Annotated in this window: 90 protein-coding genes and 2 pseudogenes (1 of these 92 cut by a window edge); 41 read left to right on the top strand and 51 right to left on the bottom strand. The window is 72.6% G+C overall.

From position 1 onward, the window contains the following. Positions 1-41 precede the first annotated feature (41 nt). Both AB0N17_RS12920 and AB0N17_RS12915 read right to left on the bottom strand, forming a co-directional pair. Entirely contained in the window at positions 42-899 is an 858-nt protein-coding gene (locus AB0N17_RS12920) for a helix-turn-helix transcriptional regulator (RefSeq protein WP_366011277.1), read from the bottom strand. A 252-nt stretch (positions 900-1151) separates the two neighbouring features. Next, positions 1152-1904: a GPP34 family phosphoprotein gene (locus tag AB0N17_RS12915; RefSeq protein ID WP_366011276.1), complete on the bottom strand. Its 753-nt coding sequence runs from the start codon at positions 1902-1904 to the stop codon at positions 1152-1154. 196 nt (positions 1905-2100) lie between these two features. Here AB0N17_RS12915 and AB0N17_RS12910 point away from each other — a divergent pair, with 196 nt between their 5' ends. Together AB0N17_RS12910 and AB0N17_RS12905 are read left to right on the top strand one after the other, a co-directional pair. Then, positions 2101-4518 carry a D-alanyl-D-alanine carboxypeptidase gene (locus AB0N17_RS12910; RefSeq protein WP_366011275.1) on the top strand — a complete coding sequence of 806 codons (2418 nt, stop codon included), beginning with the start codon at positions 2101-2103 and terminating at the stop codon, positions 4516-4518. A 177-nt stretch (positions 4519-4695) separates the two neighbouring features. Then, entirely contained in the window at positions 4696-6600 is a 1905-nt protein-coding gene (locus AB0N17_RS12905; protein WP_366011274.1) for an MFS transporter, read from the top strand. On the opposite strand, the gene AB0N17_RS12900 is transcribed toward AB0N17_RS12905, so the two are convergent. Beyond that, the gene (locus AB0N17_RS12900; RefSeq protein ID WP_366011273.1) at positions 6593-7441 is read right to left on the bottom strand and encodes a hypothetical protein; all 849 of its coding nucleotides are present in this window, start codon (positions 7439-7441) and stop codon (positions 6593-6595) included. The genes AB0N17_RS12905 and AB0N17_RS12900 overlap by 8 nt on opposite strands. Before the next feature lie 74 nt (positions 7442-7515). On the opposite strand from AB0N17_RS12900, the gene AB0N17_RS12895 reads away from it, so the two are divergent. Continuing rightward, on the top strand, positions 7516-8304 hold the full coding sequence (locus AB0N17_RS12895; protein WP_366011272.1) for an SDR family oxidoreductase: 789 nt from the start codon (positions 7516-7518) through the stop codon (positions 8302-8304). Between the two features lie 127 nt (positions 8305-8431). Then, entirely contained in the window at positions 8432-9997 is a 1566-nt protein-coding gene (locus tag AB0N17_RS12890; RefSeq protein WP_366011271.1) for a sodium:solute symporter family protein, read from the top strand. A gap of 65 nt (positions 9998-10062) precedes the next feature. On the opposite strand, the gene AB0N17_RS12885 is transcribed toward AB0N17_RS12890, so the two are convergent. After that, positions 10063-11178, bottom strand: coding sequence for an ADP-ribosylglycohydrolase family protein (locus AB0N17_RS12885; protein ID WP_366011270.1), 1116 nt, complete (start codon positions 11176-11178; stop codon positions 10063-10065). Between the two features lie 95 nt (positions 11179-11273). After that, positions 11274-12014, bottom strand: a complete 741-nt coding sequence (locus tag AB0N17_RS12880; RefSeq protein ID WP_366011268.1) for a TetR/AcrR family transcriptional regulator — start codon at positions 12012-12014, stop codon at positions 11274-11276. Positions 12015-12122: 108 nt separating this feature from the next. Here AB0N17_RS12880 and AB0N17_RS12875 point away from each other — a divergent pair, with 108 nt between their 5' ends. From AB0N17_RS12875 to AB0N17_RS12865, 3 genes are all read left to right on the top strand, one after another. Further along, the gene (locus AB0N17_RS12875; protein ID WP_366011267.1) at positions 12123-13148 is read left to right on the top strand and encodes an alpha/beta hydrolase; all 1026 of its coding nucleotides are present in this window, start codon (positions 12123-12125) and stop codon (positions 13146-13148) included. Between the two features lie 77 nt (positions 13149-13225). After that, positions 13226-13477 carry a hypothetical protein gene (locus AB0N17_RS12870; protein WP_366011266.1) on the top strand — a complete coding sequence of 84 codons (252 nt, stop codon included), beginning with the start codon at positions 13226-13228 and terminating at the stop codon, positions 13475-13477. Positions 13478-13488: 11 nt separating this feature from the next. Beyond that, positions 13489-14673, top strand: coding sequence for an SPFH domain-containing protein (locus AB0N17_RS12865; protein WP_366011265.1), 1185 nt, complete (start codon positions 13489-13491; stop codon positions 14671-14673). 78 nt (positions 14674-14751) lie between these two features. On the opposite strand, the gene AB0N17_RS12860 is transcribed toward AB0N17_RS12865, so the two are convergent. After that, entirely contained in the window at positions 14752-17811 is a 3060-nt protein-coding gene (locus AB0N17_RS12860; RefSeq protein WP_366011264.1) for a tetratricopeptide repeat protein, read from the bottom strand. 92 nt (positions 17812-17903) lie between these two features. Between AB0N17_RS12860 and AB0N17_RS12855 the strand changes: the two genes are divergently transcribed. Beyond that, positions 17904-18425: a DUF2165 domain-containing protein gene (locus tag AB0N17_RS12855; protein ID WP_366011263.1), complete on the top strand. Its 522-nt coding sequence runs from the start codon at positions 17904-17906 to the stop codon at positions 18423-18425. On the opposite strand, the gene AB0N17_RS12850 is transcribed toward AB0N17_RS12855, so the two are convergent. The 3 genes from AB0N17_RS12850 to AB0N17_RS12840 all read right to left on the bottom strand — a co-directional run bounded on the left by AB0N17_RS12850 (position 18418) and on the right by AB0N17_RS12840 (position 22531). After that, complete coding sequence (locus tag AB0N17_RS12850; protein WP_366011262.1) at positions 18418-18981, bottom strand: hypothetical protein; 564 nt, start codon at positions 18979-18981, stop codon at positions 18418-18420. The genes AB0N17_RS12855 and AB0N17_RS12850 overlap by 8 nt on opposite strands. A gap of 70 nt (positions 18982-19051) precedes the next feature. Next, positions 19052-21637, bottom strand: coding sequence for a bifunctional FO biosynthesis protein CofGH (locus tag AB0N17_RS12845; protein ID WP_366011261.1), 2586 nt, complete (start codon positions 21635-21637; stop codon positions 19052-19054). A 48-nt stretch (positions 21638-21685) separates the two neighbouring features. Further along, a complete protein-coding gene (locus AB0N17_RS12840) occupies positions 21686-22531 on the bottom strand; it encodes an LLM class F420-dependent oxidoreductase (RefSeq protein WP_366011260.1) in 846 nt (281 codons plus the stop codon). Positions 22532-22636: 105 nt separating this feature from the next. On the opposite strand from AB0N17_RS12840, the gene AB0N17_RS12835 reads away from it, so the two are divergent. Together AB0N17_RS12835 and AB0N17_RS12830 are read left to right on the top strand one after the other, a co-directional pair. After that, on the top strand, positions 22637-24022 hold the full coding sequence (locus AB0N17_RS12835) for a CehA/McbA family metallohydrolase (protein WP_366011259.1): 1386 nt from the start codon (positions 22637-22639) through the stop codon (positions 24020-24022). A 70-nt stretch (positions 24023-24092) separates the two neighbouring features. Then, positions 24093-24212, top strand: a pseudogene (locus tag AB0N17_RS12830) (carotenoid oxygenase family protein); the annotation flags it as partial. On the opposite strand, the gene AB0N17_RS12825 reads toward AB0N17_RS12830, so the two are convergent. From AB0N17_RS12825 to AB0N17_RS12810, 4 genes are read right to left on the bottom strand one after another with little or no spacing between them, the layout of a single operon-like run. Continuing rightward, positions 24209-24604: a hypothetical protein gene (locus AB0N17_RS12825; protein WP_366011257.1), complete on the bottom strand. Its 396-nt coding sequence runs from the start codon at positions 24602-24604 to the stop codon at positions 24209-24211. The pseudogene AB0N17_RS12830 and the gene AB0N17_RS12825 sit on opposite strands and share 4 nt — an antisense overlap. A gap of 26 nt (positions 24605-24630) precedes the next feature. Beyond that, on the bottom strand, positions 24631-25194 hold the full coding sequence (locus AB0N17_RS12820; protein WP_366011256.1) for a protease inhibitor I42 family protein: 564 nt from the start codon (positions 25192-25194) through the stop codon (positions 24631-24633). 26 nt (positions 25195-25220) lie between these two features. Then, on the bottom strand, positions 25221-26858 hold the full coding sequence (locus tag AB0N17_RS12815; RefSeq protein WP_366011255.1) for a peptidoglycan-binding protein: 1638 nt from the start codon (positions 26856-26858) through the stop codon (positions 25221-25223). 13 nt (positions 26859-26871) lie between these two features. Next, positions 26872-27330 (bottom strand): hypothetical protein, encoded by a 459-nt coding sequence (locus tag AB0N17_RS12810; RefSeq protein ID WP_366011254.1) that lies wholly within the window; start codon positions 27328-27330, stop codon positions 26872-26874. A gap of 152 nt (positions 27331-27482) precedes the next feature. Here AB0N17_RS12810 and AB0N17_RS12805 point away from each other — a divergent pair, with 152 nt between their 5' ends. Beyond that, positions 27483-27878, top strand: coding sequence for a nitroreductase/quinone reductase family protein (locus tag AB0N17_RS12805; RefSeq protein WP_366011253.1), 396 nt, complete (start codon positions 27483-27485; stop codon positions 27876-27878). A 66-nt stretch (positions 27879-27944) separates the two neighbouring features. Here AB0N17_RS12805 and AB0N17_RS12800 read toward each other — a convergent pair whose 3' ends face one another. The 6 genes from AB0N17_RS12800 to AB0N17_RS12775 all read right to left on the bottom strand — a co-directional run bounded on the left by AB0N17_RS12800 (position 27945) and on the right by AB0N17_RS12775 (position 35308). Further along, the gene (locus AB0N17_RS12800; RefSeq protein ID WP_366011252.1) at positions 27945-29417 is read right to left on the bottom strand and encodes an aldehyde dehydrogenase family protein; all 1473 of its coding nucleotides are present in this window, start codon (positions 29415-29417) and stop codon (positions 27945-27947) included. Then, positions 29414-31144, bottom strand: a complete 1731-nt coding sequence (locus AB0N17_RS12795; protein ID WP_366011251.1) for a D-aminoacylase — start codon at positions 31142-31144, stop codon at positions 29414-29416. The genes AB0N17_RS12800 and AB0N17_RS12795 overlap by 4 nt, the downstream gene beginning before the upstream one ends. Before the next feature lie 13 nt (positions 31145-31157). Then, positions 31158-32276, bottom strand: a complete 1119-nt coding sequence (locus AB0N17_RS12790) for an LLM class flavin-dependent oxidoreductase (RefSeq protein WP_366011250.1) — start codon at positions 32274-32276, stop codon at positions 31158-31160. Positions 32277-32374: 98 nt separating this feature from the next. Continuing rightward, complete coding sequence (locus AB0N17_RS12785; protein WP_366011249.1) at positions 32375-33145, bottom strand: SDR family oxidoreductase; 771 nt, start codon at positions 33143-33145, stop codon at positions 32375-32377. A 10-nt stretch (positions 33146-33155) separates the two neighbouring features. After that, on the bottom strand, positions 33156-34079 hold the full coding sequence (locus AB0N17_RS12780) for an LLM class F420-dependent oxidoreductase (RefSeq protein ID WP_366011248.1): 924 nt from the start codon (positions 34077-34079) through the stop codon (positions 33156-33158). Continuing rightward, positions 34076-35308, bottom strand: a complete 1233-nt coding sequence (locus tag AB0N17_RS12775; protein WP_366011247.1) for an amidohydrolase family protein — start codon at positions 35306-35308, stop codon at positions 34076-34078. The genes AB0N17_RS12780 and AB0N17_RS12775 overlap by 4 nt, the downstream gene beginning before the upstream one ends. A gap of 276 nt (positions 35309-35584) precedes the next feature. Between AB0N17_RS12775 and AB0N17_RS12770 the strand changes: the two genes are divergently transcribed. Beyond that, positions 35585-38554, top strand: coding sequence for a BTAD domain-containing putative transcriptional regulator (locus AB0N17_RS12770; protein ID WP_366011246.1), 2970 nt, complete (start codon positions 35585-35587; stop codon positions 38552-38554). 206 nt (positions 38555-38760) lie between these two features. Beyond that, positions 38761-38946 carry a sigma-like protein gene (locus AB0N17_RS12765; protein WP_366011245.1) on the top strand — a complete coding sequence of 62 codons (186 nt, stop codon included), beginning with the start codon at positions 38761-38763 and terminating at the stop codon, positions 38944-38946. 471 nt (positions 38947-39417) lie between these two features. On the opposite strand, the gene AB0N17_RS12760 is transcribed toward AB0N17_RS12765, so the two are convergent. Further along, complete coding sequence (locus tag AB0N17_RS12760) at positions 39418-41016, bottom strand: FadD3 family acyl-CoA ligase (RefSeq protein WP_366011244.1); 1599 nt, start codon at positions 41014-41016, stop codon at positions 39418-39420. 80 nt (positions 41017-41096) lie between these two features. On the opposite strand from AB0N17_RS12760, the gene AB0N17_RS12755 reads away from it, so the two are divergent. From AB0N17_RS12755 to AB0N17_RS12745, 3 genes are read left to right on the top strand one after another with little or no spacing between them, the layout of a single operon-like run. Next, positions 41097-42251: a lipid-transfer protein gene (locus AB0N17_RS12755; protein ID WP_366011243.1), complete on the top strand. Its 1155-nt coding sequence runs from the start codon at positions 41097-41099 to the stop codon at positions 42249-42251. A gap of 6 nt (positions 42252-42257) precedes the next feature. Further along, positions 42258-42668 (top strand): OB-fold domain-containing protein, encoded by a 411-nt coding sequence (locus tag AB0N17_RS12750; RefSeq protein WP_366011242.1) that lies wholly within the window; start codon positions 42258-42260, stop codon positions 42666-42668. After that, positions 42665-43438, top strand: a complete 774-nt coding sequence (locus tag AB0N17_RS12745) for an enoyl-CoA hydratase/isomerase family protein (protein ID WP_366011241.1) — start codon at positions 42665-42667, stop codon at positions 43436-43438. The genes AB0N17_RS12750 and AB0N17_RS12745 overlap by 4 nt, the downstream gene beginning before the upstream one ends. 26 nt (positions 43439-43464) lie before the next feature. On the opposite strand, the gene AB0N17_RS12740 is transcribed toward AB0N17_RS12745, so the two are convergent. From AB0N17_RS12740 to AB0N17_RS12730, 3 genes are all read right to left on the bottom strand, one after another. Then, positions 43465-44037: a hypothetical protein gene (locus tag AB0N17_RS12740; protein ID WP_366011240.1), complete on the bottom strand. Its 573-nt coding sequence runs from the start codon at positions 44035-44037 to the stop codon at positions 43465-43467. A 214-nt stretch (positions 44038-44251) separates the two neighbouring features. Continuing rightward, entirely contained in the window at positions 44252-46594 is a 2343-nt protein-coding gene (locus AB0N17_RS12735; protein WP_366011239.1) for a serine/threonine-protein kinase, read from the bottom strand. Between the two features lie 178 nt (positions 46595-46772). Next, positions 46773-47507 (bottom strand): VOC family protein, encoded by a 735-nt coding sequence (locus AB0N17_RS12730; protein WP_366011238.1) that lies wholly within the window; start codon positions 47505-47507, stop codon positions 46773-46775. 134 nt (positions 47508-47641) lie between these two features. On the opposite strand from AB0N17_RS12730, the gene AB0N17_RS12725 reads away from it, so the two are divergent. Continuing rightward, positions 47642-48277: a TetR family transcriptional regulator gene (locus AB0N17_RS12725; RefSeq protein ID WP_366011291.1), complete on the top strand. Its 636-nt coding sequence runs from the start codon at positions 47642-47644 to the stop codon at positions 48275-48277. 108 nt (positions 48278-48385) lie between these two features. Here the strand turns inward: AB0N17_RS12725 and AB0N17_RS12720 are convergent, their stop codons facing one another. Then, entirely contained in the window at positions 48386-48838 is a 453-nt protein-coding gene (locus tag AB0N17_RS12720) for an Lrp/AsnC family transcriptional regulator (protein WP_366011237.1), read from the bottom strand. Positions 48839-48920: 82 nt separating this feature from the next. On the opposite strand from AB0N17_RS12720, the gene AB0N17_RS12715 reads away from it, so the two are divergent. Beyond that, positions 48921-49541: a LysE family translocator gene (locus AB0N17_RS12715; protein WP_366011236.1), complete on the top strand. Its 621-nt coding sequence runs from the start codon at positions 48921-48923 to the stop codon at positions 49539-49541. 118 nt (positions 49542-49659) lie between these two features. Here the strand turns inward: AB0N17_RS12715 and AB0N17_RS12710 are convergent, their stop codons facing one another. Both AB0N17_RS12710 and AB0N17_RS12705 read right to left on the bottom strand, forming a co-directional pair. Next, entirely contained in the window at positions 49660-50175 is a 516-nt protein-coding gene (locus AB0N17_RS12710) for a nitroreductase family deazaflavin-dependent oxidoreductase (protein WP_366011235.1), read from the bottom strand. Next, a complete protein-coding gene (locus AB0N17_RS12705) occupies positions 50175-51401 on the bottom strand; it encodes an acyl-CoA dehydrogenase family protein (protein ID WP_366011234.1) in 1227 nt (408 codons plus the stop codon). Before AB0N17_RS12705 ends, AB0N17_RS12710 begins: the two co-directional genes overlap by 1 nt. A gap of 76 nt (positions 51402-51477) precedes the next feature. Here AB0N17_RS12705 and AB0N17_RS12700 point away from each other — a divergent pair, with 76 nt between their 5' ends. Next, positions 51478-52647: an acetyl-CoA acetyltransferase gene (locus tag AB0N17_RS12700; RefSeq protein WP_366011233.1), complete on the top strand. Its 1170-nt coding sequence runs from the start codon at positions 51478-51480 to the stop codon at positions 52645-52647. Positions 52648-52728: 81 nt separating this feature from the next. Here AB0N17_RS12700 and AB0N17_RS12695 read toward each other — a convergent pair whose 3' ends face one another. Further along, positions 52729-53703, bottom strand: coding sequence for a CorA family divalent cation transporter (locus AB0N17_RS12695; protein ID WP_366011232.1), 975 nt, complete (start codon positions 53701-53703; stop codon positions 52729-52731). A 135-nt stretch (positions 53704-53838) separates the two neighbouring features. Between AB0N17_RS12695 and AB0N17_RS12690 the strand changes: the two genes are divergently transcribed. Continuing rightward, a complete protein-coding gene (locus AB0N17_RS12690; RefSeq protein WP_366011231.1) occupies positions 53839-54504 on the top strand; it encodes a pyridoxal 5'-phosphate synthase in 666 nt (221 codons plus the stop codon). 10 nt (positions 54505-54514) lie between these two features. On the opposite strand, the gene AB0N17_RS12685 is transcribed toward AB0N17_RS12690, so the two are convergent. Genes AB0N17_RS12685 through AB0N17_RS12675 form a run of 3 tightly spaced genes read right to left on the bottom strand, consistent with a single transcriptional unit; the run spans position 54515 to position 56239 of the window. After that, positions 54515-55378, bottom strand: a complete 864-nt coding sequence (locus AB0N17_RS12685) for a GNAT family N-acetyltransferase (RefSeq protein WP_366011230.1) — start codon at positions 55376-55378, stop codon at positions 54515-54517. Between the two features lie 16 nt (positions 55379-55394). Then, positions 55395-55790, bottom strand: coding sequence for a Zn-ribbon domain-containing OB-fold protein (locus AB0N17_RS12680; protein WP_366011229.1), 396 nt, complete (start codon positions 55788-55790; stop codon positions 55395-55397). Beyond that, the gene (locus tag AB0N17_RS12675) at positions 55787-56239 is read right to left on the bottom strand and encodes a DoxX family membrane protein (protein WP_366011228.1); all 453 of its coding nucleotides are present in this window, start codon (positions 56237-56239) and stop codon (positions 55787-55789) included. Before AB0N17_RS12675 ends, AB0N17_RS12680 begins: the two co-directional genes overlap by 4 nt. Positions 56240-56472: 233 nt before the next feature. Here AB0N17_RS12675 and AB0N17_RS12670 point away from each other — a divergent pair, with 233 nt between their 5' ends. The 5 genes from AB0N17_RS12670 to AB0N17_RS12650 all read left to right on the top strand — a co-directional run bounded on the left by AB0N17_RS12670 (position 56473) and on the right by AB0N17_RS12650 (position 61905). Continuing rightward, on the top strand, positions 56473-57669 hold the full coding sequence (locus tag AB0N17_RS12670; protein ID WP_366011227.1) for an NAD(P)/FAD-dependent oxidoreductase: 1197 nt from the start codon (positions 56473-56475) through the stop codon (positions 57667-57669). Between the two features lie 95 nt (positions 57670-57764). Further along, positions 57765-59984, top strand: a complete 2220-nt coding sequence (locus AB0N17_RS12665) for an acetate--CoA ligase family protein (protein WP_366011226.1) — start codon at positions 57765-57767, stop codon at positions 59982-59984. Next, positions 59975-60766, top strand: coding sequence for an enoyl-CoA hydratase-related protein (locus tag AB0N17_RS12660; RefSeq protein WP_366011225.1), 792 nt, complete (start codon positions 59975-59977; stop codon positions 60764-60766). Before AB0N17_RS12665 ends, AB0N17_RS12660 begins: the two co-directional genes overlap by 10 nt. Before the next feature lie 41 nt (positions 60767-60807). Continuing rightward, on the top strand, positions 60808-61407 hold the full coding sequence (locus AB0N17_RS12655; protein ID WP_366011290.1) for a flavin reductase family protein: 600 nt from the start codon (positions 60808-60810) through the stop codon (positions 61405-61407). A gap of 15 nt (positions 61408-61422) precedes the next feature. After that, on the top strand, positions 61423-61905 hold the full coding sequence (locus AB0N17_RS12650) for a hypothetical protein (RefSeq protein WP_366011224.1): 483 nt from the start codon (positions 61423-61425) through the stop codon (positions 61903-61905). Positions 61906-61943: 38 nt separating this feature from the next. Here the strand turns inward: AB0N17_RS12650 and AB0N17_RS12645 are convergent. Continuing rightward, positions 61944-63276 (bottom strand): annotated as a pseudogene (locus AB0N17_RS12645) (MFS transporter). Between the two features lie 38 nt (positions 63277-63314). On the opposite strand from AB0N17_RS12645, the gene AB0N17_RS12640 reads away from it, so the two are divergent. The 3 genes from AB0N17_RS12640 (at position 63315) to AB0N17_RS12630 (ending at position 66256) form a co-directional block, all read left to right on the top strand. Beyond that, positions 63315-64316 carry a helix-turn-helix domain-containing protein gene (locus AB0N17_RS12640; RefSeq protein WP_366011223.1) on the top strand — a complete coding sequence of 334 codons (1002 nt, stop codon included), beginning with the start codon at positions 63315-63317 and terminating at the stop codon, positions 64314-64316. 87 nt (positions 64317-64403) lie between these two features. Beyond that, the gene (locus AB0N17_RS12635; protein ID WP_366011289.1) at positions 64404-65336 is read left to right on the top strand and encodes an NAD(P)-dependent oxidoreductase; all 933 of its coding nucleotides are present in this window, start codon (positions 64404-64406) and stop codon (positions 65334-65336) included. Next, positions 65333-66256, top strand: a complete 924-nt coding sequence (locus tag AB0N17_RS12630; RefSeq protein ID WP_366011222.1) for an RNA polymerase sigma-70 factor — start codon at positions 65333-65335, stop codon at positions 66254-66256. The genes AB0N17_RS12635 and AB0N17_RS12630 overlap by 4 nt, the downstream gene beginning before the upstream one ends. A 23-nt stretch (positions 66257-66279) precedes the next feature. Here AB0N17_RS12630 and AB0N17_RS12625 read toward each other — a convergent pair whose 3' ends face one another. From AB0N17_RS12625 to AB0N17_RS12615, 3 genes are read right to left on the bottom strand one after another with little or no spacing between them, the layout of a single operon-like run. Continuing rightward, on the bottom strand, positions 66280-67332 hold the full coding sequence (locus AB0N17_RS12625) for a Zn-dependent alcohol dehydrogenase (protein ID WP_366011221.1): 1053 nt from the start codon (positions 67330-67332) through the stop codon (positions 66280-66282). Next, positions 67332-68480, bottom strand: coding sequence for an acyl-CoA dehydrogenase family protein (locus AB0N17_RS12620; protein WP_366011220.1), 1149 nt, complete (start codon positions 68478-68480; stop codon positions 67332-67334). Before AB0N17_RS12620 ends, AB0N17_RS12625 begins: the two co-directional genes overlap by 1 nt. A gap of 40 nt (positions 68481-68520) precedes the next feature. Then, positions 68521-69441, bottom strand: coding sequence for an SDR family NAD(P)-dependent oxidoreductase (locus AB0N17_RS12615; RefSeq protein WP_366011219.1), 921 nt, complete (start codon positions 69439-69441; stop codon positions 68521-68523). A gap of 86 nt (positions 69442-69527) precedes the next feature. Between AB0N17_RS12615 and AB0N17_RS12610 the strand changes: the two genes are divergently transcribed. Then, the gene (locus tag AB0N17_RS12610) at positions 69528-70454 is read left to right on the top strand and encodes a cyclase family protein (RefSeq protein WP_366011218.1); all 927 of its coding nucleotides are present in this window, start codon (positions 69528-69530) and stop codon (positions 70452-70454) included. 300 nt (positions 70455-70754) lie between these two features. On the opposite strand, the gene AB0N17_RS12605 is transcribed toward AB0N17_RS12610, so the two are convergent. The 4 genes from AB0N17_RS12605 to AB0N17_RS12590 all read right to left on the bottom strand — a co-directional run bounded on the left by AB0N17_RS12605 (position 70755) and on the right by AB0N17_RS12590 (position 75011). After that, positions 70755-71228, bottom strand: a complete 474-nt coding sequence (locus AB0N17_RS12605) for an ATP-binding protein (protein ID WP_366011288.1) — start codon at positions 71226-71228, stop codon at positions 70755-70757. 575 nt (positions 71229-71803) lie between these two features. Continuing rightward, positions 71804-72679, bottom strand: a complete 876-nt coding sequence (locus AB0N17_RS12600) for an acyl-CoA dehydrogenase family protein (RefSeq protein ID WP_366011217.1) — start codon at positions 72677-72679, stop codon at positions 71804-71806. 2 nt (positions 72680-72681) lie between these two features. After that, positions 72682-73815 carry an acyl-CoA dehydrogenase gene (locus AB0N17_RS12595; protein ID WP_366011286.1) on the bottom strand — a complete coding sequence of 378 codons (1134 nt, stop codon included), beginning with the start codon at positions 73813-73815 and terminating at the stop codon, positions 72682-72684. Further along, on the bottom strand, positions 73815-75011 hold the full coding sequence (locus AB0N17_RS12590; protein WP_366011216.1) for an amidohydrolase family protein: 1197 nt from the start codon (positions 75009-75011) through the stop codon (positions 73815-73817). The genes AB0N17_RS12595 and AB0N17_RS12590 overlap by 1 nt, the downstream gene beginning before the upstream one ends. A 100-nt stretch (positions 75012-75111) precedes the next feature. Here AB0N17_RS12590 and AB0N17_RS12585 point away from each other — a divergent pair, with 100 nt between their 5' ends. Next, positions 75112-76620 carry an AMP-binding protein gene (locus AB0N17_RS12585; RefSeq protein ID WP_366011215.1) on the top strand — a complete coding sequence of 503 codons (1509 nt, stop codon included), beginning with the start codon at positions 75112-75114 and terminating at the stop codon, positions 76618-76620. On the opposite strand, the gene AB0N17_RS12580 is transcribed toward AB0N17_RS12585, so the two are convergent. Together AB0N17_RS12580 and AB0N17_RS12575 are read right to left on the bottom strand one after the other, a co-directional pair. Continuing rightward, a complete protein-coding gene (locus tag AB0N17_RS12580) occupies positions 76599-77111 on the bottom strand; it encodes an EF-hand domain-containing protein (protein ID WP_366011213.1) in 513 nt (170 codons plus the stop codon). The genes AB0N17_RS12585 and AB0N17_RS12580 overlap by 22 nt on opposite strands. Before the next feature lie 246 nt (positions 77112-77357). Next, on the bottom strand, positions 77358-77732 hold the full coding sequence (locus AB0N17_RS12575) for an STAS domain-containing protein (protein WP_366011212.1): 375 nt from the start codon (positions 77730-77732) through the stop codon (positions 77358-77360). Between the two features lie 343 nt (positions 77733-78075). Here AB0N17_RS12575 and AB0N17_RS12570 point away from each other — a divergent pair, with 343 nt between their 5' ends. Further along, positions 78076-78648, top strand: coding sequence for a sigma-70 family RNA polymerase sigma factor (locus tag AB0N17_RS12570; protein ID WP_366011211.1), 573 nt, complete (start codon positions 78076-78078; stop codon positions 78646-78648). Beyond that, positions 78645-80057: a zf-HC2 domain-containing protein gene (locus AB0N17_RS12565; RefSeq protein ID WP_366011210.1), complete on the top strand. Its 1413-nt coding sequence runs from the start codon at positions 78645-78647 to the stop codon at positions 80055-80057. Before AB0N17_RS12570 ends, AB0N17_RS12565 begins: the two co-directional genes overlap by 4 nt. A 7-nt stretch (positions 80058-80064) precedes the next feature. On the opposite strand, the gene purU is transcribed toward AB0N17_RS12565, so the two are convergent. Beyond that, on the bottom strand, positions 80065-80943 hold the full coding sequence (gene purU / locus AB0N17_RS12560) for a formyltetrahydrofolate deformylase (protein ID WP_366011209.1): 879 nt from the start codon (positions 80941-80943) through the stop codon (positions 80065-80067). Between the two features lie 65 nt (positions 80944-81008). After that, positions 81009-81509 carry a hypothetical protein gene (locus AB0N17_RS12555; protein WP_366011208.1) on the bottom strand — a complete coding sequence of 167 codons (501 nt, stop codon included), beginning with the start codon at positions 81507-81509 and terminating at the stop codon, positions 81009-81011. Positions 81510-81626: 117 nt separating this feature from the next. Here AB0N17_RS12555 and AB0N17_RS12550 point away from each other — a divergent pair, with 117 nt between their 5' ends. After that, a complete protein-coding gene (locus AB0N17_RS12550; protein ID WP_366011207.1) occupies positions 81627-82955 on the top strand; it encodes an ABC transporter substrate-binding protein in 1329 nt (442 codons plus the stop codon). Between the two features lie 45 nt (positions 82956-83000). On the opposite strand, the gene AB0N17_RS12545 is transcribed toward AB0N17_RS12550, so the two are convergent. Both AB0N17_RS12545 and AB0N17_RS12540 read right to left on the bottom strand, forming a co-directional pair. Then, the gene (locus tag AB0N17_RS12545) at positions 83001-84683 is read right to left on the bottom strand and encodes a hypothetical protein (protein WP_366011206.1); all 1683 of its coding nucleotides are present in this window, start codon (positions 84681-84683) and stop codon (positions 83001-83003) included. Between the two features lie 199 nt (positions 84684-84882). After that, positions 84883-86268: a transcriptional regulator gene (locus AB0N17_RS12540; protein ID WP_366011205.1), complete on the bottom strand. Its 1386-nt coding sequence runs from the start codon at positions 86266-86268 to the stop codon at positions 84883-84885. Between the two features lie 298 nt (positions 86269-86566). Here AB0N17_RS12540 and AB0N17_RS12535 point away from each other — a divergent pair, with 298 nt between their 5' ends. The 3 genes from AB0N17_RS12535 to AB0N17_RS12525 are packed head-to-tail and all read left to right on the top strand — an operon-like array spanning position 86567 to position 89625. Beyond that, positions 86567-87220, top strand: coding sequence for a bifunctional DNA primase/polymerase (locus AB0N17_RS12535; RefSeq protein ID WP_366011203.1), 654 nt, complete (start codon positions 86567-86569; stop codon positions 87218-87220). 45 nt (positions 87221-87265) lie between these two features. Next, a complete protein-coding gene (locus AB0N17_RS12530) occupies positions 87266-88042 on the top strand; it encodes an ABC transporter ATP-binding protein (protein WP_366011202.1) in 777 nt (258 codons plus the stop codon). Further along, a complete protein-coding gene (locus tag AB0N17_RS12525; RefSeq protein ID WP_366011201.1) occupies positions 88039-89625 on the top strand; it encodes a transporter in 1587 nt (528 codons plus the stop codon). The genes AB0N17_RS12530 and AB0N17_RS12525 overlap by 4 nt, the downstream gene beginning before the upstream one ends. A 43-nt stretch (positions 89626-89668) precedes the next feature. Here the strand turns inward: AB0N17_RS12525 and AB0N17_RS12520 are convergent, their stop codons facing one another. Beyond that, positions 89669-90538: an alpha/beta hydrolase gene (locus tag AB0N17_RS12520; protein ID WP_366011200.1), complete on the bottom strand. Its 870-nt coding sequence runs from the start codon at positions 90536-90538 to the stop codon at positions 89669-89671. A 281-nt stretch (positions 90539-90819) separates the two neighbouring features. Beyond that, positions 90820-91512, bottom strand: coding sequence for a metal-dependent transcriptional regulator (locus tag AB0N17_RS12515; protein ID WP_123976148.1), 693 nt, complete (start codon positions 91510-91512; stop codon positions 90820-90822). Positions 91513-91712: 200 nt separating this feature from the next. Between AB0N17_RS12515 and AB0N17_RS12510 the strand changes: the two genes are divergently transcribed. Further along, positions 91713-92468: an SIS domain-containing protein gene (locus AB0N17_RS12510; RefSeq protein ID WP_366011199.1), complete on the top strand. Its 756-nt coding sequence runs from the start codon at positions 91713-91715 to the stop codon at positions 92466-92468. 115 nt (positions 92469-92583) lie between these two features. Here AB0N17_RS12510 and AB0N17_RS12505 read toward each other — a convergent pair whose 3' ends face one another. Next, positions 92584-93969, bottom strand: a complete 1386-nt coding sequence (locus AB0N17_RS12505; protein WP_366011198.1) for a PAS domain-containing protein — start codon at positions 93967-93969, stop codon at positions 92584-92586. A gap of 51 nt (positions 93970-94020) precedes the next feature. On the opposite strand from AB0N17_RS12505, the gene AB0N17_RS12500 reads away from it, so the two are divergent. Beyond that, positions 94021-94143, top strand: a complete 123-nt coding sequence (locus AB0N17_RS12500) for a hypothetical protein (protein ID WP_366011197.1) — start codon at positions 94021-94023, stop codon at positions 94141-94143. A 228-nt stretch (positions 94144-94371) separates the two neighbouring features. Continuing rightward, positions 94372-95409: a 2-oxoglutarate and iron-dependent oxygenase domain-containing protein gene (locus AB0N17_RS12495; RefSeq protein WP_366011196.1), complete on the top strand. Its 1038-nt coding sequence runs from the start codon at positions 94372-94374 to the stop codon at positions 95407-95409. A 99-nt stretch (positions 95410-95508) separates the two neighbouring features. Here the strand turns inward: AB0N17_RS12495 and AB0N17_RS12490 are convergent, their stop codons facing one another. Next, positions 95509-96609 (bottom strand): citrate synthase 2, encoded by a 1101-nt coding sequence (locus tag AB0N17_RS12490; RefSeq protein ID WP_366011195.1) that lies wholly within the window; start codon positions 96607-96609, stop codon positions 95509-95511. A 184-nt stretch (positions 96610-96793) separates the two neighbouring features. Between AB0N17_RS12490 and pdxH the strand changes: the two genes are divergently transcribed. Beyond that, positions 96794-97480: a pyridoxamine 5'-phosphate oxidase gene (pdxH, locus tag AB0N17_RS12485; protein ID WP_366011194.1), complete on the top strand. Its 687-nt coding sequence runs from the start codon at positions 96794-96796 to the stop codon at positions 97478-97480. Positions 97481-97830: 350 nt separating this feature from the next. Next, on the top strand, positions 97831-98403 hold the full coding sequence (locus AB0N17_RS12480) for a dihydrofolate reductase family protein (RefSeq protein ID WP_366011193.1): 573 nt from the start codon (positions 97831-97833) through the stop codon (positions 98401-98403). Positions 98404-98429: 26 nt separating this feature from the next. Here AB0N17_RS12480 and AB0N17_RS12475 read toward each other — a convergent pair whose 3' ends face one another. The 3 genes in view from AB0N17_RS12475 to AB0N17_RS12465 are tightly spaced (at most 4 nt apart) and all read right to left on the bottom strand, a layout consistent with a single transcriptional unit that may run on beyond the window. Next, a complete protein-coding gene (locus AB0N17_RS12475; RefSeq protein WP_366011192.1) occupies positions 98430-99029 on the bottom strand; it encodes a TetR/AcrR family transcriptional regulator in 600 nt (199 codons plus the stop codon). A gap of 4 nt (positions 99030-99033) precedes the next feature. Then, a complete protein-coding gene (locus tag AB0N17_RS12470) occupies positions 99034-99771 on the bottom strand; it encodes an enoyl-CoA hydratase family protein (RefSeq protein WP_366011191.1) in 738 nt (245 codons plus the stop codon). Further along, positions 99768-100615: the 3' portion of a 4-coumarate--CoA ligase family protein gene (locus AB0N17_RS12465; protein ID WP_366011190.1), read on the bottom strand. 724 nt of this gene lie beyond the right edge of the window; the window shows 848 of its 1572 coding nt (coding positions 725-1572); its start codon lies off the right edge, out of view; its stop codon occupies positions 99768-99770. The genes AB0N17_RS12470 and AB0N17_RS12465 overlap by 4 nt, the downstream gene beginning before the upstream one ends.

Below are 100615 nucleotides of genomic sequence, written 5' to 3'. Positions count from 1 at the left end.
CGACTGACGGTGTACGATCCGGCGCCCTCTGTGACGGCTGTTCATTCGGCGTACTTCTTGGCCACCTTTGCGATGAACTGCCGGGATTGCTCCACATTGAGGGACTGTGCCCGCAGATGCTCGTACATCACGGCGTACTTCTGCACGTCCTGCGCCTTCTCCAGGTACAGGTCGCTGGTGACGCCCTCCAGGTAGACCACGCTGGAGTCGGCCGCGTCGGCGAACTCCAGGATCGCGTACTGGCCGTTGAGCCCCGGGTGTGCGCCCACCTCGAACGGCAGCACCTGCACGGTGACGTGCGGCAGCTGGGACATCTCGATCAGGTGCTCCAGCTGCTCCCGCATCACCAGCTTGCTGCCCACCTCCCGGCACAGCGCCGCCTCGTCCAGCACCACCCAGAGCCGGAGCGGGTTCTGGTCGGCGGTGATACGTTCCTGTCGGCGCATGCGCACCTGGACGCGCTTCTCGATCTCGGCCGTCGACGTCTCCGGCAGCGCGCCCTGCACGAGGGCCTCCGCGTAGGCGCGGGTCTGCAACAGACCGGTCACCAGCTGGGGTTCGTACACCCGGAGCGACTCCGCGTCGGTCTCCAGGCCGATGTACACGCTGTACGGGATGTCGCCGAAGGTGTGCCACCACCCTTGCTGCCGCGAATCCCGGGCCATCTCCATCAGCGAGTCGACGATCCGCTGGTCCTCGACCTCGTACACCCCGCACAGGTCGCGCACATCGCGCTGGCTGATGCTTCTGCGGCCGTTCTCCAGCCGGCTGATCTTCGACTGCGACACGAGCAGCCGCTCCGCGACCTCTTCGGCCGTCATGCCCTTGAGCTCACGGAGCCTGCGCAGCTCCTGGCCCAGTCGGCGCCGCCTGACGGTGGGATTGACATTGGACGCCACGGGACGTGCACCTCCGGCTGACTGCCTGTTCCTTGACACTTTCCGTATCTGCTGTTGAGCAGACTGCCACCAAGATGTCTTCTACCGCTGGGAAATGGTGGATATGCGGCGCGTACGCGTCAGTTCGCCACGGCCCGCCGCCGATGGTGTGCCGTGGACGCAGTCGAGCGGGGCGGTGAGACCACGAGGATCTCACCGCCCCGCTCGGACCAGCGGCTCCCGAACCGGGTCTGTGGGGACCGGGGTGACGGCTCAGTGGGCCACGGCGCGTGCCATGGACCCGCGGTGGGGCTGCATCGGAACACCGCGCGCGGGTTCCGTCGCCCTCGGCGCGGGCGCGCCCTGCCGGCCGGTGGCGGCCGGCCCCCGGCGTGGCTGTGCCGCGGCGCCGTTCTGCACGTCCATCACGGCGTGCGCGACCAGGCCGCCCATGGGGTCGTGCCGGATCAGATCCCGCAGCCGGGACCGGGACGAGCGTCCCTCGTTCCCCGGATACAGGTGCTTGCCGAGTCCGACGGCGTGCGCCAGGGCGGCGAGCGCCGCGGTCCGCGGGTCCGGCGGCACACCGGTGCGGATCGCGGAATCCAGCCGGGATCGGATCTCCCGGCTGATGGCGGTGTCCGTCGCCTGATAGCGCGTCGTCGGCAACACCCCGCACATCTGGCCCGGTACGGCGGCGACCATGCCGCACCGCTCCAGATGCGAGAGGTAGACCTGGCGGAGCCCGAGACGCGGCCCGCCGATCCAGTGGACGGCACGTACCGGAGCGCCGCGCCTTCGCAGCAACTCCAACGCGCAGTCCAGAGTCGGATCTCCTGTCGGCCGTGGTACCACCACGGCGATACGATCCCCGTCTGGGGCTATCCGTCCGGCCAGCGCCAGCTCCACTAGCTGTGCACCGGCCAGACCGAGGTCGAGCGACTGCGGCTGTGCAGTGGTACCCGTGGCCGGGTCCAGTGCCAGCAGCAGAAGCTCCTCCGGAATTGTTCTGCGGCTCCTGCCCATCCATGCCTCCCCGCGTGGATGAATGACAGGGTGACCCCTCTCACATTCATCTGTCGAGGGTGCGTGACCGGTTCGTAAGGGAACCGGTAGGTATGTCGTTCTCGTCTACCGCAGGGGCCAAGCCCTCACACAGGACACTGGTACATGGTTCGGACAGCGCGCGCGAGTGGGCGTGCGGCGCATGGAGGAGGCATCGGTGGCGGGCGAGTCCCCCGACAAGTCGAAGCAGCGCGAGTCGTCGGCAGGAGCGACGTCGGGCAGCGCGGCTCCGGTTCCCGAGGCGCGTGACCCGCGCCTCGCCGTAGCCCGCGAAAAGGATTCCTCGGGCGGTGCGGCGGACACCGCGACGAAGGTCCTGTCGGTACGGGACGTGAAGAAGCGGGCGGAGGAGGAACCTTCGACGCCGACGCCGACGCCGACGCCGGCACCGGCACCGGAGAAGTCCACCGACGCCGACGAGGCGAAGTCCGACGCCGAGGACGCGGCCCTGCGGGACGCGGTCTCGGCGTGGGTGCGTTCCGCGGACCCGAAGAAGCGGGAATCCGACGCGACTGCAAAGCCGTCCCCGGAGTCGCCCGCGCAGAAGGACACTTCCGGGGACGAGCCCGAGAAGGCCGACGCCGAGAAGACCGAGGCTGACGCAGCCGAGGCCGAAGAGGCCGACGCCGAGGCGGACGAGCCGACGGGTGCGGCCGAGGAGCCGGACGCGGAGGCGGAGGACGAGACCGAGCCCGAGCCCGAGGACGCGAAGTCCGAGGCGGAGGCGGACGCCGAGGATCGGGACGACGTCGAGGACGCGAAGCCCGAGGCCGGGGATCAGGACCCCGTCGAGGACGCGAAGCCCGACGCCGGGGTCGAGGACGCCGAGGCGGAGGAGCCCGGCGATGAGCCGGACGACGCCGACGGCGAGGACGCCCCACAGGGAACACCCGCGGCCGACGACGAAAGCCGCACGGGTGGTGCGGGTGGGAAGAAGGACGCCGAAGGCGCAGCCGAGGCGGAGGACGCCGACGCGCCGCAGGCAACCGCCGAGGCGGAGGACGCCGACGCGCCGCAGGCAACCGCCGAGGCGGAGGACGCCGACGCGCCGCAGGCGGCCGTCGACCAGCCCACCACCGTCTTCAAGGCCGTACGCCCCAAGAAGCCGGAGGTCGACCAGCCGACCACCATGCTCAAGCTGGGCGGCGCCCCCAAGGCGCCCAAGGCCCCCGAGTCCCCCAAGGCCCCCGAGGCCGACCCCGAGCGCACCAGCAAGTTCATCGCGCTGAAGTCGGACGTCACCACCGCCGTCCCCCAGGTCGGCCCCGAGCGCACCACCCAGCAGCCGCTCCCGCCCAAGCCCCCGCTGGACCTGCTGGCGGAGCTGACGAACACGCCGCCGCCCCCGGAGACCCCGGTCCGCACGCTCGTGCGCCGGGTCAAGATCTGGACCCCTCTGGTCCTGCTCCTGGTGGTCATCCTCGGGGTCGTGCAGACGATGCGCCCGCTCCCCCGGCCCACCCTCGACCTGACCGCGCAGGACTCCTACACCTTCGGCGGCGCCAAGCCGGACATCCCGTGGCCGTCCCAGGGCCAGGCCGCCCTGGACGTCCAGGGCATCGGCACCTTCGGCTCCTCCGGCACCCAGAAGCCGGTCCCGATCGCGAGCGTCGCGAAGGTGATGACGGCGTACATCATCCTGCACGACCACCCGCTGAAGAGCGGCGCCGCCGGCCCCAAGATCAAGATCGACAAGCCGGCCGAGCAGCAGTCCGAGGCGGGCCAGGAGTCCACGGTGCACGTCACCGCCGGTGACTCGATCACCCAGCGCGAGGCCCTGGAGAGCATCCTCATCGCCTCCGCCAACAACATCGCCCGGCTGCTCGCGCGCTGGGACGAGGGCTCGGAGAAGGCGTTCGTGTCGAAGATGAACGCCACCGCGAAGAGCCTCGGGATGACGAACACCACGTACACGGACCCCTCGGGTCTGACGAACTCCACCGTCAGCACGGCCGTGGACCAGGTGAAGCTGGCCAAGGCCGCGATGACCGAGCCCGCCTTCCGCGAGGTGGCGGCGATGATGTCGTACGACGACTACAAGGGTGTCAACCACTCCAACTGGAACCACCTGGTCGGCCACAACAACGTCGTCGGCATCAAGACCGGCACCACCACCTCCGCCCTCGGCAACCTCGTCTTCGCGGCGAAGCAGCAGGTCGGCGGAGAGACCCGGACCGTGGTCGGCGCGGTGATCCGGCAGCCCGCGGGTGGCTCGGACAACACCATCCTCAGCGGTGCCCTGGACGCGGCGGACAAGCTGATCCGGGCCGGTCAGGGCGCGCTGAAGTCGGCGACGATCCTGAAGAAGGGCGATGTCGTCGGCTACGTGGACGACGGTCTGGGCGGCCGTACCCCGGTCGTGGCGACCAAGGACGTCACGGCGGCCGGCTGGTCCGGTCTGCAGGTGAAGCTGTCCTTCACCCCCGGCACCGTGCCGCACACCGCGAAGGCCGGCACTCAGGTGGGCTCGCTCACCGTGGGTGACGGTTCGGCGGGTGCGGTGCAGGTCCCGGTGGCCCTGGAGAAGGATCTGACCGAACCGGGCTTCACGGCCAAGCTGACCCGCATCGGCTGAGCCCGTCCCCCCTTGCCGCACCCCGCCGACGGAGCCCCGCGGCGGGGTGCGTGCTAGCGTCACGAATCGGGGCAGCTCGCCGGTCGGGGGACACGGCCGCGAACTGGATGCGAAACGGCCGGGAACATCACGGGACGCGGCCGAGAACAGAAAACGGGACACGGGGAGTGCCTTCAGGTGGCCACAGCGGAGCCGACACGCGCCGACGACGCCGACCCGGGCCCGGGATCGGGCTCGCGAATACGTCTGTCCACGGCTGACGCGGACCGTCGTCACGACCGGCATCACGACCGGCGTGACGAACTGGACCGCGGCGACAGCCGTACGCAGGTGCGTCCGGACCGGCTCGCGCGTCTCCTGGCCTCCGCCGAGCCCCTGCGGCAGCGGATGCTCCGGCACCCCGTCCTGTCGGTCACGGCCCTCGCGGGCGTCCTTCACATCATCTGGTTCTTCACGTTCGCGAACAGCGGTGGCGACCTGGCCGCTCAGGACGCCTGGGCGGAGTTCGTCGGCCGGCACCCGGACTCGGCGTACAACCTCGCCTGGTACGGGGGCATGCACCCGGTGTCGTACAGCGTGGTGTCGCCGTATCTGATGGCCGTCCTCGGCGTCCGTACGACGATGATGATCGCCGGGACGGTCTCCGCGGGCCTGCTGACCCTGGTCCTGATCCGCAGCCGGGCGGTGCGCAACCCGCTGTGGGCGTCCCTCGCCGGGGTCGCGGCGTTCCTGGCCAACGCGATCTCGGGCCGGGTGACCTTCGGGCTCGGCACGATGTTCGCGCTCGGGGCGGTCGCGGCCGTGTTCTGCTGGCCGTACCGGTGGCGGTACAAACGCTGGGCGAAGGCGGTGGTCGCCGCCCCGCTGGCCGGGCTGTCCACCATGGCCTCGCCCGTGTCGGGGCTGTTCGTGGGGCTGGTCGCGGCCGCCCTCTTCCTGCAGAAGCGGCGGCCGGGCGCGTGGGCGCTGGGGATCGCGCCCACGGTGGTGGTCGGGGCCTCGTACTTCCTCTTCCCGTTCTCCGGCACCCAGCCGATGACGTTCGGCTCGGTGGTCCTGCCCCTGCTGTACGGCCTGCTGTGCCTGTACCTGGCGCCGAAGGAGTGGGTGACCGTACGGCTGACGGCCGCGGTCTACAGCCTGGCGGTCGTGCTGGTGTGGCTGATCAGTTCGCAGATCGGCTCCAACATATCGCGGCTGCCGATGCTGTTCGCGGGTGCGACGCTGGTCGCCGCGCTGCCCTTCCACGTGCGCAAGTCGCGCCAGTGGTACGTGGCCGTGCTGGCCCTGCTGGGCTTCGCGGGCTGGGTCGGCTTCAAGTCGGTCGACGACATCATCCACACGACCCCGGCCGCCTCCTGGGCGCGGGAGCTGGCCCCGCTGGTGCACGAACTGCAGAAGGCCGGCGCCGAGAAGGGCCGCGTCGAGGTGGTCCCGGCCCGCTCGCACCGCGAGGCCTCCGCGCTCGCGCCGTACGTCAACCTGGCGCGTGGCTGGAACCGGCAGGCCGACATGGAGCGCAACCCGCTCTTCTACGACGACACGCTCAACTCGGCGAACTACCACGAGTGGCTCCAGCGGTGGGCCGTGCACTTCGTGGTGCTGCCGAAGGACAACCCGGACGGGGACGGCGGCCAGCGTGAGCGGCAGCTGCTGCAGCGCGGGATGCCGTATCTGAAGCAGATCTGGGGCGACGCGAACTGGCAGCTGTTCCAGGTGACCGACCCCGTGCCGCTCGCCGAGCCGAACGCGGTGGTGGACCGCGCCGAGCAGGGCGAGATGACGCTGGAGGTGCGCAAGGCCGGTCGGATCCTGATCCGGATCCCGTACTCGCCGTGGCTGAGCGTGGTCGACGAGCACGGCAAGAGCCTGAAGCCTCCGCAGGAGACGGAGGCCTCCAAACACCGGGCCACCGGGACGCCGAAGTCGTACACCAACGCCAACGGCTGTCTGGCCCAGACGCCGGAGGACGCCGACGGGGACAAGTGGACGATGCTGCTGGCGCCGAGGGCCGGGACGTACCACTTGGCCGCGCCGTACCAGCTGCCGCGCGGTACGCCGTGCCCGGACGAGCTCAAGTAGTGCCGCGCAGCTCGCTCACGTACCGGTCCGTGCCGGGGACCGTCGGGATGAACGGGGCGACGAGTTCCACCCGTCCCGGCCCCGAGCCGGTGATCTCCGCGTCCGGCCCCGTGAAGTGCTCCTCCCAGCACTCCCGCGGGTCGGTCTCCAGGAACCACAGCAGGGTGAGGCGGGTGCCGACGCCCTCGACCTGCTTGACGTAGGTCATGCGGTCGCCGGGCAGGGGCGTGGGCCGGAACACCGTGACCATGGCGGCGGGGGAGCCCGCGAGCCGCTTCGGCAGGTGCCGTGCGGTCAGCCACCGGAGCAGCTCGGTCCGCTGCTCCGGCGACTCGGCGTCGACGACCTGCAGCACCAGGCCGGCGTAGGGGTGGTCGAGGGCGTGGAAGTCCCTCGGGCCGGCCGCGCCGTCCCGGTACACCGTCGTCTCGTGGTCCTGGAAGGCCGTGAAGACGTGGGTGCGGGCGTGGTGGACGCGGGCGTCCCGGTTGAGGCGCTTGTTGATGGCGACGGTCCACTTCATGTGCTCGTCGTAGCGGCCGTCGGTGATCCAGTAGGTGGAGAGGTAGCAGCCGGCGGTGACCGGTTGGGCGACCGCCGACTTCTCCGGGTACCGCAGGAGCTGCAGGTCCCGGGTGGCGACCCAGCGGCGGCCCGCGTACATCCAGGGCATGGCCATGGCGCCGGCGTAGTAGTGGTCGTCCTCGTACCAGCGGTTGTACGCGTACTCGTGGCCGGGGTGCGGCTCGACCATGGTGATCAGGGCGTGTCCGGGGCGGACGCCGTACGGTCCTGCGGCGGCCAGTTCGGCGTACAGCTCGCTGCGGGTCTCGTCGCTCATACGGTTCCCCTTTCCTGCGACGGCCCATACTCTGACGCTCCGTCAGATAGAGCGCCATACCGCGGGAGGCACCGATGTCCCTGCTCGCAGGCAAGACCGTCGTCGTATCGGGAGTGGGTGCCGGGCTCGGCCACCAGGTCGCCGCGGCCGTCGTACGGGACGGCGGGAACGCGGTGCTCGGGGCCCGCACCGAGGCGAACCTCGCGAAGAGCGCCGCGGAGATCGACCCCGGCGGCGCGCGCACGGCGTACCGGGCTACCGACATCACCGACGAGGGGCAGTGCGAGCGGCTGGCCGCGCTGGCGCGGGAGCGATTCGGCGGGATCGACGCCGTGGTGCAGGTGGCCGCCTGGGACTCCTACTTCGGCGGGGTCGAGGACGCGGACTTCGCGACCTGGCAGTCGGTCATCGACGTGAACCTGCTGGGGACGCTGCGGATGGCCCGGGCCTGTCTGCCGTCGCTCAGGGCGGGCGGGGGCGGTTCGGTGGTGTTCATCGGGACGCAGTCGGCCGTGGCCGCGCCGTCACAGGTGCGGCAGGCCGCGTACGCCGCCTCGAAGGGGGCGCTGACGAGCGCGATGTACTCGCTGGCGCGGGAACTGGGGCCGGACCGGATCCGGGTCAACACGGTGCTGCCGGGCTGGATGTGGGGGCCGCCGGTGCAGGCGTTCGTGCGGTTCACGGCGCAGAGCGAGGGGGTGCCGGAGGCGGAGGTGCTGGGGCGGCTGACCGAGCGGATGGCGCTGCCGGAGCTGGCCACCGACGGGGACGTGGCGGATGCCGCGGTGTTCCTGTCGTCGGACCGGGCGCGGGCGATCACGGGACAGTCGTTGCTGGTCAACGCGGGCGAGCTGATGCGCTGACCCGAGAGCCGGCCCGGTCGGGGCTGTTCATGTTCATGAACAGAGGTCATTCTCCAGAACGATTTTGCCGTTACTTGACCGGACGCTTGCTTGTCGTGTTCACGTGGCCGCACCCACGATCGGGCACATGAACAGTCTCGACTGGGCCGTGCTCATCGGCTACTTCGGTGTGATGGTCGCGATCGGCGTCTGGTCGCACAAGCGCGTCGACAACGTCTCCGACTTCTTCACGGCCGGCGGGAAGATGCCCTGGTGGCTCTCCGGCATCTCCCACCACATGTCGGGCTACAGCGCCGTGATGTTCACCGGGTACGCGGGCATCGCCTACACCTACGGCGTCACGTCCTTCATCACCTGGTCCTTCCCCATCGCGCTCGGCATCGCCATCGGGTCGAAGCTGTTCGCGCCGCGCATCAACCGGCTGCGGTCCCGGCTCCACGTGGCCTCCCCGCTGGAGTACCTGAAGAACCGCTACAACCTCCCCACCCAGCAGGCGCTCGCCTGGTCGGGCATGCTGCTGAAGATCGTGGACGTGGGCGCCAAGTGGGCCGCGATCGCGACCCTGTTGTCGGTGTTCACCGGTGTCACCCTGAACCAGGGCATCCTCATCACCGGCGCCATCACCGCCGTGTACTGCACGATCGGCGGCCTGTGGGCGGACGCGCTGACCGAACTCGGCCAGTTCGTCATCCAGTTGCTGGCCGGCGTCTCCATGTTCGTGGCGGTCGTGCTGAAGCTGAGCGACCGGCACATCGGTTTCCTCGACGCCTGGAACCAGCCCGCGCTGCACGGCCACGGCAAGCCCCTGGTCGGCCCCTACGGCACCGTCTTCCTCCTCGCCTTCCTCTTCATCAAGCTCTTCGAGTACAACGGCGGCATGCTCAACCAGGCCCAGCGCTACATGGCGACGGGCAGCGCGCACGAGGCCGAGCGCGGGGCCCGGCTGTCGGCGGTCCTGTGGCTGGTCTGGCCGGTGGTGCTGTTCTTCCCCATGTGGATGTCCCCGCTGCTGGTCCACGCCCAGAAGCCGGACGGCTCCGACTCCTACGGCCTGATGACCGAACAGCTCCTCCCGCACGGCCTGCTGGGCCTGGTCGTCGTCGGCTTCTTCTCCCACACGATGGCGATGTGCTCCTCCGACGCCAACGCGATCGCGGCGGTGTTCACCCGTGACGTGGCGCCGGTGCTGTCCGCACGGGCGCGGGCGTGGGGCGAGCGCTCCGGGCTGATCGCGGCCCGGGTGACGACGGTGGTCTTCCTGGGCCTGTCCATGGCGGTCGCGACCCAGGTCGACTCCCCCACCTTCAAGGACATCATCACGGTCGTCATCAAGTGGGTGGCCGGCCTCATGGGCCCGATCGCCATCCCGATGATGCTGGGGCTGCTGCGCACCTTCCGCCGCTCGGGGCCGACGGCGGCCCTCACCAGCTGGGCGGCGGGCCTGCTGGCCTTCTGGCTGGTCAACTACCCGATCAGCTGGCACGTCGACGGCGGAGTCCCGCTCCAGTACCAGGTGTCGGTCCCGCTCGCCGTCTCCCTGGTCCTGTACATCCTGATCGGCCACCTCAAGCCGGAGGACACCCCCGAGCGCCTGGCGATCATCGAGCGGGTGAACTCGGACGGGGACGGGGCCGCCTCGCGGGCCGTGCCGGTGCCCGCGGGTGCCGGGGACGACGCGGTGGGGGCGCCGTAGGGGTGAGCGCCGTGCGCCGAGGGCGGGTCCGTCCCACCGGTCGCGCGGCTTCCCGCGCCTCGCCGCTACGCCCGCGGATACCGGGCCAGCCACCCCGGTGAGGAGCCGGCGGGGCCGTGCAGGGCGGGGCCCTGGGTCATCTCCATCGCGAAGTCGTCGGCGAGTTCGAGGATCGTGGGGCGGCCCTCCAGTTCGGCCAGCCAGGCCGGCGGGAGGGCCGTCTCGCCGTGCAGGGCGCCCAGCAGACCGCCGGTCAGCGCGCCCGCAGCGGCCGAGGGGCCGCTCTGGTTCACCGCCAGGCACAGGCCGTGCCGCACGTCCTCACCGACCAGGGCGCAGTAGACGGACGCGGCGAGCAGACCGTCCGCCGTGCCGTCGCCCGCCAGCTCCTCCACCCGGGTCGGACTGGGCATCCCCTGCCGTACCGCGCCGAGGGCGTGCTGGAGGGCGTCGGCGACGGGCTGGTGGCCGGGGCGGGCGGCGAGCAGCGCGAGAGCCTTCTGCACGGCGCCGTCCAGGCTGTCGCCGCGGGCCAGGGCGTGCACGATGACGGCGTACGCGCCCGCCGAGAGGTAGGCGATGGGGTGGCCGTGGGTCTGGGCCGCGCACTCCACGGCGAGCTGCACCACGAGCTGCGGCTCCCAGCCGACCAGCAGCCCGAAGGGCGCCGAGCGGGCGACGGCCTCCGGGCCCAGCTCGCCCGGGTTCTTCGGCTGCTCCAGGGTGCCCATGACGTCGTCGCCGAACCCCAGGAACAGGATGCGGCTGGGATCGCGGCGGGCGTACAGCCACTCCTCGCGCGCCAGCCAGCCGTCGTCCTTGCGGCGCTCGTCGGGCCCCCAGTCCCGCTGGGTGGCCACCCCGCGCCGGTACGCCCGGTGCAGATCGGTCGGCGGGTGCCAGGCGCCGGTGTCCCGGCGCACCTGGGCCCGTATCAGCCCGTCCACGCTGAACAGGGTCAGCTGGGTGTGGTGGGTGACCGTGCCGCGCCGCCCGTGCCCGAAGGCCAGGTCGAGCAGGCCCTCCGGACCGAACGTGCTGCGGATCTCCTCCAGGGACAGCGCGTCGGCCGGGCCGCCCAGCGCATCGCCCACGGCGACCCCGAGCAGGGCGCCCCGCACCCTGCCCCGGTAGTCCTGCTGCTCGGCACGGCCCCAGACGGCGCCGGATGTCGCACCCATCCAGACCTCCTCACGGCACCGTCCGTCCGTACGACGGTCAGCACTGTAATCGACGGAGAACGGTCCGTTCACAGGGGCAAACCGGCCGCGAGGGGTCATTCCCGCACAGCTATGAGCGCTTCGACCCCGTCGAGAATCCGGTCGAGCCCGAACGCCAGCGGGTCGGCTCCGGCCGGCTCGAAGGCGCCGTCGGCGATGGCCCGGGTCAGGGCCGGGAACCGGTCCGCGTGGCGTTCGAGCACTTCACCGGTGAGCCGGTTCCACTCGCGGTCCTCGTCCGCGTCGAAGTCGGCCGTCTGCTGCGCGAGGCTGCGCACCAGGCCGACGACGAGGACGAAGACCTGGTGCCGCTGGGCGGCGGGCAGGCCGGTCGGCTCCAGGGCGGCGTGCGCCGCGTCCAGCCAGCCGAGCTGGTGCGGGCCCATGACCTGGCGGCGCATCGCGGTGGCGGCGAGCGCCCAGGGGTGCGCCCGGTACAGGTCCAGGCACCGGCGGGCCCACTCCCGGACGCCGGCCCGCCAGTCCCCCGCCGCGGCCGAGAGGTCGGGGACCTCGGCGAGCACCGACTCGATCATCAGCTCGACCAGTTCCGCCTTGCCGGGGACGTAGCGGTAGAGCGCCATCGCCGAGACGCCGAACTCCGCGGCGACCTTGCTCATCGAGACCGCGTCCAGGCCCTGGGCATCGGCCAGTTCGACGGCGGCCGCGGCGATCCGCCGCGGGGACAGCGTCGGCTTGGGCCCGCGCGTGGGCTGCTCCTGTTCGCCCCACAGCAGCGCCAGGACCGCCCGGGCGTCGCGCGGCTTGTCCTGGTGCTCCTTGTTCCGTCCGGCCACGAGGTCCCTTCCGTCCGAGTGCGCGGAAGCCCGTTGACTCCGCCCGACAACTGTATATACCGTAAACGCCAGAACGGCTGATGACATAAACAGTTTAGGGGGAACACCATGCTGCTGACCTACCGCGCCCTCAAGCGCCGCGCCCACGCCAAGACCCTGCGCATCACCACCCCGAACGGCATCGACGAGTCCTCGTACGTCCGCATCGGCGGCATCGACCAGTGGATCTCCGTGCGCGGCGACGACCGGGCGAACCCGGTGGTCCTGGAGGTCCACGGCGGCCCCGGCGCCTCCAACCTCATCCACGTCCCCCGCACCCGCGCCTGGGAGCGGCACTTCACCATCGTCCGCTGGGACATGCGGGGAGCCGGCCGGACGTTCGCGGCGAGCGGCCCGCAGGGGCAGGGCGAGATGATCCTGGACCGCCTGTACCGGGACGCCCTGGAGGTGACGGACCACATTCGCGCCCGCCTGGGCGTGGACAGGGTGGTGCTCCTCGCCAACAGCTTCGGCTCGGTCACCGGACTCCGCCTCGCCCGCAACCACCCCGAGCGGTACTCGGCGTACGTCGGCACGGACCAGAACATCGTCGACGGGGGCCGTGACACCTCGGCGTACGAGGCGCTGCTGGCCCGCCTGGAGAAGGCGGGCAGGAAGAAGGAGCGGGCGAAGGTGGCGGCCATGGGCGCCGACCGCTCCGCCTGGTCGACGCACGAGTGGGCCCGGTACTCGAAGACGGTGGTCACGACCGACCCGCTGACCTACGACACGATGAAGACGGTCATCATCCGCTCCCTCTGGTTCTCCCCGCTCCACACCCTGCGCGACCTGCGCACGTACCTGAAGGGCATGACGTTCTCCGAACAGCTGGGCCCGCAGGCGTCGACGATCGACGAGCGGGCCGAGGGCACCACCTTCCGCCTCCCGTTCTTCCTCTTCCAGGGCGACAGCGACGTCCTCACCCCACCGGAGCCGGCCCGCCGCTTCTACGACGAGGTGACGGCCCCGCTGAAGGACTTCGCCCTCATCCGGGACGCCGGTCACTTCGCGTCCTTCCGGCACCCGGACCAGTTCCTGGACCTGCTGCTGACGAAGGTGCGGCCGGCGGTGACCGGGGAGCCGGCAGGGCGCTGAGTCCCACCCGTTGGGCCACCGGCCCTCCTGGGTCTATCGTCTGAATCCTGAGGCCAGGACGAGGAGGACGGCCGGTGATGCCGCAGGACGAGGCCGTGATCGGCTGCACGGGGAAGGTACTCATCGGAACGCGCGGATCCGCCGGGCCCGGCGAGGTCCTGGTGCGGGTCAGAGGCGGTTCCGAGACCTTCCTCGCCTGGTCGGAGGAGCCCCTGCCGGTGGGCGCGACCGTGCTCGTGATCGAATCACGTGGATGCCGCGAAGTCGGCGTCATCGAGTGGGTGGATCCATTGGACGCGCTCGGCGGAGGCACCGCCGGCGCAGGCTGAGGAGAACAAGCATGTTCGGATACCGCGTTCCCGCTCCCGACGAGGCGATGCTGATCTCGGGGGGCCGGCGGGGACTGGGGGGCGCGCCGTTCCGAGTGGTGACAGGGCACGGCAAGTTCGTGCTGCCGGTCTTCAGGAAGGTCCGCTTCCTCACCCTGTCGATGTGCGAGTCCGAGGTCACCGAGACCTGCGTGACCCGCCAGGGCATCGCGCTGCACGTCCGCGCGGTCATCGCCTTCAAGGTCGGCAACGACCACGAGAGCATCATCAACGCCGGCCAGCGGTTCCTCTCCGACCAGGAGCAGATGTCCGTCCTGACCGGCCGGATCTTCGCGGGACACCTGCGGGCGATCATCGGCTCGATGACGGTCGAGGAGATCGTCACCGAGCGGCAGAAGCTGGCCGCGGAGGTCCTGGACACCTCCAAGACGGAGATGGCCAAGATCGGCCTGATCGTGGACTCGCTGCAGATCCAGTCGATCGACGACGGCGACACCGGCTACATCGACGCGATGTCCGCGCCGCACAAGGCGGCCATCCAGCGGCAGGCGCAGATCGCCCAGGCGCAGGCCACCCAGGCCGCGGTCGAGGCGGAGCAGGCGGCGGCCCGCAAGCAGGCCGAGTACGCCCGGCAGACGGCCATCGTCAAGGCCGAGTACTCGGCCGAGGTGGACCGCGCCCAGGCGGAGTCCGCGCAGGCCGGACCGCTGGCCCAGGCCCACGCCCAGCAGGAGGTGCTCGCCGCCCAGACGGAACTGGCGCAGCGCCAGGCGAAGTTGCGCCAGCAGCAGCTCGTGGCCGAGGTCGTGAAGCCCGCCGAGGCCGAGGCCGAGCGGGTCAGGATCCTCGCCGCCGCCGAGGCGCAGCGGATGAAGATCCAGGCGGAGGCCGCGGCCTCCTACGACCGGGTCGCGCTCGACCGGATGCTGATCGACCAGCTCCCGCAGATCGTGAAGGAGGCCGCAGGCGGCCTGGCCGGCGCCAACGTCAACGTCCTGAACGGCGCGGACGGCCTCGGTGAGATCGCCGCCGGACTGGTGTCCCAGGGTCTGACGATCCTCGACTCCGTACGGCAGAACCTGGGCGGCCAGGACTCCGACGGCCACCGCCCCGACGAGCGCAAGGGCAGCGACCTGCTCCAGCTGCACGCGGCCAAGGACCGCAAGTCGGACGACGGTCCGGTCAACGTCGACTAGCCGGAGCCGGCCGGCGGACCCCCGCCGGCCGTTCGGGCCCGGCCCGCCACCGGGACCGGATGCGGCGGGTGTCGCCGCTCACCTCGCGTAGCGCGCCCGCATCGCGTCCCGGGCCTGTTTCGCCCTCGTCAGGCGGGGGGCGATCCTGGCCCGGTCGGCGCCGGGGCTGTGCAGCAGCACGTCGAGGCCGTCGGCCAGGTCCACCAGGTCCGTCCAGTCGTGCGCCACGGCGGACACCCGGTGCAGCCGGGTGTCCAGTCCGGGCCAGTTCTGCAGGCCCGCGCCGATCACGGCCTCGACGACGTCGCGCGCCGAGGGGCCGTAGACGCCCGGCTGCCGGGCCGCGTCGGCGAAGGCGTGCCACCATGGCCGGGCGGCGGCCACCCCCTCTCCTCCGCTGACCGCCAGGGCCACGGCCAGCAGGCCGCCGGCCGCGTGGACCGCCCGCTGCCGTTCGGCCGCCTGCCGGGCGAGGGACCAGTTCCGCCGCCCCAGGTGCACGGCGAACCGGACGGCGGCGGTGTCCCGCTCCGCCAGCGCCTCCTCGTACCGCCCCTCGAACAGGTGGACCTCCGCCAGCCGTTGGCCGGCCCAGCCGGCGTCGCCGCCCAGCGCCCGGTACCGCTGGAGGCCGGAAACCGCCTGTGCCAGCCGGCCGACACTGAGGTCGGCCAGGATCCTGATCGACAGGGCCCAGGCCCCCGTGGGGTCCAGTTCCACGGCGCGATACGCGTCGGCGAGGGCGAGGTCGTGGCGGCGCCGGCGGCGGTGAACCATGGAGCGGTGGGCCAGGGCCCAGGGGTAGTCCGGGTTGAGACGCAGCGCGTGGTCGAGGTCCGCCAGCGCCTCCTCGTCGCGGCCGTGGCCGCCGTGCAGGGCGCCCCGGCTCGCGTACACGGAAGGGTAGGCGCCGTCCAGGTCGATGGCCCGCCGGTAGTCGGCCAGCGCCTCCTCCTCCCGGCCGACGGCGCCGAGCGCGTCCCCCCGCTCGCACAGCACCCAGGGCTCGGGGGCGACTCCCACGGCGTGGTGGAGATCGGCCAGTTGCCGCGTCCGGTCCCCGCGCGACCGCCACAGCCGGGCCCGGCGGACCCGGGCCCAGACGTAGTCCGGGTCGATCTCCAGCACCCGGTCCAGGTCCGCGAGTGCCCGGTCGTACTCACCGAGTGCGTGATGGGTCGCGCCGCGTGCAGCCCAGGCGACGCGGAGCGTCGGGTCGAGTTCGAGTGCCCGGTCCAGCGCCCGCAGCGCGTCGCTGAAGCGGCCGGCGGCGCGCTCGCACTCACCCAGGTAGGCCAGCGTCATGGCGTTCTCGGGCTCCAGGGCGCGCGCCCGGCCCAGGGCTTCCAGGGCCGCCTCGTAGTCGCGCAGATCACCGTGGGCGTAGCCCTTGCCGCGGTGCCCGAGGGCCAGCGCCGGATCGACGGCGACGGCCCTGTCGTACTCGGCCAGGGCACGCTCGGGGGTGCCGGCTTCGCGGAGGAGGTCTCCGCGCAGCGTGTGCGCCAGCGCCCGGGACGTGGCGTCGAGGACGGCGCGGTCGAGCAGCAGGGTGAGCGCCTCGGCGGTGGTCGGGGCCTCGACCGCGGCGAGCAGGTCGCGGCCCCAGCGCAGCACCGTCTCGTCCTGGTTGTCCCGCCCGGCCTCCGCCAGCATCTCCGCCCAGCGGCGGGCCTCCTCGTCGCCGAGACCGCACGCCCGTACCGCGTCCTGAAGCGCGACCCGCAGCGCCGCCGGGTCCCCCGTGCACAGCAGGTGGTAGGTCTCCGCCAGCAGCAGCCCCCGCCAGGACGCGTCCCGCCAGGGATCCACGAGGTCCGCCGCCCGTTCCCGCCGCCAGCCGCCGAAGATCCCCGCGAGCTCGCGCTGCTGCTCCGCCCAGCGCCTCGGTGAGCGACGGCGCTGCATGCGGAGCATCGGGGTGCGCACGACGTCGTGGTACTCGTCCCAGGTACCGCGGTCGATGAGGAACGGCATCCCGCGCAGCCAGCCGTAGAGGGCTTCGGCCTCCTCCTGCGGGCAGGCCACGGCCGCCCGGAACACGTCGGCGTCCAGACGCCGGGGCAGTGCGCAGGTCAGGGCCACCGCTCGGCGTACCGGATCCGGCTCCCACTTCAGGAACCGTTCCACCGCCGTGGCGCTCGGATCACCCACGTCGTCGGGGTCGGCGGGGCGGGTCTCGGCGAGGGTGGAGACGAGGACGGGAAGGCCGCCGGTCAGCCGCAGCACCTCCGCGACCACCGGTTCCACCACCACTCCCCGGTCCGCGAGCAGACCACGCGCCTCGGCTTCCGTGAACGGGCCGAGCGGCACGTCCGTCATGAAGTCCGTGAAACCGCCCCAGCGGGCGGTGTCGAAGGGGCGCTGGCCGGCGGTGACGACGATGACCTCGGCGGGAAGGGCGCCGTAGCGGTCGGTGGTCATCAGCTCGTGCAGCCAGCCGTCGAGGAAGGGGCCGGTGCGTTCGTAGGTGTCGAAGAGAAGGACCAGCCAGGGCACCGAGGCGGTGGCGTCCGACAGTTCGTCCAGCAGTTTCGGCGTCAGCACCCGCTCCGGCGACAGCACCAGCTGCACATCCTCCTGACTGCGGAAGCGCGCGCTCAGCCTGGCTCTCAAGCGGGCCGCCCCCTCGGCCAGTTGGCCCGCGTCCACCGCGCCGACGATGGCACCGGCGCCGGGTATCAGCGCGCCCACGCCCGCCATGCCGAGCCGTACCGCCGTCGTGGTCAGCGGGGACGGGCCCTCGGGCGCGGGCTCCAGGGCCGCGACTTCGGCCTCCGCCTCGTGGCGTCGCTCCCGGTGGGCCGCGAGGGCCTCCTCCAGCTTCTTCAAGCGGTGTCCCTGGCGGGCCAGTTGGCCGCTGATCGCCGCCATCGCCTCCGGCACGCTCCCGGCGCTCTCGTCGACGTAGGCCGTCAGCGCGCCGCGCTCCCGCGCGATCTGCTCCAACTCCCGCACCAGGAAGGTCTTTCCGACGCCCGCGTTGCCGTGGACGTGGAAGAGGAAGCGGTGCCGCTCGTCCTCCGGGGGAAGCTCCAAGTTCTCCCGGAACACAGCCCGTTCATCGCTCCGGCCGACGAAGCCGGCCCGTCTGCGCCGCCCGATCAGCTCCTGCATCGACGGCCGTGCCTGCGCCATCCGTACGCCCGCCCTTCCCCCCAGAGGCCCGCACCTCATTCTGGCGCAATGACCACGTGAGAAGTCGGCTGCCGGCAGGGGAGAATTCAGCCATGACCACCACCCCCACACGCACCACCGGCCTCAGCCTGGCCGCCGGCGTGCTCACCGGCATACTCGCGCTCTACATCGCCCTCGTGGCCCTCGGGAACATCACCGACTTCGGAACGAACCAGCAGTTCGTACGGCATGTGCTGGCGATGGACACCACGTTCAAGGACTCCGACCTGATGTGGCGGGCGATCACCAGCACCGCTCTGGAGGACACCGCGTACGTCGCGATCATCGTGTGGGAGACGGTGGCGGCCCTCGTGCTCGTCTGGGGCACCTGTCTGTGGGCGCGGCGCGATCACGACCTCGCGCGGCGCGTCTCCACCTACGGGCTGCTGATGCTGCTGCTGCTCTTCGGCGCCGGGTTCATCGCGATCGGCGGTGAGTGGTTCGCGATGTGGCAGTCGAAGACCTGGAACGGGCTGGACGCCGCGACCCGGATCCTCACCCTCAGCGGGGTCGCGCTGATCGTCAACCAGCTGCCGGGCGGCCGGCGTGACGCGGACGCGACCGCGACTACTTGACGACCGCCACCGTGAGGCCCTGCTCACCGAAGGACCACAGCGCGGCTCCGTCCTCCTTGTGCATACGGATGCCGCCCAGCTTCTTGCCCTCCGCGGGCGGCGGCGAGGCGCCGTCCAGGGCGTTGGAGAAGGCTATGTTCACGCCGGACACCTTGGTGAAGTACATCACGTGCTCGATCTCCACGCCGTCCGAGCCCTTCAGGGACTGGGTGCGCAGGGTGATCGAGTACCGGCCGGGCTGCGGGCTCACCGTGCCCGGCCACACCGCGAAGGTCCCGGCCGCCTTGCCGGTCGCGTCGACCAGCCACACCCGCTGCCGGGAGAGGGAATAGACGATCCGGCGGCCCTGTCCGGACGCGTCCGGCAGGGCCGGCGGTGCCGAGTGCTGCGGGGCCTTGGGCGCATGGGCGTGCGGCGACGCGGACGCGCCGGGCCGGACCACGGCGGCCGTGGGATGCGGCCCGTGGTCCGCCTGTACGGCGAGGGCGACGACGGCCGCGGTCGCCCCCGCTGTCAGACCGGTGACCCAGGCCCAGGAGGGCAGTCGGGCAGCCACGGGTACGCATCTCCTCCGCTACGGGGCCCCTTCTCGGATCCGGGGTCGGATCATCGTACTCAGTCCCGGCTCAGTCCAGGACCGGCAGCAGGTCCGGCAGATGCCCGTCGGAGGCCCGCGCCGCCCGCTGCCGCTCCTCGGGGACCTCGCCGTAGAGCGTCGTACGGGGCTTCGCCGGGCGGCCGGCCGCCTCGGCCACCGCCACCAGGTCACGGACGGACTTGTACGAGCCGTAGGACGAGCCCGCCATGCGGGAGATCGTCTCCTCCATGAGGGTCCCGCCCAGGTCGTTCGCGCCCGAGCGCAGCATCTCCGCCGCGCCCTCCGTGCCCAGTTTCACCCAACTTGTCTGAATGTTCGGGATGTGCGGGTGGAGCAGCAGCCGCGCCATCGCCGTCACCGCCCGGTTGTCCCGCGAGGACGGGCCGGGCCGCGCGATGCCCGCCAGGTACACCGGCGCGTTGGTGTGGATGAACGGCAGGGTCACGAACTCGGTGAAACCGCCCGTCTCGCGCTGGATCCGGGCCAGCGTGCGCAGGTGGCCCAGCCAGTGGCGGGGCTGGTCGACATGGCCGTACATCATCGTCGAGGACGAGCGGATGCCCAGCTCGTGCGCCGTCGTGATCACCTCGATCCAGGTGGCCGCCGGAAGCTTGCCCTTGGTCAGCACCCAGCGGACCTCGTCGTCCAGGATCTCCGCCGCCGTGCCCGGGATCGAGTCCAGGCCGGACTCCTTGGCCGCCGTGAGCCACTCGCGGACCGACATGCCGGTGCGTGTCGCGCCGTTCACCACCTCCATCGGCGAGAACGCGTGCACGTGCATGCCCGGCACCCGCTCCTTCACCGCCTTGGCGATGTCGAAGTACGCCGTGCCCGGCAGGTCGGGGTGGATGCCGCCCTGCATGCAGACCTCGACCGCGCCCACGTCCCACGCCTGCCGGGCGCGGTCCGCGACCTGCTCCAGGGATAGCGTGTACGCATCCGCGTCCGTCCTGCGCTGGGCGAAGGCGCAGAAGCGGCAGCCGGTGTAGCAGACGTTGGTGAAGTTGATGTTGCGGGTGACGATGTACGTCACGTCGTCGCCGACCGCGGTCTTGCGGACGTCGTCGGCCACCTGGCACAGCGCGTCCAGCGCGGGTCCGTCCGCGTGCAGCAGGGCGAGCGCCTCGGCGTCGGTCAGCCGCGTCGGGTCGTCGGCCGCCGTGCGCAGCGCCTGCCGCACGTCCCCGTCGATGCGCTCCGGCGCCATGCCGGGGGCCGCCGCCTCGCGCAGGGACTCCCAGTCGCCGTACACCTCGTCGAAGTCGTCACGCCGGTCGGCGCCGCGCCCCTCGGTGTCGATGGTGCGGTGCAGATCCGTGCGCCCGGTCGGCACGAAGGCCTCCTCGGGCTCCTGCCACGGGCGGCCCTCGACGGCCGCGTCCGCCAGGGCCAGGCCCGTCTCCGGGTCGGCCAGCGCGCTCACGTGCGGGCGCAGGCGCGGATCCAGCCAGGGCTCGCCGCGCCGCACGAACTCCGGGTAGACGCAGAGGCGTTCCCGCATCTCGAAGCCCGCCGCCGCCGACTTCGCGGCCAGCTCCTCGATCTGCGGCCAGGGACGTTCGGGGTTCACGTGGTCGATGGTCAGGGGCGACACCCCGCCCCAGTCGTCGATGCCGGCGCCGATCAGCCGCCCGTACTCGGAGTCGACCAGGTTCGGCGGGGCCTGCAGACAGGCACTCGGGCCCATGATGTGCCGAGCCACCGCCACCGTGGCGACCAGGTCGTCCAGTTCGGCGTCCGGCATGCCGCGCATCGCCGTGCCGGGCTTGGCGCGGAAGTTCTGGATGATCAGCTCCTGGATGCCGTGGTAGGCCCGGGAGACCTTGCGCAGGGCGAAGAGGGACTCCGCGCGCTCCTCGTACGTCTCGCCGATGCCGATCAGCAGCCCGGAGGTGAAGGGAACCGAGGAGCGCCCCGCGTCCTCCAGCACCCGCAGCCGGACGGCCGGTTCCTTGTCCGGGGAGCCGTGGTGCGGGCCGCCGGGCTCGGACCACAGCCGGGTCGCGGTGGTCTCCAGCATCATGCCCATGGAGGGCGCGACCGGCTTCAGGCGCTGGAAGTCCGTCCACGTCAGCACCCCCGGGTTGAGGTGGGGCAGCAGGCCCGTCTCCTCCAGGATGCGGATGGAGACGGCCCGGACGTAGGCGATGGTGTCGTCGTAGCCGTGCGCGTCGAGCCACTCGCGCGCCTCCGGCCAGCGGTCCTCGGGCTTGTCGCCGAGGGTGATCAGGGCTTCCTTGCAGCCGAGCGCGGCGCCCTTGCGCGCGATGTCGAGCACCTCGTCCGGGGACATGAACATCCCGTGCCCGGCGCGGCGCAGCTTGCCGGGGACGGTGACGAAGGTGCAGTAGTGGCACTTGTCCCGGCACAGCCGGGTGAGGGGGATGAAGACGCTCTTCGAGTAGGTGATGACGCCGGGCCTGCCCGCCGCCTCCAGGCCCGCGTCCCGCACCCGGGCGGCGGATGCGGCGAGGTCGGTCAGGGCCTCGCCGCGGGCCTGCAGCAGCACCGCCGCCTCGGCGGCGTCGAGGGCGACGCCGTCCCGGGCGCGTTTGAGGGCGCGACGCATGGAGTTCTCGGTCGGGCCGGTTCCGGAGGTCGCGGAAGTCGTCATCCCTCGAGCATACGTAGCCCCTGATCAGTGCCGTGGGCCCAACCGCGCCTACAGGAAACTCCCGTACGCGTCCAGCACCCGCAGCACCTCCGCCTCCTCCGCGGGCGGCAGCTGCACCACCACCTCCTCGACGCCCGAGTCGGCGTACCGGGCGAGCTTTCCCGGGCTCGGCAGCACCGCGTACGGCACCACCTGCAGCGCGGCCGGGTCCCGGCCCGCGTCCGCCCACACCGACCGCAGGGCGGGCAGCGACTCCGCCAGCCCGCGTCCGCCGATCGGCATCCAGCCGTCGGCGTACTCCGCGATGTGCGCGAACAGCCCGGGCCCGGCGGCGCCGCCGACGAGCGTGCGGGGGCCGGTCACCGGGCCGCGCGGCTTCTGCACCGGCTTGGGATGGGCGTGACTGGCCCGCACGCTCCCGAACTCGCCCTCGTACGCCGCCGGCTCCTCGGACCACAGGGCGCGCATCAGGGCCATCCGGTCCCGCACCAGCTCCCGGCGGGTGCGCCAGACGACTCCGTGGTCGGCGGCCTCCTCCACGTTCCAGCCGTAGCCGAGGCCGAGGGTGACGCGCCCGCCGGAGAGATGGTCCAGGGTGGCGATCTGCTTGGCGAGGGCGATGGGGTCGTGCTGGGCCACCAAGGTGATCCCGGTACCGAGTCCGAGGCGTTCCGTGACGGCGGCGGCCTGCCCCAGGGCGACGAAGGGGTCGAGGGTACGGCCGTACTCGCGGGGCAGGTCGCCGCCGGCGGGGTACGGGGTCGTGCGGTCCACGGGGATGTGGGTGTGCTCGGGGAGGTAGAGGCCGGCGTAGCCGCGCGATTCGAGTTCCCGCGCGAGCCGGACGGGGGTGACGGTCTCGTCCGTGAGGAAGATCGTTACGGCGATGCGCATGGGCCATCGTACCGACTGGTAGGTCGCCGGGCACGGGTGCGTGCGGGACCGGTGTGGCTTGTTGCGCGGTTCCGGGCGGGCCCCGGGCGGGCTTACGTTGAGGGTGTGACGACGTTGCGCGGCACCCTTCCCCCCGGCTCACCCGACTACGTCCACCTCCCCGTCGAAGTCCCGCCCGGCACCCGCGAACTGCACGTCTCCTACAGCTACGACAGGTCCCCCGGCAACGCCCTCGACATCGGGCTCTTCGACGAGCGCGGGGCCGCGGTCGGCGGGCCGGGGTTCCGGGGATGGTCCGGCGGGGCCCGTACCGAGTTCTTCGTGCGGGCCGACGACGCGACCCCCGGGTATCTGCCGGGCCCGCTCCGCCCCGGCACCTGGCACATCGCGCTCGGCCCGTACACCGTGGCCCCGCAGGGGCTGTCGTACGAGGTGACCGTCACGCTGACGGCGGGAGAGCCCGGCGAGACCCCCCGGCCCGTCCATCCGCCCTCCCGCGCCCGGGGCCGGGGCCGGGACTGGTACCGCGGCGACTGCCATCTGCACTCCTGGCACTCCGACGGCCGCCGCACCCCGGCCGAGATCGCGGCGCTGGCCCGGGCCGCCGGGCTGGACTTCGTCAACAGCTCCGACCACAACACCAACGCCTCGCACGCCCACTGGGCCGACGCGGCCGGTGACGACCTGCTGGTGCTGCTCGGCGAGGAGGTGACCACGCGGAACGGCCATGTGCTGGCCCTCGGCACCGAGCCGGGCACCTTCGTCGACTGGCGCTACCGGGCCAGGGACGACCGCTGGGCGCACTTCGCCCGGGAGATCCGCCGGGCCGGCGGTCTGGTCGTGCCGGCCCATCCGTACGCCGACTGTGTCGGCTGCTCCTGGAAGTTCGGGTTCGCGGAGGCGGACGCGGTCGAGGTGTGGAACGGGATGTGGACGCCCGACGACGAGATCGCCCTGGCGGCCTGGGACGGCCTGCTCGCCGCCTCCGTCCGGGACGGCGGGGGCGGACGGGACGGCTGGCTGCCCGCGATGGGCGACAGTGACGCCCACCGCGATCCGGACGTGGTCGGCCATCCCCAGACGGTCGTCCTCGCCGACGATCTGACCCGGGAGGCGATCCTGGACGGCCTGAGGGCCGGCCGGTCGTACGTGGCCGAGTCGAGGACCGTCTCGCTGGACTTCACCGTCACGGCCGGCGGCGGCGAACGGGCGGGCATCGGGCGGCGGCTGGCGGTGGCGCCCGACACCCCGGTGACCGTCCGGCTGGAGGTCTCGGGCGCCCCGCGCTGTTCCGTCCGGCTCGTCACCGACCAGGGCGTGCGGTTCACCGGCGATCCGCTCCCGGTGTCCGGGGCAGGCACCGTGGAGTGGCGTACGACTCCGGACAACTCGGCCTATGTACGGGCGGAGTTGCGGCACGAGACGGCGCTGGGTCCGGTGCCGGGGGCGATGGCGGCCTTCACCAATCCCGTCTTCCTCGGCGCTACTTGATCTGCCGCGCCGCCCACTCGGCCCACTCGCGGCGCATCGCGTTGAACCGCAGGCCGTACTCCAGGGCGATGTGGTCCTGGACGCCGACGACCTCGCCGCGCCGCCGGTGGCGACGATCCACCTGCCGGGCCGGGTGCCGTTCGGCTTCCACGGCAACTGGCTGGCGGACACCGCGGACACGGGCGGCTAGGCGGAGCCCTCGCGGGTGGTCCGGCGCATCGCGATGATCTCGGCGACCGCCACCAGCCAGCGGGCGGCGCGGGTCTCCGCCTCCGGGGTGGCCGCGGTCTGCGCCGCCCCGGCCAGCCAGTCCCGCAGGATCGCGGCCGGCTCCGGGGACGGCAGCGGCTCGGGCAGTCCGGCGGCGTACGCCAGGCCGCCGGAGCGGACGATCTCGGCGACGAACACCAGCGAGCGCGGCAGGACGCCGAGCCGGTCGAGGGTGACCGCCGCGGCGATGGCGCCGTCGCCGAACAGGGCCGTGCGGAAGGCGTCCTGGGCCAGGCCGTAGCGCAGCAGCACGGCGACGTCGGTGTCGGCCAGCACCTCGTCGTCGGTGCGGCTTCCGGGGGCTGGGGACATGGGGGCCTCGGTTCCGGTCGTCCGGATCAGCGGACGGTGATCGTGAAGACGTAGAAGCCGGGCCCCGCATGGGAGTGCGGGTCGGCGGTCAGAGTGGGGTACGGCGACGGGGAGGCCGTGCCGCCCGGAGTGGGGCTCAGGGTGGACCGGTCGCGGGGGCCGGGGCCGGTGCAGGTGTCCAGGGGGCAGTGCAGCAGCCGCACCGTGGTCTTCCCCTTCGCCCGGGCGGTGAAGTCGAAGGACCGGCTACCGCCGGTACTGCCGACCAGGTCGCTGCCGTCGCCGGTCTCCCGATCACCCCGGTACTTCAGCACGGTCTTGTCCGGCCCGGGACCGGCGAGGAACCAGTGCTCACCCAGGGTCGCGGCCGAGGGGACGGTGAGGGAGAACTCCTCGCCCGGCTCGACGGTGACGGTCCGGTGGTCGAGGCCGTATGCGGCGGTGGTCCGGCCGGTCGGGCCGGGTTCGGCGGTCACGGACGGCGTACCGCTGGGACCGGTGGTGCCGCGTGAGGCGTCCTTCCCGCATCCGGCGAGGGCGAGCAGGCAGAGCAGCACGGCCGGGCCGAGCAGTGGTGCGCGTGAGGTCATGGTCGGTCTTCGGTTCCTCGGTCTCTTCAGTCCTGCGGCAGGTGCACCGCGTAGGCGCCGGGCAGCCGGCTGTCGCTGGCCTTCGCCATGCCGCCGTTGACGAAGTCGTCCTCGCTGACCCAGGTGGTCTGCCCCCACGGGTTGTAGATCTCCAGCTTGTCGCCCTCCTGGCCGACGATCATCATGGAGTGCCCGTGACGCGTGCCGTCCGCGTCGTACCCCTCGGCGTCGAAGGGCACCGGCTTGCCGTCCGCCACCGCCTTCTCGATGTCCGGCAGGATGCCGCGCCGGGAGTCGGCGTCCCGTACCTCGTGCAGCTGGTAGGAGCTTCCGGTCTCCGGGCTGATCTCCTTGTTGGAGATCTCGGACTGGCCCTTCAGGTCCATGCCGTCCCAGTTGGCGCCGCCGTGGCCCTCCACGTGCATCCGGTGCTGTTCGGCTATCAGCCGCTGCCGGAAGGCCGTCGGGTCGTCCTCCCGCCCGCTCGGGCCGCCGGTGAGTTGCAGGGCGTAGACGGGGTCGACCATGGCGCGGGCGGTGACCGTGGTGGAGGCGACACAGGTGCCCTCCTGGCCGTCACCGCCCTGGGCCCATTTCTGGCCGTCGAAGCTCTGCAGGTCGGTGTTGACGTTGGCGCCGTTGCCGGGGTCGGTCCCCATGTCCTTGAGGCTGTCCCCCTCGGTGACGATCGGCGACAGGTGCCGCTGCAGCCAGGCCGCGTCCTTGCCGTGGATCTTCCCGTCGAACGCCTCGATGTCCTTGACACCGTGGCCCGCGGCGAGGGACTTCATCAGGTAGGCCTTCTCCTGCGGCGTCTTCGCACCCGCCAGCAGCTGGTCCATCCGGGCCCGGTCGCCCGCCGAGAGCCGGTCCATGGCCCGGCCCGAGCGTTCGAGGTCGCTCGCGGTGAGGATCTCGTTGTAGTCGGCCGCGCCGTCCTTGCCGCTGGTGTCGGCGAGCATCATCCGGTCCACCGCGGAGAGCTGACCGGTGTGCATCTTGCCGGTACGGGCCTCGGCCGCCCACTTGTTCAGGTCCCGGGCGGCGGCGCGGACGGCGTCGTCCGCGGTGACGGCGGCCTGGTGCATCAGACCGACCCCGTCGGCGGCGAGGGTACGGCCCGCGGTCAGGGCCGCCTTCCGCTCCGCCTTCTCCTGGTCCGTCAGGATCAGGCTGCCGAGGTCGAAGAAGCCGTCCCGCGGGCCGAGCCGCTGCTTCGCCTGCTGCATCTTGGCGCGGCCGTCGGTGTCCTGCTTCTTCGCCGTGCCGAGCGCGTCGGCCAGCGCGTGCAGCGCCTTCGCACCGCCGTGGAACGCGTCGGACATCCTGGTCGCGGCACGGGCCGCGGCGGCCACCCCGTCCGAGGCGAGGACGCTGGTCTCGCCGGCCCAGACCTCCGGCAGGCCCTTGCGGGCCACCTTGTCCACGCGGTCGTGCAGATCACCGGCCTTGTCGACCTGGCCGCGGTAGCGCTTGCCGAGCGACTCCAGCGTGGCCGTGTCGCCGGCCGGCGCGGAGACGAGGAGCGCGTCGTCGATCCGGTCCAGCAGATCGTTCTTGTTCCCGGCCTTGGGAATGCTCGTGCACAGGTCGGCCAGCCAGGAGCGGCGGCCGGCCGGGGTGTCCAGAGCTCCGAAGGGGTTCAGGTCGTCCAAAAATCCCATGAGCGGCCCGCCCTCAGTACTTCGTCAGGGACGACGGGCGGTCGGCGTGCACCGGCATGGTGGTGACGTACTCGTTCCCGACGGGCGTCGGCATCGTGGTGACGTACTCGTCGCCCACCGGCGTCGGCATCGTCGTGATCCCGCCGCCGATGCCCGCCCCGTCGGCGGACACGGCCGCGGCGCGCGTCCCCACGGTGTGGTCGGTGCCCTTGTAGGCGCGCTTGGCGAGGCCCACCTTGCCCGCGAGTTCGTGCAGCGCCGACTGCAGCGTGGACGCGTCGTCCAGCCAGGCCGCGGCGAACGCGTTGAACGCCGCCGCCGACTCGGGCCCGCCCAGGGCGTCCTGCGTGTAGCACAGGTCGGGGGAGATCGCCTGGTGGATGTGGCCCGCGTCGTCGCCCGCGCCGTTCAGTTCCGTCGCCTGCCCGGACATGCCGGACCTGACCGTGTAGCCGTCCGAAGACGCGCCCATCACGTTCCCCCGTTGCGTCGAATGATGACCGCGGGGGAGGCTAACACGCGTCCGTAGTACGCCCGTCCGCGCATCACAGGGCCCGCACGGGGACGACACACCATCCACGCGGGGCGCCCCGAGCGCGCCCGGAGAGCAGGAGAGCGACAGACATGTCAGGCCGCGCAGAACGCAAGCAGTGGGTCGTGACCCGCTTCCAGCGCTACCTCGCCAACCCGCTCAACCGGCGCCTGCCCTTCCAGACCCTGCTGGAGACCACCGGCCGCAGCTCCGGCCTCCCCCGGCAGACGCCGGTCGGCGGCCGCCGGGTCGGGGACTCCTTCTGGCTGGTCTCCGAGTTCGGCCTGAAGTCGAACTACGTCCGCAACATCCAGGCCGACCCGAGGGTCCGTGTCCGCATCGCCGGCCGCTGGCACCACGGCACCGCCCACCTCCTGCCCGACGACGATCCCGTGGCCCGCCTGCGCGGCCTGCCCCGCTTCAACAGCGCGGCGGTACGGGCGTTCGGGACCGGCCTGCTGACGGTGCGGGTGGACCTGGAGCGGTGAACGCGCCGGCACACGGGGGGTGTAGCCCACCACCGCGAACCGGCCCCGCGGAGCCGCTCGCCGGCCTCACCCCGGCCACACGATCGCCTGCACCTCGCTGTAGGCGTGCAGGGCGTACGAGCCGACGTCCCGGCCCACCCCGCTCTTCTTGAACCCGCCGAACGGGGCCTCCATGTTGCGGCCGACGGTGTTCACGCCCACGCCCCCGGCCCGCAGCCGCCGCGCCACCCGGAAGGCCCTGGCGACGTCGCCGGACCAGACGTAGTCGATCAGCCCGTACTCGGAGTCGTCGGCGAGGGCGATGCCCTCCTCCTCGTCGTCGAAGGGGATCACCACGACCACCGGCCCGAAGATCTCCTCCCGGGCCACCCGCATGTCGTTCGTACAGTCGGCGAGGAGGGTGGGCGCGACGTAGAACCCGCGTTCCAGCGGCGGCCGTTCGCCGCCCGCGATCACGGTCGCGCCCTCCTTGCGGCCCAGTTCGACGTACGACTCCACGCGCGCCCGGTGCTCGGCGGAGATCACCGGCCCCACGACGGTGTCCGGCTCGCGCGGATCGCCGACCTTCAACCGGGCCGCGTACGCGCCGAGTTGCTCGACGACGCGGTCGTACACCCCCCGCTGGGCCAGCACCCGGGTGGGTGCCGTGCAGATCTGCCCGCTGTAGAAGGAGAAGGTGGTGCCGATGCCGGCGACGGCCGAGCCGAGGTCGGCGTCGTCGAAGACCAGGGCCGCGCCCTTGCCGCCCAGCTCCATCAACTGGCGTTTCATGTCCCGCCCGCACACCTCGGCGATGCGCCGGCCGACGGCCGTGGAGCCGGTGAAGCTCACCATGTCGACGTCGCCGGAGGCCACCGCCGCCTCCCCCACGGCCACGTCCCGCCCGGAGACCACGTTCACCACCCCGCGCGGCACCCCGGCCTCCTGCAGCGCCTCCGCCATCCGGTAGACGGAGAGCGGGTCCTGCGGGGCAGGTTTCACCACCACCGTGTTGCCCATGGCGAGGGCCGGGGCGACCTTGCCGGCCGGGTTGGCCCACGGGTTGTTGTAGGAGGTGACGCAGGTGACGACGCCGACGGGCTGACGCAGGGCCAGCGCACCCATCACGCCCGCCCGGCCCATCGGGCCCGCCTCGTTGATCTGCGGGGTGACGGCCCACTCGGCGGGCTCCACCCCGGCGTACCGGCGGAACCGGGCGGCGGCCACCCCGACCTGCATGGCCCGCGCGGTCCCGGTCGTCGCCCCGGACTCGGCGCGGGCCAGATCGGCGTACGGCACCAGCCGCTCCCGGATGATCGCGGCGGCCCGCCCCAGCACCGCCGCCCGCTCCTCCGGCCGGGTCCGCGACCACGCCCCGAACGCCTCACGGGCCGCCGCGCAGGCCGCCCGCGCCTGCTCCGCCGAGGCCTCCGGCGCCCAGCCGGCGGTCTCCTCGGTGGCCGGGTCGGTCACCGGGTAGTGCCCGCGGTCCGGCTCCACCCACTCCCCGCCGACGAACAGCCGCTGCCCACCGTCCGCCGGCTCGGGGGGCGCGCTCACCTCGTACTCACCGTCCGTGTGTCGGTGCCGGACCGCAGCACCTTCCCCGGTACGGCCCCGGTCACCGCGTCGTCCCGGAGCACCTCGACCCCGCCCACCCACACGGCGCGCACCCCGATCGCCTTCGAGTCCAGCCGCGGGCTGTCCCCCGGCAGGTCGTGCACCAGCCGGGCCTGTCCCGCGTCGATCCGCTCCGGGTCGAACAGCACGAGGTCCGCGTGCCAGCCCTGCCGCACCTGGCCCCGCTCACGCAGCCCGAACAGCCGCGCCGGATCGTCGGTCAGCATCTTCACCGCCCGCTCCAGCCCGACCAGCTTGCGTCCGCGCAGACAGTCCCCGAGGAACCGGGTGGTGTACGGCGCCCCGCACATCCGGTCCAGGTGCGCGCCCGCGTCGGAGCCGCCGAGCAGCACGTCCTCGTGGCTCCAGGTCTCGGCGCGCAGCGCCCAGGAGGCCGGGTCGTTGTCGGAGGGCATCGGCCACAGGACCGTACGGAGATCGTCGTTCGCGCAGATCTCCACCAGACAGCTGAAGGGATCCTGCCCGCGCTCGGCGGCGATGTCCCGCACCACCCGCCCCGTCAGCCCGCGGTTGGCCTCGCTGTAGGTGTCCCCGATGACGTACCGCCCGAAGTTCGCGAGCCGCCGGAAGACACCCGCCTCCTTCGACTCGGCCCGCCGCAGCAGCTCGCTCCTGACCTCGGGGTCCCGGAGCCTGGCGATCCGCTCGGGCACGGGCAGTCCGAGGACCGGCCCCCACCCCGGGATGAGGTTCAGGGCGCAGAAGGTGCCCAGGGACATGTTCATCGGGGTCAGGATCGGCATGGTGAGCGCCACGATCCGCCCGCCCGCCTTCCGGGCCCGCTCGCTCGCGCTCAGCTGCCGGGGCACCCGCTCCGGCACGGCCGCGTCGACGGTCAGCACGTTCCAGTTCAGGGGCCGTCCGGCGGCGGCGCTCATCTCCACCAGCAGGTCGATCTCGTCGTCGCTGAACTGGTCCAGGCAGCCGGCGACGATCGCCTCGATCTGCGTCCCCTCGTGCTCACCGACCGCCCTCGACAGGGCCAGCAGTTCCTCCGGCCGGGCGTGCCGGGAGGCCACGGGCTGCCCGTCGCCGTCCGAGTGCGTACGGGACTGGGTGGTGGACAGCCCCCACGCACCGGCGTCCATGGCCTCGTGCAGCAGCCGCAGCATCGCGTCGAGCTGCTCCCCGGTGGGCTGCCCGCCGACCGCGTCCGGTCCCATGACGTGCCGTCGCAGCGCGCAGTGCCCCACCATGAACCCGGCGTTGACGGCGATCCGCCCCTCCAGGGCGTCCAGATAGTCCCCGAAGGAGTGCCAGTTCCACGGCGCCCCCTCCTCCAGCGCCACCAGGGACATCCCCTCCACCTTGGACATCATCCGGCGGGTGTAGTCGGCGTCCTCGGGACGGGCGGGGTTGAGCGGTGCGAGGGTGAAGCCGCAGTTGCCGGCGGCGACGGTGGTCACGCCGTGATTGAGGGAGGGCGTGGCGTACGGGTCCCAGAAGAGCTGGGCGTCGTAGTGGGTGTGGGGGTCGACGAACCCGGGGGCGAGGACGAGACCGTGGGCGTCCTCGGTGGTACGGGATTCTGCGGTGATCCTTCCGACGGCGGCGATGCGGCCGTCGCGCATGCCGACGTCGGCGGTGTAGCCGGGGGCGCCGGTGCCGTCGACGACGGTGACACCCTTGATCAGGTGGTCCAACATGCCCGGCTCCTCCTCAGACAGCCTGCCGGAACCGCGACGTCCGGTGCACGGGATCCGTGTCGATCTTGGGAATCACCTGCTCCCCGATCAGCCGGATGGTCTGCAGCGTCTCCTCCTTCGGCACCCCCACCGGCAGCCCGAAGCTCAGCTGGTCGGCCCCCGCCTGCTCCCAGCGCTTGCACTGCCGCAGCACCTCGTCCGGGTCCCCGCAGATCAGCAGCTCCTCCTCGATGAGCAGCTCCACGAACTCGGGTGTGTACTCGGGCAGCGTCTCCGGCCACTCGGGGAAGCCCTCGGGCCGCGGGAAGGTGTCGTGGTACCGGAAGACCAATGAGGGCAGGTAGTGCAGCCCGCCGTGCACGGCGATGTCGATCGCCTCGGCGTGCGTGGGCGCGCAGATCGCCGTGGTCGTCACCATCACGTTGTCGTTGACGAAGTCCCCCACCGGCTCGGCGTTCACGACCGCCGTCTTGTACTGCTCCAGCACCCACTCCATGTCGGAGACCTTCTGGATGCTGAAGCCGAGGACACCGAGCCCCTTCTTCGCGGCCATGGCGTACGAGGGCGGGGAGCCGGCCGCGTACCACATCGCCGGGTGCGACTTCCCGTACGGCTTGGGCAGGACCTTGCGCGGCGGCAGCTGCCAGTGCTTGCCCTGGAAGCCGACGTACTCGTCCTGGAGCCACATCTTCGGGAACTCGGCGATCGTCTCCTCCCAGATCTCCTTCGTGTAGTTCATGTCGGTCACCCCCGGTATGAACCCGAGGATCTCGTGCGATCCGGCGCCCCGCCCGCTGCCGAACTCGAAGCGGCCCTCGCTGAGGTGGTCCAGCATGGCGACCTTCTCGGCGACCTTGACCGGGTGGTTGACCTGGGCCAGCGGGTTGAAGATCCCGGAGCCCAGGTGGATCCGCTCCGTCGCGTGCGCCAGGTACCCCAGGAACACGTCGTTGGCGGACAGGTGCGAGTACTCCTCCAGGAAGTGGTGCTCGGAGGCCCAGGCGTACTTGAAGCCGGACTTGTCCGCCTGGATGACGTACTCGGTCTCCTCCATCAGTGCCTTGTGCTCGGCCAGCGGGTCGGTCTCGGCGCGCTTGCCCACGTATCCCTGTACAAAGAGCCCGAATTCCACAGCGGTTCACCGTCCCAGATTTTCTGACGCTCCGTCAGACATTGCCCGTCGGCCGACTGTCGCACCGGCCGCGGCGACCGTCAATAGCTGACGGCCAGTCAGATAACGCTGACCCCCGCCAGCCACCCGCCGTCGATCACGAACGGCTGCCCGGTGATGTACGACGAGTCCTCCGAGGTCAGGAACAGTGCCAGCCGGGCCACCTCCTCCGGCTGTCCGATCCGGCCGAGCGGCACGAGCCCCCGGTACAGCTCGTCCAGGGCCCGGCTCATCTCCTCCGGATCGGTGTCCGGGTCCAGCCGGGCCGGATTGGCCATCGCGGTGTCGATGGCCCCCGGGCAGATGGCGTTGACCCGGATCCGCCGGCCCGCCAGCTCCAGCGCGGCGACCCGCGTCAGCCCGAGCACGGCGTGCTTGGTGGCCGCGTACGTGCCGACGGCCGCCATGCCGGTCAGGGCGGTGTACGACGCGGTGTTGACGATCGTGCCCCCGTCCGCCAGCTCCGGCGCCACGGTCTTCATCCCCAGAAAGCAGCCGACCTGATTGACCTGCACGACCTGCATGAACTCGTCCAGCGGGGTGTCCACCAGCGCGTTGAATCGCAGGATGCCCGCGTTGTTCACCAGCCCGTCGATGCGCCCGTACGCCTGTTTCACCGCCCCGACGGCCTCCCGCCAGCCCTCCTCGGTGCCGACGTCGAGATGCACGTACAGCGCGCCTATCTCCTTGGCCAGGGCCTCCCCCCGGTCGTCCAGCACATCGGCGACGGCCACCCGCGCGCCCTCCGCCCGGAAGAGCCGCGCCTCCTGCTCGCCCTGCCCGCGCGCCGCCCCGGTGACGATGACGACCCGCCCGTCCAGCTTGCCCATGACAGCCTCCTCAGTTCAGGTGGGGCGCGACCTCCGCCCCGAACCGGCCGATCTGCTCGATCAGTTCGGTACGGCCGCGGCTGCGGAACCGCACCTGGATCAGGTCCACACCCATCGCCCGGTACGCCCGCAGCGACTCGGCGATCTCCTCCGGCGCCCCGCTGAGCGTGCGCCGGCCGACCTCCCAGCCGGGCCGGCCGACGTACAGCGGCTCGGTGATGGCGCCGACGGTGAAGGGCCCCGCGACCCGCTCCCTCTCCCGGAGTTCTCCGAGCCGGGCGATCTGCGCGGGCAGCCGGTCCCGCGGGTCCCCCTGCGGCAGCCAGCCGTCGCCCTTCAGCGCGGCCCGGCGCACGGCCGCGGGCGAGGAGCCGCCGACCCAGAGCGGGACGCGCGGCTGGGCGGGCCGGGGACGCTGGCCGAGGCCGGCGAAGTCGTACAGCTTGCCGTGGTGCTCGGGGAACTCCTCGGGCCCGAGGGCGGCCCGCAGGGCGTCGATCACCTCGTCCAGCACGGCCCCGCGCCGCTCGAAGTCCACCCCGAGGACCTCGAACTCCTCCCGTACGTGCCCCGCCCCCACCCCGAGGACCAGCCGTCCGCCGGAGAGATGGTCGAGGGTGGCGTACTGCTTGGCGGTGAGCAGCGGATGCCGCAGCCCGACGACGGCCACATGGCTGAGCAGCCGGGTCCGCCCGGTGACGGCGGCCAGGTGGGCGAGGGTGGCGACGGGGTCGTACCAGACCGTGCTCATGGCCGGTGCCAGCCGCCGCGGGATGGCCACGTGGTCGCAGGCGGCCAGGTAGTCGAACCCGGCCCGGTCCACGGCCCGCGCGACGGCGACCAGGTCCTCCGGTCCTGCGCCCGCCTCCCAGCCCTCCGTGTACAGGGTGCTCTGCGACTGGACGGGCAGCTGGATGCCGTAGCCGAGACTCACGCGGACCCCTTCCAGAGGCCTTCGTCGGTCAGCCCGAGCAGCTCGATGGCGTTCCGCCGGACGATCCGCTCCACCGTGTCCGCAGGCAGATGCCCCATCTGCGCCTCGCCGACCTCGCGGGACTTCGGCCAGGTCGAGTCGGAGTGCGGGTAGTCCGTCTCGTACAGGACGTTGCCGACCCCGATGGCGTCGAGGTTCTTCAGCCCGAAGGCGTCGTCGAAGAAGCAGCCGTAGACGTGCTCGGTGAACAGCTCGGACGGCGGCCGGAGCACCTTGTCGGCGACCCCGCCCCAGCCCCGGTTCTCCTCCCACACCACGTCCGCGCGCTCCAGGATGTACGGGATCCACCCGATCTGCCCCTCGGCGTACATGACCCTGAGGCCGGGGAAGCGTTCGAACTTCCCGCTCATCAGCCAGTCCACCATCGAGAAGCAGCAGTTGGCGAAGGTGATGGTGGAGCCGACGGCGGGCGGTGCGTCGGCGGAGGTGGAGGGCATACGGCTGCTGGAGCCGATGTGCATGGCGACGACCGTGCCCGTCTCGTCGCAGGCGGCGAGGAACGGGTCCCAGTCGTCGGTGTGCACGGACGGCAGCCCGAGGAACGGCGGTATCTCGGAGAAGGCGACGGCCCGGACACCGCGCGCGGCGTTGCGCCGCACCTCCTGGGCCGCCAGTTCCGGATCCCACAGCGGGATGAGCGTGAGCGGTATCAGCCGGCCCCGGGCGTCCGGCCCGCACCACTCCTCCACCATCCAGTCGTTGTAGGCGCGGACGCAGAGCAGGGCGAGCTCCCGGTCCCTGGCCTCGGTGAAGGTCTGCCCGCAAAAGCGCGGGAAGGTGGGGAAGCAGAGGGCGGACTGGACGTGGTTGACGTCCATGTCGGCGAGCCGCTCGGGCACGTCGTACGACCCCGCCCGCATCTGCTCGTACGTGATGACCTCTAGCCGGATCTCGTCCCTGTCGTACCCGACGGCGGTGTCGAGGCGGGTGAGCGGGCGGCGCAGGTCCTCGTAGACCCACCAGTCGCCGACCGGACCGTCGTCGCTGCCGGGAGTGCCCATGACGGGCCTGAAGCGCCCGCCGAGGAAGGACATCTCCTTCAGCGGGGCGCGGACGACACGGGGCCCGGTGTCCCGGTACCTCCTCGGCAGCCGGTCCTGCCACACGGTGGCGGGTTCGACGGTGTGGTCGTCGACGGAGATGATCAGCGGGAACTGTGTGGTCTCCATGCGCCTCACGGTAGCGCCGATCTGACGGTCCGTCAGCTACTCGCGTCTCTCGTTGGCACCTGGCGCGCCTCCCGTCCGCGCCTCGTCCGCGTCCCGACCGCGTCTCGTCCGCGCCCCCGTCCGCGTCCCGTCCTTGTCTCGGCCGTGCGAACAGGATGTGAGGGGTTTGTGGACTGAAATGCACCGGCCTGTGATCGGCGTCTCCGACGGCTGACGGAACCGGCCGGAACAAGGCAAACTGACGGGGTTGTTCGTGATGCCGAGGGGGACGAACGCATGGACGGTGGGCCGCGAGTGCCTGAGCAGCGGCGTCCCGACTCCGTGACCGTCACGGAGCCGGAGGCGCTGCGGTTCGGCGTGCTCGGTCCGGTGCGGGCCTGGCGCGGCGAGGAGCAGATCGGCACGGGCTCCCCACAGCAGCGCGCCCTGCTGGCCGCCCTGCTGCTGCGCGAGGGCCGCACGGCCACCGCGGCGGAACTCATCGACGCCCTCTGGGGCCCCGAGCCGCCGTCCCAGGCACTGGCGGCGGTCCGCACCTACGCCTCCCGCCTGCGCAAGGTGCTGGACCCCGGGGTGCTGGCCAGCGAGTCCGGCGGCTACGCGGTCCGTGGGCTGCGCGACGGCGCCCTCGACCTGGCGGTCGCGCAGGACCTCGCCGCCCAGGCGGACAAGGCGCGGGCAGGCGGCGACCTCGGCCGGGCCCGTACGGTGCTGAACCAGGCGCTGGACCTGTGGGACGGCGAGGTCCTGGCAGGCGTGCCCGGCCCGTACGCCGAGACCCAGCGGGTGCGCCTGGAGGAGTGGCGCCTCGGCCTGCTGGAGTCCCGCCTGGACATGGACCTGGAGCAGGGCTGCCACGCGGAGGCCGTCTCCGAACTGACCGCCCTCACCGCGGCGCACCCCCTGCGGGAGCGCCTGCGCGAACTGCTGATGCTGGCGCTGTACCGCAGCGGCCGCCAGGCGGAGGCGCTGGCCGTCTACGCCGACACCCGCCGCCTGCTGGCGGAGGAACTGGGCGTGGACCCGCGTCCCGGCCTACGGGACCTCCAGCAGCGCATCCTCCGGGCGGACCCGGCCCTGGCGGAACCCTCGGCCCCCGCGTCGGAACCCTCCACCACCCCCGTACGCCCGGCCCAACTTCCCGCGTCAGTGCCCGACTTCACCGGCCGCTCCTCCTTCGTGCACGAACTGAGCGAGGTGCTGTCCTCGGCGTCTGAGGCGGAGGCGGAGGGCCGGGTGATGGCGGTCTCGGCCCTGGCCGGCATCGGCGGCGTCGGCAAGACGACCCTCGCGGTCCACGTCGCGCACCGGGCCCGCGCCGCCTTCCCCGACGGCCAGCTGTACGTCGACCTGCAGGGCGCGGGACCGCGCTCCGCCGAACCGGAGACGGTGCTGGGCTCCTTCCTGCGCGCCCTGGGCACCGCGGACTCCGCGATCCCGGACTCCCTGGAGGAGCGGGCGGCCCTGTACCGCTCGGTCCTGGACGGCCGCCGGGTCCTGGTCCTGCTGGACAACGCCAAGGACGCGGCGCAGGTACGCCCGCTGCTGCCCGGCACGGAGGGCTGTGCGGCCCTGGTGACCTCCCGCGTCCGCATGGTCGACCTCGCCGGCGCCCACCTGGTCGACCTGGACGTGATGTCCCCCGAGGAGGCCCTCGCCCTCTTCACCAAGATCGTCGGCGAGGAGCGGGTGGCGGCGGAACGCGAATCCGCCCTGGACGTGGTCGCCGCCTGCGGCTTCCTCCCCCTGGCGATCCGCATCGCAGCCTCCCGCCTCGCGGCCCGCCGCACCTGGACGGTCTCCGTCCTCGCGGCGAAACTCGCGGACGAACGCCGCCGCCTGGACGAACTCCAGGCCGGCGACCTGGCGGTCAAGGCCACCTTCGAACTGGGCTACGGCCAACTGGAACCGTCCCAGGCCCGCGCCTTCAGACTGCTGGGCCTGGCCGACGGCCCGGACATCTCCCTGGCGGCAGCGGCAGCGGTGCTGGACGTGGCGGTGGAGGAGACCGAGGACCTGCTGGAGGCCCTGGTCGACACGTCTCTGCTGGAGTCAGCGGCACCAGGACGGTACCGCTTCCACGACCTGGTCCGACTCTACGCGCGTGCCTGTGCGGAGAGGGACGAGGAGGCGTCTGGAGAGCGGGCGGAGGCGTTGTCGCGGCTGCTGGATTTCTATCTGGCGACGGCGGTGGGCGTATACGCGATAGAACGGCCCGGAGATCGGACGGTCCTTCATCTGACGCCGACGTCCTACAAGGGCCTCACGTTTCCGGGGCGGTCGGAGGCCCTCGACTGGCTCTTCGCGGAGGCGCAGTGCGTGCTGGCATGCGCCAGGCAGCAAGTGACCGGCAGCGGACTCCGCCGTGCCGTCGACCTGCTGTGGGCCGCGAAGGATCTGGCGGAGTCGGGAGCGAACGCCAAGCAATACGAAGCAGCGGCGAAGGCTCTGCGGGACGCCGCGCAAGAGGACGGTGACGTGCGGGCAGAAGGCCGTGCCCGCACGGCGCTTTCCAATGTCCACCTGGCCGCCGGACGCTACTCCGAGGCGGACGAGGAGGCTCGATGCGCCGTCGCGCTCGCGTCCGAAGCGGGCGATGCCGCTCCCATCAGCTGGGCATCCACGGATCGGGGGATCATCTCCCTCAGCCAGGGCCGGTACGAAGAAGCTGAGAAGTTCCTCACCACGGCCAGGGACGGCTACCGGGCGGACGGCAACAGACCCGGCGAGGCCAACTCGCTGTGCAATCTCTCGCGTCTCTACGAGCGCATGAACCGACCCTCCGAAGCGGTCAGTCTGGCCCAGCAAGGCGTCGACATCTTCCAGCAACTCGGCATGACCTTGCGCCTCGCGAACGGCCGTTATGCGCTAGGCGTCGCGTTGATCCGAGCCGGACGTCCTTCCGAAGGCCTGGTGCAACTGTCGGACGCCCTCGACATGTTCAAAAGCAACAGGCAACGGCTGTGGGAGGGGACGACTCACTTCCGCATCGCCCAACTCCACCTGACCGCCCGACGCCCTGCTCAGGCGGCGCAGCACGCCGAACAAGCGCTGGCCATCGGCTTCATCGGCGGGGATCTGATCCGAGGCAATGTGCTGAACACGCTGGGCAAGAGCCTTGACGCGCTCGGCCAGTCGGACCGGGCAAGGGCCTGCTGGCAGGAGGCTCTGCTGTTGCTGGAACAATCCGGAGCGCCGGAGGCCTGCGAAGTACGTCGCCTGTTGGCGCCGATGGAAGCACCCTGACCCCGGCCGGCTACGGCGTTCATCAAACGTTTATGACCGCCTGACAAGGTTCATGCAACGGTCCGACGCGTCGGGGGACGTCCGGAGCGTTCCGAGCCCACGGGGGGTGGGCTCCTGGCATGCGCCTCTGTCCGGCGATACTCGGGGGAACCGCCGGACAGAGGCACCTGACTCTCTTGAACACCACTCCCAGGGGAAGCCTGAACATGAGCAGCATCGAGAAGCAGCCGACAGACGTCACCACCATGGAGAACCACGCTCCCATGCCGCCGGCTCTCACCGAGACCACGAAGCAGGACGTCCAGACGCCCGCACCGGCAGCCGACGACAAGATCATCACGCTCGAGAACCACGCACCCGTCCCGCCCGCCCTGGACCTGGACGCCAAGTAGACCTCCATCCCGACGGGGACCGGCCGCGGCGGCGCCGAGGGGGAGCCGCCGCGGCCGAGGCGTGTCCGGGCGCAAGATCCAAGCCGTTCTGCGGCGGAAAGTGTTCGAACCTATCGAACAATTGCGGACGGCCGCCGCCGCTACCTCGACTTCCTGTTCCGGGCCGAGGGGCTGGCCGTCGAGATCGAGGGGTACGCCTACCACGGCACCCGCGACGCCCACCGCCGCGACATCGCCCGCTTCAACCAGCTCCTCCAGTGTCCCGAGATCCGCAGCTTGCTCCGCTTCACCGCGGAGGACGTCTTCCACCGGCCTGCTGGGATGGTCGCGGAGGTGAGGGGCGCGTTGGCAGCGCTGGGTGGGGTGGGGAGGTGAGGGTGGGTCGGGGCGGCGGCTGGGGCTGATTTGCGCTGAGGGCGCTGGAAAGTTGCCGTTGGGCCGCTCGGCGACGGGGGGCCAGGTCGCCCGGGCTCACGCCCGTCCCCGCAGCACCCCCTTCACCACCTTCCCGCTCGCGTTCCGGGGTAGTTCCCCTACGAATTCCACCGACCTCGGCACCTTGTAGTTCGCCATCTCGCGGCGGGACCAGGCGATCAGGTCGTCGGCTGTGAGGACCGCGTCCGGGCGGCGGACCACGAAGGCCTTGCCGACCTCGCCGAGGCGGGGGTCGGGGATGCCGATCACCGCCACGTCCGCCACGTCCGGGTGGACGCCGAGGAGTTGCTCTATCTCCGCCGGGTAGGCGTTGAAGCCGCCGACGATGAACATGTCCTTGATGCGGTCCGTGATGCGCAGGTTGCCGGACGCGTCGAGGGCGCCCACGTCGCCCGTGTGCAGCCAGCCGTCCGGGGTCACCGTCTCGGCCGTCGCCGCCGGGTCGTCGTAGTAGCCGCGCATCACGTTGAAGCCCCGGACCAGCACCTCCCCCGTCTCACCGGGGCGCACCGGGCTGCCCGTCGGGTCCGCCACCCGCACCTCCGTGCCGGGGATCGCCCGGCCCGAGGTGGAGGCGATCACCGACGGGTCGTCGCCGCGGCGGCACATCGTGACGATGCCGCTCGCCTCCGAGAGGCCGTAGGCCGTGAGGACCGTCTCCACGCCCAGTTCCCCGCGCAGGCGTTCCACCAGGCGCAGCGGGACCACCGCCGCACCCGTGACCACCAGGCGCAGGGCGGAGAGGTCGTGGGCGGCGCGGGACGGGTGGTCCAGCAGCGACTGGTGCAGGGTGGGCGGGCCGGGCAGGACCGAGATCTGTTCCGCGGCTATGTTCGCCAGGGCCGTCTCCACGTTGAACACCGGCTGCGGGACCATCGTCGCCCCGCGCATCAGGCAGGCGATCACCCCGGCCTTGTAGCCGAAGGTGTGGAAGAAGGGGTTCACGATCAGGTAGCGGTCCGTGGTGCGCAGGCCCGCCAGGTCCGTCCAGATCTCGTACGCCCGCAGCGTCTGCGCGTGGGTGATCACCGCGCCCTTGGGGCGGCCCGTCGTACCCGAGGTGTAGATGATGTCCGATGTCGATCCCCCGTCCAGTTCCGCCGCGCGCGCGTGCACCTCGGCCGCCGGCACCCCCTCGCCTCCCGCCAGGAAGTCCTTCCACGTGCGGAAGTCCGGGGGCGCGTCGTCCGACAGGACGACCACCTCCTTCAGGGCCGGCAGGGCGGGGAGAGGGGAGCCGTCCGCCGGGGCTCCCTCGGCCGCCGCGCGGCGCAGGGACGCCACGTACGACGTGCCCAGGAAGGTGCCCGTCACGAACAACAGCCGGGCGCCGCTGCGGCGCAGTACGTCCGCCGCCTCCGCGCCCTTGAAGCGGGTGTTGAGGGGGACCAGCACCGCGCCCGCCGTCACCGCGCCCAGGGCCGCGACGATCCAGTCCAGGGAGTTGGGTGCCCAGACCGCGACCCGGTCGCCGGTGCGCACGCCGCTCGCGAGGCAGGCCGCCGCCGCGCGCTCCACCCGGGCGCCCAGTCCGGCGTACGTGATCCTCGTGCGCCCCTCGACCACGGCCTCGGTGTCCGCGTACCGCTCGGCCGACCATCGGACCAGGTCGGGGATGGTCTCCCAGTCGCTCATCGCAGGCCCCCTGTACGGCGTAGCTGACTGACCGTCAGATTAGCTGTAACCTGACGTTCTGTCAGGAGAGGGGGACGGTCATGGCAGGAACCGGACTGAAGGACGCCACCGCCATCGTCGGGATAGGACAGACGGCCTTCGCCAAGCACCTCCCGGAGGACGAGAAGACGCTCGCCTGCCGAGCCGTGCTGGCCGCGCTGGACGACGCCGGCGTCGCACCGGGCGAGGTCGACGGGCTCGCCTCCTACACCATGGAGGAGACCGACGAGGTGGAGCTGGCGAAGGCCGTCGGCTTCGGTGATCTGACCTTCTTCAGCAAGGTGGGGTACGGGGGCGGCGGGTCCTGTGCCACCGTCGCCCATCTCGCCGCCGCCATCGCCTCGGGGCAGGCCACCGTCGGTGTCGCCTGGCGGTCGCGCAAACGCGGGTCGGGGCCCCGGCCGTGGACCAGCACGGCCGTGCAGCTGCCCACCCCGGGCCAGTGGACCCGGCCCTTCGGGCTGCTCCGGCCCGCGGACGAGATAGCCATGCTCACGCGCCGCTACATGCACGAGTACGGCGCCACCCGCGATCACCTGTTCAACGTCGCCCTCGCCTGCCGGAACCGCGCCAATCAGAATCCGGCGGCGGTGATGTACGAACGGCCGCTGACCCGGGAGATGTACATGACCTCCCGGTGGATCAGCGAGCCGCTGTGCCTCTTCGACAACTGCCTGGAGACGGACGGCGCCCTCGCGTGCGTGATCGTCGGCAGGGAGCGGGCGCGGGACTGCCGCCGCGCACCCGTGTACGTCCACTCCGCGGCGCAGGGGCTGCCCGCCCAGCACCACGGCATGGTCAACTACTGGAACGACGACCCGCTCACCGGACCCGCCTGGACCGCCGCCCGGCACCTGTGGAAGCACGCCGACTTCACCCCTGACGACGTGGACGTGGCCCAGATCTACGACGCCTTCACCGCCCTCATCCCGCTGTCCCTGGAGGGGTACGGCTTCTGCGGCAGGGGCGAGGGCGGGGCGTTCACGGAACACGGGGCCCTGGAGATCGGGGGGCGGCTGCCCCTCAACACCGGTGGCGGCGGGCTCAGCGAGGCCTATGTGCACGGCTTCAACCTCATCAACGAGGGCGTGAAGCAGCTGCGCGGGACGAGTACCGCCCAGGTGCCCGGCGCCGCCACCTGTCTCGTCACCGCCGGTGAGGGAGTGCCCACCTCCGCTCTGCTGCTGAGGAGTTGATCCGCGATGCTGAGTCCGGTCACCGACGCCGACGGCGCCCCCTTCTGGGAGTACGCCGCCCGGGGTGAGCTGCGCGTCCAGGTCTGCGGGGGCTGCGCCGAGCCGCGGTTCCCGCCCCGGCCCTGCTGCCCGCACTGCCAGTCCTTCGCGGCCGAGTGGCGGCCGGTGTCGGGGCGCGGGCGCGTGTGGTCGTACGTCGTGCCGCATCCGCCGCTGCTGCCCGACTACGCGGCGCAGGCGCCGTACAACGTGGTCGTCGTGGAACTGGAGGACGCGCCGCGGATCCGGCTCGTGGGGAATCTGGTGGCCCGGGCCGGTGCCCCGCTCGACTCGCTGGACCTGAACCGGGTCCGGATCGGGGCCCGGGTGCACGTCGTCTTCTCCGACGGGGTGCCGCAGTGGGTGCCGGCGACATGAGCGCCGTCCGGCTCGACGTCGACAAGGAGAGCGGCGTCGCCGTCGTCACCCTCGACCGGCCGGAACGGCTCAACTCGATCGATCTGGAGACGGTGGAGCAACTGATCGCCGTGTGGCGGGGGTTGCGGGCCGACGACTCCGTGCGGGCCGTCGTGCTCACGGGGCACGGCGAGCGGGCGTTCTGCACCGGAATCGACCGGGACGTCGTCGTACCGCAGCCGTCGTCGCCGTACATGCAGGACGATCCGCTGCTGTCGGCCGGGCCGAAGGCGAACGATCTGTGGAAGCCCGTGATCGCCGCCGTGCGGGGGATGGCGTGCGGGGGTGCGTTCTATCTGCTCGGGGAGTGCGAGTTCGTCGTCGCCGATCCGACGGCCGTGTTCTTCGATCCGCACACGACGTACGGCATGGTCAGCGCCTACGAGTCCGCGCTGATGGCCGCGCGGATGCCGTACGGGGAGGCCGCCCGGATGATGCTCATGGGGACCGCCGAGCGGATCTCCGCCCGGCGGGCCCACGAGATCGGGCTCGTCTCCGAAGTGACGGAAGAGGGCGGCGCGTTGGCGGGTGCCGTGCGCTGTGCCGCCGTCATCGCCGGGTATCCGGCGGAGGGGGTGCAGGGGACCGTACGGGCGTTGTGGGCGGCCCGGGAGGCGGGGCCGGCCCAGGCGTTCGCCCAGGCCCCGCACCTCATCGCCCTCGGCAATCTGCCCGCCGAGCGCCAGGCGGAGCTGTTCGCGGGGCGCCGCCGGGAGTTCCGGGTGCGGTGAGGGGCCTCAGCTCACGGTGACGGGCCTCAGCGCACGGGGTAGGCGTCGGGCTGGGCCTCGCAGTGGTCGAGGGTGCCGATGTCGTAGTCCTCGCCGAACTGCACCTTGACGGTCCTCGTGCCCTTGGCGGGCACCGACACGTCCGTGCTGCCGAAGGAGATCGTGATGTCGTCGGCGTCCACGAAGTTGACCCGCGCCGTGAACCTGCCCTTGTGGTCGGACGGGTTGGTGACCTCGACCGTCGCGTAGGGCTTCTTCTCGGTGGCGCAGCTCACCAGCTTCACGGTGCCGTATCCCAGCGCGCCGTTGCCGCTCGTGGCGGAGGGCGAGGTGGGGGTGGACCGGTAGGTGGGCCGGCGACGGTAGGTGCCCCCGCCGCCGCTGCCGCTCGTCCCGCTGCTGTCGTCGTCGTACGAGCTGCCGCCCGAGGTGGACGAGGACGAGGAGTCGTGGTCCTGATGGGAACTGCTGCAGCCCCCGCCGCCCGAGCCGCTGTGGCGGCTGTGGTGCCGGCCGGAGGAGAAACCGGTCAGGCCGAGGACCACGAAGGTCAGTACGGCCGTGAACCTGAGCGTGCGCGTCCGTGTCGACATGGGCATGACGCCACCCTACCCACCACCGGCCGCATCCCATGGCGGGTGTCCGGCACCGGGGGTAGCGTCAGCCCTGGGACGGCCGCCGTCCGGAGCCCTTCCGTGTACACCGGTACGACGGCCGTCACGCAGCACGCGGCACGGCCGTGACGAAGCACGCGGCACGACCTTCAGTCAGCACGCGGCACGCGGCCCCGCGCGGCCTCGCCCAGGGCGCCGTTCACGCCGTCCGCGCCGTGCCCGTCCCCTTCTCCGCGTCCAGCGCGTACACGCACCGGTCCTTGCTGCACGCGTACACCACGCCGTCCTTGACCACCGGCGAGCCGGTGATCTCGCCGCCGGTGGCGAGCTTCCAGCGCAGCCGGCCGTCGTCGGACTTGAGGGTGTACAGGAGGTGGTCGGTGGAGCCGAAGTGGATGCGGCCCTCGGCCACGGCGGGGGCGCCCACCACGTCACCGCCCGCCTGGAAGCGCCACTTGGGCGTGCCGGTGACCGCGTCCAGCGTGTACAGGCCCTTGCCGCTGCCGACGTGGACGTGCCCCGCGGCGACCAGGACCGGCTCGATGGAGGAGCGGGCCTCGGTGGCGATGCGCCAGCGGTCGCGGCCGTCGGTGGCGTCGAGGGCGTAGACCGTGCCGAGGTAGTCGGCGAGGTAGACGCCGCCGCCGGTGACGGCCGGGCCCGGCACGAAGGCCGGCGGGCACAGGAAGACCGCCGGGGCCTCGAAGTGCCAGCGCACCATGCCGCTGACCGCCTCGATGGCGAGGACGCGGGTGCCCGCGGAGACGTAGACGTAGCCGTCGTCGGCCGGGGCGAGGCGGACGGGTACGCCGCCGCAGGAGGCCGCGTCGCCGATGGGGTACGACCAGCGCTCGTCGCCGGTGCGGGCCTCCAGGGCGCGCAGCCGGGCGTCCTGCCAGACGTAGACGGTGCCGTCGTGGACGACGGGGCCGGCCTCGGGGGACTCGAAGTCGGTCTGGCAGCCGGTGATCTCCCACAGCTTCTGCCCGCCGGCGGCCTCCCATGCCTGGACGCCGCCGCCACGGGTGCCGGTGACGACCGTGCCGTGGTCGGCCTGGAGGGAGTAGACCCAGGCGTCCGTGGACAGCCGCCACAGGTCGGTGCCCTCGCGGGCGTCCAGGGCGAACAGGGTGGGACCGTCGGAGGCGTGGATCCGGCCGTCGGCGACCGCCATGGACCAGGCCACGTCCCGGGTCTTGAAGCGGCGGCGGCCGGAGGCCACGTCCAGGGCGTGCACCTCGAAGGAGGTGACGTAGACCAGGTCGCCGTCGACGGCGGGGGTGCCCCAGACGTCGTTGGACATGCGGAACCGCCAGGGGCGCCAGCCGTTCGCGGGCTCCGGGGGCACCGGCGGGGCGGCCGGCACGGCGGGGTCGGCGCCGGCCAGGCCGGGGCGCGGGCGGGACCAGCTGGCGACCAGGCCGGCCTCCGGAGGGGGCGCCTTGACGGCGGCGGCGCGGGCGTCGGCGACCCGGGGGCCGGGGCCGATGGGCACCGCCGCGCCGGCCAGCCGGACCGGGCCGGTGTCGGGCGCGGCCACCGGGGCGGGGGCGACGACGGGGTCGTACGACGGCGGCGGGGGCACGGCCGCCCGGCCGCCGCTGCGGGGGCCGCCGGTCGGGGCCGCGGCCGGCTTGGCGGCGGGGCGCCCGCCGCGGCGGGACTCGATGAGGGCGACGGCCTTCTCGGGCAGCCAGGCGGAGGCGGTGCCGCTGTCGTCGGAGCCGGAGCCGAACAGGTGGGGGGCGAGCTGTGCCTGGAGGTCGGCCGGGGAGGGGCGGCCCGGGGCCTCCATCTGCATGCAGAGCTCGATCAGCGGGCGCAGCTCGTCCGGGAGGCCGGCGAGGTCCGGGCCCTCGCGGAGCAGCATGAAGACGGTCTCGACCGGGTTGGCGCCGTGGAACGGCGGGTGACCGGTGGCCGCGAAGACCAGCATGGAGCCGAGCGAGAAGACGTCGCTGGCGCCGGTGACGCTGCGGGAGTCCTTGGCCTGCTCCGGGGACATGTAGGCGGGGGTGCCGACGGCGACGTTGGTCATGGTCAGGCGCGTGTTCGAGACGCCCGACGCGATACCGAAGTCGATCACCCGGGGGCCGTCCTCGACCACGAGCACGTTGGACGGCTTGAGGTCGCGGTGGACCAGGCCCGCGCCGTGGATGGACTGCAGGGCCTCGGCGACGCCCGCCGCGAGCCAGCGCACGGCCTGGGCCGGGAGGGGCCCGCACTCGTTCACTATCTCCTCGAGGGAGGGCGCGGGGACGTAGGCCGTGGCCAGCCAGGGCACGGCGGCGCGCGGGTCGGCGTCGACCACGGCGGCCGTGTAGAAACCGGAGACCGCGCGGGCCGCCTCCACCTCGCGGGTGAAGCGGACCCGGAACAGCTGGTCCTCGGCCAGCTCGGTGCGCACCGTCTTGATCGCCACGCGCCGGCCGGACGCCGAGCGCGCGAGATAGACCAGCCCCATGCCGCCGGCGCCCAGCCGGCCCAGCACCTCGAACGGCCCGATCCGCCGCGGATCGTGCTGCGTCAGCTGATCCACCACTTGCCTGCCACCTCCCCGTACGAGCCGCGCCACCCACATATGTACGCGACCGAAGTGCAGCGTCTCACCACCGCACCGCCCTGGTGGCACGCACCCCGATTCTTCCTGGCCCGGCCGCTGGTTGCGAACCGGGTGACACTCGGGGTGTCTCATGCCCAATCCCCCCAAAATGGACGGATCAGCGTTGGAGCAGTGCGAAGGACGCCCCCTGATTGTCGGTGACGACGGCCACTCGTCCGTACGACGTCTCGAAGGGTGGCACCTGAACCCGCCCGTCCAGCCGCTGCACCGCCCCGAGCGCGTCGTCCAGATCGGTGACCCGGAAGTGAGTGACGAAGTGCGGGGGCATCTCGGCCGGGAAGATCTCGGTGACGGCCGCGCGCCCGAAGTCGGGCTCGGCGTCGGCGCCGAACAGGGCGTCGTGGAAGAGGCCGCCGTAGAAGGTGTTGGCGGCGGCGGTGTCCCGGGTGTACAGCTCGGCCCAGACGAAGGCGCCGGGCTCGTGCCGCCGGCCGAAGCCCGGGTGGGTGCCCGGCTGCCACAGCCCGAAGACCGCGCCCTCGGTGTCGGTGGCCAGGGCGGCGACGCCGAGGTCGCCCACCGGGAACGGCGCCATGACCACCTGCCCGCCGGCCGCGATGATCCGCCGGCCGAGGGCCGTGGCGTCGGGGGTGGCGAAGGAGACGGTCCAGACGGTGGGCATACGGCCGTCGGTCTTGGGGGCCAGCGAGGCGACGGGCCGCCCTGCCAGCAGGGCCCACACGGAGGAGCCGTACGCGTCCTCGAAGGTCCACCCGAAGAGCTCGCCGTAGAACCGCTTGCCCGCCTCGACGTCGGGAAGCTCGGCGTCCACCCAGCAGGGGACGCCCTCCGCGTATGCCTCTTCGTTCCCGGATGCCCTGTTTTCGGCCATGCCGTCAAAGTAACCGGGCCGCACGCACCCCGCAGACCAGGCACACCACTCCCAGAGCACCCGTGCACCCCATTTGCAGTCGGCCGAATCGCGCTCCGATCACCCCTCGGTAAGCTGACGGCATGACAGGACAAGTGCGTACCGTCGACGGCCGCGTGGCCGGTCGGCGTGGGCAGGCGACCCGGCAGAAGCTGCTCGACTGCCTCAGCGAGATGCTCAGCTCCTCCCCCTACCGGGACGTCAAGGTCATCGATGTCGCCCGGAAGGCGGGCACTTCGCCCGCGACCTTTTACCAGTACTTCCCGGACGTCGAAGGCGCCGTCCTGGAGATCGCCGAGCAAATGGCCGCCGAGGGAGCCGGGTTGACCGAGCTGCTGGCGGGCCGCAGCTGGGCCGGGAAGTCGGGCTGGCAGACCGCGCAGGAACTGGTCGACGGCTTCCTGGAGTTCTGGCGGAAGAACGACGCGATCCTGCGCGTGGTCGACCTCGGGGCGGCCGAGGGCGACAAGCGGTTCTACAAGCTCCGCATGAAGATCCTGAACTCGGTGAACAACTCCCTCGCGGACTCCATCACCGAACTGCAGTCCAAGGGCAGGGTCGACAAGGACGTGAACCCGGCGGCGGTGGCCGGCTCGCTGGTCGCGATGCTCGCGGCGGTGGCGGCGCACCAGAAGGGTTTCTCGTCCTGGGGCGTGAAGCAAGCCGAACTCAGGTCCAATCTGGCCCTGTTGGTGCACCTGGGCGTGACCGGCAAGAAGCCGAGCAAGTAGCGCGGCGGCCTCCTTCCCCGGCTCCGGCCGGCTCTTCCCAGCTTTTTCAAGACCCCAAGTCCTGTCTGGCAGGCGGTGGTTCACCCCGGTGAGCCACCGCCTGCGCTGCTATGCGGGCAGTGGCCGGTCCTGCACCACGTGCTTCATCACCAGCGTCGACGTCAGCCGCTGCACGCCCGGCAGGGTGGCGAGCCGCTCGTCGTAGAGCCGCTGGAAGGCGGCGAGGTCGGCGGTGGCGACCCGCAGCAGGTAGTCGGGCTCGCCGAACAGCCGCTGGGCGTCCAGTACGTGCTCCAGCTCGCTGACCGCCCGCTCGAACTCGGCGACGGTGTCCCGGTCCTCCTGCCGCATGGACACGAAGACCAGCGCCTCGAAGGTCAGCCCGAGGGCCGCCGCGTCCACCACGGCCCGGTAGCCCTGGATGGCGCCGGAGCGCTCCAGCTCGCGCAGCCGGCGGTGGCAGGGCGAGACGCTCAGGCGCACCCGGGCGGCCAGCTCGGTCACGGTCAGCCGCCCGTCCTGCTGCAGCTCGGCAAGGATTTTCCGGTCCACGTCGTCCATGGGGAAGATTCTCCCCCACCGCCGGGGATGGTGAGCAAACTTCGGGAACACCTTCGGGCCATTCAAGCCTAATGTCGCCCCCATGGACTCGGGACTGCTTCTCTCCTTCCTCGGCCTGGATCTGCTGCTGGTGTGTGTACCGGGTGCCGACTGGGCGTATGTCATCGCCACCGCCCTGCGCGGGGCCTCCGTGCCGCGCGCGGTCGCGGGCCTGGTCTGCGGCTACGCCCTGCACACCGGGCTGGCGACGGCCGGGCTCGCGGTCCTGGTGGCGGGTTCGCCACAGCTGCTCGACGTCCTGACGGTGGCCGGTGCCGGGTATCTGCTGTGGCTCGGGTGGGGGGTGCTGCGGCGCCCGGCGATCCCGGGGGCCGCGGACGGGGCGTGCGCCCCGGAAGGGCGGCTGTTCCTGCGCGGTGCCACGATCAGCGGCCTGAACCCCAAGGGCCTGCTGCTGTACCTCTCCGTCCTCCCCCAGTTCCTCACCCTGCGCGGCGCCCACCTGCCCGTCCCGGTGCAGACGGCGGCCCTCGGCCTGCTCCACATGGCGTGCTGCGCGGCCGTCTATCTGACGGTCGGCGTCCTGGCCCGCGCGCTGCTCGCCGCGCGGCCCACGGCGGCCCGGGCGGTGACCCGGACGTCGGGGGCGGCGATGCTGGGGATCGGCGCGTTTCTCCTGGCGGAGCGCCTGGCGACGATCTAGGTGTATTGACCTGAAGCGTTGTTCACGCGGCTGATCGGTGGGTGGCCGCCGAGTGCGGTGTGGCAGCGCGACGCCGGCCGTCCGCGGGCGCGTCGCGGCGGTTCGCGCCCACGCGGTGTCAGCCGCGGCTCGGACGCGGCCCCGCGCCCCTTCCGGGCGCTGCGGTGATCCGGAACAGACGGATCTCCCGCTCCACCCGGTCCTGGTACGCGGCGTACGGCGGCCAGAACGCGAGGACCGCCCGCCAGGCCGCCGCCCGCTCCTCCCCCGTCAGCAGCCGGGCGGTGACCGGGACGTCCCGCCCCTTCCAGCTGATCGAGGCGTCCGGGTGGGCCAGGAGGTTGTGCGTCCAGGCCGGGTGTCCGGTCCGGCCGAAGTTGGAGCCGACGAGCAGCCAGCCCTTGCCGTCCTCCTCGGGCATGCAGGCCAGCGGGGTGCGGCGGGGCAGCCCGCTGCGGGCGCCGGTGGAGGTGAGGATCACGCCGGGCAGCATCTGGGTGCTGAGCAGGTACCGGCCCCGGGTCAACCGGTGCACGGCCCGGTCCAGGACCGGGATCACATGCGGGGCTACCTTCGCGAACGCCCGGGTGGACGACACCTTCTGCACCAGCCGGACACCGAGGGCGGCGGCCATCAGACGGTCACCTCCGCGCCCGCGAACAGCCCGGCCGACTCGGCGGCCCGGTCCCGCAGCCGGTGCGCCGGTCCGAAGAGCAGCTCGTCCCCGGCGGCCCGCTTGAAGTACAGGTGTGCGTCGTGCTCCCAGGTGAAGCCGATCCCGCCGTGCAGCTGGACGGCCTCGGCGGCGGCGCACCGCAGCGCCTCCAGCGCCTGCGCGAGCGCGAGCCCGCCGACCGGCCCGCCGGTGCCGCCCGCGCCGCCCGAGGCGTGCGCGTCGCCCGAGGCGTGCGCGCCGGCCCAAGCGGCGTAGTACGCGGCCGACCGCGCCGCCTGCACGCCCACGTACACGTCCGCCAGCCGGTGCTTGACGGCCTGGAAGGATCCGACGGGCCGCCCGAACTGCTCGCGCTGTCCGACGTACTCCACGGTCCGCTCCAGCACCCGGTCGGCCGCCCCCACGGCCTCGCAGGCCAGCACGACGGCGAGGCCGTCCCCGAGGCCGGCGAGGGCGGGGAGCGCGTCGGCGTCCTCCTCGCCCAGCAACTCGGCCCGCACGTCCCGCAGTTGCACCCGCCCTTGCGGCCGGGTGGCGTCGAGCGCGGTCTGCCGCTCCCGTACGACCCCCTCGGCGTCCCCCGCCACCAGGAACAGGCACGTCCGCGACCGGGCGAACCCCCCGGTGTGCGCGGCGACGATCAGCAGCCCCGCGCTGTGCCCGTCGAGCACCTGGTCGACCTGCCCGTACAGCTGCCAGCCGTTCTCCGCGCGCCGGGCCTGCACCCCGCCGGCCCGCCCGCCCCCGGCGGAGAATCCGCCGTTGTCGCAGGTCAGGGCTAGAGCCGTGGTGAGGGCGGGGCCGGGGACGGCGAGGGCGGCGGTGAGGGTGCCGGCGGCCAGGCGGGGCAGCAGCCCGGCGCGCTGGGCCTCCGTGCCCAGGGCGAGGATCAGCGGGGCGGCGAGGACGGCGGTGGCGAGCAGCGGGGTGGGGGCCGGCACCCGGCCGGTCTCCTCGCAGGCGAGGGCCAGTTCGGTGACCGAGCAGCCGACCCCGCCGTACCGCTCGGGCAGGGCGAGGCCCGGCAGGCCGAGCTGCTCGGCGAGGGCGGACCACAGGAGGGGGTCGTAGCCGGCCGGGCTGTCGACGGCGGCCCGCAGCTCCGGTGAGCCGCAGCGCTTGTGCAGCAGCTCGCGCAGGGCCCGGCGGATCTCGTCCTGCTCGGCGGTGAGGCGCGCGTCCATGGGCCTTCCCTCCATATCTGACGGGGCGTCATATTAGGGGGGCGGGAACAAGATGCCCAGAGGGAGGAGCCTGCTCATGAGTCGCGGGAACCGGAAGGTCGCCGTGGTCGGCGCGGCCCTGTCCGACTGCGGGCGCGTGGACGACGCGACGCCGTTCGCCCTGCACGCCCAGGCCGCCCGCCGGGCCCTCGCCGACTCGGGTCTGGACCGCCGCGTCCTCGACGGCTTCGCCTCCGCCGGCCTCGGCACCCTGGCCCCCGTCGAGGTCGCCGAGTACCTGGGCCTGCGCCCCACCTGGGTGGACTCCACCTCGGTCGGCGGCTCGACCTGGGAGGTCATGGCGGCGCACGCGGCGGACGCGATCGCGCGGGGCCACGCGAACGCGGTCCTGCTGGTGTACGGCTCGACCGCGCGGGCGGACATCAGGGCTGGCCGCCGCACGGGCGAGCTCTCCTTCGGCGCGCGGGGTCCGTTGCAGTTCGAGGTGCCCTACGGCCACACGCTGATCGCCAAGTACGCGATGGCCGCCCGACGCCACATGATCGAGTACGGCACGACGATCGAGCAGCTCGCCGAGGTGGCGGTCCAGGCCAGGGCGAACGCGGCGCTGAACCCCGGGGCGATGTACCGCGAGCCGCTCACGGTCGACGAGGTGCTGGCGGGTCCGATGATCGCCGACCCCTTCACGAAGCTGCACTGCTGCATCCGCTCGGACGGCGGGGCGGCCGTCCTGCTGGCGGCCGAGGAGTACGTACGGGACTGCCGTACGGCCCCCGTCTGGATCCTCGGCACCGGCGAGCACGTCTCCCACGCGACGATGTCCGAGTGGCCCGACTTCACGGTCTCACCGGCGGCGGTGAGCGGCCGCCTCGCCTTCGAGCGGGCCGGCGTCCGCCCCTCGGAGATCGACTTCGCGGAGCTCTACGACGCCTTCACCTACATGACCCTGGTCACCCTGGAGGACCTGGGCTTCTGCGCCAAGGGCGAGGGCGGGGCGTTCGTGGAGAAGGGGCGGCTGCTGGTACGGAACGGGGAGCTGCCGGTGAACACGGACGGGGGTGGCCTGTCGGCCCAACACCCCGGGATGCGGGGGCTGTTCCTGCTGGTGGAGGCGGTACGGCAGCTGCGCGGGGAGGGCGGGGACCGCCAGGTGCGGGCGCGGGACGGGGAGCTGCCGCGGCTGGGGGTGGCTTCCGGCACCGGGGGGTGGTTCTGCTCCTCGGGGACGGTGGTCCTGGGCCGCTAGGGCCGGTGGTCCCGGGCCGCTGGGGCCGGTGGCCCTGGGCCGCTGGGGCCGGTGGTCCCGGGCCGCTGGGGCCGGTGGGTGCTAGTCGTCGTCGCGGATCCTGCGCCAGATGCGGGTGCGGTGCAGGAAGTAGAAGGAGCCCAGCACGACGACCACCTGAAGCCCGATGGCGAGCAGCCAGAAGACCGCTCTGCTCTCCAACTCGTCCGTGAGGAAGGTGAAGTTCATGCCGAAGAACCCGGTCAGGAACGACAGCGGCAGAAAGATGACCGACACGATGGCCAGCCGGTTGATCACGCCGTTCTGCTCCCCCGCGACGAGGGACGAGTAGCTGGCCATGGCCCGGCGGGTGGCGTCCTGGAGCGACTCGATGTCGGCGAGCACCAGCCGTCCGGCGCTCTGGAACCCCTGGGCGGCCCTTTGCCGCGCCTCGGGGAAGGTGGGGCTCATCATCCTCCGGCTGAGGATCGTGTCGATCACCTGGAGGTAGGGCAGCAGCGCGTGGTGCATCACGGCGGACCGCCGGCGCAGCAGTGCCAGACGGCGGACCTGCTCGGGCTCCCGGTCCTCGAACATGTCGTCCTCGAGTTCCTCGGTCTCCAGCAGAGCCCGTACGGCGGCCCGGCGGAAGGTGTCCAGGGCCTCCTGGAGCACGAGGAAGAACGCGGCGACGCTGTCGGTGGGCCGCTCGTGCCGGAACGCGGCGGTGATGCCGTCGGCCAGGCCGACGTGTCCCCAGTGCACGGTGACCAGGAACCGCTCGGTCACGACCGCGTGGACATGGTCGACCCTGCCCTCGTGCACCACGGGCACGACGACACCGGCCCGGTCCCCCAGGAACTCGGCCCGCGCCGGCTCGTCCTTGCTCCCGAACCAGTCCAGTTCGTCGGCGTCCAGGCCCAGTTGGGCGGCGATCGGCGGCTCCGGCGCCGGCCCGTCCGCCGGCAGCTCGATGTCGACGGCCAGGAAGGCGGCCTCGGCCAGCCGCTCCCGCGCCTGCGAGAGGTCCGTACGGGTGACGGCCACCTCCGGCATCGACACCACCGTAACGATCATCGCCCCTCACCATCAGTCCCGAAGCCCGTGGCTCCGAGCGTCCCCGCCCGGTGGCGCACCCGCACCCGGAAGCACTCGTGTGCGTCGCGGGACGGCTGCCGAACGGATGACGCGGCCGGTGGTGATACTCAGGACATGGAAACGGATCTCCACGCACTGCTGAGGTCGCTGCGGGTATGGGACCCGGGCGTCACCGACCTGCGCCCGTTCGACCCTCGGACGGCGCCGCCCACCCCGTTGCCCCTGTTCACGAGCTGGTTCGCGGACGCCGTGCGGGCCGGGCAGCCGGAGCCGCACACGATGTCGCTGGCCACGGTGGACGAGGAGGGGTGGCCGGACGTGCGGATCGTGATGCTGCACGGCGCCGACGCGGACGGCTGGTCCTTCGCCACGCACGACACGAGCCGCAAGGGCAGGGCGTTGCGGGCCCACCCCTGCGCGGCCCTCGCCTTCTACTGGCCGGTGCTGGGCCGGCAGGTCCGGGTCAGGGGCCCGGTGACATCCGCCCCTTCCGAGGAGAGCCAGGCGGACCTGCACGCCCGCTCCACGGGCGCCCTCGCGGCGGCCCTGACCGGACGCCAGAGCGAGGAGCTGTCCTCCCTGGAGGAGCTGCGGCAGTCCTCGGAGACGGCCTGGACCCGGGCCCGCCGCAACCCGACCGAGCCCTCCCCCACCTGGACCCTGTACCGCCTCCACCCGGAATCGGTGGAGTTCTTCCAGGGCCATCCCGAGAGGCAGCACGTACGCCTGGAGTACCGCCGCACGGAGTTCGGCTGGAGCAGGGGGCTGCTGTGGCCGTGAGGCCCGTCCCTCAGTCCCCGAACTCCCACACCGTGAAGTCCGCGACCGCGCGGTAGCCGATACGCCGGTACAGGCCGTTGCTCGTCGGGTTCGCCAGGTCGGTGAAGAGGAGGATCTCCGGGACCCCGGAGTCCCTGGCCACGCGGCTCACCTCCGCCGTGACCGCTCCGGCGTATCCGTGGCCCCGCAGTGCGGGCGGGGTGTAGACCGGGGCGATGCGGACCTGGCCGGCGCTCTCCCGGGTGACCGCGGCCAGCGAGACGGGCGTGCCGTCGGGGGTCTCCCAGAGGGTGACACCGCCGTGGGCGATGCGGGCGTCGGCCCACTCGGCGGGTGCCGTGCCGATGCCCACTCCGGCCTCCCGGGCGAACTCCCCGCACCACCGGCCGACGAGATCACGGTCCGCCGGGACGGCCACGCGTGCCCGGCCCTGCGGCCGGGGTTCCGGGACGGCCAGCTCGGTCAGGCGGTGGAGGCGCTGCCGCTGACGGACGGCGCTCTGCGCGCCGGTGCGGCGCCGCCAGGACTGTGCGAAGGCCTCCGCCGTGTCCTGCTCGGCGGAGACGCCGCAGGCCCGGTGCCCCAGGTCCGTCAGCCGGGCGGCCAGGGCGTCGGCCTCCTCGCGCGTGAGCGGGGTGACGTTGAGGGGGAACGGCGGGGTGTGCAGCAGGGTCGCGCGGACCGTGCCGTCCGGCGTCGCCAGCGTGCCGAAGAGCGGCGGCCGCTCACCGTAGACGTGCGGTCCGCGCCTGCGCAGCGCGTCCGTCACCGACAGCGGCACGGTGTGCAGCGCGGGGCGGGAGCGCAGGAAGCGGCCCGCGCGGGCGAGGAAGTCGTCGAGGTCTTCCGTCAGGTGCCAGTTCTCCGGGCGCATACGGCCATGATCCGGCTCAGCTCCCTGCCCTGAACACCGGATTTCCGTCCCGGAACGCCACCCGCAGGGTCATGCCCGGGGACAGCTGTGCCTCGTCGCAGTCCGTCAGTTGCGTCATCATCCGGGGGCCCTCCGCCAGGTCGACGACCGCGGCGACGTAGGGGGTGCGGGTGGTGAAGGGCGGGAGGTCGTTGCGGTGGACCGTGGACCAGGTGTAGAGGGTGGCCCGGCCGCTCGCCTCCTCCCAGGTCACGTCGTCGCTCCAGCAGTGCGGGCAGAACTCCCGGGGGTAGTGGTGCGCCCGGCCGCAGGTGCCGCAGCGGCGCAGGAGGAGCACGCCCTCGGCCGCCGCCTCCCAGTAGGGGCGCGTGAAGGAGTCGGGCTCGGGCAGGCCGTGGCGTGCCCCGCTCATCGGAACCACCCCGCCCAGGCGTCCAGCGACCACGTCTGCCAGGACATGCCGAAGAACCCGACCAGCGAGATCAGCGCCATCATCGAGTTCTGGCCCTGTTCCGCCCAGTCGTGGATCATCAGGACGAAGTAGATCGCGTTCAGCAGCAGGCCGCCGATCAGGGCCGCCGGGGTGAGGAAGCCGAGGATCAGGCCGAGTCCGAGGGCGAGTTCGGCGTAGGCGACGACGTACGCCATCAGCTTCGGGTGCGGCTTCACCACCGTCTCGAAGCCCGTCCGCACCGGGGTCCAGCGGTGCTTCGCCGCCACGTCGGCCGCCCAGGCGATGCCGCTCCCCCGCTCGAACCAGGCCTTCTTGTCCTTGTGCCGCCAGCTCTCCAGCCACCACAGACCCAGACCGATCCGCAGCACCGCCAGCCACTGAGCGCCGTCCAGCCATATGGAGTCCATGAATCTGACGGTACGTCAGATAGCGGGTGTTGCCCACACCCGTGAGTCCGCCCCGAATCGTTCACAGAGGGCGGAGCCGGTGACGCAGGACGGCCACAACGACGCCGTACGACCACAAGCGGGCGTCCCGCGTCACCGGCTCCGCCCACTCCTCCCACACCCGTGATCAATCCGCAACCAATTCCGGTCTTGACCGAGACCCATCAACCGGGTGCGTGATTACGCTCCGGAGCATGGCCGACTCCCGTTCCGCTTCCGTCCAGCTCACCGCAACCCCCGCCGACCGCCCGGTCTATGTCATCGGCGCCGGTCCCGGCGGTCTGGCCGTCGCGTACGCGCTGCGGGCGCGGGGCATACGGGCCGTGGTCCTGGAGAAGGCCGACGAGGTGGGCGCCTCCTGGCGCGGCCACTACGACCGGCTCCGACTGCACACCACCCGGCGGCTGTCGGCGCTGCCGGGCCTGAAGATCCCGCGGAAGTACGGCCGTTGGGTGTCCCGTGACGACGTGGTGCGTTACCTGGAGAAGTACGCCGAGCACCACGAGCTGGAGATCGTCACCGGTGTGGAGGTCTTCCGCGTCGAGCGGACCGGGGACGGCACCGGCTGGCTGCTGCACGCCTCCGGCGGGCGGGAGCTGACGGGCAGCGCGGTGGTCGTCGCCACGGGCCACAACCACACCCCGCACCTCCCCGACTGGCCCGGACGCGCGGACTTCGGCGGGGAGTTCCTGCACGCCGACGCCTACCGCAACGCCCAGCCGTACGCCGGCCGTGACGTGCTCGTCGTGGGCGTCGGCAACACCGGCGCGGAGATCGCCGTGGACCTGGTGGAGGGCGGGGCCGCCCGGGTGCGGCTGGCCGTGCGGACCGTGCCGCACCTCGTGCGCCGCTCGACGCTCGGGTGGCCCGCGCAGTACTCGGGCGTGCTGGTGCGGCGGCTGCCGGTGGGGCTCGTGGACCGGCTGAGCCGGCTGCAGGCCCGGGTCGGTGTGCCGGACCTGTCCGCCCACGGCCTGCCGCGGCCGGACACCGGCCTGTACAGCAGGGTGAAGCAGGGTGCCATCCCGGTCCAGGACGTCGGCCTGATCAACGCCGTCCGCACGGGGACGGTGGAGATCGTCGCGGCCGTCGAGGCGTTCGAGGGCGGGGACCCCGGAAAGGTCGTCCTGGCCGACGGCAGCCGGATCGAGCCGGACGTGGTGATCGCGGCGACCGGGTACCGGCGGGCCCTGGAGGGTCTGGTCGGGCATCTGGAGGTGCTGGACGGGCGCGGCAGACCGGTCGTCCGGGGCGGCCGTGCGCCCGCCGGGGCGCCGGGCCTGTACTTCCAGGGTTACACCAACCCGATCAGCGGAATGCTGCGCGAGCTGGCGCTGGACGCCGGGAAGATCGCACGGTCCGTGGCCAAGGGGCTGCGCACCCGGCGGTAACTTTGCCCGTCCGACCAGTTCCTGACACTGCGTCAGTTCAGTAATCTGACAGGGCGTCAGTTTACTTTGCTGTCTCACAGGAGCGGGGCGGACCGATGCTTGGATCAACCCACGGCACCCTCACCACCGACTCCCGCCGGGCCCGGGTCATCGCCTGCGGCGAGCAGCGGCCCGGCCCCGCCGTCCACGGCCAGGTCGACGACCTCGACGTGAGCGGGCGCCCGCTGTACGCGGACGTGCCGGACCTCTCCCGGTTCTTCCGGCCCGAGTCCGTCGCCGTGATCGGCGCCTCGGACGCCGAGGGCCGGCCCAACACCGGGATCACCCGGCAGCTGCTGGCATGGGCCGAGCGGGTCGGCGCGCGGGTGCACCCGGTGCATCCCAGTCGCCGCTCGGTCTTCGGCGTCCCCTGTGTCGCCTCCGTCGCCAAGCTGCCCGAACAGGTCGACCTGGCCGTCCTGCTGGTGGCCGACCCGCTGCCGGTGGTGGAGCAACTGACCGAGGCCAAGGTGAAGTTCGCCGTCGCCTTCGCCTCCGGCTTCGCGGAGACCGGGGAGGCGGGCGCCGAGGCACAGGCGCGGCTCGCACAGGCCGTACGGCGCTCGGGCCTGCGGCTGCTCGGCCCGAACACCAACCTCAACGCCTTCGAGCGCTTCCGGGAGGATCTGACCGGCCCGGCGATCGCCCTGATCACCCAGTCCGGCCACCAGGGCCGCCCCGTCTTCGCCCTGCAGGAGCTGGGCATCCGGCTCTCGCACTGGGCACCCACCGGGAACGAGGCCGATCTGGAGACGTCCGACTTCATCTCCTGGTTCGCCGAACAGCCCGAGGTCGGCGCCGTCGCCTGTTACGTGGAGGGCCTGAAGGACGGCCGCGCCTTCCTGCTGGCCGCCGACCGCGCCGCCCGCCGCAAGGTGCCGGTGGTCGCCGTGAAGGTGGGCCGCACCGAGGCCGGGGCCCGTACGGCCGCCTCGCACACCGGCAAGCTCACCGGTGCCGACGACGTGGTGGACGCGGCCATGCGCCAGTTCGGGGTCGTACGCGTCGACGGCCTGGACGAGCTCCAGGACACCGCCGCCCTGCTGGCGCGGGCGCGGGCGCCGCGGGCGGAGGGGGTCGCGGTGTACTCCATCTCCGGCGGCACCGGCGCCCATGTCGCCGACCTCGCCACCGCGGCGGGACTGCACCTGCCCCGGCTCTCCGAGGCCCGGCAGGCCGAGCTGCACCAGTGGATACCGGAGTACCTGAGTGTGGCCAACCCGGTGGACAACGGCGGCCATCCGGTCGGGGACGAGCGCGGCCGGAAGATCATCGACGCGCTGCTGGCCGACCCGTCGATCGGGGTGCTGATCTGCCCGGTCACCGGCCCCTTCCCGCCGCTGAGCGACCGGCTGGTGGCGGACCTGGTCGCGGCCGCCGAGGAGACGGACAAGCTGGTGTGCGTGGTGTGGGGCTCGCCGGTCGGCACCGAGCCCGCCTACCGGGAGGTCCTGCTCGGCTCCGCCCGCGTGGCCACCTTCCGCACGGTCGGCAACTGCCTGACCGCCGTCCGCGCCTGGCTGGCGCACCACCGCTTCACCGCCGACTACCGCTCCCCCTTCGACGAGGCCCCGCGCACCCCGTCCCCCTCCTTTCGCAAGGCCGAGGCGCTGATGCGCCCCGGGCAGCAGCTCAGCGAGCACGCGGCCAAGCAGCTGCTGCGCGCCTACGGCATCCGGGTGCCGCGCGAGCAGCTGGTGACCAGCGCGGCGGGGGCCGTACGCGCCGCCGCACAGGTCGGATACCCGGTGGTGATGAAGGCCTCGGGCGCGCAGATCGCCCACAAGACGGAGCTGGGCCTGGTGAAGGTCGGCCTGACCTCGGCCAGCCAGGTCCGGGACGCCTACCGGGAGCTGACCGACATCGCCCGCTACGAGGGGGTCCCGCTGGACGGGGTCCTGGTGTGCCAGATGGTCGAGCAGGGCGTGGAGATGGTCGTCGGGGTCACGCACGACGAGCTGTTCGGGCCGACGGTCACCGTCGGTCTGGGCGGGGTGCTGGTGGAGGTGCTGCGGGACGCCGCCGTACGCGTTCCGCCGTTCGGCGAGGACCAGGCCCGCGCCATGCTCACCGAGCTGCGCGGCCGGGCCCTGCTGGACGGGGTCCGGGGGCGCCCGCCCGCCGACCTGGACGCCCTGGTGGAGGTGGTGCTGCGGGTGCAGCGCATGGCGCTGGAACTGGGCGAGCGGATAGCCGAGTTGGACATCAATCCGTTGATGGTGCTGCCCCGGGGGCAGGGCGCGGTGGCGCTGGACGCGCTGGTGGTGTGCCGGTGAGCGACATCGTCCACGAGATCGGCGGCCAGGTCTCCCGCATCACGCTCGCCCGCCCGGAGGCGCTGAACGCGCTCACCCCCGTCATGCGGGAGCGGATCATCGAGCTGCTGACGGAGGCGTCCGCCGACCCCGCCGTACGGGCGGTCGTCCTGACCGGGACGGGCCGCGGCTTCTGCGCGGGGGCCGATCTGCGGGGCGGTGCCGCGCGGGGCGAGCGGCTGCCCGGGGACGTGGCCCGCACCCTGCGCCAGGGCGCACAACGCCTGATCGCGGCCGTCCTGGACTGCGAGAAGCCGGTGATCGCGGCCGTGAACGGCACGGCGGCCGGCCTCGGCGCGCATCTGGCGCTCGCCTGCGACCTGGTCCTGGCCGCCGAGTCGGCCCGGTTCATCGAGGTGTTCGTACGCCGCGGCCTCGTCCCGGACGGCGCAGGCGCCTATCTGCTGCCCCGGCTGCTGGGCCCCCAGCGGGCGAAGGAGCTGATGTTCTTCGGGGACCCGCTCCCGGCGGCGGACGCGGCACGGCTGGGCCTGGTCAACCGGGTGGTGGCGGACGGCGAGCTGGAGGAGACGGCCCGCGAGTGGGCGACCCGCCTGGCCTCCGCCCCCACCCGGGCCCTGGCCCTGACCAAGCAACTGGTCAACGCCTCCCTCGACACCGACCGCCCCACCGCCTTCGCGGCAGAGGCGGCGGCCCAGGAGATCAACATGACGACCGAGGACGCCGGGGAGGGCCTGCGAGCGTTCACGGAACGCAGGGAGCCCAAGTTCGGGGGGCGATGAGACTTCCGACCTGACGAGTCGTCAGCTTCAATGGGAAGATGATGGGACACGCAGGGGCGGCGGCTGTCGCCGTCCGGTATCTGAGTACGGCTCCGCGGGCCGTGGAGCCGCTGCCGCGCCCCGAGTTGCGGTGTGTGCGGGAGGGTGAGCGGGCGCCGGTCGAGGCGGCGGAGTTCCGGCGGGTGCTGGGGCACTTCGCGAGCGGGGTCGCCGTGATCACGGCCCCGGCCGCCGACGGCATGGACGCCCCGGCGGGCTTCGCCTGCCAGTCGTTCTCCTCCCTCTCCCTCGACCCGCCCCTGGTCTGCTTCATGGTGGGCCGTACGTCGGCCACCTGGCCCCGTATCGCCCGTGCCGGGGTCTTCTGCGTCAACGTGCTCAGTGCCGGGCAGGGTGAGCTGTGCCGGGGCTTCGCGGTGAGCGGCGCCGACAAGTTCGCCGGGGTGGCGTACGACGCTGCCCCCGTCTCGGGCTCCCCGCGCCTCGCCGACGCCACCGCCTGGATCGACTGCACGGTGCACGCCGTCCACACCGGGGGCGACCACCTGATCGTCGTGGGCCGGGTGAACGCCTTGGGGACCGACGGTCCGGACGAGCCGCTGCTCTTCCACCGGGGGCGGTTCGGGCGGATCGGCGACTGAGTCCATCATCTCTGCATGACCTCATCGAACTCACGGGCCTGGATCGCCGGATGCGCGCTGGCGGCCTCGGTGTTCACGCTGGCCTCCTGCACCTCTTCCGGTGGCGCCGACGGCGCCACCCGTCCCTCGTCCGCGCCCAGTTCGTCCCCGACGGCGGCCGGCCCCTCCGAGCGGCAGCTCACCCAGCGGGCGGAGGATGCCCTCGCGGCCGTTGGCACCGGGCGCTTGTTCGAGAGCGGCGCCGAGCGTGTGACGGACGGCGTCCACAGTGAGGCGAAGCTGGACGCGGGTACGGCCTACCGTCTCAGCGTGGTCTGCTTCGGCAGTGGCAGCGCGCACATGACGCTCTCGCCGCCGAGCGCCGGTGCGCGGTCCGAGCTGCCGTGTGATCAGTCCGTGCTCCGGCGAAGGATCACGGCCACCGGGCGGCTGCGCCTCGACGTCGATGCCGCCGGCGGGGCCACCGGTGTGATCGCCTGGCGGATCGACACCGTCTGAGCGGAGCCGGCGGGGCCGCCCCTGCGCGGTGCGCGGGTTCAGGGCATGGCCGGCAGCGGGGGCGTCCGCCGGATCACCAGGGACATCAGGGCCGCCGCCGCGCACAGTGTGCCGGAGGCGTACCAGACGAGGTCGTAGGAGCCGAAGACGTCTCGGGCCACGCCGCCGAGGTAGGCGACGAGGGCCGCGCCGACCTGGTGGGAGGCGAGGACCCAGCCGAAGACGATGGCGCTGTCCTCGCCGAACTGCTCGCGGCACAGGGCGAGGGTGGGCGGGACGGTGGCCACCCAGTCCAGGCCGTAGAAGACGATGAAGAAGATCATCGGGGGGGTGGACGGCGGGGCCCAGCAGCATCGGCAGGAACACCAGGGAGATCCCGCGCAGGGCGTAGTAGACGGCGAGCAGGCGGCGCGGCTCGAAGCGGTCGGTGAACCAGCCGGAGGCGATCGTGCCGGCCACGTCGAACACGCCGACGACCGCGAGCAGCGAGGCCGCCGTCGTGACCGGCATGCCGTGGTCGTGCTCGGCGGGCACGAAGTGGGTCTGGATCAGGCCGTTGGTGGAGGCCCCGCAGATCGCGAAGGTGCCGGCGAGCAGCCAGAAGGTGCCGGTGCGGACGGCCGACGAGAGCACCCGCACCGTACGGCGGGCGGCGCCGGTGACCGGGGCCGGCTTGGGTATGAACGCGACCGCGCCGTACGGCTTCTGGCCGACGTCGGCCGGGTGGTCGCGCAGCAGGATCCACACGAAGGGCACGACGGCGAGGGCGGCCAGGGCCACGGTCACGGCGGCCGGGCGCCAGCCGTGGTGTTCGGTCAGCCAGGACAGCACCGGCAGGAAGATCAGCTGCCCGGAGGCGGACGCGGCGGTGAGGATGCCGCTGACCAGACCGCGCCGCTCGGTGAACCAGCGGTTGGTGACCGTCGCGGCGAAGGCCAGAGCCATCGAGCCGGAGCCCAGGCCGACCAGCAGGCCCCAGCACAGCCACAGCTGCCAGGCCGCCGTCATCCACACGGTCAGCCCGGACCCGAGCGCGATCACGCTCAGCGCGACGGCGACCACCCGGCGGATGCCGAAGCGGTCCATCAGCGCCGCGGCGAAGGGCGCGGTGAGGCCGTAGAGGGCGAGGTTGAGGGAGACGGCCGCGCCGATCGTGCCGCGCGACCAGCCGAACTCCTCGTGCAGCGGGTCGATGAGCAGGCCGGGCAGGGAGCGGAAGGCGGCGGCGCCGATGATCGTGACGAAGGTGACGGCGGCGACGAACCAGGCGCGGTGCACACGGCGGCGCCGGACGGGCGGGGCCTGGACAGGGGCTGCGGCGGGGCTTGTCTGAGTCACGTCATCCAGCGTCCGCCGTCGGAGCCCGCGCATCGAGTGGCCCGAAGGACAGCATTCGCTAGGATCGGGCCATGACCTCTTCGGGGAACTTCCGTCCGCACCGGGTCGCCGTCCTCGCCCTGGACGGGCTGCTGCCCTTCGAACTCGGCATCCCGCACCGCATCTTCGGCCGCCCGGCGGACGACCGGGGGCGGCACCTGTACGAGGTCGTGACCTGCTCGGTACGGCCGCCCGGCCCGGTCGAGACGGACGCCGACTTCGCCGTGCAGGTCGCGCACGGCCCCGAGGTCCTCGCCACCGCCGACACGGTCGTCGTCCCGGCGTCGTACGAACTCGGGCCGGTCTACGAGGAGGGCAGGCTCACCGACGAACTGGCCGCCGCGCTCGCCCTCGTCCGCCCCGGCACCCGGCTCGCCTCCATCTGCACCGGTGTCTATGTCCTCGCCGCCGCCGGCCTCCTCGACGGCCGCCCGGCGACCACGCACTGGGCGGACGCCGACCGCTTCCAGCGGATGTTCCCGAAGATCAAGGTCGACGCGGACGTGCTGTTCATCGACGACGGCGACGTGCTCACCTCGGCCGGGGTGGCCGCCGGGATCGACCTGTGCCTGCACATGGTGCGCCGCGACTTCGGTACGGCGGTCGCCACCGACGTGGCCCGCCGTACCGTCGTACCGCCGCACCGCGACGGCGGCCAGGCCCAGTACATCCACCGCCCGGTCCCGGATCCGCAGCAGGCCACGACCCGGGCCGCCCGCGCCTGGGCGCTCGGCCGGCTCCACGAGCCCATCCAGCTGCGGGACATGGCCGAGCAGGAGGCCATGTCGGTGCGCACCTTCACCCGCCGGTTCCGCGAGGAGGCCGGGGTCAGCCCCGGCCAGTGGCTCACCCAGCAGCGGGTGGAACGGGCCCGGCACCTGCTGGAGTCCACCGGCCTGTCCATGGACCAGGTGGCCCGGGACTCGGGCTTCGGCACGGCCCAGTCGATGCGCCAGCACCTCCAGCAGGCGCTCGGGGTGACCCCGACGACGTACCGGCGGACGTTCCGGGCGGCGGGGGACGGGTCCGGGTGAGCGCGTTCCGCCTGCCATGTCACAGACGGCCGGGCTGTCTTGTCTTGTGAGGTGAAGACAGACGTTGACGTCGGAGAGGTGACGGTCATGCGGGTGTTCGTGGCAGGCGGGACCGGGGTTCTGGGCCGGCGGCTGGTGCCGCAGCTCCTGGCCCGCGGCCATCAGGTGACGGCGACCACCACGAGCGCGGCCAGGCTGGGCATGCTGGCGCGGCTGGGCGCGGACGGCGTGGTGATGGACGGGCTGGACGCGGCGTCGGTCGGTGAGGCGGTGGCCGGGGCCCGGCCGGAGGTGATCGTGCACCAGATGACCGCGATCTCCATGACGCACGCCGGCAAGCCCGACATCAAGCACCCGGACCGCTGGTTCGCCACCACCAACCGGCTGCGCACCGAGGGGACGGACCACCTGCTGGCGGCCGCGCGGGCGACCGGTGTGTCCCACGTCGTCGCGCAGGGCTACGCCTCCTGGAACGGCATCCGGGAGGGCGGCTGGGTGAAGACCGAGCAGGACCCGCTGGACCTGCTCGAGGGAACGGCGGCACACGTGGGCCTGAAGGCGTTGAGCCACGTCGAGGACGTGGTCCTCAGGGCCGGCGGTGCCGTCCTGCGCTACGGCGCGTTCTACGGGCCCGGCGCCGTCGACGACCAGGTGGAGCTGGTCCGCAAGCGGCAGTACCCGCTGGTGGGGCGCGGCACCGGCTACAGCTCGTGGGTGCATCTCGACGACGCGGCGAGCGCCACCGTCCTGGCCGTGGAGCGGAAGGCGACGGGCGTGTTCAACATCGTGGACGACGAGCCGGCCCCGGCGAGCGAGTGGCTGCCCCACCTGGCGGCCTGCGCGGGAGCGAAGCGGCCGATGCGGATCCCGGTGTGGCTGGCCCGGCTGCTGGCCGGGGACCAGGCGGTGGTGATGATGACGCAGGGACGCGGCTTCTCCAACGCCAAGGCCAAGCGGGAGCTCGGCTGGCGGCTGCGCCATCCGTCGTGGCGGCAGGGTTTCGCCGAGGAGCTGGCGTGACCCGGGCCGAGGAGTTCCAGGAGCTGCGGCCGCTGCTGTTCTCGATCGCGTACCGGATCCTGGGCAGCGTGGCCGAGGCCGAGGACGCCGTCCAGGAGAGCTGGCTGCGCTACGAGGCGTCGCCGACACCCCCCGCCTCGGCCAAGGCGTTCCTGTCCGCGGTGGTCACCCGCGTCTCGATCAACGTGCTGCGCTCGGCCCGGGTCCGGCGTGAGGAGTACGTCGGGCCGTGGTTCCCCGAGCCGCTGCTGACCGACCCCTACCAGGATCCCGAGCGCTCGGCCGAGCTGGCCGACTCGGTGTCGATGGCGGCCCTGCTCCTGCTCGAACGGCTCACCCCGCTGGAACGGGCGGTGTTCGTGCTGCGGGAGGTGTTCGGGTTCGGTTTCCCGGAGGTCGCCTCGGCGGTGGGCCGCTCGGAGGCGGCGTGCCGTCAGCTGGCGGTGCGGGCGCGCCGGCACATGCACGAGGGCCGGCCCCGGTTCGAGGCCGGCCGGCGCGAGCGGGAGGAGCTCGCGACGCGCTTCTTCGAGGCCTTCGCCGAAGGGGACGTCGACGGGCTGCGGACGCTGCTCGCGGCCGACGTGCAACTGGTCGCGGACAGCGGCGGCAAGGCCCCGCAGTGGGCGAAGGGCTTCTACGGCGTCGACCACGTGTCCCGGGTGCTCCTCTCCTTCCTCCCGCCGTTCGTGCGCATCGGTGGCGTGGTGGAACCGCACCCGGTGAACGGCCGGCCGGGCGCGATCTTCCGGGACCGGGACGGCAAGGTCGTCAACACCTGGACGCTCGACGTCCTCGACGGGCGGATCCAGACGATCCGCACGGTCAGCAACCCGGAGAAGCTCGGACACATGGGCCCCGTGGCGGACGCCTGGGCGGTCCTGCGCGAGGCGCAGCGGGCTCGCCGGAGACCGGACTGACCGGGCCCCGCCGGCCGCCCCGCTCAGAAGGTGAGCACCGCCCGCGCCACCCGTCCCGCCTCCGCGTCGGCGCGGGCCTTGTCGAAGTCCTCCACCGGGTAGGCGGCCGTGACCAGCTCGTCGAGCAGCAGGCGGCCTCGGCGGTACAGGTCGGCGTAGAGGGCGATGTCCCGCTGGGGGCGCGAGGAGCCGTAGCGGCAGCCCAGGATCGACTTGTCCAGGTAGAGGGAGGAGACGAGGAAGGACGCCTCGGCCGTGGCCGGGGGCACGCCGAGCAGGATCGCCTGGCCGTGCCGGTCGAGGAGGTCGACCGCCTGCCGGATGAGCTCGACCCGGCCGACGCACTCGAAGACGTGGTCGGCGCCCGTGGGCAGGAGGTCCCGCACGCCCTTTGCCGAGGTCAGGAAGTCGGTGGCGCCGAATTGCCGGGCCACCTCCTCCTTGGCCGGGTTGGCGTCCACGGCGACGATCCTGAGCGCGCCCGCGAGCCGGGCGCCCTGCAGCACGTTCAGCCCGATCCCGCCGGTCCCGATGACGACGACGCTGTCCCCGCGGTCCACCCGGGCCCGGTTCAGCACGGCGCCCACGCCCGTGAGCACTCCGCACCCGATCAGCGCGGCGGACCGGAGGGGGATGTCCTTCGGTATCCGTACGGCCTGCACGGCCTTGACGACCGTACGTTCCGCGAAGGCCGAGTTGGAGGCGAACTGGTGGACCGGGTCCGTGCCGCCCCGGGTGAACGGCCGGCCCGGGCGCCCGATCGCCTGCCGGCACATGGTCGGCCGGCCCCGGTCGCATTCCGCGCAGGTGCCGCAGTTGGCGAGCGTGGACAGCGCCACGTGGTCGCCGGGCGCGACATGGGTGACGCCCGCGCCGACCGCCTCGACCACGCCCGCGCCCTCGTGCCCCAGCACCACCGGCACCGGGAAGGGAATGGTGCCGTCCACCACGGACAGGTCGCTGTGGCACAGCCCGGCCGCGGCGATCGCCACCAGCACCTCGCCGGGCCCCGGCTCCCGCACCTGGAGATCGTCCACGACCTGGACCTGCTTGCCGTCGAACACCACTCCACGCATCACACGGCCCCCTTGGGCTCTCTGGGCAGACCGAGCACGCGCTCGGCGATGATCGTGCGCTGGACCTGGTCCGAGCCGCCGTAGATCGTGTCGGCCCGGGAGAACAGGAAGAGGTGCTGGTCCGCGTCCAGTTCGTACGGCGCGCCCGGCGACCAGTCCACCGGCCCCACGGCACCCTCCGCGCCCCGCACCCGCACCGCCAGCTCCCCCAGCCGCTGGTGCCAGCCGGCCCAGAGCAGCTTGGCCACGCTGGGCGCGCCCGGGTCGCCGGAGCCGCCGAGGGTGCGCAGGGCGTGCCAGCGCATGGTGCGCAGTTCGGCCCACTGGCGGACGAGACGGTCACGGACGACGGGGTCGGTGACGGCGCCGGTCCGTACGGCGGTCCCGGTCACCCGGCCCAGTTCCTCGGCGAACCCGATCTGCTGGGCGAGGGTGGACACGCCCCGCTCGAACCCGAGCAGGCTCATGGCAACGCGCCAGCCCTGTCCCTCTCCCCCGACGACGTGTTCCACGCGCGCGCGTGCGCCGTCGAAGAAGACCTCGTTGAAGTCGCTGGTGCCGGTCATCTGGCGGATGGGCCGCACCTCGATGCGGCCGGGCTGGTCCATGGGGACGAGCAGGAAGCTCAGTCCGTGGTGGCGGCGGGACGCCGGGTCGGTCCGGGCCAGCACGAAGCACCAGTCGGCCTCGTGGGCGAGGGAGGTCCAGATCTTCTGCCCGGTGATGCGGTAGTGCGCCCCGTCGCGTACCGCCGCCGTGCGCACCCCGGCCAGGTCGGACCCGGCGCCCGGTTCGCTGTAGCCCTGGCACCACAGCTCCTCACCGGCGGCGATCGGAGGCAGGAAGCGGTTCTTCTGCTCCTCGCTGCCGTGGGCGAGCAGGGTGGGCGCGAGCAGGTTCTCCCCGATGTGCCCGGAGCGCGGGGGCGCGGGCGAACGGGCGTACTCCTCGGCCCAGGCCACCTGTTGGGGGAGGGAGGCGGTGCGGTTGCCGTAGCCCGGCTCCGGCCAGCCGAGCCCGATCCACCCGGCCCGGCCGAGGGTGCGCTCCCAGGTACGACGGGGGGTGGAAGGCGCTGCGTGCGCGGCGAGCCAGGCCCGGGCCTCGGCGCGGAACTCTTCGTCGTCTGCGGTCTTTCCGAAATCCACGGGTCCACCTTCCGGAGGGGGTGCGCAGGAGCGCCCCGGCCTATTGGGCGTTGGGCCGAGCCCCCTCTCGAGCCGCCGACTCCATCGCCGAGAGCTGGGACAGCATCGGCATCGGATCCACCCCCACCGACCCGGGCAGGAACTCCGCGATCGTCTCCGGTGTCCACCCGCCGGAGGCACTCGCATACGCGGCCCGCAACTCCCTGGGCTGCGCCCACACCGCGATCTTCGGCCCGGCGATCGTGTACACCTGACCCGTGATGCCCTGTGCGGCGGCCCGTCCGGACAGCAGGTACACCACCAGCGCGGCCACGTCCTCCGGCTCGCCGATCTCCGCCAGCTCCGTGGGGACGTTCGCCGACATCCGGGTCCGGGCCACCGGCGCCACCGCGTTCGCGGTCACCCCGTACTTGTGCAGCCCGAGGGCCGCGCTGCGGACGAGCGAGATGATGCCGCCCTTCGCCGCGCTGTAGTTGGCCTGGGACACCGACCCCTGGTGGTTGCCGCTGGTGAAGCCGATCAGCGTGCCGGACCGCTGGGCGCGCATCACCGCCGACGCCGCCCGGAAGACGGTGAACGTGCCCTTGAGGTGGGTGGCGACGACGGGGTCCCACTCCTCCTCGGTCATGTTGAACAGCATGCGTTCCCGCAGGATCCCGGCGACGCACACCACCCCGTCGAGGCGGCCGTACGCCGACAGGGCCGTGTCGACGACCCGTTGCCCGCCCGCCATCGTGGAGATGTCGTCGGCGACCGCGACCGCCTCGCCGCCCGCCGCCTCGATCTCCTTGACGACCGCGTCGGCGATCTCGCTGGTCGGTGAAGTGCCGTCGGTCGAGACGCCGTAGTCGTTGACGACGACCTTCGCGCCCTCGGCGGCGGCGGCCCGCGCGACCGCGCGTCCGATGCCGCGCCCGGCGCCCGTCACGGCGACCACCTTGTCTGCCAAGAAGTTCCCCACGTCCGGCCCCTTCCCGCGGTTTCTGACGGTCCGTTAGATTTTATGGCCCGTCGGATGCGCGGACACAAGCCCCGGGGAGGCACCGGATGGCACTGCCGGAGGAGTTCCACGAGATCGCCAAGCGCGTGAACAACTGGGGGCGTTGGGGCGCCGACGACGAGACCGGCACTCTGAACCTCATCACCGACGAGGTGGTGCGGCAGGCCGTCGCCGAGGTCCGCACCGGGCACCGGGTCCCTCTCGCGCTGCCGCTGCGACAGGACGGGGTGCAGACCGGGATGATCCCCGGGCGGGTCAATCCGCTGCACGTCATGGTGCAGATCAACCAGGAGATCTTCGGGCCCGGCACGGTGGCGTGCAGCGACGACGCGGTGACCCTCGGACTGCAGGCCGGCACCCACTGGGACGCGCTCCCCCACGTCTCGCACTCCGGCAGGCTCTACAACGGCCGCCCGGCGCACACGGTCACCGCACACGGCGGTGCCGGGTTCGGCGGGATCGACAAGGCGCGGCACATCGTCTCGCGCGGGGTGCTGCTGGACGTGGCACGGGCGCGGGGCGTGGACCGGCTGGAGGGGGGCCGCGCGGTCACGCCGGAGGATCTGGAGGCGGCGGAGGAGTTCGGCGGGGTCCGGGTGCGGGGCGGGGACGTCGTACTCGTGCGGACCGGGCAGGTGCAGGTGTATCTGGCAGGGGACAGGCACGGGTACGGGTATCCGTCGCCGGGGTTGTCGGTGCGCTGCCCGGAGTGGTTCCACGCGCGCGATGTGGCCGCGGTCGCCAACGACACGCTCACGTTCGAGATATTTCCGCCCGAGATCGACGACCTGTGGTTGCCCGTGCACGCCCTGGACCTGGTGGAGATGGGGATGCTGCAGGGGCAGAACTGGAATCTCGAAGAGTTGTCCACAGCCTGTGGAGAACACGGGCGGTACGCGTTCCTGCTGTCGGCGATGCCCGAGCCGTTCGTCGGGGGGACGGGGACACCGGTGGCGCCGGTGGCCGTGCTCTGAGACGACTCCGGGCCCTGGTCACCGGCGGCGCCGGTCACAACGGCCCTGTTCGCGCCCGGCCGTGGAACCGGCCGGCGGCGCGCCTCCCCCCACCGTCGCGCGCGCCGCGGGCCGGTGCGACCCACACTCGACGAGGACCGCCGTCATCGGGCCCTCGTCGTCCCCTCGCTGCGAATCGTCGCCCACCAGGGTGTTCGGCCGGTCACGTGACGTCAACGCCGAGGCGGGCATGTGCCGTGTGCAGCTGGTTCGTGGCGCCCGCGCACGGGTGCACCCCCGGCGCACGGCCGCACCGGGGGTCTACACCGCTTCGAAGGCGAGGTCCTCGTACGCGGACAGTCCGCCGCCGTACGCCACCGCCGCGCTCTCCCGGGGCGGGGAACACCGGTCCAGCTCGCACCAGATGCTCTTGCCGGCGTCCTCGCGGCTCCAGCCCCAGCGGTCCGCGAGGCAGTCCACGAGGGCGAGACCCCGGCCGCCGGTGGCGTCACCGGCGGCGCAGCGCGGCACGGGGGCGCGGGAACTGGTGTCGGCCACCTCCAGCCGCAGCGTGGTGGACGGGGTGGCCTCGGTCTGCGGGACCGGCACGGAGAGCCGCAGCACGGCCGGACAGGCGGTGTGCACCACCGCGTTGGTCACCAGCTCGGAGACGAGCAGGATCAGGGTCTCGGCCAACGGCTCGTCGGCCTCTATGCCGAGCCCGGGGAGCCGCGAGCGGGCCCACCTCCTGGCCCGCCCCACCTCCGCGGGGTCGGGTCGGATCTCCAGCTGCACTTGAAGCACCTGCACCGCTCACACCATCCGAACCGGCGGACACATGACCCGACGCCGCCGGAGCACCACGGCGGGAGCCGCGGCGGCCGACATGACGAGGGCCACGATCGTAGCCATTTTCTGCATGCTCAGAACAACGGCCAGAGCAGGGGTCACGGAACGTGACTCCCTTAAGAAACAGCATGGTTGACGTACAGTCACCCCAACAAGCGCTTCGGGCATATTCCCGCGGGAAGGAGTACGCGTGCGGCATACTGTGCGACGCTCATGCCGGGGAGTCGAACAGGCGGGGGCGAGGGCCCCGATCGCCTCGCGAACAGCGGCGCGCACCGCATGGTCCGGCACCGCCCCAGGGGCACCGCCGGCACGGCTCGTGCTCGCAGCCACTCGCATCTCACACAAGGTACCCGAGCGGGCCCCCGACTCCGGGCCGTGACGAGTCACGTGAAGGACACAAGCCGGTATCGACGCTCCGTGATACCGGCGCGCCACGATCCGCGACATCTTGGGCCAAAGCTTGTGGCCGACGCGGCAGTTCCGGGCCCAGGGCCGCAGCCCAGGGCCGTGGCGGCCGGTCAGACGGTCAGGCGCGCGGCCAGAAGCTCCTCGCTCTCCGTGCCCCCGCCGCCGCGCCGGGCCCGCACCCAGGCCCGCTTCAGGTGCAGATGCACGTCCGACTCCCAGGTGAAGCCCATACCGCCGTGCACTTGGAGGCAGTCCCGGGCGCCGCGCACGGCGGCCTCGTCGGCGAGCAGCCGTGCGGCGGCGATGTCGGCCGGGTCGGCGGTGACGGAGGCCGCGTAGACGGCGGCGCGGGCCGTCTCGGCCCGCACCAGCAGGTCCGCGCACAGGTGTTTGACCGCCTGGAAGGCACCGATCGGCTGCCCGAACTGCTCGCGCGCCCGGGCGTGTTCCACGGCCAGCTCGCACACGCGTGCGGCGGTGCCGAGCTGTTCGGCGGCGGTGAGCAGGACCGCCTCCGGGACGGGCCGGCCGGGCCGGCCCGTCCGCGGCACCCGGTGCACGGGGGTGAGCGGGTCCAGCGAGCGCAGGGGTACGGCCCCGGAGGTGTCCCCGCGTACGACGTCCGCCGCGTCCAGCCACTCCACCAGTTCCCCGTCCACGGCGGCCACGACGGTCTCCCCGGAGGCCGCCCCGGGTACGGACCCGGCGGCGAGATGGGTGGCCACGAGCGGCCCCGGCAGCAGCGCCCGGCCCGCCTCCTCGAAGACCAGCACCGCCTCCGGCAGCCCCAGTCCCACCCCGCCGTCCGCCTCGGGCAGCCGCAGCGCGAAGAACCCGGCCTCCCCGAGCGCCCGCCACAGCGCCCGGTCGAGCCGCCCCGGCGTGTCGACGGCCGCGCGCAGCTCCTCCCTCCCGAACCGCCGGTCCAGCATCTGCCGTACCCCGGCCCGCAACGCCCGCTGCTCCTCGCTGAGTCGGAAACGCACGCTCATCTCCCCTTCGGCAGCCCCAGAATGCGCTCGGCCACGATGTTCCGCTGGATCTGCGAGGTGCCGGCGGCGATGGTGTACGACAGCGACGACAGGCGGTCGAGGACCCACGGCCGGTCCAGGTCGAGGGCGTCGGGGCCGAGGACGTCGGCCGCGGTGTCGTACAGCTCCTGACGGGCGTGCGAGTAGCGGAGCTTGAAGACCGAGCCGCCCGTCCCCGGCACCCCGCCGCTCGCCTCGGCCTCGCTCACGTTCCACTGGGTCAGCCGCCACAGTGCCCTGAACTCGGCGTCCAGCCGCCCGAGCCGGCGGCGCAGCACCGGGTCGTCCCAGCGCCCGTTCTCTTGGGCCGTCCGGGCGAGTTCGCCCAGTGTCCGGCGGCAGGCGACCACCTCGCCGACGAACGCCGTGCCGCGTTCGAAGGACAGGGTCACCATGGTCACGCGCCAGCCGTCGTTCTCCGCGCCCACCCGGTGGGCGGCCGGCACCCGTACCTCGTCGAGGAACACCTCGGCGAACTCCGCCGACCCGGCGAGCGTGCGCAGGGGCCGTACGGTGATGCCGTCGGCGTCCATGGGCAGGGCGAGCCAGGTGATGCCCCGGTGCCTGGGCGCCTCGGGGTCGGTACGGACCAGCAGTTCGCACCAGTCGGCGACCTCGGCGTGGGAGGTCCAGATCTTGGACCCGGTGACCACGTAGTCGTCCCCGTCGCGCCACGCGCGCGTGCGCAGCGCGGCGAGGTCGGAGCCGGCGCCCGGTTCGCTGAACCCCTGGCACCACACCTCCTCACCGCGCAGGATCGGCGGCAGCCAACGGGCCCGCTGCTCGGGCGTGCCCTCGGCGGCGATGGTCGGGCCCGCGTGCAGCAGTCCCACGAAGTTGGCCCCCACATAGGGCGCGCCCGCCTTCTCGGTCTCCTCCAGGAAGATCAGCCGGCGGGTCGGGGAGGCGTCCCAGTGGACGTCGGCGTACCCGGCGTCGTAGAGCATCCGCTGCCAGCCGAGGTCGTGGGCGCGGCGGCCGGGCCAGTCGTCCGGGGACGGCTTGGCCGGCAGGGTGGGCAGCACCTTGGCGAGCCACTCCCGCAGCCGGGCCCGGAACTCCTCCTCCTCGGGCGTGCAGGAGAGGTCCATCACTTGTCGAAATCCAGGTCCAGCATGCGGATGGCGTTGCCCCGCATCAGCTTGTAGACCGTCTCGTCGTCGAGGCCCTTGACATGGTCGAGGGCGACCTCCTTGGTGTGCGGGAAGGTCGAGTCGACGTGCGGGTAGTCGGTCTCGAAGGTGGCGTTGTCGCGGCCGACGACGTCGATCGAGGCGACGCCGTGCTTGTCACGGAAGAAGCAGCAGTAGATCTGCCGGTAGTAGTACGTCGACGGCGGCTCCGGGATCAGGTCCCGCACCCCGCCCCAGGCGCGGTGCTCCTCCCACACGTCGTCGGCGCGCTCCAGGGCGTACGGCACCCAGCCCATCTGCCCCTCGGAGTAGGCGAGCGTGAGGCGCGGGAACTTCACCAGGACCCCGCTGAACAGGTAGTCCATCATCGACGCCATCGCGTTGTTGAAGCTCAGCGAGGCCTGCACGGCGGGCGGGGCGTCGGGGGACGCGGCGGGCATCTGGGAGCTGCTGCCGATGTGCATGTTGACGACCGTGCCGGTCTCCTGGCAGACGGCGAAGAAGGGGTCCCAGTGGCCGGAGTGGATGGAGGGCAGCCCGAGGTGGGTGGGGATCTCCGAGAAGGTCACGGCCCGCACTCCGCGCGCGGCGTTGCGCCGGATCTCGGCGACGGCCAGTTCCACGTCCCACAGCGGGATCAGGCACAGCGGGATGAGCCGTCCGCCGCTGCCCCCGCACCACTCCTCCACCATCCAGTCGTTGTAGGCGCGGACGCAGGCGAGGGCGACCTCCTTGTCGTGCGCCTCGGCGAAGGTCTGCCCGCAGAAGCGGGGGAAGGTCGGGAAGCAGAGGCTGGCCTCGACGTGGTTGAGGTCCATGTCCTTGAGGCGTTCGACGGGGTCCCAGCAGCCGGGGCGCATCTGCTCCCTGGTGATGCCCTCCAGCGTCATCTCGTCCCGGTCGAAGCCGACGGCGGCGATGTTGCGCTTGTACGGGAACTTCAGGTCCTCGTAGATCCACCAGTCCGTCGGCTGTCCCTCCGGGTCCATGGTGATCTGGTACTTGCCGCCGACGTAGGCCAGTTCGCCGATACCGGCGGTCAGCGGCTGCGGCCCCCGGTCCCGGTACCTGGCCGGCAGCCAGGTCTCGAAGAGGTGGGCGGGCTCGATCACGTGGTCGTCGACGCTGATGATGCGGGGCAGTTCGGTCGCCATGGGTCCCCTCCGCCGGACGGTGCCTGCCGGACGATACTTATCTGATGGTGCGTCAGATAGCATGGCACCTGACGACTCGTCAGCCAAGCAGGGGGCACACGTGAACGAGACCCCGCACTCCCTGAGTTCCGCCCGCACGCTGTGGGAGCTGGTCGACCGGCGGGCGCGGCTCACCCCCGACCGCCCCGTGCTGCTCCAGGGCGGGCGGACCCTCACCTTCGGCGGCCTGCGGGACGGCGCCGAGCGGGTCGCGGCCGGCCTGTACGGGATGGGGGTGCGCCCCGGCACGGTCGTCGCCTGGCAGCTGCCCACCCGTATCGAGACCGCCCTGCTGTCCTTCGCCCTGGCCCGGCTGGGCGCCGTGCAGTCCCCGGTGATCCCCTTCTACCGGGACCGCGAGGTCGGCTTCGCGCTCCGGGAGTCGAAGGCGGAGTTCTTCGCCGTACCCGGCGTGTGGCGCGGCTTCGACCACACGGAGCTGGCCCACCGGCTCGGGGCCAAGGGCGTCTTCGAGGCGTACGGCACCCTCCCCGACGGCGACCCGTCCGTGCTGCCCGACCCGCCCGCCGACGGCACCGCGGTCCGCTGGGTCTACTGGACCTCGGGCACCACCTCCGACCCCAAGGGCGTCCTGCACACCGACCGCTCGCTGATCGCGGGGGGCTCCTGCCTCGCCCACGCCCTGCACCTGACATCGGCCGACGTCGGCTCGATGGCCTTCCCCTACGCCCACATAGCCGGCCCCGACTACACGGTGATGCTGCTCCTCTACGGCTTCCCGGCGGTGATGTTCGAGCACTTCGCGCTGCCGGACGCACTGGCGGAGTACCGGCGGCACGGGGTGACGGTGGCCGGGGGGTCGACGGCCTTCTACTCGATGTTCCTGGCCGAGCAGCGCAGACGCCCGGACGAGAAGGTGATCCCGACCCTGCGGCTCCTCGCGGGCGGCGGCGCGCCGAAGCCGCCCGAGGTCTATCACGCGGTCGTCCGCGAGATGGGCGTCCAGCTCACCCACGGGTACGGCATGACCGAGGTCCCGATGATCACCATGGGGGACCCCGGGGACACCGCCGAGAACCTGGCGACCACCGAGGGCCGTCCGCCGGCCGGCATGGAGGTCCGGATCGTCGACGGCGAGGTCCGGCTGCGCGGCGAGGCGGTCTGCCGGGGCTATCTGGACCCGGCCCAGACGGCCGCCGCCTTCGACGCCGACGGCTTCCTGCGCACCGGCGACCTGGGCCGTCTCACCGGCTCCGGGCACCTGGTGCTCACCGGCCGCCTGAAGGACGTGATCATCCGCAAGGGCGAGAACATCTCGGCCAAGGAGATCGAGGACCTGCTGGCGGCGCACCCGTCGGTGGGGGACGCGGCGGTGATCGGCCTGCCCGACGCCGAGCGGGGGGAGCTGGTGTGCGCGGTCGTGGAACCCCGTTCCGGTACGGCCGGGTTGACGCTCGCGGAGGTCGTCTCGTACCTGCGTGCGCAGGGCCTGTCCGTGCACAAGCTGCCGGAGCGGCTGGAGGTGGTGACGGCCCTGCCGCGCAACGACACGCTGCGCAAGGTCCTCAAGTACCGGCTGCGGGAGCGCTACTCCGGGACCGTGAAGTAGCGGGCGAAGGCCGGGACGATCTCCGTTTCCCCGATCAGGCCGTCGCCGTCGGCGTCGAGGGCGGCGGCGGTCGCCTCGGCGAGTTCCGCCGGGACGTGCAGGACCCGCAGGACGCGGGCGGTGTCGGTGACGGTGAGCCGGCCGTCGGCGTCCGCGTCCGCGACCGCCAGGGCCGCGTGCAGGAAGGGGCGGGCGATCTCCGCGAACCGCTCGGGGTTGTCGCGCAGGCGCTTGACCGCGCCGGTGACGAACTCCGCACGGCTGATGCGCTGGTCGCCGTCCCGGTCGGCGATCCCGGCCATGCCCTGCCAGAACGCCTCCGCGCCGGCGTACAGCGCCTGCCCCTTGTCGGAGCGGGCCGTCACCGCGAACTCGGCGAGCAGCGCCTTGGCCGCCGCGCTGAAGTCCTCGCGTTCGATGGTGCCGTTGCCGTCCTGGTCGAAGGTGGCGAACCGGGCGGCGATCCTGCGCTCGTACTCGGTGCTGACCATGTCTGTTCGGGCCGCCTTACGTGTGCGTGGAGTGATCTGGCAGGGAGCGTACGACGCGGGTGACCTTCGGGCGGCGGGAAACCGGCGGTTGTGCCAAGACCGGGGGAATTCTGCGACAACTGTGTGGACATGTCGCGGCCCCGAGCGGCGCGCGGGGAGGCGGAGACGGAGGCGGAAGGCGCTCGGGAACTCGGGCGTTCAGGCGTTCAGGCGTTCAGGCGTTCAGGCGTTCAGGCGTTCAGGCGTTCAGGCCGAGAGCGGGCCCGCCTCGTCCGCGGTCGCGGACTCGACGTCGGGGCGGACGTCGAAGAGGCGGCGGACGCCGAGCGCGCCGAGGACCCGGTTGACGTGGGAGCCGTCGACCGCGCCCCGGTCGGGCAGGATCAGCCGCAGCCGGCCCTGGCAGGAGCGGATCAGCCGCCGGGCGGCGATGAGGACGCCGACCCCGCTGGAGTCGCAGAAGAAGACGTCCGAGAGGTCCACGACGAGGCTGTGGTGCCCCTCGGCGACGACGTCGTGCACGCGTTGGCGCAGTACCGGTGAGGTCATCAGGTCCAGTTCCCCGGACACCCGGAGCACGGCCCACTCGCCCCGTTCGACGCCGGTCACGTTGAATGCCACGGCCTAGCCCCTCCGCTCGCCGGATCTCCCGGAACCGCCCGGAAACGGAAGCAGTTCCTACGTTTCTTTCCGCGCGGCTGCCCACCGGCCGTTCCCTGAAACGTCGGCCGACAAACCGTCGCCGATCGACAAGGGGCTTGTTTCGGTCACTATCGATCCTGTTCGATCTGATATGCACGCGCCTGGCGTGAAGATTGTGTGAAGAGGGCACTATCACCTGCGGCGCTTCGGGGGGCGCACATTGACACAAAGGGGCGTGCACTGTCAGACGTGCCGACTACATTCGAGAAGACGGTGCAGACAGGCTGGACGGACCGGGACGCGCGCGAGGGGAGGGGATCGCATGACCACGAAGGACGTACCGCCCCGCTGGGACCGCAAGATGCAGCAGCGGCTCGCCCGAGGCGAGGCGGCCGCCCTGGGCGAGCTGTACGACAGGTTCGCCTCGCTCGTGCACAGCCTCGCCCACCGCGTCATCGGCGAGGAGAAGGCCGCCGACACCATCACCCGCGAGGTCTTCGCCCACGTCTGGGAGCACCCCGAGACCTACGACCCCAAGCAGGGCCCCCTGCGCTCCTGGATCGCCACCGTGACCCACCGGCTCGCCGTGCAGCGGCTGCGTGACAGCGAGACCGCCGCGCTCCCGCACCGGGACGGCGCCTCCGCCGGGGAACTGGAGGGCAAGGTGCGCCGCGCCTCGGTCGCCGCCCGCGCCGACTACATCGTCCACTCCATGCCCGCCCCGCTGCGCGCCGCGCTCGAACTGGCCTACTTCCAGCGCCGCGACTACCGCCAGACCGCCGCCGACCTCGGTGTCACCGAGGACGAGGCCCGCCGCCGGCTCCGCCTCGGCCTGCAGCTGCTCTCCACCGCCCACGACGCCGGGACACCTCCGGGACACGGAGGTGCGGCATGAGCGGCGCGGGACGGTTCGAGGCGCACGACGAGCGACCGGCACCGGACGAGAAGGACGAGCGTCTTCCGGAACACGGGGAACGGGAAAGGAGCGGCGGGCGAGGTGAGCAGGGTCACACCGGCGGAGCCGACGGCGGCGGCACCGGTTCGGGGGACGTGCCGCACGGAACCGAAGGCCCGGACCCGGACGGCCCTGCGCGCATACCGCTGCCCCGCGCCTCCGTCGAGGACGGCGGGCGCCCGCTGCCCGACCTCACCGACCTGGGAGACCTGGTCATCGTGCCGCTCGACCTGCCGCACCACGTCCTGAAGTCGCTGCTCGGCGCCTGGGCGCTGGCCGCCTGCTCGGCGGCGGAGACGGCGGCCGTGGAGGAACACCTGGGCGCCTGCGGCAGCTGCGCCGACGAGGCCCGCAGGCTGCGCGAGGCGGTCGGCCTGCTGCACCAGCCGGAGAGCCTCGACCTGGACCCCGCCCTGCGCACCCGCGTCCTGCAGAGCTGCCTGGACCGCCGTCCGCCGCACATCCCGGTGCCGGCATGGGCGGCGCCGTACGACGCCGAGACCGCCCGGCTGGACGCCCTGCTGCAGGACTTCGGGGACGCCGAGTGGCATGCACCGGTGCGGCTGCGGTGGTTCGACGCCGACAGCGCGACGAGCCGCCGTACCACCGTGGCCGGGGTCATCGCGCACCTGCTGTCGGTCGACGGCCTGATCGCGGCCGCGCTCGGCCTGCCGGACCCGCTGGCCCGGATCACCGAGGCGGGGATGCGGGACGCGGTGGGCCCGGCCGGGCGCACCGAGGCGTTCTGGCGGACCTCCCACTTCCCGCCGACCCGCTCCGTGCGGGGGCCCTGGCGGGAGCAGAGCCACAGCCTGGTGCGGACGGTGTCCTTCACGGGCGGCCACGCTGGCGGACTCGGCGTCTCGTACGGGGACTTCGAGCTGCCGCTGCACGACGCGATGCTGGACCGCGCCTTCGAGTGCTGGGTGCACGCGGAGGACATCGCGGACGCGGTGGACTACCCGTACGAGCCGCCCGCGCCGCGCCACCTGAACAAGATGATCGACCTCGCGGCACGGATGCTGCCCGCCGCACTGGCGCGGCGGAGACGGACCGGGCTGGCCGCACCGGCCCGCGGCCGCCACCTCGGGGTGGCCGGCGAACCCGGCCGCAGCCTGCGGCTGGAGATCGAGGGCTCGGCGGGCGGCGAGTGGCTGATCCCGCTGGACTCACCGGCGGCACAGGGGTCCGCGGACCTGGAGGTGGCCCACGTCGCCCTGGACGGCGTGGAATTCTGCCGCCTGGCCGCAGGCCACATCCCTCCGGAGGAGGCGGCGGTGGGACAGGTCGGGGACCGTGACGCCATCAGGGACGTGCTGTTCGCCGCGGCCGGGCTGAGCCGGATGTAGGCGAGCGTCAGGCGAAGACGACCGTACGCCGGCCGTTGAGCAGAATGCGGCGCTCCGCATGCCACTTCACCGCCCGCGCCAGCGCCTGGCACTCCACGTCGCGGCCGATGGCCACCAGCTGGTCCGGGCCCACCTCGTGCCCGACCCGCTCGACCTCCTGCTCGATGATCGGCCCCTCGTCCAGGTCGGCGGTGACATAGTGCGCCGTCGCCCCGATCAGCTTCACGCCCCGCGCATGCGCCTGGTGATACGGCTTCGCGCCCTTGAAGCTCGGCAGGAAGGAGTGGTGGATGTTGATGATCCGGCCGCTCAGCTGCTTGCACAGCTCGTCCGAGAGGACCTGCATGTAGCGGGCGAGGACGACCAGTTCCACGCCCTCCTCGCGCACGATCTCCAGCAGCTTCGCCTCGGCCTCGGCCTTCGTCTCCCGCGTCACCGGGATGTGGTGGAACGGGATGTTGTAGGAGCCCACCAGCTCCTCGAACTCGGTGTGGTTCGACACCACGCCGACGATCTCCACCGGCAGCGCGCCGATCCGGGCCCGGAACAGCAGGTCGTTCAGGCAGTGCCCGAACTTGCTGACCATCAGCACGATCCGCATCTTCGCGTCGGCACGGTTGATCTGCCAGTCCATCTGGAAGGAGTCACCGATCGCCGCGAAGCTCGCCCGCAGCTTGTCCACCGTCACCGGCGCCTGAGCCGAGAAGTGGACGCGCATGAAGAACAGTCCCGTGTCGTGGTCGCCGAACTGCTGGCTGTCCTCGATGTTGCAGCCGGTCATGAAGAGGTAGCTCGACACGGCGTGCACGATGCCCTTTTTGTCGGGGCAGGAGAGCGTGAGGACGTACTGGTCGTCCCGGGCGGCGGGCGCGGACTGCTCGTTCATGCCCTTAAGGTTCTCACGCCGGGTGCCCGCCGTGGGCCGTCGTCCCGCAGGGCGGGACGGCCGCCTCAAGCGGTCCGCGTCAGGATCCGCAGGACGTCCAGGCTCTTGGGCGGTGTGTCCGGCTCGTCGCCGTCGCTCGCCGCCAGGCGTACGTGCGCGTCCCGCGCCGCCCGCACCGCCTCCGGCCATCCGGGGTGGTCGAGATACGCGGCGACCGGCGCGTCCGGGCCCACCTGGTGCATGATCCGCAGCACCCGCAGCACGGCGGTGTCGACGAGCGCCGCCTCCTGCGAGTCCCGGAAGATCGTGCCGACGTATTTCTCCGCCGACCAGTTGTCCAGCCAGGTGTCCTCCACCAGCCGGTACACGGCGTCGGTGACGTCGCCGTAGCCGTCCACGCCGGCCAGCCAGACGTCCTGCTGGAACACCGGGTCGGAGAGCATGTGCAGCGCCGAGCGCACGTTGCTGCGCCAGCGCCACCACGGCATGTCACTGAGAGGCATGCCGCCCATGGTGAAGGAGCGACGGCCACGACGGGAAGAGTTCTCCGAACCTTGCACGGTCATCGATCGTACGTTCCCCGTCCCACTGGTCACACCGGCCCCTGTAATTCACCTCCGTGTCACCCTTCGTTGACCGAGGGTCACTCCCGGGTTCGTGGTGTGAGGGAATCGTGCGTGTGCATGACCGGCAGGCGACGCACCCGCAGCACCTTCCCCCTCCTGACCTCCCGCCCCGTCAGAGCCACCGCCCTGTCCGCCGGGGCCGTCGCCCTGTGTGCGTCGCTCACCGCCGGATGCGGGGTCATCCCCGGTGCCACGGGGGGCTCCGGGGGTGACCCCGTCAAAGTGATGACCTGGGCGCCGCAGGACACCGACGCCACCAACAAGCCCGGCATGCCCGCGATGGCCCGCGCCTACGCCAAGTGGATCAACGCGCACGGCGGGATCGCGGGTCACCGGCTCGAGGTCCTGACCTGCAACGACCACAACGACAGCGTGGGCGCCGCGAAGTGCGCCCGGCGCGCGGCGGACGAGGACGTGGCCGCGGTCGTCGGCTCCTACAGCCAGTTCGGCAACTCCTTCCTCGCCCCGCTGGAAGGCGCGGGCATCCCCTACATCGGCGGCTACGGCGTCACCAACGACGAGTTCACCGGCACCCTGTCCTACCCGGTCAACGGCGGGCAGCCCGCCCTCCTGGCCGGCCTCGGCAAGGCCCTGGCCGCCACCTGCGGCAACATCTCCCTGGTCCGCCCCGACACCATCGCGGGCGACGAGCTGCCCACGATGCTCGACTCGGGGCTGAAGGCGGGCGGCCATGCGGACGCCGGCGACCAGCTCGCCGCCGAGGACGCCACCGAATACGGCGGCCAGGCCGACCAGGCGCTGCGCTACGCGACCGGGAACGTGACCCGCAAGGGCTGCGTGGTGCCGGCGCTCGGGGACCGCACGGACACCTTCATGGACTCCTTCCGGCGGACCCGCGACGCGTTCCCCGGGGTGCGCACCGCGACCGTGCTCGGCAGCGTCGACCAGACCGTGATCAACGCGACCGGCGGGGCGGACGGCCCCTACGAGGGGGCGTACATCACCGGCTGGTACCCGCCCGCGTCCGACGCGCGCTGGGACGACATGAAGAAGGTGATCAACGAGGAGGCCTTCGGCGACAACGACATCGACCCCGCGGACGCCGGCGTGCAGACCACGTGGATCGCCTACACGGTGCTGAAGGCCGTCCTGGAGAAGATCGGCCCCGGCGGGCGGGTGAGCTCCGACACCGTGCGGCGGACCCTCGACGGCGGCCTGCGCGTGTCCACCGGCGGCCTCACCCCGACCCTGCACTGGCCCTACGAGGGCAAGCTCGCCGGCGTCGGCTTCCCCCGCCTGGTCAATGCCGACGTCACCCTGCAGGTGGTCCAGCACGGCACGCTGGTCGCCGCCCGCAGGGGCATCGGAGGCGCCAAGGGGATCGCCGACATGACGCAGACCCTGGAGAACGCCGACGTGCAGTGACACCCCGCACGCCGGCGCCCCGGCCGCCCCGCCCGGCCCGGCGGGCTACAGCTGGGTGGGCTGGCGCTGGGTGAGGCTGTACTTCGTCGCGATCGCGTTCCACAGCGCCGCCGCCTTGACCTTCTGCGCGCTGGCGGTGCCGCTCGCCCTGTTGCCGGCCTGGGTCTCGCCGGTGATGCGGGCGTGGCCCTTGTGGCAGGCCTTGCGGCCCTTGCTCTGGTCGGCCCAGGCCGCGTAGTGGTTGTCCGCCGCGGCGGACGCCTGCCAGGCCTGGGTCAGGGCGGCCGTCAGCGCACCGCTGTCCGGCAGCTTGTCCACGGACAGCTTGCCGAGCCGGGTGACGAGGTCGGCGCGCTGCTTGGCCGCTCCGCGCAGGCTGGAGGCGGCCTGGTCCAGGTTGGTGCACTGCTTGACCTCGCCGACCGCGCCGATCACCGAGGCGCGGCTGCTGCCGCTGTCGGAGAGCAGCTTGTCCAGCGCCACCGCCTGCTGCCGGGCGGGGTCGGCGGCGGGCGCGGAGGAGCCCTGGCCGGTGGCGGGGGACGCGGCGGCGACGGTCTTGCCGTCGTTGCCCTGGTCCTTGCCGCCGCCCCCGCCGCTGAGCAGCGCGCCGGCGCCCACGCCGAGCACGACGAGGCCGACTCCGATGGCGGCGATCAACGGCACCCGCGACCCGCTGCGGCCACCGCGCCGCCCGCCGCCGTCGTCGTCGTGATCGCGTCCGTACGAGGCCTGCGGCCCGCCGTACGAGGGCTGGGCGGAGCCGGGGTAGGCGTCCTGCTGCGGGACCAGCGGGAGCTGCTGGGTGGCCCCGGCCGGGCCGTCACCGCCCGCCGGTCCGCTGCGGAAGAGGTTGTCGAACTCCGCGGGCGGCTGCCGGTCGCCGGCCTGGGCCTGGCCGGGGAAGGGCGGGATGTACTGCGTGGCATCCGCGTCCGAGCCGGGCGCGGCGGGCCCGGCCGGCTGGTGCGGGACGCGGCCGAGGAACCGGGTCTCCTCGCCTCCCGACTCGGGCGGCAGCGCGCCGGGCGTCACCGGGGGGATGTACTGGGTGGCGCCGTCGGGCGCGGCGGCCGGCGGGACGGGCGGGAGGTACTGGGTCGCGCCCTCGTCGGCCGGGGCGGCGGGCACCGGCGGAATGTACTGGGTGGCGCCGTCGGCGGTGGGGGGCAGCGGGGTGCCCGCGCCGGGGTACGCGTCCGGCCCGGCGGGCGGCAGCGGCGCGGCGGGGGCGCCCGGCGCCTGGTACGGATGCTGCGGCGCGCCCTGCGGGGGCCGGCCGGTCTGCTGGTACGGGTCGGGCGCGCCGTACCCGGGCTGCCGGCCGGCGTCGTATCCGCCCTGGCCGCCGGCGCCGTAGGCCGGCGACGGGTCGCCGTAGGAGGGCGCCTGGGCGCCGTACGAGGGTGCCTGGCCGCCGTACGGCGGGGCCGGGGCGCCCTCCGGGGGCAGCGGGCCGGGGTTCGCGGCGGACGGCGGCTGCTGGTCCGGGGCGCCGGGGGCGCCCCACTGCTGGGCCTGCGCGGGGGGCCAGCCCTGGCCGCCCTGCTGGGGCGCCTGCTGCTCGGGGCCCCACGAGCCGCCCCAGGCCTGCCCGCCGGCCGGGGCGGCCGGTGCGGGGGTGCCGGTCATGCCCGGCAGCAGGGGCTCGCCTCCGTCGGAGGGCAGCACGATGCCTTCGCGCGCGGGCTGCGCCGAGGGCTCCTCGCCCTGTCCACTCTGCGTCACCGGGACTCCTACTAATGGGGGACCTTGTGAATCGGGCTCACGCTACCGGGTCCCCCGAGCCGGGTGCCACGCAGCTCAGGGCGCGATCTTCTTCCCTGTGACAGTGGTAACAAAACCGCCCCGCGGTGCGCTGTATATGGCACCCGTCGCGCGCCGGGGTGCCGTTTCCCTCATGTTCACGCAACCGCGGGGCCGGTGTTCAGGCGGCCTGCTGGAGGTCGAGGCGGGCCCCGAACTCCCTCACCACCGCCTCCTCCCGGAAGGGTTCGAGTCGCTGCTGCAGGTCCTCCAGGTATTCGGCGCCCCGGTTGGAGCGCAGTGTGCCCAGCAGCTCGACCGCCTTCAGGCCGGTGCTGCAGGCCTGTTCGACCTCGCGCTGCTGCACCTGGGCCGTGGCGAGCAGCACATAGCCGATGGCCCGCCGGCGGGCCCGGGACTCGGGGTGCCCGGCCAGCGACTGCTCGGCGTACCGCGCCGCCTGCTCGGGCTGCCCGAGGTCGCGGGCGCAATGCGCCAACTCGTCCGCCAGATAGGCCTCGTCGAAGTGCCTGATCCACACCGGGTCGTCGCCGGAGGAGGCGTCCGCCTGCTCCATCGCCGCCACCGCCCGCCCGGTGGATGCCTGCGCCGCGCGCGCGTCGCCGAGCAGGGCGTGCCCGCGCGCCTCGGCCGCGTGGAACATCGCCTCCACGCGCGGGGTCACCTGCCCGCGCGCCCCCTCCTGCGCCGCCCGCGCCAACTGGGAGATCTCGCGCGGGTTGCCGAGCTGGGCGGCGAGGTGGCTCATGGAGGCGGCGAGGACGTATCCGCCGTACCCGCGGTCCCCGGCGGCCTGCGCGAGCCGCAGCGACTGGATGTAGTACCGCTGGGCGAGGCCCGGCTGACCGGTGTCCACGGCCATGTAACCCGCCAGCTCGGTCAACCGGGCCACGGCGGCGAAGAGTTCCCGCCCGACCACCTCCCGGTACGAGCCCGCGAGCAGCCCGGAGACGACGCTGTTGAGGTAGTGCACGACCACCGGGCGCACATGTCCGCTGCCGAACTGGTGGTCCAGGTCGGTCAGTGCCTGCGTCATGGACCGTACGGCCGCCACGTCCGCCTGCCCCACGCGCGGGCCGGCCTGCCGGGCCACCTGGGCGTCCGGTGCCGAGATCAGCCAGTCGCGGCTGGGCTCGACCAGCGCGGAGGCGGCGACGGAGGAGCCGGACAGGAAGTCCCGGCGCCCCACGTCACTGCGCCACAGCTCGCAGACCTGCTCGATGGCCCCCAGTACCGTCGGCGAGAACTGGAGACCGACCCCCGAGGCGAGGTTCTTGCCGTTGGCCATGCCGATCTCGTCGATCGTGACCGTACGGCCGAGCTTGCGCCCGAGCGCCTCGGCGATGATCGCCGGGGCCCGGCCGCGCGGCTGCTGGCCGCGCAGCCAGCGGGCCACGGACGTCTTGTCGTAGCGCAGGTCGAGGCCGTGCTCGGCGCCGCACATGTTGACCCGCCGGGCCAGCCCGGCGTTCGAGCACCCCGCTTCCTGGATGAGTGCCTGCAGCCGTTCGTTCGGCTGCCTCGCCACGAGAGGCCTTGCGGCCATGTGCTTACCCCCTGCGTTGCGATCCCCTGGAGTTGCGACCCTCCGGAGCGTCACGTTCCGGCCGAGATGACCCGTTCGGGAAGATCACTGCCCAGCTGACATACCGTCAATGCGCGACATGTGTGGTTTGCCGGGGTAAAGACGGATGCCAACCCCCTCCCTGGCTACCCACCTCGCACCGGTCCTCCTCCCGCGCGCCCCCACATGTGCACCCATGCGCCCCGACTGCGGAATCGATGCTCCTCCCCCGCGCGCGCTACGGCCGTAACTCCAGGTGGACACGGGAGTTGAGAGGGTCGTGGAAGAGACGATCGCCGGCACCCAGGCCGCCCAGATTCCGCAGCAGCGCGGGGAATCGCTGCTGGAGACCGCCGTACGCTACGCCGAGGAACGGCACTGGGACGTGTTCCCGGGCACCTGGCTGGAAGCCGTCGACGGGATGCAGCGCTGCTCGTGCGGCGACGCCTCCTGCCCCGCGCCGGGTGCGCACCCCGCGCGCCCCGACTGGGCGGCCCAGGCGACCGGCGGTGCGACCGTCGCCCGCCGGATGTGGCAGAAGCAGCCGACGGCGTCGATCCTGCTGCCGACGGGGCGGACGTTCGACGCGCTGTCCGTCCCGGAGAGCGCGGGGTTCCTGGCGCTGGCCCGGATGGAGCGGATGGAGCTGACGCTGGGGCCGGCGACGCTCGCTCCCGACCGGCGGATGCACTTCTTCGTGCTGCCGGGGGCTTCCGCGAAGGTGCCGGATCTGGTGCGCACGCTGGGGTGGTCGCCGTCCTCGCTGGATCTGGTGGCCCTGGGCGAGGGCGCGTACGTGGCCGCTCCTCCGACCCGGTTCGGGTCACGGGGGGCCGTGCAGTGGGTCCGCCGGCCGACCCCGGCGAACCGGTGGCTGCCGGACGCGGAGGAGTTGATCTCGCCGCTGGCCTATGCGTGCGGCCGGGATCGGTAGCCGCTCGCCCCGTTCGGAGCGGCGCAGCCGCCGTAGCCTTCATGCATGACCGAAGCTGCGGTACGCGTGCGTGGGCTCTGGAAGCGGTTCGGGCAGCAAGTCGCCGTCGGGGGGATCGATCTCGACCTGCCCGCCGGGAAGTTCATCGGACTGGTCGGGCCCAACGGGGCGGGGAAGACCACCACCCTGTCGATGGTGACCGGGCTGCTGCGGCCCGACGACGGCACCGTCGAGGTCGTCGGGCACGACGTGTGGCGGGACCCGGTGGCCGTCAAGGCGCGGATCGGCGTCCTTCCCGAGGGACTGCGGCTGTTCGAGCGGCTGTCGGGGCGGGAACTGCTCGGCTACGCGGGGCGGCTGCGCGGGCTGCCCGGGGACGAGGTCGACAAACGGGCCACACAGCTGCTGGACGTGCTCGACCTCGCCGGGTCCCAGCACAAGCTCGTCGTCGACTACTCCACCGGCATGCGCAAGAAGACCGGCCTGGCCGCCGCCCTCCTGCACAACCCCGAAGTGCTGTTCCTGGACGAGCCGTTCGAGGGCGTCGACCCGGTCTCCGCGCAGACCATCCGGGGCGTGCTGGAGCGGTACACCGCCTCCGGCGCCACCGTCGTGTTCTCCTCCCACGTGATGGAACTGGTCGAGTCGCTGTGCGACTGGGTGGCGGTGATGGCGGCCGGCCGGATCCGGGCGACGGGCACCCTGGCCGAGGTGCGCGGGGAGCACCCCACCCTGCAGGCGGCCTTCCTGGAACTGGTCGGGGCGCGGGCCCGGGACGCCGGGGCGGATCTGGACTGGCTCGGCGGCGGGGCGGCCCGATGACGCACCTCACCTCCACCGTCGTACGGCTGAAGCTGTCGCTGCTCAGGAACGGGCTGCGGCAGTCCGGGGGCCGGCGGGCCGCGTTCGTCGCCTCGGCCGTCGTCGCGGTGCTGTTCGCGCTGTCGCAGCTGCTGGGGTTCCTCCTGCTGCGCGGGCGGGCGGACGCCGACGTCGTCGCCGTCCTCGGCACGGCCGTGCTGGCCTTGGGCTGGGCGGTGCTGCCGCTGTTCTTCCCCAGCGGTGACGAGACCCTGGACCCGACCCGCCTGGTACTGCTCCCGCTGCGTCCCCGGCCCCTCGTACGGGCCCTGCTCGCGGCCTCCCTGGTCGGCATCGGCCCGCTGTTCACGCTGCTGATCCTGACCGGCTGCGCCCTGTCCCTGGCCCACGGCACGGCGGGCTGGGTGTGCGCCGTCGTCGCCGTCGTCCTCGCCCTGCCGGTCTGCGTGGCCCTCGCCCGCGCCGTCGCCACGGCCAACGTACGTCTGCTGACCAGCAGGAAGGGCCGCGATCTGGCCGTCCTGAGCGGGCTGGTGATCGCGATCGGCGTGCAGGTGGTCAACTTCGGCGCCCAGCATCTGGGTTCGGCCGGACCGGGGAAGCTGCGGCCGGTCGCGGACGTGCTGTCCTGGGTGCCGCCGGCGTCGGCGGTGGGCGCGGTGCACTCGGCGAGCGAGGGGGCGTACGGCATCGCCGCGGCCCGGCTCGCCGTGTCCGCGGCCGGGTTGGCGGTGCTCGTCGGGGTCTGGGCGCGGAGCCTGACCCGGCTGATGACCGCGCCCGACGGCTCCACGCTCCAGGCCGCCGACGCGGGCGCCGGGGACCGCGCGCCGTCCGGCGTCGGGCGGCTGCTGCCGGGGGGCCGCACGGGGGCGGTCATGGAGCGCAGCCTGCGCTACATCTGGCGGGACCCCAAGACCAAGGCCGCCTGGGTGACCTCGCTGGCGATCGGGCTGATCGTGCCGGTGTTCAACGCGGTGCAGGGCACCGGGTCGGTCTACTTCGCCTGCTTCGCCGCCGGAATGCTCGGCATCCAGATGTACAACCAGTTCGGGCAGGACACCTCCGCGTTCTGGATGGTGGCCACGACCATCTCCTCGCCCCGGGACGCCTACGCCGAGCTGCGCGGCAGGGCGCTGGCGCTGCTGCTGGTCACCCTGCCGTACGCGGCGCTGGTGACGGTGCTGACGACGGCGCTGCTGGGCACCTGGGCGCGGCTGCCGGAGGTGCTGGGGCTGTCCTTCGCGCTGCTCGGCGCGATGCTGGCGACCGGCGCGTGGACCTCGGCCCGCTTCCCGTACTCCATCCCGCAGGAGGGGCACAAGAACGTCGTCCCCGGTCAGGCGGGCCTCGCCTGGATCTCCATCCTCGGCGGCATGGTCGCGGCGGCCCTCCTGTGCTCCCCCGTGATCGCCCTCGCCGTCTGGCTGAGCGTCAGCGCGGGCGGGCGAGCGTGGACCTGGGTGCTGCTGCCGGTGGGGGCCGGCTACGGGGCGACGACCGCGCTGCTCGGGCTGCGGCTCGCGGCACCGCGGACGGCGGCCCGGCTGCCGGAGATCCTGACGGCGGTGAGCAGGGGCTGACAGGGCCGACGGGCCCTCCCGGGGCCGGCGAGGAGGTCCTCGGTCATCCGGCCAGGACCCGCTCCAGGAACGGTTCGACGGCGCCTCGCCAGGCCAGCGGCTGGTCGTAGTGGACCAGGTGTCCCGCATCGGCGACCTCGGCGTACTCGCCGAGCGGCAGCACCCGCACCATCTCCTGCGCCTCCGCCCGCCCCAGCTCGCCGTCCAGCCCCCGCAGGACGAGCGCGGGGCACCGGACCTGGGCCAGCTCCTCCCAGTGCGCGTCGTACACCCAGCTCTCCCGGGTCCGCAGCATCTCCTCCGGGTCGAACACGGGGCGCCAGCCGTCGGCGGACTCGTGCATGACCTCGGCGTAGAACGCGCCGCGGGCGGGGTTCGGCCGCTCCACCCACGGATCGTCCTCGCCGAACCACTTGCGGACGTCGGCGAGGGTGGCGAAGGGGACGGGCCAGGACCGGAACCATTCGGCCCACTCGCGCTGCGAGGCCGCACCGAGCGCGGAGGCGCGCATGTCGCAAACGACCAGGCCGCACACCAGGTCGGGGCGCCGGGCGGCGAGCTGCCAGGCGGTCAGGGCGCCCATGGCGTGCCCGATGAGAACGGCGGGGCCGAGGCCGAGCTGTTCGAGGGCGGCCTCGGCGTCCTCGACGTAGGCCTCGCGGGTGTAGGCGGCCTGTGGGGGCTTGTCGCTCCGGCCGTGGCCGCGCTGGTCGAGGGCGACCGCGCGGTGCCGCTCGGCGAGCCAGCGGGCGGTCGGCGCCCAGTGGGAGGCGCGGCCCATCAGGCCGTGCAGTAAGAGCACACCCGGACCGGCGGGGCCCGGGGGTTCCGGGTCCTGCTTCGGGGGGTCGACGAACTCCCACGCGGCCAGGCGCACCCCGCCCGCTCCCGTCACGTCGATACGCCGTGCCATCGGCCCTGGTACCCCCCAGCTCCGGCTGCCTCGTACGTCCTGCTCGATCGCCGCAGACTATCGAATACGCATTCGAAGATGGTGCCTCTGCGGACAACACCCCTCATTCGAGTGACACCCCTCGAGGAATGATCGCCGCCGCCCAGGGGATCTCTACTGGCGGGAGGCGGACCGCTCGGGGAAAAACGGTCCGAGGGGATTGACCCTGAGAGCTCGGGGCTCCGGGTCAGCACAGGGGAGGACAGGCCCCGGCGCCACACGGCGCCGGGGCTCCTCCATGCTCAGCGCTTGGCGACGAACACGTGCGACGCGACGTCCGCCTCCAGCTCGGCCGCCTCGCCGCCGCTGCCCACCAGCACACCGCCGGCCGACTCCGTCACGCTCACCACCGAGCCGGGCTGCACACCCGCCCGCCGCAGCGTGTACATCAGCTGGGCGTCCGTCTGGATCGGCTCGCCGATACGGCGGACGACGACCGTCTTGCCGTCCGCACCCGGGTCGAGATCGGCCAGCGAGACCATGCCCTCGTCCAGGAACGGGTCGGCCCCGTCCTTCTCGCCCAGTTCCTCCAGGCCCGGGATCGGGTTGCCGTACGGCGACTCGGTCGGGTGCCGCAGCAGCTCCAGCACGCGGCGCTCCACGGCCTCGCTCATCACGTGCTCCCAGCGACACGCCTCCGCGTGCACCTGCTCCCACTCCAGGCCGATCACATCGACCAGGAGACACTCGGCGAGACGGTGCTTGCGCATCACGCGCGTGGCGAGCCGGCGGCCCTCGTCGGTCAGCTCCAGATGGCGGTCGCTGGCCACGGACACCAGTCCGTCCCGCTCCATCCGCGCCACCGTCTGGCTCACCGTCGGCCCGCTCTGATCCAGCCGCTCCGCGATGCGGGCGCGCATGGGGACGACGCCTTCCTCCTCCAGCTCGAGGATGGTGCGGAGATACATCTCCGTGGTGTCGATCAGTCCGGACATACGTGCCCCTCGATTACCTCTGCCGGCAGCCCGGCGCGTGCGCTGGCCCTGCCATCAATTCTGCCGGATCCCACTGACAAGCGGGCGCCTCCGGCGGAATGGCCGTACCGGAGTGCCCCGATACCCCGGCGCCGTATTGACACCGCACTGGTCCAGACCGCACGGTGATCCGCGACACAGACGCTGCGAAGGGGCACCGCATGAGCGACGGCACGCCTGCCGACCTGTTCTTCGACGCCGCCATCAACCTCCTGCACCGGGTCCGTGCGGAGGAGGCCGGGGCGATCACCGCGGCCGGCACCCTCCTCGCCGACACCGTGGCGGCCGGCGGCCGGCTGTTCGCCTTCGGAGCCGGGCACTCCTCCCTGGCCGCCCAGGACGTCGTCTACCGCGCCGGCGGCCTCGCCCTGATGAACCTGCTCGCCGTCCCCGGCGTCGTCGGCGTCGACGTCACCCCCGCCACCCTCGGCTCCGCCCTCGAACGCGTCGACGGCCTCGCGAGCGCCGTCCTCGACAGCTCCCCGCTGCGCGCGGGCGACGCCCTCGTGATCATCTCCCTCTCGGGCCGCAACGCCCTCCCCGTCGAGATGGCCGTGAACGCCCGCGCCCTCGGCGTGCGGGTCATCGGCGTCACCTCGGTGGCCTACGCCACGGAGACGACGTCCCGGCACTCCTCCGGCACCTTCCTGAAGGACCACTGCGACCTCGTCCTCGACTCGAAGATCGCCGTCGGCGACGCCGAACTCACCCTCGACACCATCCCGGCGCCGTTCGCCCCCGCCTCCACGGTCGTCACCACCGCCCTGATGCAGGCCGTCATGGCCACCGCCGCGGCCGCCCTCGCCGACCGCGGCATCGAGCCCCCGCTGCTGCGCTCCGGCAACGTCGACGGCGGCCACGAGTGGAACGGCCGGGTGATGCGCGAGTACGGCGACCGGATCTTCTACCGCCGCTGAACCGCGGGGCCGGCCGCCGACCCGTACCGGCGGACCGGCCGACCCGGCCTGACGGACGGGCGACTTGACCGGCCGGCCTGGAGGGCCGGCCTCCGCCGCGAGGTCCGCCCCGGGTCTACTCCCGGACCGCGTCCGCCAGATCCAGCGCCGCCGCGATCCGGGCCGCCACATCCTCCGCGTACGCCGCGTCGGACCGCTCGAAGCGGCTCCGGCCGGCCCCGCGCAGGAAGGTCACCGCGCCCAGCGTCCGCCCCCGGCTGCGCAGCACCGCGCACAGCGCGTGCACCACGTCGTCCGGCCACTGCCGCTCCAGCGCCCACTCCCGCGCCCGCTCGGCCGGCACCGCCCCGGCGTCCGCGCGCACGCTCCCGCCCCGCTCCACACAGCTCAGCGCCGGATGCCCCACCTCGTAGCGCACCGGCAGCCCGGCCGCGCCGGACAGCACACTCGGCCCCGGCGCCCCGGCGGGCGTGGCGGCGAACCGCACCAGCCGTGCGGCCGTGTCGTCCCCCTCCCCGCGCGGCGGACCCGCCACCCGGTCGATCAACGCGTGGTCGGCGAAGCCCGCGAGGGCGAAGTCCAGGTGCACGACGGCCCCCTCCCCCGGGTCCTCGCACTCGGCGGCGGCCCGCGCGGCACGGTGCAGCTGGTTCGTACGGAACCGCAGCAGCGCCGCCTCCTGCTCGCCCTGCTTCGCCTCGGTGACGTCCTGGAACAGCCAGCCGACACCCAGCGGCACCGGCTCCTCCGCGAGCGGCGAGGCCAGCCGCAGGAACCCGTTGCGCCAGCAGCGCCGCTTGTCACCCTCCGCCGCGCGCACGGCCACCCACAGCTCGGCCGGCGCGGGCGGCGCGCCCTCGGCCAGGACGTGCGTCAGCGCGGCCTCCAACTCCTCCACGCCCTGCGCGAGCAGCTCACCGAGCGGCCGGCCGAGCGCGGAGGTGCGCCCGATCCCCAGTGCCCGCGCGGCGTACCCGTTCACGACGGCGGGCCGCAGATCGGCGTCCACGAGGACGACACCCCAGGCCGCGTCCTCGAACAACGCCTCGCTCAGCGCGATCGACCGCTCCAGATCGATCTGCGCGTGCACCTCGCTGAACGCGCAGTACACCCCGGCGGGCTTCCCGTCGGGCCCCCGCACGGCGGCGGACTGCGTCCGCACCAGGACCCGCCCCCCGTCCTTGGTCACCAGGGCGAACTCGTGCACCTGCCGCCCCGGCGCGTGCATCGCGGACATCAGCCGCTCCTGCACCTCCTCGGCGTCGGCGCTGCGCACCGCCCACCCGGCGAACCCGTGCCGCCCGACCGCCTCCGCCGTGGTCCAGCCCAGGATCCGCTCGGCCTCACGGTTCCAGTGGGTCACGACCCCGTCGGCGTCGAAGGCGCACAGCGCCGCGTCCATGCCGTCGAGCAGAGCGGCGAGCAGATCCGAACCGCCGGACTCGCCGGGGTCGTCCGGCCCCAGCTCATCGGTGGTCCCACTCCGCCGAGAAGCACTCACCTGGACCCCCTGCAGGCTGCGTCGGCGCCCGTACGGCGCACGGTTCGCTCAGTGGCCTTCAGCTCACTGGCCCTCATTCAACTGGAACGTGACGCAGCACACATCCTGTTCCCGCAAGATTGCATCAATCAAGATGTGCCGCCCAAAGCCCCGCACCTGCCCGGCAAGTTCTGAGCGAGTGAGGCGGGCCACACCCGTAACCGGCGTCGCGCAGTAGTCTTGCCCGCATGCTTCCGATGCTCGTTCGCCGCCGCCACGTGGACTACGTGCGCGTCACGAGCATGGGCTGTCGCCACTCGGCCTGATCCAGCCCCCTTTTTCGCCCCTTCTTACGGCATCCTGGGCGCCGCCCCCTACCCTCGGCGGCCTGCCCGTGGCCCACACACCCCTGTGGACGCACCCATGACGACGCACACCGCGACGACGACCTCGTCGTACGACCAGCTCCCCATCATCGACCTGTCGGCCGCCGACCGCGGCCCCGAAGCCCGCGCCCTGCTCCACGCCCGGCTGCACAGCGCCGCCCACGACGTCGGCTTCTTCCAGCTCGTCGGCCACGGCGTGACCAAGGCCGAGACCGACGCGCTGCTCAGCGCCATGCGCGCCTTCTTCGCCCTCCCCGAGTCCGACCGGCTCGCCCTGGACAACGTCGGCTCCCCGCACTTCCGCGGCTACACCCGCACCGGCGACGAACGCACCGGCGGCTCCCGCGACTGGCGCGACCAGCTCGACATCGGCGCCGAACGCCCCGCCCACGTACCCGCCCCCGGCGAACCCCCGTACTGGTGGCTGCAGGGCCCCAACCAGTGGCCGGCCGCCCTGCCCGAACTGCGCACGGCCGCCCTCGCCTGGGTCGACAGGCTCAGCGCGGTCGCCGACCGCCTCCTGCACGAGCTGCTGACCGCCATCGGCGCCCCGGCCGGCTTCTACGACCCGATCTTCGGCGACCGTGCCCACCCGCACCTCAAGCTCGTCCGCTACCCCGGCAGCGCGGGCGACGGCACCGACCAGGGCGTCGGCGCGCACAAGGACTACGGCTTCCTCACCCTGCTCCTGCAGGACACGGTCGGCGGCCTGCAGGTCCACCGCGAGGACGGCCTCTTCCACGACGTCCCGCCCATCGAGGGCGCCTTCGTCGTCAACCTCGGCGAACTCCTGGAGGTGGCCACCAACGGCTACCTCCTCGCCACCAACCACCGCGTGGTGAGCCCGCCCGGAGCGACGGAACGCTTCTCCGTCCCGTTCTTCTACAACCCCCGCCTGGACGCGCGGGTCGAACCGCTCCCCTTCCCCCACGCGTCACGGGCCCCGGGCATCACCACCGACCCGTCGAACCCCCTGTTCGCCGAGTACGGCTACAACGAACTCAAGGGCAAGCTGCGGGCCCACCCGCTGGTGGCGCAGCGCCACCACGGCAGCCTGCTGACACCGGCGGCCTGAACCCCCCCGGGGGCGCGGCGAAAGGCGCGGCGGCCCGCGCGACCGGCCACCACCGGCCCGCGGCCGCCCGCACCCCTCACGCGCCCCTCACGCGCCCCTTCAGTGGGCGATGTCCGCGTACCCCTCGATGTCCTCGGGCCGCCGGGAACCGGGCCCCACATACCGCGCGGACGGACGTACGAGGCGGCCCGTCCGCTTCTGCTCCAGGATGTGCGCCGACCAGCCGGCGGTCCTCGCGCACGTGAACATCGACGTGAACATGTGCGCCGGCACCTCCGCGAAGTCCAGCATGATCGCGGCCCAGAACTCGACGTTCGTCGCCAGCACCCGGTCCGGCCGCCGGTTGTGCAGCTCCTCCAGCGCTGCCTTCTCGAGCGCCTCCGCGATCTCGAACCGCGGAGCGCCCAGCTCCCGCGCCGTCCGCCGCAGCACCCGCGCCCGGGGGTCCTCGGCCCGGTACACCCGGTGCCCGAACCCCATCAGCCGCTCGCCCCGGTCCAGGGCCCGCTTGACGTAGGCCTCCGCGTCCCCGGTCCGCTCGATCTCCTCGATCATCCCGAGCACCCGGGAGGGCGCACCCCCGTGCAGCGGCCCGGACATCGCGCCCACCGCACCCGACAGCGCGGCGGCGACGTCCGCGCCCGTGGAGGCGATGACCCGCGCGGTGAACGTGGAGGCGTTCATGCCGTGCTCCGCCGCGGAGGTCCAGTACGCGTCCACGGCCGCGACATGCTTCGGGTCCGGCTCACCCCGCCAGCGGATCATGAACCGCTCGACGACGGACTTCGCCTTGTCGATCTCCCGCTGCGGCACCATCGGCAGCCCCTGGCCGCGCGCGGACTGCGCGACGTAGGACAGCGCCATCACGGCGGCCCGCGCGAGGTCGTCCCGCGCCTGCCGCTCGTCGATGTCGAGCAGCGGTTTCAGACCCCACACCGGGGCGAGCATCGCCAGCGCCGACTGGACGTCCACGCGGATGTCACCGGAGTGCACCGGGATCGGGAACGGCTCGGCGGGCGGCAGGCCGGGGTTGAAGGCACCGTCGACCAGCAGCCCCCACACGTTCCCGAACGAGACGTGGCCGACCAGGTCCTCGATGTCGACGCCCCGGTACCGCAGGGCGCCGCCCTCCTTGTCCGGCTCGGCGATCTCCGTCTCGAACGCGACGACTCCTTCGAGCCCGGGTACGAAATCGGACATCAGGCGGCTCCTCGTGATTGTCGGCGGTGGTCACCCCGGTGATGCCCCGATCGGCCGGTCGTCACCCGTGGTCACCCATACCGCAAGGGAACCAGCACGATAACCTCCGGTGCCGCACTTGGGGAGTCCGTACGACACTCAGTGCCACACCCGTTCGGCCGGGCAAGTACGGCAAGATGACCGGGTGACCGACCGCGAACCCCTCCTGGACCCCGTCCTCGACCCCTCCGCGATGCGCAAGCAGTACCGGGCCGAGGGCCTCTCCGAACAGGATCTCGCCACACACCCCATGGACCAGTTCGCCCGCTGGTTCGAGGACGCGGCACGCGCGGCCCTGCACGGCACGATCTACGAACCCAACGCGATGATCGTCTCCACGGCGGACGCGACGGGCCGCCCCAGCGCCCGCACGGTCCTGATGAAGCAGTACGACACCGACGGCTTCGTCTTCTTCACCAACTACGACTCCCTCAAGGGCCGCGACCTCGCGCAGAACCCGCACGTCGCGCTGCTGTTCCCCTGGCACCCGCTCGCCCGCCAGGTCATCGTCACCGGCACCGCCCACCGCACCGGCCGCGACGAGACCGCCGCCTACTTCCGCACCCGCCCGCACGGCTCGCAGCTCGGCGCCTGGGCGAGCGCCCAGTCGAAGGTGATCGCCTCCCGCACCGAGCTGGACACCGCCTACGCCGACCTCGAGGCCCGTTACCCCGAGGACGAACAGGTGCCGGTGCCCCCGCACTGGGGCGGCTTCCGCATCGCCCCCGAGATGATCGAGTTCTGGCAGGGCCGCGAGAACCGCCTCCACGACCGCCTCCGCTACACGGCCCGTCCCGACGGCACCTGGACGGTGGAACGGCTCAGTCCCTGAAAACGCAGACGACCCGCGGGCTGGGTTCCTCCGAGGAGGAGCCGGCCGGACGTACCGGCAGCCCGCGGGTCGGGTGACTGCGTTGGATTGGGCCGGCTGCGTGGTTCTCACACACGCTGGTCCGGCACCGCACAGAGTGTGGTGGCGAGCCGCTAGCCCGCAGCCACCTCGCGCGTCCGGGTTTCACTCATTTACCCGATCACCTCCTTTCCTACGTAGGGCACAGCCTAAGAAGCGGTCGGCGATGGCTCAACTGTTTTTCGGGGATGCCGAGGCCGACCGATGAGTTTCTCTGTGATCAGCAGTCAGAGATCACAGCACATGGACACGAGAGACCGAGGAACTTTCAGATGCGTACCCTGATCAGCACCGCGTTCATCTCGCTCGACGGCGTCGTGGAGGCCCCCGGCGGCGAGCCCGGCTACCGCAACTCCGGCTGGACCTTCAAGCACACCGACTTCCTCCCCGAGGCGTTCGACATCAAGGGCCGGGAGCAGAAGGAAGCCACCGCGATGCTGATGGGCCGGACCAGCTACGAGGCGTTCAGCCCTGTGTGGCCGGACATGGAGGAATTCGCCGACTACAAGGTGATGCCGAAGTACGTCGTCTCCACCACCCTCACCGAGGACGACCTGGTGTCGAACTGGGGCGAGACCACGATCCTGCGCTCGCTCGACGACGTCGCCGCGCTCAAGGAGACGGAGGGCGGCCCGATCATCGTCCACGGCAGCGCCTCGCTGAACCAGGCGCTCTCGGACGCCGGCCTGATCGACCGGTACCACCTGCTCGTCTTCCCGCTCCTGCTCGGCGCCGGCAAGCGTCTGTTCAGCACCACGGACAAGGACACCCAGAAGCTGAGGCTCGTCGAGCACGAGGCCTACGCCAACGGCCTGCAGAAGAACGTCTTCGACGTCGTCCGCTGACACGGCTCCCGCACGGAGGGCGCCGCTCAGTCCAGTGCCCGCCCCAGCAGTTCGGCCCACTGGGAGACGACCCGTTCGCGGCGGGTGGTGTCGTCGGTGAGGAGGTTGGCCAGGCCCAGGCCGCGGGCCATGTCCAGGAAGCCCTGGACGGTTTCGCGGACGCCGGGGCGGGTCTCGTCGGCGGCGAGGAGGTCGACGGCGATGCGGTGGGTCTCGCGGCCGACGCGGGCCTCCAGTTCGGTCACGCGCGCGCGGAGCTGGTCCTCGTTGGAGGCGGCGACCCACAGGTGCAGGGCGGCGCGGAAGAGGGGGCCGGTGTAGAGGTCGACGAGGGCGGCGACGACGGCGCGGCGGTCGGCGGGCCCGTCGGGGAAGAGGGCCCGGAGCGCGGTGGAGCGTTCCTCGGCGACGTACTCGACGGCGGCGGTGAAGAGGTCCTCGCGGGTCGGGAAGTGGTGCTGGGCGGCGCCCCGGGAGACGCCGGCGCGTTCGGCGACGACGCCGACGGTGGAGCCTGCCCAGCCGTGTTCGGCGAGGCAGGCCACGGCGGCTTCGAGGAGCCGTTGCCGGGTGGCCCGGCTGCGGTCCTGTTTGGGCAGGCGGTCGCGTTCCGCCGTCGTGCTCATGTGCTCACACCACCCATGCCGGGTCCCGTCTTTCCAGGAAGGCCGTCATCCCCTCCCGGGCCTGGTCGGAGGAGAACAGCCGGGCCGAGAGGGCGGTCAGGTCGGCCGCGTCCCGGTCGAATGTCTCCAGCACCCTAGCCGTGAGCAGCCGTTTCGTCTCGGCCAGGGCCTGGGGGGAGGAGCGGCGCAGGCCGTCCAGGAGGGGGGCGAGGGCTTCGTCGACGTCGTTCCCGGTCACCGTGAGCAGGCCCAGGCGGACGGCCTGCGCCGGGTCGAAGCGTTCGCCGGTGAGGTAGTAGCGGGCCAGCGCGCGGGGGTCGGTGCGGGGGATCACGGGCAGGGAGATCACGGCGGGCGCGACGCCGATGCGGACCTCGGTGAAGGCGAAGGTGGCCGTGGTGGCGGCTGCCGCCAGGTCGCAGGCGGCGAGGAGGCCGAGGCCGCCGGCGCGGACGTGGCCGGTGACCCGGGCGACGACCGGCTTGGGGAGTTCGACGATCTGCCGGAGGAGGCCGGTCAGTGCGTCGGGGTGGGGTGGGTCGCGCAGGTCGGCGCCGGCGCTGAAGGTGGTGCCGGTGTGGGTGAGGACGACGGCGCGGACGTCGGGGTCCTTGCCGCAGTCGGTGAGGGCCTCGGCGAGGGCGGTGACGAGACCTGCGGAGAGGGCGTTGCGGGTGTCGGTGGCGTCGAGGCTGAGGGTGTCGACGCCGCGCGTGCGGGTGCGGCCGATCGGCGTGGTCATGCGCGCTCCCTGAGTTCGCGGCGCAGGATCTTGCCGGAGGCGGCGCGGGGGACGGTGTCGAGGAAGGTGACGTGGCGGATGCGTTTGTAGTGGGCGACGCGTTCGGCGACGTAGAGCATGATCTCGTTTTCGGTCAGGTCGCCGGCGACGGTGGGGCGGGGGACGACGAAGGCGTGCGGGATCTCGTTGCCGTCGTCGTTGCGGGTGCCGATGACGGCGGCGTCGGCGATGCCGGGGTGGGTGAGGAGGAGGGCCTCCAGTTCGGCGGGGGCCACCTGGAAGCCCTTGTACTTGATGAGTTCCTTGACCCGGTCGACGACGAAGAGCCAGCCGTCGGCGTCGACGTGTCCGACGTCTCCGGTGTGCAGCCAGCCGTCGGGGTCGATCATGTCGGCGGTGGCGTCGGGGCGGCCGAGGTAGCCCTTCATCACCTGGGGGCCGCGGATGAGGATCTCGCCGGGTTCGCCGGTGCCGAGGTCCTTGCCGGGGTCGTCGAGGGAGACGATCCGCATCTCGGTGCCGGCGACGAGCCGGCCGACGGTGCCGGCGGGTGCCTGGTGGAGGCGGTCGAGAGGGACGACGTGGGTGCCGGGGGACAGTTCGGTCATGCCGTAGGCCTGGCCGATCGGGGGCAGGCCGAGGCGTGCGGAGCAGGCGAGGGAGAGCTGGGCGTCGAGGGGGGCGGCGGCGCTGATGACGTACTTCAGGGACGACAGGTCGTAGGCCGTGACCGAGGGGTGCTTGGCGAGGGCGAGGACGATCGGCGGGGCGACGTACAGGCCGGTGATGCGGTGGGTCTCGATGGCGGCGAGGAAGGTCTCCAGGTCGAAGCGGGGCAGGACGA

This window comes from Streptomyces sp. NPDC051133 (genome assembly GCF_040682635.1).
Lineage (GTDB): Bacteria > Actinomycetota > Actinomycetes > Streptomycetales > Streptomycetaceae > Streptomyces.
This window is presented reverse-complemented; position numbering and strand designations above follow the sequence as displayed.

Excerpts from the sequence above, each read along its gene's own strand:
- AB0N17_RS12915 (WP_366011276.1), bottom strand. The coding sequence starts at position 1,904 with ATGGGCAGGAGCCGCAGAACAATTCCGGAGGAGCTTCTGCTGCTGGCA.
- AB0N17_RS12900 (WP_366011273.1), bottom strand. The coding sequence starts at position 7,441 with ATGAGCGACGAGACCCGCAGCGAGCTGTACGCCGAACTGGCCGCCGCA.
- AB0N17_RS12895 (WP_366011272.1), top strand. The coding sequence starts at position 7,516 with ATGTCCCTGCTCGCAGGCAAGACCGTCGTCGTATCGGGAGTGGGTGCC.
- AB0N17_RS12890 (WP_366011271.1), top strand. The coding sequence starts at position 8,432 with ATGAACAGTCTCGACTGGGCCGTGCTCATCGGCTACTTCGGTGTGATG.
- AB0N17_RS12885 (WP_366011270.1), bottom strand. The coding sequence starts at position 11,178 with ATGGGTGCGACATCCGGCGCCGTCTGGGGCCGTGCCGAGCAGCAGGAC.
- AB0N17_RS12875 (WP_366011267.1), top strand. The coding sequence starts at position 12,123 with ATGCTGCTGACCTACCGCGCCCTCAAGCGCCGCGCCCACGCCAAGACC.
- AB0N17_RS12870 (WP_366011266.1), top strand. The coding sequence starts at position 13,226 with ATGCCGCAGGACGAGGCCGTGATCGGCTGCACGGGGAAGGTACTCATC.
- AB0N17_RS12865 (WP_366011265.1), top strand. The coding sequence starts at position 13,489 with ATGTTCGGATACCGCGTTCCCGCTCCCGACGAGGCGATGCTGATCTCG.
- AB0N17_RS12860 (WP_366011264.1), bottom strand. The coding sequence starts at position 17,811 with ATGGCGCAGGCACGGCCGTCGATGCAGGAGCTGATCGGGCGGCGCAGA.
- AB0N17_RS12855 (WP_366011263.1), top strand. The coding sequence starts at position 17,904 with ATGACCACCACCCCCACACGCACCACCGGCCTCAGCCTGGCCGCCGGC.
- AB0N17_RS12845 (WP_366011261.1), bottom strand. The coding sequence starts at position 21,637 with ATGACGACTTCCGCGACCTCCGGAACCGGCCCGACCGAGAACTCCATG.
- AB0N17_RS12840 (WP_366011260.1), bottom strand. The coding sequence starts at position 22,531 with ATGCGCATCGCCGTAACGATCTTCCTCACGGACGAGACCGTCACCCCC.
- AB0N17_RS12825 (WP_366011257.1), bottom strand. The coding sequence starts at position 24,604 with ATGTCCCCAGCCCCCGGAAGCCGCACCGACGACGAGGTGCTGGCCGAC.
- AB0N17_RS12820 (WP_366011256.1), bottom strand. The coding sequence starts at position 25,194 with ATGACCTCACGCGCACCACTGCTCGGCCCGGCCGTGCTGCTCTGCCTG.
- AB0N17_RS12815 (WP_366011255.1), bottom strand. The coding sequence starts at position 26,858 with ATGGGATTTTTGGACGACCTGAACCCCTTCGGAGCTCTGGACACCCCG.
- AB0N17_RS12810 (WP_366011254.1), bottom strand. The coding sequence starts at position 27,330 with ATGGGCGCGTCTTCGGACGGCTACACGGTCAGGTCCGGCATGTCCGGG.
- AB0N17_RS12805 (WP_366011253.1), top strand. The coding sequence starts at position 27,483 with ATGTCAGGCCGCGCAGAACGCAAGCAGTGGGTCGTGACCCGCTTCCAG.
- AB0N17_RS12795 (WP_366011251.1), bottom strand. The coding sequence starts at position 31,144 with ATGTTGGACCACCTGATCAAGGGTGTCACCGTCGTCGACGGCACCGGC.
- AB0N17_RS12785 (WP_366011249.1), bottom strand. The coding sequence starts at position 33,145 with ATGGGCAAGCTGGACGGGCGGGTCGTCATCGTCACCGGGGCGGCGCGC.
- AB0N17_RS12775 (WP_366011247.1), bottom strand. The coding sequence starts at position 35,308 with ATGGAGACCACACAGTTCCCGCTGATCATCTCCGTCGACGACCACACC.
- AB0N17_RS12770 (WP_366011246.1), top strand. The coding sequence starts at position 35,585 with ATGGACGGTGGGCCGCGAGTGCCTGAGCAGCGGCGTCCCGACTCCGTG.
- AB0N17_RS12765 (WP_366011245.1), top strand. The coding sequence starts at position 38,761 with ATGAGCAGCATCGAGAAGCAGCCGACAGACGTCACCACCATGGAGAAC.
- AB0N17_RS12760 (WP_366011244.1), bottom strand. The coding sequence starts at position 41,016 with ATGAGCGACTGGGAGACCATCCCCGACCTGGTCCGATGGTCGGCCGAG.
- AB0N17_RS12755 (WP_366011243.1), top strand. The coding sequence starts at position 41,097 with ATGGCAGGAACCGGACTGAAGGACGCCACCGCCATCGTCGGGATAGGA.
- AB0N17_RS12750 (WP_366011242.1), top strand. The coding sequence starts at position 42,258 with ATGCTGAGTCCGGTCACCGACGCCGACGGCGCCCCCTTCTGGGAGTAC.
- AB0N17_RS12745 (WP_366011241.1), top strand. The coding sequence starts at position 42,665 with ATGAGCGCCGTCCGGCTCGACGTCGACAAGGAGAGCGGCGTCGCCGTC.
- AB0N17_RS12740 (WP_366011240.1), bottom strand. The coding sequence starts at position 44,037 with ATGCCCATGTCGACACGGACGCGCACGCTCAGGTTCACGGCCGTACTG.
- AB0N17_RS12730 (WP_366011238.1), bottom strand. The coding sequence starts at position 47,507 with ATGGCCGAAAACAGGGCATCCGGGAACGAAGAGGCATACGCGGAGGGC.
- AB0N17_RS12720 (WP_366011237.1), bottom strand. The coding sequence starts at position 48,838 with ATGGACGACGTGGACCGGAAAATCCTTGCCGAGCTGCAGCAGGACGGG.
- AB0N17_RS12715 (WP_366011236.1), top strand. The coding sequence starts at position 48,921 with ATGGACTCGGGACTGCTTCTCTCCTTCCTCGGCCTGGATCTGCTGCTG.
- AB0N17_RS12710 (WP_366011235.1), bottom strand. The coding sequence starts at position 50,175 with ATGGCCGCCGCCCTCGGTGTCCGGCTGGTGCAGAAGGTGTCGTCCACC.
- AB0N17_RS12705 (WP_366011234.1), bottom strand. The coding sequence starts at position 51,401 with ATGGACGCGCGCCTCACCGCCGAGCAGGACGAGATCCGCCGGGCCCTG.
- AB0N17_RS12700 (WP_366011233.1), top strand. The coding sequence starts at position 51,478 with ATGAGTCGCGGGAACCGGAAGGTCGCCGTGGTCGGCGCGGCCCTGTCC.
- AB0N17_RS12695 (WP_366011232.1), bottom strand. The coding sequence starts at position 53,703 with ATGATCGTTACGGTGGTGTCGATGCCGGAGGTGGCCGTCACCCGTACG.
- AB0N17_RS12690 (WP_366011231.1), top strand. The coding sequence starts at position 53,839 with ATGGAAACGGATCTCCACGCACTGCTGAGGTCGCTGCGGGTATGGGAC.
- AB0N17_RS12685 (WP_366011230.1), bottom strand. The coding sequence starts at position 55,378 with ATGCGCCCGGAGAACTGGCACCTGACGGAAGACCTCGACGACTTCCTC.
- AB0N17_RS12680 (WP_366011229.1), bottom strand. The coding sequence starts at position 55,790 with ATGAGCGGGGCACGCCACGGCCTGCCCGAGCCCGACTCCTTCACGCGC.
- AB0N17_RS12675 (WP_366011228.1), bottom strand. The coding sequence starts at position 56,239 with ATGGACTCCATATGGCTGGACGGCGCTCAGTGGCTGGCGGTGCTGCGG.
- AB0N17_RS12670 (WP_366011227.1), top strand. The coding sequence starts at position 56,473 with ATGGCCGACTCCCGTTCCGCTTCCGTCCAGCTCACCGCAACCCCCGCC.
- AB0N17_RS12665 (WP_366011226.1), top strand. The coding sequence starts at position 57,765 with ATGCTTGGATCAACCCACGGCACCCTCACCACCGACTCCCGCCGGGCC.
- AB0N17_RS12655 (WP_366011290.1), top strand. The coding sequence starts at position 60,808 with ATGGGACACGCAGGGGCGGCGGCTGTCGCCGTCCGGTATCTGAGTACG.
- AB0N17_RS12650 (WP_366011224.1), top strand. The coding sequence starts at position 61,423 with ATGACCTCATCGAACTCACGGGCCTGGATCGCCGGATGCGCGCTGGCG.
- AB0N17_RS12640 (WP_366011223.1), top strand. The coding sequence starts at position 63,315 with ATGACCTCTTCGGGGAACTTCCGTCCGCACCGGGTCGCCGTCCTCGCC.
- AB0N17_RS12635 (WP_366011289.1), top strand. The coding sequence starts at position 64,404 with ATGCGGGTGTTCGTGGCAGGCGGGACCGGGGTTCTGGGCCGGCGGCTG.
- AB0N17_RS12625 (WP_366011221.1), bottom strand. The coding sequence starts at position 67,332 with ATGCGTGGAGTGGTGTTCGACGGCAAGCAGGTCCAGGTCGTGGACGAT.
- AB0N17_RS12610 (WP_366011218.1), top strand. The coding sequence starts at position 69,528 with ATGGCACTGCCGGAGGAGTTCCACGAGATCGCCAAGCGCGTGAACAAC.
- AB0N17_RS12595 (WP_366011286.1), bottom strand. The coding sequence starts at position 73,815 with ATGGACCTCTCCTGCACGCCCGAGGAGGAGGAGTTCCGGGCCCGGCTG.
- AB0N17_RS12590 (WP_366011216.1), bottom strand. The coding sequence starts at position 75,011 with ATGGCGACCGAACTGCCCCGCATCATCAGCGTCGACGACCACGTGATC.
- AB0N17_RS12580 (WP_366011213.1), bottom strand. The coding sequence starts at position 77,111 with ATGGTCAGCACCGAGTACGAGCGCAGGATCGCCGCCCGGTTCGCCACC.
- AB0N17_RS12570 (WP_366011211.1), top strand. The coding sequence starts at position 78,076 with ATGACCACGAAGGACGTACCGCCCCGCTGGGACCGCAAGATGCAGCAG.
- AB0N17_RS12565 (WP_366011210.1), top strand. The coding sequence starts at position 78,645 with ATGAGCGGCGCGGGACGGTTCGAGGCGCACGACGAGCGACCGGCACCG.
- purU (WP_366011209.1), bottom strand. The coding sequence starts at position 80,943 with ATGAACGAGCAGTCCGCGCCCGCCGCCCGGGACGACCAGTACGTCCTC.
- AB0N17_RS12555 (WP_366011208.1), bottom strand. The coding sequence starts at position 81,509 with ATGACCGTGCAAGGTTCGGAGAACTCTTCCCGTCGTGGCCGTCGCTCC.
- AB0N17_RS12550 (WP_366011207.1), top strand. The coding sequence starts at position 81,627 with ATGACCGGCAGGCGACGCACCCGCAGCACCTTCCCCCTCCTGACCTCC.
- AB0N17_RS12540 (WP_366011205.1), bottom strand. The coding sequence starts at position 86,268 with ATGGCCGCAAGGCCTCTCGTGGCGAGGCAGCCGAACGAACGGCTGCAG.
- AB0N17_RS12530 (WP_366011202.1), top strand. The coding sequence starts at position 87,266 with ATGACCGAAGCTGCGGTACGCGTGCGTGGGCTCTGGAAGCGGTTCGGG.
- AB0N17_RS12525 (WP_366011201.1), top strand. The coding sequence starts at position 88,039 with ATGACGCACCTCACCTCCACCGTCGTACGGCTGAAGCTGTCGCTGCTC.
- AB0N17_RS12520 (WP_366011200.1), bottom strand. The coding sequence starts at position 90,538 with ATGGCACGGCGTATCGACGTGACGGGAGCGGGCGGGGTGCGCCTGGCC.
- AB0N17_RS12515 (WP_123976148.1), bottom strand. The coding sequence starts at position 91,512 with ATGTCCGGACTGATCGACACCACGGAGATGTATCTCCGCACCATCCTC.
- AB0N17_RS12510 (WP_366011199.1), top strand. The coding sequence starts at position 91,713 with ATGAGCGACGGCACGCCTGCCGACCTGTTCTTCGACGCCGCCATCAAC.
- AB0N17_RS12495 (WP_366011196.1), top strand. The coding sequence starts at position 94,372 with ATGACGACGCACACCGCGACGACGACCTCGTCGTACGACCAGCTCCCC.
- AB0N17_RS12490 (WP_366011195.1), bottom strand. The coding sequence starts at position 96,609 with ATGTCCGATTTCGTACCCGGGCTCGAAGGAGTCGTCGCGTTCGAGACG.
- AB0N17_RS12480 (WP_366011193.1), top strand. The coding sequence starts at position 97,831 with ATGCGTACCCTGATCAGCACCGCGTTCATCTCGCTCGACGGCGTCGTG.
- AB0N17_RS12475 (WP_366011192.1), bottom strand. The coding sequence starts at position 99,029 with ATGAGCACGACGGCGGAACGCGACCGCCTGCCCAAACAGGACCGCAGC.
- AB0N17_RS12470 (WP_366011191.1), bottom strand. The coding sequence starts at position 99,771 with ATGACCACGCCGATCGGCCGCACCCGCACGCGCGGCGTCGACACCCTC.